The organism is Pseudomonas sp. GW823-FHT02E01 (assembly GCF_058797535.1).
The window spans coordinates 56,036-169,848 of sequence record NZ_JBXAJS010000007.1; the positions used below are offsets into that span (position 1 = coordinate 56,036).

Below are 113,813 nucleotides of genomic sequence, written 5' to 3' on the forward strand. Positions count from 1 at the left end.
CGCTGGGCGAGTTCGTCTACTCCAACACCCTGAAGGATGTCGGTAGTGTGGGGTAACGTTGATTGTTGCTATCGCTCATTCGGGCCCGCAAGGCCCGGCTCGACGTCATCCATTCTGGAGTTGGAAGCTAGGCACAGCTCTCTTACAAAACCTTCCTCAGCTGGAGAGGAAGGCCTTTTGTCAAAGTATTTTCATTCGCCCACAACGTTGGCAAGGCGGGCGAGTGTTAGGCCCTTCAGCTAGTCATTCTTCGCCATATTAAGTAGATCAAAAACAACTTTCGCAAATTTACTGGCTTTAGCTGGGTCAGATAACAATTGCATCATCTGATTTTGGTGAGCATCTCCACTTTCCATAATTGCGTCATCTACCGCGCTGGCAAAGTTACCTAGCAGTGCTTGCTCTGGGGTATTGTTGATCAGCTGTTGCATGACCAATCTGTTTTCACTGACTTTGTCGCGGATCGTATAGGCGTAATTAACCATGTCTTTGTCGGTAAGTTGATCAGCTACAAATATTTCGTTGAGCCGTTCCAAGATCTGTGAAAGCAGTTCTTCCTTTTTGTCCTTAGCTTTTGCTGAGCCAAGCCCCTCACCAGGCACTAGCTTATGATCAGGTGAGTCTTCTATTAGCTTCAGATCCTGCTGGCGTATTTTTGAAACCCGGTAATGGCTGAGCACGATACTCTCCAGATCGATATCATCTTCATTTACAGCGGTTTCACGCAGCATTGGGCCTAAATTGCGCGCGTACAGGCTAAGCTTTTCGAGCTGCTTGTCATCATAATCGACGATCTGCGACATGAATTCATAGAAGCGTACATAGGTGCCCAGATCCTTTTTGAAGATATCCAAGGCGTCCTTGGCTTGCTTGCATTCCTTCAGGTCGTTTTCAGCATTAGCGATCAACACTGCATCTTTAGTTTTTTTGATCCGCTCAAATATTTCTTTCGAGTGAGCGTAAGCGTCAACTGCCAATTTGTAGCGCTTCGTCCAGCGTTCGACTGCCGGTTTGCAAATGTTCGCAATTGCCGCATTACTTTTGTTTTTTACGAAAAAGGCCGCGCAGAACTGCTCAACCTCACTCGACTTGTAAATACCCGCAGTGTTGAGTTTCTCAAACAGATCGAAGATTAAATCTGGGTTGGAAACGTCTGCCAGCTCTGCCGTCTGAAAGTACGGTTGGAATGAGTCGAGGATATCCTGTGGTTCGTTGAAGAAGTCCAAGATGAAAGTGCCAACGTCAGCTTTGCCAGGATAAGTTCGATTCAAGCGCGACAGAGTTTGCACGCACTCGACGCCGCCGAGTTTTTTATCGACGTACATGGCGCAGAGTTTGGGTTGGTCAAATCCGGTCTGAAATTTGTTGGCAACAATCATTACCTGATAATCATCGCTATCAAAGGCTTTGCGCATGTCGCGGCCTTTGAGGTCGGGGTTCGTGTTGCTCTCGGTATATTTGTTGCCGAGAAGCGCGACGGCGTTAGGGTCTTTCTCGGTGAATTCCACTTCACCGGAGAACGCCACCATGGCATGGATTTTTTGGTAGCCCTTATCGATGATGTATTTGTCAAAGCACAGTTTGTAGCGCACAGCTTCTTTGCGCGAGCTGGTGACCACCATGGCTTTGGCTTGCCCACCCAGTAGGCCCATGACGTTGCTGCGAAAGTGTTCAACGATCACCTGCACCTTTTGCGCGATGTTGTACTCGTGCAGGCGCACCCACTGGTTGAGCTTGACCTTGGCTTTTTTGCTCTCAACTTCCTGATCGGCCTTATCGATCTTTTGCGCCAGGTTGTAGGCCACTTTGTAGTTTGTATAGTTCTTCAGCACATCCAGAATAAAGCCCTCTTCAATGGCCTGACGCATGCTGTACACATGGTAGGCCTCGGGCTTGTTGGTTTTAGAGGGTTGCTCAGAGGGTTTGGGCAATCGGCCAAACAGCTCCAGCGTCTTGGTTTTCGGCGTGGCGGTGAAGGCAAAGTAACTCAGGTTTTTTGACGCCCGGCGTGACGCAACGGCGGCATCGAGAATGTCTTCAGAGCTGAGTTCGTCTTCACCATCAGTTTTGGCCTCAATCATCAGCACTTCTTTCAGCTGCCGCGCTGTAGAGCCGGTTTGCGAGGAGTGCGCTTCGTCGGCAATGATCGCGTAGCTTCGTTCTTTCAGGCTGATGCTGTTCTCGATGGCGCGCAGCACGTAGGGGAAAGTCTGGATGGTGACAATAATAATCGGCTGTGAGTTCTCTAGTGCGGCTGCCAGCTTTTCAGATTTCGAGCCGTCGCCTTCCTGATTATTGATGCGGCCAACCGCGCCATCAACGTGTTCAAACTGGTTTATGGTGTCTTGCAGCTGATCATCCAGCACGGTGCGATCCGTTACCACAATCACGGAGTTGAATTGCTTGCAGCCCTGGTCGTCATGAAGCGCCGACAGCTGATGCGCTACCCATGCAATCGAATTGGACTTACCGGAACCGGCGCTGTGCTGGATCAGGTACTTATAGCCGGGGCCCTCGGTGCGGGCCGCCGTGACCAGCTTATTGACCACATCCCACTGGTGGTAACGTGGAAAAATTAGGCTTTCTTTTTTGTATTTACGGCCTTCCCAGTCTTCTTTCTCTTCAATCTGCAGATGCACAAAACGCCCGAGAATCGCCAGCAAGTTCTTGGGCAGTAAGACTTCGTTCCACAAATAATCGGTGGCGTACTGGTTGATGTCTTCCGGCACTTCATTGCCGGCGCCGCCTGCCTTGGTGCCCTTATTGAATGGCAGGAAGAAGGTATCTGCGCCTTCCAGTCGTGTGGCCATATAGACCTCGTACTGGCTGACTGCAAAATGCACCAGCGCACCACGCTTGAAGGTCAGTAACGGCTCTGACTTTTTAGTGGCCGGGTCTGTCGCAAAGCGCGTGGTTTTGTATTGCTTAATGGCTTGCTGCACAGCCTGCTTGAATTCGGATTTCAGCTCCAGCGTAGCGACTGGCAAGCCATTCACAAACAGCACCAAGTCGATTCGCCACGCTTTGGCCTTGCTGCCAAACTGTTCGAGATGTTCTTTGCTTGCCCAAGGCGAGTAAGCGACCTCAGGCACGACACGGCAACGGTTCTTGGCATAGCGAGCCAGGGTGTCGGGATTTAGCTCGTGTTCAGGCTTGAATTGGCACAAGCTGAAACGCGTGCCACGGTGGCGCAGCTCATGGCGCAACACACCCAGCGTGCCGAAGGTGCGCATTTCTTTGCTGGCTGCATGGGGATCAGTTTTATTCAGTTGGGTGGCGACACGTTCAAGAAAGTGGTGCTCTGGACTGCTCGGGTAGAGCGCGCAGAATTTTTTCCACTGTTCCTCCTGGGTTTCTTTGACAAAACCCAGCAGGTCTTCGGGGTACAGGGCCAGTTCACGGTTGTAGTTTTCCGTTTTGCCAAGCAGCCAGCCCTTGGCAACGAGATGCTTGAGCATGTCGTTCTGGAATACAAGCTCGTTGGCCTTACCTCCACCCAATGTACTCATGCGGCAACATCCTTGTTGGTTTGACTGGCTTGCGGTGCGACCCAGTCTCTGACGTCTATTTTGCCGGTAACGGCGGCGGAGATTAGTGCGGTGCGGCGCTCTTGAAGCAACGCAATCTGTTCGTTTGCGTGACTTAAAGTCAAATCAAATATATCTATCTTGTTTTTGATCTCCGTAAGAATAATCTTCATCTCTTCTGGAGAAGGTATCACTATAGGCAATTCTCTTATTGTTGATTGTCCAATGTTTTGCATGGAATGACTAGCGCCGGAAGCCCCAAGCTCAATTTGCTGTCTGACAATAGGTAATGCTAAGTAGTACGCCACCCACTGCGGATCAATTAGCTCATCAAATTTAAGTCTGTACAATTTGTCGCACAGAATAATGTTGTCATGGCTTTTATCGACTACAGCAGCGCTTCCAACAAGCTCTTTGGTATTCGCTCGCGAAATCAACAAGTCACCCTTCTGTATTAGATATTGCAGCTGAGGTGTAAGCTCTTTTGGAAGAGCCTTGTTTTCATTGCTATTGAAAACTCCATGATTCACGCAGCCAACTTTCAATACACCGAACTCATTGTCTTCGGCTTGCCGCGAATCGCACTGTGGACTCCACCCCTGTTCAAATAGAGTTGTGTGATACTTGAGTCGAGAAATCTTCCACCCGCTCGGCACTTCACCCAGCCAGTCGACACCCGAGTCGCGCATTTCTACGTTGGAGTTAAACCCCTTCGTAACAGCATAGCTGATCACTGCATGCCGCTTTTCTTTTAAAAGACTTATGAGCTTTTGTTGCTTTTCAATCAAGCTATCTATTTTTGCGGTTTCATAATCAAGAAACTTTATAATGCTATCTTGCTCTTTGATCGAAGGTATTGGAAAAATCGTATTTGCCAAATACTCCTGCTCAATGCTTTCAACGGTGGCTCCTTGTTTTCTCCACTCAAGCAATAATGCCGGCTGACTACCTGATATAACATACAAGGCGTACTTGGTATTTAGTTGCTCATTAAACTGAATCGCTTTCATGTCTTGGTTTAAGGTTACAGGTACATCATTTATTGCTACTGGTATTGTGTGCTGAAGGATTCCCGAACGAACCACTAGTAATAAAGCCCCTTCCTTTATTAAGCTTGTGGAGGACTGATCGAGCGCCTTTTGAGTAATGTTATCAATGGTTGATGTGATTTTTGAGGTCTTCATGTCTTTTGGGGAGACCCAAGGTATACTACCGTTCCAATATTCTGGCTTTTCTTTACTTGGTGTGCCTCCACCAATAAATTTAGATAAATATTTTAGCGGCAATAGACTCCAGTCTTTTGGCACAGCACCTGGCCAGCCATTTTCGAGGTTCTTGTATTCTGGATAGGCCTTATACTTTCCAGTCATTACGAGTGTACCTCTCGGAGCAATGTCATAATCTCGGCTGATACCACGTCTAGATCAGCATCAATCTCGAGCAAATCTCTTGGCGATTGATACTGGTAGAAATAGCGGATAAAGGGGATTTCATATCCGACTATTCCAATTTGCTGATCCTTAGCGTCTTTTTTGCTGGCGTCAATCCAGGCATCGGGCAGGTGCGGGTGTACTTCTTTCAGGAAATACGCCTCGTTGATTGCGTTCACGGTTTGGCTCGGATCCAGCGCGACGTTTTCGTTGTCGCGCAGGTCGCCATCGGTTTGATATTCCAGCACCTCACCGTTGACGGCAAATAATCCGTATAGGGGATTGGCTTTGGTCTTGTGAACCTTCTTGATGACCTTGGCGGCGGCTGGGTTCTTCCAGCTCACCGCATCGATAATCTGCTTTTTGTCTTTAGCGTCCAAGGCGATACCCTGTTTTTTGCAGGCGGCCTTGAGTGCATCCTCAAAGATGTTCATGTCGTCGTGCTGGGCAGTGCCGATAACTGCCTGCAGGTCTCGAGTCTTGATCAACAGCCGCTTCTGATTCAGCCACGTTGTTCTGTTGAGCAAATCCTTGATGTGCTTCTCTTTTAAATCGGCGAAGTGCAGTTTGAAGTAACGGCGTATAGCGTCTTCATGTGCGCTCAGATCACCGTATTGTTTACAAGTCTCACCGTCATTCCAGCTCTCACCCTCTACCGCGCTGTACTCTTGATAGAGCCACTGCATGGCGCCGTTGAGGGCACCGGGAGCGAAACGACAGGTGGCCACGCGCTCGTCACTGAACTGCCACGACAGCCGCAATGGGCGCTCGATACTAATACGACGATAGCCAAACTCATGGCTGTTAAAGATCTTGCTGGCAAAGGTTTTACTGGCCTCAACTTTCGGGTTGGCCGCCTGACGGCCTCGACTGCTTTTTTGTGCTGTTTGTTTGTCCAGTTCGTAGGCATCGACTGCGGCAAAGTCACCGAAGGCGCGGATCACCGTGGCGATATCTCTTTCGTCCATTTCATTGCGCTTGGAACCAAGGGATTTGCGCATTTTTCCGCAAAGGTTCACGCCATTGATTAGCTGTACCTTGCCCTTACGCTCCTGGACTTTCTTGTTCGACAGCACCCAGATGTAGGTCGAAATACCGGTGTTGTAGAACATGTCGGTGGGGAGCGCGACGATAGCTTCGAGCAAATCGGCTTCGAGAATGTAGCGGCGGATCTCGGATTCGCCAGAGCCGGCACCACCGGTGAACAACGGTGAGCCATTGAGGATGATGCCAATCCGCCCGCCACCTTGAGAACCGTCGCGTAGCTTGCTGAGCAAGTGCATTAGGAACAACAAGGAGCCATCGCTGACCCGTGGTAAACCTGCGCCAAAACGGCCACTGAAACCTTTTTGTGTGTGCTCTGCATTGATCTCTTGCTCGATCTTTTTCCAATCCACGCCAAATGGCGGGTTGGAGAGCATGTAGTCAAATTCAGTGCCGTAAAGCTGGTCGTTCGAGAGGGTGTTACCTAGCTTGATGTTGCTGACGTCCTGCCCCTTAATCAGCATGTCCGCTTTACAAATGGCGTAACTCTCGGGGTTGAGCTCCTGGCCATAGGCGCGCATCACCGCATGTGGGTTGAGCTCATGTACGTATTCCATGCCTGAAGATAGAAAACCTCCAGTACCCGCTGTTGGGTCGTAAATGGTTCGAATGACGCCGGGCTTGGTCAGCGCATCATCGTCCTCCATAAACACTAGGGAGGTAGTGAGCCGCACGATGTCACGTGGGGTAAAGTGCTCCCCTGCGGTGTCATTCGAGCTTTCCGCAAATCTGCGAATCAACTCCTCAAACACCAGGCCCATGTCGTGGTTGGAAACAACCGTAGGGCTTAAGTCCGTCTTCCGTACCTTCTGCACAACCTTATAGAGCAGGTTGGCGTCGTTCAGTTGGCCGAGAAACTCGGTAAATTTGAAGTGTTCGAAAATCTCCCGTGCATCTTTGGAAAAGCCCTGCAGGTAGGACTCCAGGTTTGCCTTGATGCCGGACTCACCAAGCTTGGACAGATCCATTTTCGAGGTATTGAAAAACGACAGTCCACCGCTGGCACGCAGGAGCAGTTTTTCTTGGGCTTCTTCGGAGATATTGAGTTGCTGGACGCGTGCATGCTCCGCCAGCACAGCCGCCTTGCTTGCCTCCAACACGCACTCGAGGCGACGCAACAAGGTGAACGGCAAAATGATGCGACCATACTGGCTTTGCCTAAAGTCACCACGGAGTAAATCGGCTAAAGACCAGATGTAGGCGGCCAGGTTGTTGGAAGCTTGCGACATTATTTGAAATTCCCTGCGGTGCTGGCGTTGCTGATGCGGTGCGAAGCACGATTATGAACAAAGCTAGGCGGCATTATGCTGCAACGTAGGCAGGTGGCTATGGCTGAAATTGGGTATTTCTACTGGATAGAATTGGGCAGGAGGGCAATTCCCAGCAACAGAGTGGTACAGCGATCATCGATTTTGCTGCCGCGTCACCGAATTCATCGACGCGCAATTGTTCCAGCAGAGCGTCTGACCATTGCTCGGAAAGTACGACGAACAGTCCAGTGCGACTTCAGCTAGCTTTTTACAGGATGAGTTGAGCAGATTTAGAGGATATCGCGACGCCCCATTTGTATACCACCATCAAGAGATAGGAGCGGCAGGCCAGCATTCGGTGCGATCATGTCTTTGAGGTCAGCCGGAGGGTTGACTCATCCTATCCGCAATCTGGCCGTCTCTGGTGGAGGTCGCGATGCCTCTTACAGCGAAGCACAAACCTAAAGCCCGACGAGGCCGGCCCCGGCTCGAAACGCAACGGGCCCTTTATCAAATTAAGCTGTCCGGGTGGGATTTCACATGGTCGTTCAGTCTAGCCTTGCCGAACAATTCGAGGGCGAACGAAGGCCATTATAATGAACACATGATCCTCACGCTGAAGGGCGAAATGCTCTATCCAGAGAAATTCAAATACCCAGATGTCGAGTGCCAGCTCTACGCAGATCCGCGACTGACGCAAGACACTGACCCTCCCAAAGGAATAGGATCAATGACAGCAAGCGGGACACGACTGGTTGCGTACATAGCTGTCCCCCGCGAGCGGATGGATGCCTTAGCAGGCGTGGCCGACCGACTTCTGTACTTAGAATTGAATGCCACCCCGTTGCATTACCGGCGGGCGCTGATCATGTCGATTCATTTGGGTTCAGAGCCAGAGCCAGATTGGTAATGCTATTGCGGCTTACCTGGAGGCGCTTCAAAAGCTGAAGCCCCGGTTTCGGGACTTCGGATGAATCGATCGCGGATAGAAGGCATTGCAAGTCCCCTTTCGTAGCCTCAGCGGTTACGTGGCAAGGCCCTAGTCGCCTCATTCCGCATCCTCTGGCTTCGCTTCGTACACACTGTTATGGCTAAATGCTATTGTCTAGCACGGCGCCAAGCGCCTAATGGATCAAGAAGTCGCGATGTAACCTGCGGCCCTAGCCGAGAACTGGCAAAAATAGGGGGAATGGTAAGGGGCAGTTAGCATGAGCATCCCTCCTTATACCCTACATCCCCTCAAGCACAGCAAATGGAGAGCACTTATGAAGGATCATTGGCTGATAAAGGTCATGCTTTACGTCCTTTCACTATGGTTGCTGTTCGTTTCGCTGTTGATCATGTCATTCGACCAAGCACTGCTGTCCAATTTTTGGGCCGCCTTAACCGAGCATGACGTTGCGAAGCTGACTTCGGAGTTGAAAGTCAGAAACTTGGTTTTTATTGTGAGCATATTCTTCATAATTTTGGGCATGCTCATACTTTGGTTTCTTGCGAACAGCTATCGAGGTGGCTGGTCAATCAACTGCAAAATATCAGACGTTACCGATGAAAATCATGAGCACTTGGAATTTCTCGCGACCTATGTAATGCCGCTTGTCTTTACCGATGTAAATAGCAAGAGAACTGTGCTGAACTTGGTGCTGATGATTATTGCTATTGGAGCGATTTACGTAAAAACTAATAAGTTTTACTCAAATCCATCATTGGCCATTTTGGGGTTTAAGATTTACAAGGCAAAAATACACGACAGAGGCGAAAAGCAGTTTGTAGTCATTTGTCGGGGGCAGCTCACAGAGCAGAGCGTAATCCGCTATATCCGGATTGATAACAATACCTGTTTGGCTAAATTGGATAAGTAATTATGTTTACTGGCATCGACGCTATCATAAGCTCAAAGCATCTCTCTGGAGAGGCGTTCTTTTTAACAAGTACGGCATCTGGCCCAGTGATCTGGTCAGTTTTGTTGGAGCCTACAGTTGAGAAAGAACTAACAAAGGCGTTCGCCGATAAACTTAGAAAGGTCGCTGTCGAGCCTAACGTGGGTAAAGCCGGTGTTCCTATGGTTTCTACTATCCTAGAGCGGGATCGACAAGTGATGGAGTACGACCAAGCTGCAATCGGCCACGTACCTAGTGAATTTGCCGAAATTCAGCGTGTACTGACCTTTGGGGTGAACGCTAGCGCTCCAGCCTTCGACTTCAAGCAGCAAGGCCTGTCGGCGGTTAAGGGTGTGATATATCATCTGTCCGATGGGCAAGGTAACAGTGTGGTTATTTACCAGCACAAATACCCCGTGTCACTGCATAAAAAAACCAAAAGCTCATTTTGCAGTTTCAATGGCCGCACTTTAGGGAAAGTTGATTACGATGCCATTGATATCAATGACACGGTCGACGTATTTTATTTTGCTGGTAAGTTCTATACGCTGAATGTTGCTCTGCTGGAGCGGTTCTATGGCCTTGAGCAAGTTATCAATAATCTTGCGCATGCCGCAACGCCGCTTGTTCTAGCCTTAAATGTAATAAATATCCAGGGGGTTGCATCTCCAGGCGACATTTTTAAGGATATGCATCACGATCGAGCATTCATGCGCCGGTTGGCGATGGTCTCGAAAGGCAATATCGTGAAATCTGGATTGAACGTTACTCAAATCCAAGGCGTGATGGCGAACTTTCCGATTTTTTCCCGTACGATCGATCTCACTGGTGGCTTGGTGAATCTAACTACTAAAGAGCAAAAACGGAGTTTCATCCGCTTGCTCAATAACGAGGCTTCGTTCGCTGCTCTCGACAATAGCCCGTTCCTGGCGGTAGATAAGGATTCAGCAGCGTAATCCTCACTGGCTTGACAGACTGGCCTTGTCCCCTCGAACCATGACTTCCCAGCCGGGTTCATGGGGAGATTGAGGGGTGTTGAGTTACGTTTCAGCAAACCTGCAGAGGTTGCGATGCTGGATTTCAGTCGCCATGTGGTGAACTTTCTGACGTCGGTGTTTTAAAGATGCCACCGGGCGTTGCGGCCCGGCTTAAATTAGTCCCCCATGCCGTCCAAGCGGCAGGGAGATCGCTTGTGATAAGCGATGAAAACACCTTGCTTAGGCGTTTATAGAGTTGTGCAGTGCCATCACCTCGTGATGGTCGCGGGCAAATACTGCAGAAGGAAGCCCAAACCACCTCTTTCGGTGGTTTTTTTCTTGGAAATCTTACTGGCGAGGAGCGAGAACCGGGAGGGGCTTGGCTTTCACGTCTTAATCGTTGGGTGCGAGTTAAATTATTCGAAATTATGGCTGGGGAATAATTATGGCCAGCCAATAATTTCATTGCCTGATCATTTTTTGAGCGGTTGTTGCTGGGGTTGGATGAATACCGGTCAAGGCCGACTTCTGCAATTCGACCTCGTTGGGCGTTCTTGAGGCATTGGAGGGCGCTACTGCTAGGTCGCCGACCCTATTTGATTTGCGTTCTGTGCTTCAGCGATGGGTACCGTTCGTCTGGATTTTTACGTGGCTTAGACGATCCTCCTTCGACAGTACGGCCGATTGGGTTTTGTAAAGTTTTTAGGGCGGCATGAGCCATAAATTTACGAAAAACCTTACGATGATTTCATGTTTTTGTGACTGGCAGTTAGCTTGCGCCTAATAAAATAAATGGATTCACTCACTCACCCGTTTGTAATGTTGGCTTTCTGGTATTCATAACCGTTCTGATTCTTTCACCAAAGAATAGAACCTGAAAAAGCCCGGCCTCCCTATGGATGCCGGGCTTTTTTGCATTTTTACCAGGGCATTCCTCGCCGGGATCGAGGATCGTCCAGCGGTCAGCGCGCAGTGATACTCTGCTATGGGTCCAGACCCTGTGCAGAGTTGCCCTATGGATCGCCTGTCTACGTTGTTGTCACAGTTCGGCGTGCGCGCGAACCTGTTTTACAGCGGCATGCTTTGCGGCGTGGCGGCCTACGATGGCGCCGACCAGCGCGGTCATATTCACCTGCTGCAGGCCGGCTCTGTCACTTTGAAAGGCCCAGGGAGGAGTGAGTTGTTGATCACTCGCCCCAGCCTGATTTTCCTGCCACGCCCCAGTCGACATCAGCTCATCGCCAGTGAGACTGAAGGTGCTCAGCTGTTATGTGCGTCGATGCTGTTCGATGGCGGCGCCAGCAATCCGATATCTGCTTCGCTCCCCGATCTTCTGGTGTTGCCCCTGGATGAGCTGCCGTTGCTGGCCGACACCCTGAGATGGCTGTTCGGTGAAGCTGGCGCCGGGCATTGCGGCAGGGAGGCCGTGCTTGATCGTTTGTTCGAACTGTTGATCATCCTGCTGTTCCGGCATTTGCTCGACCACCATCAGTTGAGCACCGGCATGATGGCCGGGTTGGCCGATGTGCGGCTGTCGCGCTCGCTGATACAGATGCACAACCAACCTCAGCGGGCCTGGTCAGTGGCCGAGTTGGCAAATGAATCGAACATGTCCCGCGCCGCTTTTGCGGTGCATTTCCGCGCGGTCCTGGGGCAAACACCGTTGGATTATCTTCTGAGCTGGCGGATCAGTCTGGCGCAGAAGCGCCTGCGGGAGGGGCGGCCGATTACGCTGATCGCCGATGAGGTGGGCTATGAAAGTCCGTCGGCTCTTGCCCGTGCGTTTCGCCGCAAGACCGGCTGCAGTCCGCGGGACTGGATGAAATCCCTGGCCCTTGAGGACCGCGTACTGGCGGGTGATGGCGATGACCTGAATGCATCGAGCTGATTCAGGCCATCGGCGGGTGAAGTTGTCAGCTCAAGGGGTTTCCAGTCGGGTCAGCGAATGGCCCGCCACGAACAGGGAGGCGGCAAGCAAGCCGATGTCCTTGAGCAGGAACTGGCCTGGCGCGACCGAAATGGCCGGGAAACCAAGGCCGGGCTCAATCACGCCGGGGGTCGAGAACATAAAGCTCAAGGTGGTGAAAAACAGCCCGGCCGACAAGGCGCCCCCGATCAAGGAAAGCTTTGGCGACAGCAGGCGACCCGCAATCAGTACACCGATGGAGATCTCCAGAACGCCAAGCAAACTGGAAAACAGATCGACACTGAAAATGTTATAGACCCATCCCAGGAAGGGACTGTTGCTTACCAGTGGCACCAGTCCCTCTGCTTCATAGTGGGTGAATTTCATTCCCCCGAACCAGAAGTAGATAACGGCGAGGGCGAAGTAAATGCCGTAGGTCCCTAGCGCCATGGTGGTGAGTCCGAGGGATGTTTTTTTCGACAGGCTGTCAGTGCTGATGTTCATGCTGTTCATTGTTCAGGCTTCCAGTGAGTTATCCAGAAAGTGGCATGGGTGAAAGCAACATCCCCCGCGTATGCGTTGGGAGTGGAGTGATTGTTGGCTTCGGCATGACTTTTCAGGATTCTGGCGGTATTGCGTTTGATGCAGATCGTCCAGACTCACCGGCAATTAAAAGCCCATGGCAGGTGAGGCCATGGGCTTTTTCATTTTTGCTGTCTTGTCCTGAATAAGGTTTACACCTTCCGGCTTCTTGTCAGGTACTCGTTGGTCGAGACCACGCTGGCATAGGCAAACGCCAGGGCCGCCATGAACGCCGCATGAACTTGCGCCGCCGGAACCGTCACGCCATTGAACTCCAGGTCACGGGTGGCGCAGGCGTCGTGGATCACGGTGACCGTATAACCAAAATCCGCCGCCGCCCGGGTGATGCCGTCGACGCACATGTGGCTCATGCTGCCCACGACCACCAGTTCCTTGATGCCTTGTTCGTCGAGGATCGATTGCAGTTCGGTTTCGCGGAACGAGTTGACGAAGTGTTTGAGCACCACCGGTTCGTCGGCACGGTTGAGCACTTTCGGGTGCAGCTTCGCGCCCTCGGAGTTCGGGGTGAAAAACGGCGCATCTTCAGAGGTGAATTCGTGGCGAATGTGCACCACTGAATCCCCTGCGTCGCGGAAGGCCTTGATCAGGCGGACGGCGTTGTCGGCGGCGGCGTCGGCACCGACCAACGGCCACTTGCCTTGGGGGAAGTAGTCGTTCTGGATATCGACTACGATGAGCGCTTGCTTGGCCATGACTGTTTCCTCGAAGTGTGTGTTGGTGTGGAATGAAGTATTGGCTCTGGCAGGCGATCCGAGGATTGGCCGCACCGACAATAGAAGGGGGAAAACTGACAATGGACGCAGAAAGGGCAATCGCCGAACTCGGTGTACTGATCTATCCCGGCGCGCAGATGGCGGCGGTGCATGGTTTGACGGATTTGTTCGGGGTGGCCAACCGGATCGCCGCCGAACATCAGTCTGCGCGGTTGCCACTGTTGCGGGTCAGCCATTGGCAGGTCGAGGGTGATCAGGCGCCGGTTCGGGTCTTCGACAGCCATCCTGGCCCGGAGCGCGCCCTGGTGGCCGTGTTGATTCCGCCGTCGATCGGCGGTTTTTCCGAGGGCCAGGCGCCACAGGGATTGATTCGCTGGTTGCGTGAGCAACATGCCAGCGGCGCGACACTGGGCGGGGTTTGCGTGGGCTCTATCCTGTTGGCCGAAAGCGGTCTGCTCGACGGTCGTAGCGCCACCACTCACTGGACCTCGGCCAAAGCTTTCGCCGAACGTTATCCGGCGATCCGGCTCAAGGCCGATACGCCGATCGTCGATGACGGCGACCTGATCACCACCGCCGGGCTGATGGCTTGGTCGGAACTGGGGCTGCGCCTGGTCAACCGGTTGCTGGGGCCGAGCATCGCCACCAACACCGCGCGTTTTCTGGTGGTGGAGCACAGCGATAGCGCCAGTGAGTGCGGCAGCAACTTTGCGCCGATCCTCAGCCATGGCGATGCGACGATCCTCAAGGTGCAACACTGGCTGCAAAGCACCGGAGCGACCGATGTGTCGCTGGCGGCGATGGCCGAAAAGGCAGGGCTGGAAGAACGCACCTTCCTGCGACGCTTTCGCGCGGCCACCGGGCTCAAACCCACCGAATACTGCCAGCACCTGCGAGTTGGCAAGGCCCGGGAAATGCTTGAGTTCACCAATGGCACCATCGACCACATCGCCTGGACCGTGGGTTATCAGGACCCCGGGGCGTTTCGCGCAACGTTCAGGAAAATCACCGGGTTGGCGCCGAGTGATTATCGGACACGGTTTGGGGTGAACTCTGGATCGGTCGCACGGTAGTCGCATCACCTCGATTCCCTGTGGGAGCGAGCTTGCTCGCGATAGCTGTGTGTCTGCTACATAAATGTTGAATGTCATTCCCTCATCGCGAGCAAGCTCGCTCCCACAGGGTCGGGCGTGTGGGCTGGAATCGTGCAAAATGCCGGAGTATCAAAGGGTGTCGTGCAGAATAAAACAGGCCACATGCCATCACTTTCTGCGCAACGGGCTGATTTAAAACCCCTTTTCCCTCAACGGGCCTTGGCCTGATCTCTGCACCCCTTCAGCTACATTCATCAAACGTCGATTGAAGGGGGATGCATGACCCCGGCAAACCGCAGGAAACTGGTGGTCGCCCATTCGGTGCTCGCCGACGCGCCAGTGCATGAAGTTGAAACCAACCGCGCACTGGCCCGCTGGCTGGCGCAGATACTGGGGCTCAAGTACGGCGGCAGCTACGACCCGCAACTGCATGCAGGGCGAGACCTCTACCTGTTGCCGACCCAGACCCTTGTGGGCGCTGCGGCTGCCCGGCAACTGGGGGTCAAGGGGCCGGAGGATTTGTGGGGCGGTTATGTCGACCACGACTTCATCTGCACCAAAGCCATCAGTCACGGATTGCTCAACCACCATGCCCATGCGCCGCGAGGCTGGGCTCCGTTGTTTTCCGAGCGGGTGCGCAGCGTGGTGCTCGACGGTCTCAGCGTGTTCTCCCTGAAGGATGCGCGCCCGGCGGCGGAGCATTTGCTGTACACCGGGCCGATCCGCCTGAAACCGATTCATGCCTGTGCCGGACGTGGTCAGGAAGTGATCAAAAGCCTCGACGAGTTCGATGAGCTGCTTGCCCAGCCCGAGGCAGAGGCGATGTTCACCGAAGGCGTGGTGCTCGAACAGGACCTGGACCAGGTGATTACCCACAGCGTCGGCCAGAGTTTTATCGGCGCAAAGGTACTCAGTTATTGCGGTGATCAATACTTGACCGAGGACGCTCAGGGTGAACAGGTGTATGGCGGGTCCAACCTGCTGGTGGTGCCAGGCGGCTATGACGAATTGTTGAAGCTGGATCTGCCGGAAGACGTGCAACTGGCGATCCGCCAGGCACAGGTGTTCGACAGCGCGGCGGATGAAGCCTACCCAGGTTTCTATGCCTCGCGGCGCAACTACGACATCGCCCAGGGCGTCGGCAGCGATGGCCGGCCACGCAGCGGTGTGCTCGAACAATCCTGGCGCATGGGCGGCGCCAGCAGCGCCGAGGTCGCGGCCTTGCAGAGTTTCGTCAACGATCCGGGGATGTGCGCGATTCGTGTGTCTTCGGTGGAAACCTACATCGACCAGCCGCTGCCGGCGGACGCCATCGAGGTGTACCGCGGGCCGGCGCAGGCCAGTGACTTTCTCCTCAAGTACGTGACGGTTAAACCCTATGACGGCTAGAAGCGAATCCATTCAGATCGACATCGACGACGAACAGATGAGCGGGACCTTCCTGAGTCCCAAATCGAAAGTCCCCGGCGTGCTCTTTGTGCACGGTTGGGGCGGCAGCCAGGAGCGGGATCTGGAACGCGCCAAAGGTATCGCCGGGTTGGGGTGCGTGTGCCTGACCTTTGACCTGCGCGGGCACACCGGTGGCACCGGCATTCCATTGTCCCGGGTGACCCGGGAAGACAATTTGCGCGACCTGCTGGCGGCCTATGACCGCTTGCTCGCGCATCCGGCCCTCGATACCTCGGCGATTGCCGTGGTTGGCACCAGTTACGGGGGGTATCTGGCCTCGATTCTGACCTCGCTGAGGCCCGTGCGCTGGCTGGCGCTGCGGGTGCCGGCGCTGTATCGAGACGAGCAATGGCACGCGCCGAAACGCGACCTGGACAAGCTGGATCTGCGTGATTACCGAAGCACCCTGGTGCGTGCCGACAGCAATCGTGCCTTGCACGCCTGCTCACAATTCACCGGGGATGTCCTGTTGGTGCAGTCCGAGACCGACGACTACGTGCCCCATTCGACGATCATGAGTTACCGCGCGGCGTGCCAGCAGACTCACTCACTGACCCATCGCATTATCGATGGCGCCGACCATGCGCTGAACGACCCGGTTTCGCAGCAGGCCTACACCTCGATCCTTGTCGGCTGGATTACCGAGATGGTGGTGGGGGAGCGTTTGAGCATTATTCAATCCCAGTGATTTGCGGTGTGCTTGCGGACGCCTTCGCGGGCAAGCCCGCTCCCACAAGGATCGAGGGTGTACATGGAATCTGTATCCACCAACAGACACTGTGGGAGCGGGCTTGCCCGCGAAGGCGTCCTCACAACCAGTACAAAATCACTTGGGTTTCTTCGCAATCCGCAATGACTTGGCCTTGGCTTCCACCAGCAGGTACATCACCAGGGCAATCAACAACGGCAGGATGAAATAAATCGCCCGATAGGCCAGCAGTCCAGCCACCAGGCTGCCCCGCGAAGCCTCGTGTTGCAGCAGCGCCACAAACACCGCTTCCAGCACACCGAGCCCGGCCGGGATGTGAGTGATGACCCCGGCGATGGCGCTGATCAACAGCACGCCCAGCACCAGTGGATAGTCCAGTTTGTTCGGTAGCAAGGTGAAGATCACCGCGGCCATCAGCGACCAGTTCAGGGCACCGAGGGCCAGTTGCAGCACGGCCATGCGCGGCGACGGCAGGTCAATCTCCACACCACGAATCACCCACTCCCGACGTTTGGCAAACCGGCACGCCACCAGGTATCCGGCGCTCAGCAGCAATAACAAAACCCCCACGCCTTGCAGCGCGCTACTGCTGAGCTTCCACCCCGGCGGCATGCGCACCAGCCCGCTGCTGAACATGGCGCCGGCAATGACCATGTAACCGAACCAGTTGGTCGCCAGGCTCAGACCGAGGATTTTCGCGATGTTGCTCTTGCTGACCCCGAGCCGCGAATACAACCGGTATCGCATGGCGATGCCACCGACCCAGGCGCTCAGGTTCAGGTTGAAGGCGTAGCTGATGATCCCCACGGGCAGAATCTGCTTCCAGGTCAGGTTCTGGCGGATGTAGGTGCGGCCGATCAGGTCGAAGCAGGCGTACACCAGAAAACTCACCAGGGTCAGCCCCGAGGCAATGATCAGTGTGCGCACCTTGAAATCGGCCAGGGTATCGAACACTTCGTTCCATTCGATGCGCTGGGCGAGCATCGTGAACAGCACGATCAGCATCAGGAAAAACAGCATCGTCAGCGGTCGTTTCCAGCGGTTCCAGTGCGTCTTTCCAGGGCTTTTGACGTGAGTTGCCGTGTGGGGCTCAGTGCGGTTCATGGTCAGCGGCCCCGGTCGGAGGAGGAATGTGTTTCAGGCGAGGTTTATGCGCCGGCAACCAACCGGCCCACGCCGGGAAATGCCGCAAGCAGTGAAACACCAGAAAACCGACGGTCATGTGCCAGACACGCCCGCGTGGCGCGATGTCGTGAGACATGACCTTGCAATGGTTGTCGCTGAGGTCTTCCAGGCGATCGAACAGAACTCGATTGAAGCCACGGTCGCGGATCAGCACGTTGGCTTCCAGGTTCATCGACAGGCTCAACGGGTCGAGGTTGCTGGAGCCTACGGTGCTCCAGTCTTCATCCACCAGTGCGACCTTGCCGTGCAGCGGACGGTCGCAATATTCGTAGATCTTCACACCGGATTTGAGCAGGTAATCGTAGGTCATGCGCGCCGCAAGCCTGGCCACCCGCATGTCTGGCTGGCCCTGCAGGATCAGCCGCACATCCACCCCTCGGCGGGCCGCGTTGCGGATCTCGCGCAGCAAGCGGAACCCGGGAAAGAAGTAGGCGTTGGCGATCACCACCCGGCGCTGCGCCTGGCGCAATACCTGGCGGTAAACCTCCTCGATGTCGGTCTGGTGTTCCCCGTTGTCGCGGTACACCAGCCGCACCTGGCCATCGTGATCGCTGAAGGCCAGTTCCGAACGCCGCTGCCGACGGCGGTGCCACCAGTATTTGGCGTGCGCCGGGCGACCGCATTGCAGCAGGGCAAAGTGATGGATGTCGGCAACGGCCGGACCCTGAACTTCCACGGAATAATCCTGTTTGGCCTCGGGGCCGAAGTCGGCCAGATGATCGGCGGAAAAATTGATCCCGCCGACGAACGCGACGGTGCCATCGACCACCACGATCTTGCGGTGCAGGCGCCGGAACCAGTTGGTGCGGATGCCCAGGCGTTTCGGTGCCGGATCGAACATTTGCAGGTGCACGCCGGCCGCGGTCAGGGCGTTTAGGAACCCGGTACTCAGTTCGCCGCAGCCGAAGCCGTCGAGGCTCACGGTGATGCGCACGCCACGCTGGGCGGCTTCGATCAGAATCTGTTGCAGCTCATTGCCGACCTTGTCCTCGAACAGAATGAAGGTCTCCAACAGGATTTCATTTTGCGCCCGGCGCAGGGCTTCAAACACCCGGGGAAAATACGCCTCGCCATTTTCCAGCAACTCGACCCGATTGCTGCCTTGCCAGCCGTATTCGACATCGACCGCTGTCGGCTCGCGGGTGGGCGGAGCGGGGATGTGTTCCAGCGTGTTTTTTTCCATCAACTGGCTGCTCATAGCTCGATCTCCACCGACAGCGGGGCGTGGTCGGAAAGGTGCGACCAGGGCCGGGAGGTCAGCACTTGCGGATGGCTGACCTTGAGGTTGCGTACGTAGATGCGGTCCAGGCGCAATGCCGGCAAGCGCGCGGGGAAACTGCGCGCCGGTTTGCCATGGTGCTCGGCGAAGACTTCGCGCAAACCGCTGGGTGTGAGCAATGCATCGGCGCGCTGGCGCCAATCGTTGAAGTCCCCGGCGACAATCACCGGGGCGTCGCCGGGCAGGGCGTCCAGGCGCTGGGCGAGCAGCTTCAGTTGCGCGGTGCGATGGGTTTCGCGCAGCCCCAGATGCACGCAAATCGCATGCACCTCCTGGCCGTCGCCGGGCAAGCGCAACACACAATGCAAGAGCCCGCGGTTCTCGTGGCCGCTGATGGACACGTCGAGGTTGTCGTGGCGGATGATCTGGAACTTCGACAACAGCGCATTGCCGTGATCGCCCGCCGGATACACCGCATTGCGGCCATAGGCGAACTGCGGCCACAGGCTGTCGGCAAGGAATTCGTATTGCGGCATCGCCGGCCAGTTGGTGTAGCGCCTGGGATGCTGTTCGTGGGTGCCGTGGACTTCCTGCAAAAACACCACATCGGCAGACACGCTGCGCACCGCTTCACGCAGTTCCGGCAGGATGAAGCGCCGGTTGAGTGCGGTGAAACCTTTATGGGTGTTGACCGTCAGCACGGTGAAGCGTTGCACTGTCGTGTTGATGGGGGTCTGCTCGTCCGTGACGCCGACCGGCTCTGGAATGCTCATGGCAACACGCCCTCGGCCGCAGGCTCACCGGGGACGGTGGCAAGGTTTTTTTCGAGGTGCAGGCGTTGCAGCAAGTGGCGTGCATCAAAGGGGGCGCGGACTTTGACGTCGTTATCGAAATAGCAGAACACCTCCCGGGATTTGCACGCCTTTGGCTTCTGCCGGGGCGCGATCAATTGTGGATTATCCGGTTGCTGGCCGTGATGCCAGGCTTCGATTCGTTCGCCCAAGCGTTTTAGTGCCTGCGGGGTGTAACCGCTGGCATAGAGTGCTTCGGCGCCATGCAGACGCAGGTAGACGAAATCGCTGGTGATGTCTTCGCGATACGGCCATTTACCTGAGGTGTCGGCGATGACCAGGGCCGTGTTGTAGCGCTTGAGCAAGCGGACGAACAGCGGATCGACAAAGCTGTCATGGCGGATTTCCACGGCATAGCGTTCGGGGCGCTGCAGTGCGTAGAACGATCCATTGATTTCGATGCTGTTGACCGCCCGCGAGGCGAATTGCAATTCGCGCTTGTGGGTCAGGCCAATGGGGTAGAAGTCTCCCCGCCAGGGCGTGTAGCGCCAGCCTGAAATACCGATATGAATCGCCGCCATGTCGCCTCCGGACTACCTACCCATGTCTTTGGGTGACTGCGCTGCGGCGGCAAAAGTTTCGATGGGGCTACGGACGGTAAATTTTCTACGGAACAACACCGAACAAGTGTGGGAGCGAGCTTGCTCGCGATGGCGGTTTATCAGTCACATCCATGTTGAATGGACCGCCGTCATCGCGAGCAAGCTCGCTCCCACAGGGGTTATCAGTGGGCAGTAATAACGCGGGCAGAGTCCTCAGCCGGTTCGGCGAACACTGGGCCGAGGCGATCAAGACGTCCACTCCACGCGGTCAATGCCAGCGCCACCAACACCACCAGGCCACCGATCCATGCAGTGTGAATCAACCCCATGTGGGCGACGATCAGGCCACCGCCCCACGCGCCACCGGCAATGCCGAGGTTGAACGCCGCGATGTTCAGGCCGGACGCCACGTCCACCGCCTGCGGGGTGTGATGCTCAGCCTGACGCACCACATACACCTGCAACCCCGGCACGTTGCCGAATGCCACGGCGCCCCAGACCAGCACGGTGGCCAGCGCGAGCCAAGGATTACCGGCGGTGAAAGTCAGCACGAACAACACGGCGGCGAGCAGGGCAAAGATGATTTTCAGGGCGCTGATCGGGCCGCGCTTGTCCGCCAGTTTGCCGCCCCAGATGTTGCCGATGGCCACGGAGATGCCGTAGACCAGCAACACCAGGCTGACGGTGCTGGCGCTGAAGCCGGAGAGGTCCTGAAGAATCGGCGCGAGGAAGGTAAAGGCAATGAACGAGCCGCCGTAGCCGACGGCCGTCATCGCATACACCAGCAGCAGGCGTGGTTGCTTGAGCACCTGCAATTGCTGCAACAGCGATGCGGGTTTACTGTGGGCGATATTTTTCGGCACGTATATCAGGCTGCCGATGAAGGCGATCACGCCCAGGGCCGAAACGGCGAGGAAGGTTTCACGCCAGCCGAAATGCTGTCCGATGAATGTCCCCAGCGGCACGCCGGTGACCAGCGCCACGGTCAGGCCGGTGAACATGATGGCAATCGCGCTGGCGGCTTTTTCCTTCGGCACTAGACTGGTGGCGATGGTCGAGCCGATCGAGAAAAACACCCCATGGGCCAGGCCGGTGACGATCCGTGCGAGGATCAACGACTCGTAACTCGGTGCTTGCCACGCCAGCAGGTTGCCGAGGGTGAACAGCACCATCAGCGACAACAGCAGCAATTTGCGCGGAACCTTGCCGGTGAGGGCGGTCAGCACCGGGGCGCCGACGGCAACGCCAAGGGCATACAGGCTGACCAGCAGGCCGGCGGATGGCAGACTGACGTCGAGGTCGGCGCCGATGGTGGGTAACAGGCCAACGATGACGAACTCGGTCGTCCCGATGGCAAAGGCGCTGAGGGTCAGCGCGAGCAAGGCAATGGGCATGGCTGCAACTCCGGTGCAATGATGTGATGGAGCGCAGTGTCGGGATTTGGCTCGGTCAGAAAAATACAGGGATGGACATTTGATATTTGCGTGCAGATCAAATATCGCGAGGACGGATGCATACTTGTGGCGAGGGGGCTTGCCCCCGTTCGGCTGCGAAGCAGTCGTAAACCCATTGAATGCGGCGCATCAGATGAATTCGAACGGTAGGTTTTGGGGGCGCTTCGCCCCCCAACGGGGGCAAGCCCCCTCGCCACAGGAGAAATCACTGTCCTGCTATCTGCGGGCAATATCCGAACTTGCCCGACATTTCTCGATCAGTTCCTTACCGACACAGCCAAAGGAGCGGGTGTTTTGATCAGGCTCAAGACCGCGATACTGCTGGGAGCGTTGCTGTTTGTGGGTAGCGAGCAACTGGAAGCCGCCGCGATACCGGGGCTGCCGACCACCGCGACCGCCGCGACTCCGCCGGCCCATCCCGAACCGCTGGTGCAAGGCGGATTACTGGGAGCCATCAGTTCAAGCATCGACGAGGTCCAGACCAAACTCGATCTCAACGAAAACCTCTTTGACGTCTGGCGCCTGCGTGCCGACCTCGCGGCCGATGAAGTGGATCAGTTGGTCAATAAGCCATCGGCCCGTTCGCCCTGGCGCGTCGCCGGCGATTTCCTGCTGCTGACCTGCGTGTGGGCGGCCGTGTTTGCCTGTCTTTGGCTGCTTGGGCGGATGGTCGCCAGGCGCCTGTGCGAGCACCGTCTGCTGCTCAGTCGCGAACGGGGCCAGGCGTTGCTCGGTTACGTGTTGCCCTACACCCTTCCGGCGGTGATCAGTCTGCCGTTGACGATTTATGCCAGCCAGCTTTTGCCGATATCGGCGGGACGGGCGCTGGCGTTGTGTTTTGCCTATGCCACCAGTGCCGGGATCTTTGCCGCGTCATTGGTGCTGTCGCTGGTGGTGATGTTCAATGCCGGACACAAGCGGCGGGCGGTGCAGATTATTCGACAACACAGCCCACGACCGCTGTTCGGCATCGGTTTTCTGGTGGCCCTGAGCGATGCCCTGACCAGCCCGCAGATCGCCCATCAACTGGGCAGTAATCTCACCAGCAGCATCGCCGTGTTCACTGGATTGGCAGCGTCGATTTCCTTCGGCTTGCTGGTGATCCGCATGCGTCGCCCGGTCGCCCATGTGATCCGCATCCTGCCGCTGGCCCAGCGCCTCAGCCAGCCGGCGTTGCGTGAAACCCTGCGGATATTTTCCGGGCTCTGGTATTGGCCGATTCTATTGATGGTCCTGGTTTCGATCATCAACCTGATCGGCGCCGGGGTGGACAACCAGAGAGTGCTGCGCAGCGCCTTGTTCACCACGGTGCTGCTGATCGCCACGGTGTTTCTCAGCACCACGCTGCATCATCTGTTCAAGACGCGCAGCGAAGCGGACCTGCGCCGCGGCAGCGCCTACAAGGAGCGCTTTCTCAATTTGTCACATGCCTTGTTGCGCATCGCCATGGCCATCGTGTTCATCGATATCCTCGGGCGGATCTGGGGCGTGTCGCTGTTCGAATTCGCGGTGACCAATGCCGTGGGCCGGGCGATCAGTGATTCCCTGGGCCACATCGGTCTGATCCTGCTGGTGACCTGGATGGTCTGGGTGGTGCTCGACACGGCGATTCAGGAAGCCCTGAAACCGCCAACCAACAAGCGCTCGGCGCGCCAGCCGAGTACGCGGGTGAAAACCATCCTGCCGCTGCTGCGCAACGCGATCAAAATCATCCTGGTGGTGATTTGCGCGATCACCACCATGGCCAACCTGGGGATCAACGTCGCGCCATTCCTGGCAGGTGCCGGGGTCATCGGCCTGGCGATCGGTTTCGGCTCCCAGCAACTGGTGCAGGACGTGATCACCGGGCTGTTCATCATCATCGAAGACACCCTGTCCATCGGTGACTGGGTGGTGCTCGATTCCGGGCATGCCGGCACCGTCGAAGGCCTGACCATCCGTACCTTGCGCCTGCGCGATGGCAAGGGCTTCGTGCACTCGGTGCCGTTCGGGCAGATCAAGGCCGTGACCAACCAATCGCGGCAATTCGCCTATGCGTTTTTCTCGGTGCAATTCACCTACGACACCGATGTCGACAAGGCCATCGAGCTGATTCGCGAGGCCGGGCACTCCATCAGCAACGACCCGTTCCTGCGCTACAACCTGCAAGGGCCGCTGGATGTGTTTGGCGTCGACAAGATGGACCTCAACGGTGTGGTGCTGACCGCGCAATTCCGTACGGTGTCCGGTGGTCAATACGCGGTGAGCCGGGCTTTCAACCAGCGTTTGAAAAAGCTTGTGGATAACTGCCCGTGGGTGAACTTCGCGCAAACTTATCCACAGCAGGCATTGGTGCCCAGGCATGCTGTCGAGCCACTGAAGGAGGGAGATACCGCACCGGAGCATTCGGCGGTGTTGATGCCGGAGCGGCCGCGGTCTCAATAGTCAGTTTTGTACTTGAGGCTTTCAGTGGCTGGTCTGGCCCCATCGCGAGCAAGCTCGCTCCCACAGGGGATCTTCTGTGATTACAAATTTTCGGCACAACAGAGATCACTGTGGGAGCGAGCTTGCTCGCGATGGGGCCGGTCCAGACGACATTAATGCCGGATAAGCTTACTACGCACTTCAGCCATCGCCCGTTCATCCAGCTCCAACCAGAACTGCTGCTTGCCGGCAATCTCGGCAGCAACCGCCAACCCGTCGCGATACACCAGCCGATTGCTCGCCAGTGCCGGGACTTTCGCGCAGGGCAATAGCGTGCCGGCGAGGTTCAGCGGATCGACCCCGCACACCGCGACCAGGCTGCCGTCATGAGGCCGACGCCGCACCTCCCGCAACAAGGGGATCGCCTCGGGCAGGGCGAATTGCTCGCCCGCCAGGCCACTGACAAAACGCCCGCCACGAATCTCGCCGCGAGCCTCCAGGCGATGGAAAGTACGCAGCAGTTCGCGCCAGCTCGGCAGCCAGTCCGCTTCACGCTCCAGCAAACGCCAGAACACCACGCCGTAACGGCGCAGCAAGGTCATGGCGATGTGCTCAAGGGTATCGGCAGGTGTCGGCGCGGGGCGCTGGTTTTGCACCACCGGCGCGACAGGCGTGCGTCGCAACAAGGCCCAGCGCCCGGCGTCGTCCATGCCACCAATAAATGCCCCGCGCCCGCGTCGACTGTTGCGAGGCTGGCGCTTGCTGGCCGGGGTGATCAGTGCGCGCAATCCGGCGAAGCTGTCGGCATTCACCAGCCCCGCGCCCACCAGTTCCTGCAAGGCGATTTCCAGCTCCGAACGCAGCAGATGGGCCTCATGGATCAGCTCATCGAAAAACAGCGCGCCGTGCTGGCTGAGGGCGGCGTGGACCTTTTGTGTTTTCGGCGACAGTTCGCTGACGGGCGTCTGTTCGGTCAAGCCGCTCCAGAGGCCGACCCGGTTGCGAGGCAGCAACACAATCGGCGTGCTGCGCAGCGCGGTGCTGACGCTTTTGTTGTGCGCAGTCAGGCGCGTCCACACCAGTCTGCCGCTGCGGCACAGCTCATCGAGCCAGGTCGCTGAGTAGTCCTTGATCCGCGCCAGCAGGATGTCGCTGTCCCAGGCTGAAGCGGCAGCAGGGTAGCCTTCCAATTGCGCGACGACGGCTGGCAGTACCGCGGCGCCCTGACCCTGGCTTGCGCTCGACACATGCTGCCAGTCGAACAGGAAGCGCATGAAATCCTGCAACGCCACCGGTTCGATTTCCCGGCGCAGGCGCTTGACCGTATAGCGGTGAATCCGCGCCAGCAAATGCCGCTCGCACCATTCTTCCCGGGTGGCACCCGGGGTAAAGCGACCGCGCAGCACATAGCCTTCGCGTTCCAGTTGCGCCAGGGCCTGGTTGACCTGCGCAGCGGGCAAGCCGAGTGGTTCGGCAATGCGATCGAGCGCCAGCGGCCCGAAGGCACTGAGCCGCGCGCGGATCAGTTCGAGGATGGCGTCGTCGGCTTCCCAGACCTCGTTGAAGTCCGGCAGCGCTTGCAGCGATGGCGTCAATTCGGCCTGGGGATAAATCGCCTGCAGGCAGGTCAGGCGCTCCAGCGCCAGCCACAGCGATTGCCCGGCGTTGATCTGCAAACGGCTCGCGCGGCCGCTGTCGGCCAGGGTATTCAGCCAGTCGAACCACTGCGGATTGGCGCCGGCCTCGGTATCGGTGATGCACGCCAGGCTCATCAAGGCCTCGTGCATTTCGTCGACCCCGCAGGGCGCCGGCCAGGCTTCGTTGCGCACGGCGGCAATCGCCTCGGCGTCCAGGGCGCCGAGGTCGTCGGTGGATTGCGGGTCGCTCCAGCGCCGATTGAGCACTGCCTGGGTTCTACGTTCCTCCAGCGGCGCATCGTCGAGAAAGGTATAGGGCCGGGCGCTGAGAATCTCCGCCGCCAGCGGCGAGGGCGCCGGCAAGTCGCGGCTGATCAGGCGAATGTCGCCGCGTTCCATGCGCCGCAACAAGGCCAGCCAGCCTTGGCTGTCCATGGCATCGTGCAGGCAGTCGTCGAGGGTTTGCTCTACCAGCGGATGGTCGGGAATTTCCCGTTCGCCGGCGAGGTTTTCCACGCAGGCGATCTGATCGGGAAACACGCTGGCGATCAGGTCTTCGCTTTTCATCCGCTGGATTTGCGGCGGGACTTTACGCCCGCCGCTGTAGCGCGGCAGCGCCAGGGCCACGCCGGCATTCCAGCGCCAGCGCACGCCGAACAGCGGCGCGTCGAGCACGGCTTGAATCAGGATGTGTTCGGCACTGTTGCTGTGCAAGTAGCGCCAGACGTCGTCCAGTTCAAAACTGTGGCTGGTGGACAGCGACAGCACGATGGCGTCTTCGCTGGCGGCGGCCTGCAATTCGAAATTGAAGGTGCGACAGAAACGCTTGCGCAGGGCCAGGCCCCAGGCGCGGTTGATGCGGCTGCCGAACGGCGTGTGAATGACCAGTTGCGTGCCGCCGGACTCGTCGAAAAAACGTTCCATCAGCAACGTGTCTTGGGATGGCAGGGCACCCAGCGTTTGCCGCGCACGGGCCAGGTAATCCACCAGTTGTTCGGCGCTGGCGATGTTCAAGCCCAGGGCCTCGGTCAGCCAGTCGAGCGCTGGCTGCAAGTTATCTGGCGCAGCCCCCAGCAGGTCATCGAGTTGTGCCTGCAAGCGCGCCACCGCCGAGGACAATTCGGCACTGCGCCCCGGTGCTTCACCGAGCCAGAACGGAATGGTTGGCGGTTGGCCCTGGGCATCCTCGACCCGGACTTTGCCGGTTTCCACCCGCAGGATCCGATAGGACGTGTTGCCTAACTGGAAGATATCCCCGGCAATGCTTTCCACGGCGAAGTCTTCATTGATGGTGCCGATGTTCAGCCCTTGAGGCTCCAGCAGCACGCTGTAGTCGGCGTTGTCCGGAATGGTCCCGCCACTGGTCACCGCCGTCAGTTTCGCGCCCGGGCGGCCGCGCAGGGTGCGGCTCACAGCGTCGCGATGCAGGTAGGCGCTACGGATGCCCTGACGACCGTTGTAACCCTCGGCGAGCATGTTCAGCAGCGCCTGGTAGTGTTTGTCGTCGAGTCCGGCGTAGGGCGAGGCGCGGCGCAGCATCTCCAGTAGCGCTTGTTCCGGCCACTCCTGGCAACTGACCTCGGCAATGATCTGCTGCGCCAGCACGTCCAGCGGCGCTTGCGGGATCAGCAAGGTATCGAGTTCGCCCCGGCGCACGCAGTCGAGCAGCGCGGCGCATTCGATCAGGTCGTCCCGGGTGGTGGCGAACAAACGGCCCTTGGGCGTGCCGCCGACCTGGTGCCCGGAACGGCCGACCCGCTGCAGAAACCCGGCAATCGAACGCGGCGAGGCGATCTGGCACACCAGGTCGACGTCGCCGATGTCGATCCCCAGTTCCAGCGACGCCGTGGCGATCAGCACTTGCAGGTCACCGCGCTTGAGTCGCTGCTCGGCGTCCAGGCGAAATTCCTTGGCCAGGCTGCCGTGGTGGGCGGCGACGGCATCCTTGCCCAGGCGCTCGCTCAGGTGCCGGCTCAGGCGTTCGGCCAGACGTCGAGTGTTGACGAAGATCAGCGTGGTCCGGTGTTCCCGGGCGAGGGCGGCGAGGCGGTCGTAGACCAACTCCCAGACATCGTTGGCCATCACGGCCGATAGCGGCACGGGCGGTACTTCGATGTCCAGGTCGCGGGGGCGGGCGTGGCCGATGTCGACGATCTCGCACGGGCGGTCGCGACCGACAAGGAAGCGCGAGACGGCTTCGATGGGCTTTTGCGTGGCCGACAGACCGATGCGCAGTAGTGGTTCCGGGCAGAGGGCTTGCAGGCGTTCAAGGCTCAGTGCCAGGTGGCTGCCACGTTTGCTGGCAGCCATGGCGTGGATCTCGTCGACGATCACTGTTTGTGCGGTGCCGAGCATCTGCCGGCCAGAGTCGGAACCGAGCAGCACATACAGGGATTCCGGCGTGGTCACCAGAATGTGCGGTGCGGTCTTGCGCATTGCCGAACGATCTTTTTGCGGTGTGTCGCCGGTGCGCACGGCCGTGGTGATCTGCAATTCGGGCAGGCCCATCACGCGCAATTGTTCGGTAATGCCGGCCAGCGGGTTTTGCAGGTTGATCTGGATGTCGTTGGACAGGGCCTTGAGGGGCGAGACGTAGACCACCAGGGTTGCGTCGGGCAAGCCTTCGGGGCTTTCCAGGCCGCGGTGCACCAGGTCATCGATGACGGCGAGAAAGGCGGTGAGGGTCTTGCCGGAACCGGTGGGCGCGGCGACCAGGGTCGAGCGGCGCTGGCGGATCAACGGCCACGCCCGGGCCTGGGCGGCGGTGACCGCCGGGAACGTGTGGCTGAACCAGGCGCTGACGGCAGGGTGGAAGCCGCTCAGGGCACTGTCTGCGGGAATGGGCAGGTTCATGCAGCAAGTTATGCGGGTGGGTGGGCCAAGATGCAAGTACCGCTTGGGGATCTCTGTTGACTGACAGGACCCCATCGCGAGCAAGCTCGCTCCCACAGAGGGGCGGCTTACACAAAACCATTGTGGGAGCTAGCTTGCTCCCACAGGGGGGCGGTTTACACAAAACCATTGTGGGGGCGAGCTTGCTCGCGATGAGGCCAGTGACAGCACCACAAATCCCCCGGATCTACACTTTACGGGTGACGGTTGCGCACTAAACCCGCAAAATGCAACGATTCCGGCAATTATCAACGACATCGCCTGGGCGCGATGTCGATAAAGCCATCGTTTCAATCAGACTGGGCCTGCTGACTCTATGCGAATGCGCCTTATGTTACTGGGCGGCGGAAATGCCCTTGGGCAGGCGCTGATTCGCCTCGGTGCGGAGGAAGACATCGGTTTCCTCGCCCCCCGCCCGCCCGAAGACGGCTGGGATGCCGCGAGCCTGACACAACTGCTCGACGACACCCGTCCCGATGCATTGATCAACCTTGCCTACTACTTCGACTGGTTTCAGGCCGAGGCGGTGAGCGAATCGCGCCTGGCCGGCCAGGAGCGCGCGATCGAGCGTCTGGCGGAACTGTGCCAGCACCACAACATCGTCCTGCTGCAACCCTCCAGCTATCGCGTGTTCGACGGCTCCCGTGCCACCGCCTACAGCGAAAAAGACGAACCGGTGCCCCTGGGCCTGCGGGGTCAGGCGTTGTGGCGGATCGAGCAAAGCGTGCGCGCCACCTGCCCGCAACACGTGCTGCTGCGTTTCGGCTGGCTGCTGGACGACAGCCCGGACGGTGCCCTTGGCCGCTTCCTCGCCCGTGCAGAACAACCCGAAGAGCTGCTGATGGCCGACGACCGACGGGGCAATCCGACGCCGGTCGACGATGCCGCCCGCGTGATCATTTCAGTGCTCAAGCAACTCGATTGCGCCGCGCCGCTGTGGGGCACCTACCACTACGCCGGGCATGAGGCGACCACGCCGCTGGCGCTGGGGCAGGCGATTCTGACCGAAGCCCGCAGCCTGCATCCGCTGGCCATCGAAGCCCCGACCGCCCAGGCCCACGCCGCGCGTCCGGATGCCGCCGAAGAACCGCAACACGCGGTACTGGCCTGCAAAAAAATTCTGCACACCTTTGGAATCAAACCACGCGCCTGGCGTGCGGCGCTTCCCGGTCTACTGGACAGGTTCTATCGCCATGGCTGACAGCCCCGTTTTGATCACCGGTGGTGCCGGTTTCATTGGTTCACACCTGACTGACGCCCTGCTTGCCAGGGGCCATGCGGTGCGGATTCTCGATGACCTGTCCACCGGCAAGCACAGCAATCTGCCGCTGGATAATCCCAGGGTCGAACTGATCGTCGGCGACGTGGCCAATGCGGCTTTGGTTGCCCAGGCGATGGCCGGATGCAGCGCTGTGGCGCACCTGGCCGCCGTGGCTTCGGTGCAGGCCTCGGTGGACGATCCAGTGCGCACACACCAGAGCAACTTCATCGGCACGCTGAACGTCTGCGAAGCCATGCGCCAGACCGGGGTCAAACGCGTGCTGTTTGCCTCCAGTGCGGCGGTATATGGCAACAATGGCGAAGGTGAGTCGATCGACGAAGACACGCCCAAGGCGCCGTTGACGCCTTATGCGGTGGACAAGCTGGCCAGCGAGCAATACTTCGACTTCTACCATCGCCAGCATGGGCTGGAACCGGTGATTTTCCGCTTCTTCAACATCTACGGCCCACGCCAGGATCCGTCCTCGCCATACTCCGGGGTGATCAGCATTTTCAGCGAGCGTGCACTGAAGGGCTTGCCGATCACGGTGTTCGGCGATGGCGAGCAGACCCGGGATTTTGTCTACGTCGAAGACCTGGTCGACTTGCTGGTGCAGGCCATCGAAATGCCCCGGGTCGAAGTCGGTGCGGTCAACGTTGGCTGGAACCAGGCGACGACCCTCAAGCAAATGCTCGAAGCGCTCGAAGCCGTGGTCGGCAATTTGCCACCGGTGAGCTACGGCCCGGCACGCTCCGGTGACATTCGTCATTCCCGGGCGAACAACCGGCGTCTGTTGGAACGCTTCAGTACCACAGAGCAGACACCGATGCGTGTGGGGCTGGCGCGGTTGCTGGGGCGATAGATCTCTTCCATGCGGACATGAAAAAGGCGCCTTTTTACAGGCGCCTTTTTCACGGCCGGAATTTACTTACAGCTTGTGTAATTCCTGTGGCGAGGGGGCTCGTCGGATCGCCGCATCGCCCCGTTCGACTGCGCAGCAGTCGCCGTCATTTTTAAGTCTGCTCACCACCAAGCCTCATTCACCACCACGTGAACGTTCTTTAGAACTTGTAACCCAGACCCACCATGTAGATGAACGGGTCTACATCGACGTCCACCCGTGCCCGGGTGCCTGGTGCGATCGAGTTGTTCTCGACGGTGGCGCGGGTATCGATGTCGATGTAGCGCACCTGGGCGTTGATCATGATGTTATCGGTCAGCATGTAGTCAGCACCGACCTGCCACGCCAGACCCCAGGAGTTTTCCGCCTTGAAGTTGCTGAAACCGGCGGACTGGGCCTGGCTGCCAACGTGTTCGTCGTAGATATAGGTGTAGTTGATGCCGCCGCCGACGTACGGCTGGAAGGCCGACTTCGGGTCCAGCGGGTAGTACACCAGGCTCAAGGTCGGTGGCAGGTGCTTGAGGGTGCCGAGTTTGCCGTTGGCCGCGCTCAGGGCCGTGCCCTTGAGTTTCACGTCATGCTCGAACGGTGTGGCCGCCAGCAGCTCGATACCCAAGTGGTTGGTGAGCATGTAGGCGAAGTTCAAGCCCAGTTGCGTGTCGCTGCTCATGGTCGCCTTGCCGCCCAGGTCGGCGCCCGCCAGCGGGCCTTGATCGACCTTGACGCTGGAGCTGTCGGCTTCCGGGTTGACGGTGATGGCGCCGGCACGAAGGAGGATGTCACCGGCTTCGAAGGCATTGGCGAGCGGGGCTGCGAGCGCAAGGGCAACCAGCGAAGCGCTGAGCATGGACTTGTTCATGGGGGCTCCAGAGGACGTTAAAAATGTTCGATGTCCAATGGTAAGCCGGCTAACTATTCGGTCTTTTGATGCAGCTCAATGAAAGTGGCAAGGACTGGAATTTGTGATGTTTCTGATGGCCTCATCGCGAGCAAGCTCGCTCCCACAGGAGGCATGTGATCCCCTGTGGGAGCAAGCTTGCTCGCGATGGCGGACTGACAGTCGACACAAAACGACCTGATTCACTCCGGCAGTTCATACAGATAAATCTTGTCCGCCTCCATCTGATACCCGGCATCCGCCAACTCGCTGGTGGACGCCTTGACCTGCAACGCGCCTTCGATCCAGTAAGGCTGATACAACTCGTCCAGCTTCACGCCGACTTCGCTCTTGACGTGCACGATCTGGTTCGACGGCGGTGGCGGCACATGGATGCAGGCGCCGAAATACGGCACCAGCAGAAACTCCGTGGTACGGCCTTCCTCGCTCACTTCCAGCGGCACGATGTAACCCGGCAGGCGAATGTTCTGGCCGTCGAGGGTCTTGACCACCGGTGCGTTGGGCATGTCCTGCTTGGCTGCTGGCGCCGACTCTGCCGAGAGCGTGCTGCTCATCTGCGACAGATCATGCAACGGTGTCATGTTCGGCACTTCTTTCGGCGCGTCGGGCGGGATCATCTCCGACCAGGTCAGGTCTTTTGGCTGGGCCGCCCACAGGGGCAGGGCGACCAGCATCAACAGCGCAAGTACAGCGCGGGGCATTTTCAACGTCCTCATAAACGGATCGACAAGCCATCGGCCAGGGATTGGCGATAGGCGCGCCAGGCCGGCACGCTGCCCATCAGCAACGCGGCGATCAGGATGCCACCGAGCAGCGTCCATTCATACTCGCTCGGCCAGGACAGCGGCAGGAACAGGCCGTAGTTGGCTTGCACATAACCTTGGGCCGCCGCGATGCACACATACAGCAACGCCACGCCGGCGATCACGCCCGACAGCGCCAGGGCAAAGGCTTCGAGTACCAACAGCGTCGCGATGTGCCAGGGGCGTGCGCCCACCGAGCGCAGGATCGCCATTTCCCGACGGCGCTCGTTGAGGCTGGTGAGAATCGCTGTGAGCATGCCGATCAACCCGGTCAGCACCACAAACAGCGAGACCACGAACAAGGCTTTTTCCGCAGTGCCCATCAGACTCCACAGCTCTTGCAACGCCACGCCTGGCAGGATCGCCAGCATCGGCTCGCCACGGAATTCGTTGATTTCCCGTTGCAGGGCAAAGGTCGAAATCTTGTTGTTGAGGCCGAGCATGAACGCGGTGATCGCTTGCGGCGTGAGGTCCATGTTGCGCGCCTGATCAGCCGTGATGCGGCCCTCGCCCCGGGCCGGCACGCCGTTATGCCAGTCGATGTGAATCGCTTCCATGCCACCGAGGCTGATGTGCAGCGTGCGGTCCACCGGTGTGCCGGTGCGCTTGAGAATGCCGACCACAGTGAACGGTTTGTCGTCGTGCTTGACCAGGCTGATCGCCGCCACGCCGTGGGCCAGCACCAGTTTGTCACCGAGTTTGTAGTGCAGTGCATCGGCCACTTCGGCACCGAGCACCACTTCGAATGGTTCGGTTTCGAAGGCGCGGCCATCGCTCAGTTGCAGGTGTTGCTGGCGACCGTACTGGTAATGCTCGAAGTAGGCTTCGGTGGTGCCCATCACCCGGTAGCCGCGATGGGAGTCGCCGAGGGACATCGGGATCGCCCACTTCACTTTCGGGTTGCTGGCGAAGTGTTCGAAGCTGTCCCAGCGGATGTTGTTGGTAGCGTTGCCGATGCGGAACACCGAGTACAGCAGCAGGTTCACCGAGCCTGAGCGGGCGCCGACGATCAGGTCGGTGCCGCTTATCGTGCTGGCGAAACTGGCCTTGGCTTCGGTGCGCACGCGCTCCACTGCCAGCAACAGGCACACCGACAGGGCGATGGCGAACGCGGTGAGGATCGCAGTGAAACGACGGTTAGCCAGGCTGGCCATGGCTAGACGAAACAGATACATCTCAGACCTCGGACGGGGTAGCGGCGCGATTGAGTTCGGCCAGCGACAGGTTGTGGTCGAACAGCGGCGCCAGGCTCTGGTCGTGGCTGACGAACAACAGGCTCGAGCCGGCTTCGCGGCACTCGGCGAACAGCAGGCGAATGAAGTTCTCGCGGGCGTCGTAATCGAGGGCTGAGGTCGGTTCGTCGGCGATCACCAGTTCCGGTTGACCGATCAGTGCGCGGGCGGCGGCGACCCGTTGCTGCTGGCCGATGGACAACGAATCAGCGCGGCGACCGAGGATGTTTTCATCCTTCAAACCCAGATGGGCGAGCAGTGTGGCGGCGGCTTTGTCGACGCTGCCGTGACGTTGTTTCGCCCGTTCGGCGCGCAGTTTCGAGAAGTGGCAGGGCAGTTCGACGTTTTCACGCACCGACAGAAACGGCAGCAGGTTGAACTGCTGAAAGATGTAGCCGGTGTGATCGACGCGGAAGTGGTCGCGGGCGCCGGCCGAGAGTTGCGTCAGCTCCTGGCCGAGCAGGCGGATGCTGCCGCGATCAGGCTTTTGCACGCCGCCGAGCAGACCGAGCAGGGTGGTCTTGCCGCTGCCGCTCGGGCCTTTGAGGAACAGGGTTTCGCCGCGCTCCAGGCGAAACGCGGGGATGTCCAGCAGCGGCGGGTGACCGGGCCAGCTGAAGCCCAGGTCGGACAGTTCGATGAGTGCTTGGGTCATGTGAAACCGGTCTGGTTGGTGGTGAACCCTTGTAGGAGCGAGCCTGCTCGCGAAAAACCTGAGAACACCGAGGTGAATCAGGTTGCCCGCGTTATCGTTGGCGTCCATCGCGAGCAAGCTCGATCCTACAGTGGGTCAGAATTTCAGCGCGGCAGCCTTGTCCGTCACTTCAACGCCTTGCTGCCCGCCCGGGCCGATCAGTTGTACCTGAATTTTTTGGGTGGCCGGGAAGCGGGTGAAAATATTCGCCAGGTCCAGTGACTTCAGTGCCGCTGGCGTGGCGCAAGTGAACTGATAGTGAGCGTGGATTTCGCTGTGATCATGGTGATGTTCGTGGCCGTCTTCGTCCTTGGCGTCTTCATCGTGATCATCGTCGGCATCGGGCTTGTCGCCGAACAGCGGGCTTTCCAGTTCCTGGTTCTCCACCACGCAACCGGCGGCTTTCGGCAGGTTGAAAAGGGACAGTGGTTGTTCGAGTTGCGCGCGGGCGGCGGCGACTTTGGCTTTGTCTGCGTCGCTGGTGGCGACGTGCTCGAAACCCACCAGGTTCATCGCCGGGCTTTCCAGCTCCAACTCCAGGGTCTTGCCGTCCAGCGCCGCATTCAGGCGTCCAACGCCATGTTCGTGGGCACCCAGGCTGCCATGCTCGTGATCGTGTTCGTCGGCGGCATGGGCGACAGCCAGCGGCAACATGGCAAACGGCAGGGCGAGAAGCAGACGACGCATGACGAGTCTCCGAAAAGTAAAATGAAGAAATTGTTATGTAATCTTATAACGTAATTGCGCAGAGTTTGACTGTCTGCTTGGCGTTGCACAAGTCCCATGGGAGCATGCCGGGAAGAAATGTGCGGGAGCAGACCTATGTTGCGAATTCGCGGAAGCATCGGCGACTGGCCGGTGGATTTGACCCTGGAGATGGACGACGCGGACTGGGCGCGACTAGGGGCGCAGTTGCAGGTGGAAAAAACCCCGGTCAGCGTGCCAGCGGCGAAACCGCTGAATCAGGATGATGCGCTGTGGCAGATCGCCAGGGATTTGCTGCGCAAGGCCGGGCAGCTCAGTGGCCCGGACCTGCTCGATCAACTGGAAGGACTGACTGGCAGCGCGGCGGCGGGCAAGCGTCTGTTGGTGCGCCTGCGCCACAGTTCGGATGTGAAGGTGGAAAGCGGCGGGGATACACCGCTGTATCGCTGGTTGGTGTAGGAGCGAGCTTGCTCGCGATGGGCGTCAACGATAACGCGGGAAACCTGATTCACCTCGGTGCTCTCAGGTTTTTCGCGAGCAAGCTCGCTCCTACAGGGTTGGCTTAGTACAGCGCGGCAAACAACTTGCGGCGGTACGTGCTGACCAACGGATGATCGTTGCCCAGCAATTCGAACACCTGCAACAAGGTCTTGTGCGGCAAGCCTTCGCTGTAGCTGCGGTTGCGGGTGAACAACTTCAGCAATGCATCCAGCGCGGCGTCGTACTGCTGACGGGCCAGTTGCTGGATCGCCAGTTGATAGACCGCCTCATCGTCCAGCGGGTCTTTCGCCAGTCGGGCCTTCAGGTCGGCGGCATCCGGCAAGTCCCTGGCCAGACCGAGAAACTTGATCTGTGCCTTGGCGCCGGCCAGCGCGGCCTTGTGCTCGTCGCTCTTGACCGCATCCAGCACGGTTTGCGCTTCGCCCAGTTCACCGCGCTCGGTCAGGCAGCGGGCGTACAGGATCAGTGCCTTGGCGTTGGTGTTGTCTTCACCCAGGATCACTTTGAGCTGCGCTTCGGCATCGGCAAAACGGCTGTCGTCGAACAGCGCCTGGGCCAGTTCGAACGGATCGGCGGCGGCCGGTGGCGGCATCTGCACATGGGGTTCGAGCAGGGCACGCACGGCCGACTCCGGCTGCGCACCGGCAAAGCCATCGACAGGCTGGCCGTCCTTGAACAGCACCACGGTCGGCAGGCTGCGGATGCCGAAGCGGGCGACGATGTCTTGTTCGATGTCACAGTTGACCTTGGCCAGCAGCAACTCACCCTGATAGCTCTCGGCAATGCTCTGCAGCATCGGCATCAGCACTTTGCAGGGCGCGCACCATTCGGCCCAGAAATCCACCAGCACTGGTTTGTGGAAGGAGTTCTCGATCACCGACTGGTCGAAATCGGCAGTCGTGGCGTCGAAGATGTACGGCGTTTCCTGACTCATGGGCAATCTCGTAAAAGCGTGAATGGGGCAACTATACGACTTGGTGGGGGCGCGCCGGAAGCGGGGTGGCCGTTAGAGATGTTTCGTCTGACAGGACGTCATCGCGAGCAAGCTCGCTCCCACAGGGGATTTGTGGACGACGCGGGTCCAGTGCAGGAGCGAGCTTGCTCGCGATGCTTTTAGCTAGCGCTGCGCGTGGTACAGGCTCACATGCCGAAACTCGTGGGGCTCGGCCAGATCCGGCAGGGTCATGGCTTCGAGCATTTCGATGCGCCGGTACAACGGATGACGGAAATCCCTGACGCGTGAATCCGCCACCAGCGCCTCTCGGCCGCGACTGAGGAACTGGTCGAGCAGCGGCAGGTTGGCCCGGTCGTACAGTACATCCGCCACCAGAATCAGATCGAAGCGATCGGCCTCGGCGAAAAAGTCCGTCGAGTAATTGAGCTGTACGTTATTGAGCTCGGCATTGGCCCGACACGCGGCAATCGCCAGCGGGTCGAGGTCGCAGGCCAGTACTTCGAGCGCCCCGGCCTTCGCCGCCGCAATCCCCGCCACCCCGGAGCCGGCACCGAAATCCAGTACCCGCTTGCCTTCGACCCAATGGGGGTTTTCGGCCAGATAGCGGGCCACGGCCAGGCCGCTGGCCCAGCAGAAACTCCAGTACGGCGGCTCATGCAGGATGCGCCGGGTCTCTTCCGGGCTGAAGGCGCGGTCCATGTTGTCGCCGTCGATCAGCCACAACTTCAGGTCGGTCCCTGGTAACTCACAGGCGACCAATTGCGCATCACCGAGCAGTTCACCCAACGCCTTTTGCAGGTCGAACGGTGCACTCATGGGGCTTTGACGAATTGCAGTTGGCCCAGGGCCTGGGTGGTCGGCTGGGTAATCAGTTGCGACGGCAGGTGCAGGATCAACTGCCCGGACTGACTGGCGCGGCCTCGCAGTTCAACGCGGGCCCCGGCCGGGAAGGATTCCGGATTGAAGCGCAGGTGAAACGGCAGAACCTGGTTGTTGCCGATCAGGCTGGAGCTGGCGAGCAATTGTTGCGGGCGGTCCTTATCGTCGATCACCAGCAATGCCAGTTCGACTTCAGCGCCAGCTGGAACGCCTTGCAAGGTGCCGCTCAGTTCACGCTGATGGGCGGGCAGAGGGCCGAGTGCGGCGGCCTCCCGGGCTTTCTTCTGCGCTTGCTGCGGCACCGGGCCAGGCGTTGGCGGCTGGGGCTTGGGTGCATCGCTGCTGCAGGCCACCAGCAGGCTGAAAACACTGAGCAAAATGAGCGGACGTAACGACATTGGTGGCTCCATAACGCTGAATTCCATGGATCAAGTGATCATCCCGTCTGTATACCGCAAACCCTATGGCTTGTCTTGCCACGGGGATGCGCTACCATGGCCCTCCCTTTTTTTGTTGCCTGCCACCATGCACTGTCCCTTCTGCGGTGCCAACGACACCAAGGTCATCGACTCGCGTCTGGTCGCCGAGGGCGAACAGGTGCGCCGCCGGCGTGAATGCCTGGCCTGCGGCGAGCGTTTCACGACGTTCGAGACGGCTGAACTGGTGTTGCCGCGCCTGATCAAAACCGACGGCAGTCGCCAGCCGTTCGACGAAGAAAAACTCCGCGCCGGCATGCAGCGCGCGCTGGAAAAGCGCCCGGTGAGTGTCGAGCGCCTCGAATCGTCGCTGGTGCACATCAAACACAAACTGCGCGCCACCGGCGAACGCGAGGTCAAATCCCTCGTGGTCGGCGAACTGGTGATGGCCGAGCTGCAGAAGCTCGACGAAGTCGCCTACATCCGCTTCGCCTCGGTGTATCGCCGCTTCCAGGACCTCAACGAGTTCCGCGAAGAGATCGATCGCCTGGCCCGTGAACCGGTGAAAGAATGACCACTTGCGCCGAACAAGCCATCCTCGACGCCCATTTCATGGCCCGTGCCCTGGAACTGGCGCGCAAGGGGCATTACACGACGCACCCCAATCCGCGGGTCGGTTGCGTGATCGTGCAGGGCGGGCAGATTGTCGGCGAAGGCTGGCATGAGCGCGCCGGCGAGCCCCACGCTGAAGTCCACGCCCTGCGCGCGGCTGGTGAGCAGGCTCGTGGCGCCACCGCTTACGTGACGCTTGAACCTTGCAGCCATCACGGCCGTACGCCGCCCTGTGCCGATGCACTGGTCAATGCCGGTGTGGCCCGCGTGGTCGCGGCGATGCAGGACCCGAACCCGGAAGTCGCTGGTCGCGGTCTGCAACGCCTGACACAGGCCGGTATCGCCACCGAAAGCGGCGTGCTGGAAGGCGAGGCGCGCAAGCTTAATCAAGGCTTTCTGAAACGCATGGAACACGGCTTGCCGTTCGTGCGGGTCAAGTTGGCCATGAGCCTCGACGGGCGAACCGCCATGGAAAGCGGCGAAAGCCAGTGGATCACCGGCCCGGCGGCGCGCTCGGCAGTGCAGCGTCTGCGCGCGCAAGCCAGTGTGGTATTGACCGGCGCCGATACGGTGCTGGCGGACAACGCACGGTTGACCGTGCGCGCCGATGAGTTGGGGCTGGATGCAGAGCAAACAGCCTTGGCCATGAGCCGTCCGCCGCTGCGGGTGTTGGTCGACGGCCGCCTGCGGGTGCCGCTGGATGCACCGTTCTTCAAGGCAGGCCCGGCGCTGGTCGCCACCTGTGTGGCGGTTGAAGAGCAATATGCCAACGGTCCGGAGTGCCTGATCGTGCCGGGCTACGACGGTCAGGTCGATCTGCGTCAGCTATTGGTTGAACTCGCAACCCGTGGCGTCAACGAAGTGCTGGTCGAGGCCGGCCCGCGCCTGGCAGGTGCCTTTGCCCAACTCGGTCTGGTGGACGAGTTCCAGATTTTCATTGCCGGCAAGTTCCTGGGTTCCTCGGCACGACCGCTGCTGGACTGGCCGCTCGTGCAAATGAAGGATGCGCCCGAGCTCAAAATCATCGAAATTCGTGCCGTTGGCGATGACTGGCGAGTCATTGCGATTCCTTCGCCAGCCGCGAGCGTATAATTTCTGGCCATCGCTACAGCGCTGGCTTTGTTCTCGAGGAGAACCTCATGTTTACCGGCATCATCGAATCCATCGGCAGTATTCGTGCATTGACCCCAAAGGGCGGTGATGTGCGGGTTCACGTCGAAACCGGCAAGCTCGACCTGAGCGATGTCAAACTGGGCGACAGCATCGCGGTCAACGGCGTGTGCCTGACTGCCGTTGAATTGCCGGGCAATGGCTTTGCGGCGGACGTCAGTCGCGAAACCCTCGACTGCACCGCCATGAACGACCTGAAAAGCGGCAGCCCGGTCAATCTGGAAAAAGCCCTGACCCCGACCACTCGCCTCGGCGGGCATCTGGTCAGCGGTCACGTCGACGGCGTGGGCGAAGTGGTTGCCCGAACCGAAAATGCGCGCGCCGTGGAATTCCGCATCCGCGCGCCAAAGGACCTGGCCAAGTACATCGCCCATAAAGGCTCGATCACCGTCGACGGCACCAGCCTCACCGTGAACGCAGTCGATGGCGCCGAGTTCCTGCTGACCATCATTCCCCACACCCTGAGCGAAACCATCATGGCGTCGTACCAACCAGGCCGCCGGGTGAACCTGGAAGTGGACTTGCTGGCCCGTTACCTGGAGCGTCTGCTGCTGGGCGACAAGGCCGCAGAGCCGACTGCCGGCAGCACCATTACCGAAAGCTTTCTGGCCGCCAACGGCTACCTCAAATCCTGACCCAAGGGGGTGCCTTGTGGCGCTCAATAGCATCGAAGAACTGGTTGAAGACATCCGCCAAGGCAAGATGGTCATACTCATGGATGACGAAGACCGCGAGAACGAAGGCGACCTGATCATGGCCGCCGAGTGCTGCAAGCCCGAGCACATCAACTTCATGGCCAAGCACGCCCGTGGCCTGATCTGCATGCCGATGAGCCGCGAGCGCTGCGAACTGCTCAAGCTGCCGTTGATGGCGCCGCGCAATGGTTCCGGTTTCGGCACCAAGTTCACCGTATCGATCGAAGCGGCCACCGGCGTGACCACCGGCATTTCCGCCGCCGACCGTGCGCGCACCGTGCAGGCCGCCGCCGCCCGTGATGCCAAGGCTGAAGACATCGTCAGCCCGGGCCACATCTTCCCGCTGATGGCCCAGGCCGGCGGCACCCTGGCCCGTGCCGGCCACACCGAAGCGGCGTGCGACCTGGCGCGCATGGCCGGTTTCGAGCCGAGCGGGGTGATCTGCGAAGTGATGAACGACGACGGCACCATGTCCCGTCGCGCCGAGTTGGAAGCCTTTGCCGCCGAACACGACATCAAGATCGGCACCATCGCCGACCTGATTCACTACCGGATGATCCACGAACGTACCGTTCAGCGGATTGCCGAGCAGCCACTGGACAGCGAACTGGGCCAATTCAACCTGGTGACCTATCGTGATTCCGTGGAAGGCGACGTGCACATGGCACTGACCCTGGGCAACGTGTGTGCCGAAGAGCCGACCCTGGTTCGCGTGCACAACATGGACCCGCTGCGTGACCTGCTGATGGTCAAGCAACCGGGCCGCTGGAGCCTGCGCGCCGCCATGTCCGCGGTTGCCGAGGCTGGAAGCGGCGTGGTGCTGTTGCTCGGTCACCCGCTCGATGGCGACGTGTTGCTGGCGCATATTCGCGAAACCGCCGATCACGCGGCCGTGAAAAAACCGACCACCTACAGCACTGTCGGTGCCGGTTCGCAGATCCTGCGCGACCTTGGCGTACGCAAAATGCGCCTGATGTCGGCACCGATGAAATTTAATGCGATATCCGGTTTCGATCTGGAAGTTGTAGAATACGTGCCCTCCGAATAATGACCGGTTGTTCCCGGCCTTGAATTCGCGGCAAATAAATCACTGAGGGGCGCGTAGAAGACGCGTCCCGGCTCTTTAAGAGATCTAACGAATGACCCTGAAGACCATCGAAGGTACCTTCATCGCCCCTAAAGGCCGCTACGCTCTGGTAGTGGGCCGTTTCAACAGCTTCGTCGTTGAAAGCCTGGTCAGCGGTGCAGTTGATGCCCTGGTTCGCCACGGCGTGAGCGAAAGCGACATCACCATCATCCGCGCACCTGGCGCCTTCGAAATTCCGCTGGTTGCGCAGAAAGTCGCCCAGAAAGGCGAGTTCGCGGCAATCATCGCCCTGGGCGCGGTCATTCGTGGCGGCACTCCGCACTTCGAATACGTGGCTGGCGAGTGCACCAAGGGCCTGGCCCAGGTGTCCATGGAGTTCGGCGTTCCGGTCGCTTTCGGCGTCCTGACCGTTGATTCCATCGAGCAAGCCATCGAACGTTCCGGCACCAAGGCCGGCAACAAAGGTGCTGAAGCTGCCCTGTCCGCTCTGGAAATGGTCAGCCTGCTGGCGCAGTTGGAGGCCAAGTGATTAGCGACGAAAGCGATCGTTTCAACCCGCGCGATCCAAAGCCTGCGGATGCCGGCAAGCCATCGAAAAGCGCCAAGCGCCGCGAAGCCCGTCAGCTCGCGACCCAGGCCCTGTACCAATGGCACATGGCCAAGCAGTCGCTGAACGAGATCGAAGCGCAGTTCCGGGTCGATAACGATTTCAGCGATGTCGACGGCGCGTACTTCCGCGAAATCCTGCACGGGGTTCCGCAGTTCAAGACCGAAATCGACACCGCGCTCACGCCATGCCTGGACTTGACCATCGAAGAGCTGGACCCGGTTGAACTGGCTGTTCTGCGCCTGTCGACCTGGGAACTGCTCAAGCGCGTCGACGTGCCGTACCGCGTTGTGATCAACGAGGGTATCGAACTGGCCAAGGTCTTCGGTTCCACCGACGGCCACAAGTTCGTCAACGGTGTGCTCGACAAGCTGGCCCCGCGTCTGCGTGAAGCTGAAGTGAAGGCGTTCAAGCGCTGATTGGCGTTTGGACAGTGTCCTGTCTCGCCGATACGTTCGTTTTTTAGCGAGTGGCTGGTGTTGCCAGACAAGGCGCCGCGACGAGTCATAGCGTGCTATGGCGAGGAGCGGCAACGCAGTATGGCGACACCAGACGCCGCTAAAAAATGAACAGTATTGGTGAGACAGGATACCTGATGGGCGAGTTTGAGCTGATCCGCAATTTCTTCGCCGCCGCGCCTTGTGCGCAGGGCGGCGAAGGCGTTGCCCTCGGGATTGGCGATGACTGCGCCTTGCTGGCTGTTCCCTCCGGGGAGCAGATGGCGATTTCTACCGATACGTTGGTGGCTGGCGTGCATTTCGCCGATCCCTGCGATCCGTTTCTGCTCGGTCAGCGCTCGCTGGCCGTGGCCGTCAGCGACCTGGCCGCCATGGGCGCCACCCCGATTGCCTTTACCCTTGCCCTGACCTTGCCGACGGTGACCGCCGATTGGCTGCAAGCCTATGCCCGTGGTTTGAACCAGATGGCGCAAAGCTGCGGCATGGCGCTGGTGGGCGGTGACACGACCCGCGGGCCGCTGAGCCTGACCATGACCGTGTTCGGGCGCGTGCCGGCCGGTCAGGCGCTGACCCGCAGCGGTGCGCAACCGGGCGACCTGCTGTGTGTCGGCGGCAACCTGGGCAATGCCGCCGGTGCCTTGCCCTTGGTGCTCGGCCAGCGCACGGCCGAAGCGCGCATTGCCGAGCCGTTGCTGGCGCATTACTGGTCGCCGCAACCGCAGCTCGGTTTGGGTCAGGCGCTACGGGGCAAGGCCACTTCGGCGATGGATATCTCCGACGGCCTGCTCGCTGACTGCGGGCATATCGCGCTGGCGTCGAAGGTTGGTATCGAAGTCGAGCGGGATCGTTTGCCACTGTCGCAGAGCCTGGTCGACTTTCTCGGCCAATCGGCCGCACAGGTTGCGGCCCTGAGCGGCGGCGACGACTACGTCCTGGCCTTCACCTTACCGTCCGTCGAGTTGCCGCTATTGCTGGCCGATGGCTGGCCAATCCATGTGATTGGTCAAGTGGTGACGGGGCAGGGCGTGAAGCTGCTGGACGCCGATGGCAAAGACATCACCCCGCAAACCCGGGGTTATCAACATTTTCGGGAGTCACCGTGACAGATCATCCCAAACAGGTCCCGGCGGAATTCGTACCGCCGTCGGTCTGGCGTAATCCATGGCATTTCCTGGCGTTCGGCTTTGGCTCGGGCACCTTGCCAAAGGCGCCCGGCACTTGGGGGTCGTTGGTTGCGCTGCCCTTTATTCCGTTGTGGCAGATGCTGCCCGACTGGGGTTACTGGCTGATGCTGGGCATCACCATGCTGTTCGGCTTCTGGCTGTGCGGCAAAGTGGCCGACGATTTGCGGGTACACGATCATGAAGGCATCGTCTGGGACGAAATGGTCGGGATGTGGATCACCCTGTGGCTGGTGCCGGAAGGCTGGCAGTGGTTGCTGGCGGGTTTCCTGATGTTCCGCTTCTTCGACATCCTCAAACCATGGCCGATACGCTGGATTGACCGGCACGTACATGGCGGCGTCGGCATCATGCTCGATGATGTCCTGGCAGGGGTGTTCGCCTGGTTGGCGATGCAGGGACTGGTGTGGTTTTTCGCCTGACCGGGGATTTCCAGGCGTTGATCATGAGAGCTGTTTATCGGGGGAAGCGGGGGATGACTGTACGCGGATTGATGGTGATGGCGTTCGCGATGTTTTGCTCTTGTGTTCAGGCGGGAGGAGGGGGGGCTACGCCGCCGTCGGTGATTCATCTGGCCAGCGAAGAGTGGGAAGGCTACACCGCCGCTGACGGTCATGGACTGGGTTGGGACGTGCTACGGCAAGTGTTCGAGCCGGCGGGCGTCAAGGTCGACATCCGCACCGAGCCCTACGTACGTTCGCTGGGCCTGGCCGAACGTGGCGAGGTCGATGCCTGCGTCGGCTCCTATCGTGACGATTCTGAGGGTGTGCTCTATCCCCATTGGAACTTCGACACCGATCACATCTATGCCCTGGGCCTGGTCAGCAGTCCGGTACCCACCCCGCAAACCCTGGGCAATTATCGACTGGCCTGGGTTCGCGGCTACGATTACCAGGATTACTTGCCCAATGTGCGCCACTTCGACGAAGTGCAGCGGCGTACCGGCATCGAGTCGATGCTGATCCACAATCGTGCCGACTTTTACATCGATGCCCTGACCGAAGTCGATGAGGTCATCAAGCGCGCCAAGGATCCGTCCCAACTGCGGCGCACCCATATCGCCGAGTTGCCGCTGTACCTGTGCTTTGCCAAAACCTCGAAGGCGCGCGCGTTAATGGCCCTGTTCGACCAGCGCATGGAGCAACTGGTGAAAAGTGGTGAGCTGAAACCGATTTTTGAACGCTGGAAACAGCCTTATCCGTTTGATTCGAACTGACGCGGTTCTTACGGCTGACGATGTACCCATTGTGGGAGCGGGCTTGCTCGCGAAAGCGGTGTGTCATGCAGCAATGATGTCGACTGACACGACGCCTTCGCGAGCAAGCCCGCTCCCACATTGATTGTGGTGCGGCGTATATCAAACATTTTGATAGTTATCGCCGATAATTCAGCCTAAGCGTCCTCCGGAACCTGCTGTTACAATGCCGGCTCTGCGAATCTTCAGACTTTTAGATCAGGAGCACACCGGTGCCTGTCGTTTTTGTCGCCGCTTCCAAGCTGCCAACGCCTTTTGCGCAATTCACCATGCATGGCTTTCTCGATGAAGCCACCGGCCGCGAGCACGTTGTGCTGAGCCTGGGTGAATTCGACGACGGTGCCCCGGTACTCGGCCGGCTGCACTCCGAATGCCTGACGGGCGATGCCCTGTTCAGCCAGCGTTGCGACTGCGGCTCGCAACTGGAGGCCGCCTTGCAGGCCATCGCCCGCGAAGGTCGTGGCGTATTGCTCTACCTGCGTCAGGAAGGCCGGGGCATTGGTCTGCTGAACAAGATCCGCGCCTATGAGCTGCAGGACGGTGGCGCCGACACCGTTGAAGCCAACGAACGCCTGGGCTTTGCCGCCGACCAGCGTGACTACGCCATGTGCCTGCCGATGCTGGAGCACCTGGGCGTGAAGTCACTGCGTCTGATGACCAACAACCCGCGCAAGGTCAAAGCCTTGACCGACATGGGTATCGTGGTCGCCGAGCGCGTGCCGCTGCACACCGGCCACAACCCGCATAACCGACTCTACCTGGCGACCAAGGCCAGCAAGCTCGATCACATGATGGGCAATGAGCATCAGGGCGAGGTAGACCGGGCGTGACCCGCGGTCAGGTGCGGCGGCGACTGTCCGTCAACTGGTGGCAATACCTGGCACTGGCCTTGTTGCCGCTGCTTGTGATCAACGCGGTGTTCGGCCAGAGCGAAGCCATTCTGCCGGTGCTGGCGATGCCGTTGTTCATCGCCGGAGTTGCCTCGATGTTTGTCAGCCTGAAGTTTTTCGGCGCCTACAAACACGCACTGATCGCCACCCAGAAAGCCCTCGATACCCCTGAAGAACCTGCTGCCTGGATCAGTCTGGCGGCCAAGCGGCGCACGGCATTCCTGGCTGCCGGGCTACCGGCCTGGATCGCTGCCCTGGCGGTGTTCGTCGGTCTCGAAGCCGTGCCGCTGATGCTGCTGGCACTGTCGACCGCCGTGTTGTTCTACCTCTACCGTATTCCGCGTCAACTCGGTTGATGCGCGCGCTCTGGCTGGCGGTGTTGCTGCTGGCCGCCAGTGGCTCGGCCGTCGCGGTCGAACGGGTTGTCAGCCTCGCACCGTCGCTCTCTGAAATCGTCGTTGAACTGGGCTCCGCCGACCTCCTGGTCGGTGTGCTGGACGCCGGTGAGCGACCTGCCGAACTCAAGGACCTGCCCTCCGTTGGCCGCTATGGCCAGCTGGACATGGAGCGCTTGCTCAGCCTGAAGCCCGATCTGTTGCTGCTATGGCCCGGTAGTGTCGGCCCGGCCCAGCGTGACCAGCTCAAGCGACTGAATATTCCCACCTACGTCGCCGAACCCCGCAGCCTGGACCAGCTCACGGCGCAGATCGAAGCCATTGCTGCTCAGCTCGATCGGCCTGAACGCGGAATTTCATTGGCCAGCGATCTACGCCAGCGGCTGGATGAATTGCGCCAGCGCTATCGCCGGGACAAGCCGTTACGAGTGTTCTATCAGGTCTGGGATCGGCCGCTGTATACGGTTGGCGGCGAGCAGATCATCAGCGATGCGCTGGAGGCCTGCGGTGCGCAAAACGTGTTTGCCGACCTGAAGCTACCGGCACCGCAAGTCAGTGTGGAGGCGGTGTTGCAGCGTAATCCCGAGGTGATTCTGGCCAGCGATCAGGCGCAGCTTGATGCGTGGAAAGCCTGGCCACAGGTGGCGGCGGTATCACAAGGGCAATTGCGCCTGGTGACGGACAAGGGCCTTGAGCGGCCGAGTGGGCAGATGATCGAGGCAACGGCAAAGCTTTGTCATTTGATTGCGCCCTGTGGCGAGGGGGCTTGCCCCCGTTCGGGTGCGCAGCACCCGCAATCAGATTAATGCGATGTACCTGAGAAATAGGGGTGTAGGATTTTGGGGCTGCTTCGCAGCCCAACGGGGGCAAGCCCCCTCGCCACAAATGATCGAGTCTGGCTTTAGATCTCTGGTGTCCACGTCACCCCGAACATCCACGCCCGACCTTCCTCGCGATACCCATACTGGCTACCTTGGTAGCTGTACAGGGCCTGGCTGTAACCCTTGTCCAGCAGGTTATCGACCTTCAGCTCCAGCTGGATTTCACGATTGAGCTCCCAACTGCTGCGCAACCCCAACAGGGCATAACCGCCCAACGGCTGTTGATTGTTCAAGTCGTCATAGCTGCTGCTGACCGCTTGCCAGCTGGCGCCGAGGCCCAGGCGATCGAACTGTCGGTCCAGGTCCAGGCTCAAGGTGCGCCGCGCACGGCGGGCCAGGGTGTGGCCCGTATCACGGTCGCGTGGGTCGATGATCGCCACGCCAAGGTTGCTCTGCCAGCCGAACAGTTCCTGCTTCAGCGCTGCTTCGAAGCCGTTGATCCGTGCCGAGGCGACGTTTTCGGGGCGTGAGTTGCTGCCGAAAATGATCGCGTCTTCAAGGTCGGTGCGATACAGCGACGTCTCCAGGCGACTGCTCTCGGTCAATTGGCTGCGCCATTGCAGCTCATAGCTCTTGGATGTTTCGGGTTTCAAATCCGGGTTGCTGAAATCCGGGTAATACAGATCATTGAACGTCGGCGCGCGGAAGCCTTCGCTATAGGTCAGCAGCACTTCGTTGTCCGGGTTCAGCGGCACGGTGAAGGTGCCGCTCCAGGTGTTCTGGCTGCCGAACTGCTGGTTATCGTCGTGACGCAGACCCAACTCCGTAGAGAAACTGTCGGCCTGAAAGCGATGCTGGATAAACACGGCGCGGTTCCAGCGGCTGTCTTCGTCGAACGCTGTGGTGCTGTTGATCCGGTCTTCGTACCAGTCGCCACCGAGCATCAGGCTGTTGCGCTCGTTGAGCGTCAGATCGTTCTGCCAGGTGACCGAGTCGCGGTAAGTATTGAAAACACTGCGCTCATCGCTGAGCTTGTCGAGGGTTGTCTCGCGGTTTTCGCTGTGACCGAGTTCGACGCGGGTTTTCCATACCTCATTGATCTGTGCATCAATGTAGCTGCTGGCGCTGCTCACATTGAAGTCGTTGTAGGGCTGCTGTTGATAGGACTTGTCCGTCACGTAATCGTAACGGCCGAACGGACTATCAAACTCGCTCTTGCCACGGTTATCCAGCACGTTGGCGCCGACTTCGACGTCTTCCGTCAGGGTGTGACTCAGGCTCAGGCTGAGGGATTTGTTGCGGTAGGCGTCGTGATCGCCATCACTGGGATACGACTCGTGGGTGCGATTGATTCCGGCGGTTTCATCGAGGCTGGCGCCAAGGTTGAAGCGGGTTCGCTCATCACCACCAGACAGGCCAAGGCTGCGCTCCCAGGTCTGATTACTGCCAAAACCGGTGTGCATGCGCGGTTGCAGGCCTTGTTCACCGCCGCGGCGGGTGAAGATCTGGATCACCCCGCCAATCGCATCGCTGCCGTAAATCACCGAGCGGGAGCCGCGCAGCACCTCCACGCGCTCGACCTGTTCGATATTGATGTGTTGCAGGTTGCTGTCGCCGGAGGTCGAACTGCCGATGCGTTGGCCATCCACCAGCACCAGGCTCTGGGCCGACTGGGTGCCGCGGATGTAGACCCCCGGAATGCTGCCGCGCCCGCCGGACTGCGAGACTTGCACACCCGGTACTCGACGCAACAGGTCAGTGACGCTATCGGGTTGCAGGCGATCGATGTCGTCGCGGGTGAACACGGTGTTGGCGGCGCTGCTGTCATTGCGCGCTTCGACCTGGCGGTTGGCGCTGATCAACACGTCGGGCAGCTTCAGGGCCTGGTCGCGTTCGAAGGTGTCGGCCAGCAATTGACCGGCCGGCAGCAGGGTCAGCGTCAGGGCGAAGGGAGAGAGTTTCATGGGTAGTCCGTTGGTGCTTTGAGGCGAATACAGTTTTGATGGGCGCTGAAAACCACTGTGGGAGCGAGCTTGCTCGCGATAGCGGTGTATCAGTCAGCATCTGAGTCGACTGACAGTCCGCCATCGCGAGCAAGCTCGCTCCCACAGGGTTTTGCGTTTAGATGTTCAGCAGTTGCAGGCGCTCGCGGATCGAAGCCTCGATCCCGGCTTCATCCAGCCCACACTCAGCCAGCATTTGCGCAGGCTTGGCGTGTTCGACGTAAATGTCCGGCAAGCCCAGGTGCAGCATCGACTTGAGGATGTTTTCGCGGGCGAGGAATTCGCTGACCGCGCCACCGGCGCCGCCCATGATCGCGTTTTCTTCGACAGTGACCAGTAGCTCGTGGCTGCCAGCGATTTCGCGAACCAGTTCTTCATCCAGCGGCTTGACGAAACGCATGTCGACCACGGTCGCGTCCAGCGTCTCGGCGACTTTCAGGGCTTCGGCCAGTTGCACGCCGAACACCAGCAGGGCGACTTTGCTGCCCTGGCGGCGGACTACGCCCTTGCCGATCTCGATCGGTTCGAGGTCTTTCTCGATGGTCGCGTTCGGGCCGTTGCCGCGTGGGTAACGCACCGCCGCCGGGCCTTCGTACAGGTGGCCGGTGGTGAGCATCTTGCGCAGCTCGTTTTCATCGCTCGGGGTCATCACCAGCATGCCGGGGATGCAGCGCAGGAACGACAAATCGAAGCTGCCGGCGTGGGTCGGGCCGTCTTCGCCGACCAGGCCTGCGCGGTCGATGGCGAACAGCACGTCGAGGTTCTGCACGGCGACGTCATGCACCAACTGGTCGTAGCCGCGTTGCAGGAAGGTCGAGTAGATGGCCACCACGGGTTTGGCGCCTTCGCAGGCCATGCCGGCCGCGAGAGTGACGGCGTGCTGCTCGGCAATGGCGACGTCGAAGTAGCGCAGCGGGAAGCGTTCGCTGAAAGCGACCAGGTCCGAGCCTTCCTTCATCGCCGGGGTAATCCCGACCAGACGCGGATCGGCCGCCGCCATGTCGCACAGCCACTCGCCGAACACACCGGAGTACTTGGGCCCGCTGGCCTTTTTCGGCGCGGCGGCCGGGGCGTCCAGCGGTTCGAGTTTGGTGATGGCGTGGTAACCGATCGGGTCGACTTCCGCCGGAGCGAAGCCTTTGCCTTTCTTGGTGACGACGTGCAGGAACTGCGGACCTTTCAGATCGCGCATGTTGCGCAGGGTAGCGATCAGAGTCGGCAGGTCGTGGCCATCGATGGGGCCGATGTAGTTCCAGCCCAGTTCTTCGAACAGCGTGCCGGGAACCAGCATGCCTTTGGCATATTCTTCGGTCCGACGGGCGATTTCCCAGGCACCGGGCAGGCGCGACAGCACTTTTTTGCTGCCTTCGCGCATGCTCGCGTAGGTGCGGCTGGAAAGGATCTTCGCCAGGTAGTTCGACAAGCCACCGACGTTGCGCGAGATCGACATGTCGTTGTCGTTGAGGATCACCAGCATGTTGGCGTCCACTTCCGGCGCATGGTTCAGCGCCTCGAACGCCATGCCCGCGGTCAACGCGCCGTCGCCGATCACAGCAATCGCCTTGCGCTCGCTGTTTTGCAGGCGGGCGGCAATCGCCATACCCAGTGCGGCACTGATCGAGGTGCTGGAGTGGCCGACGCCAAAGGTGTCGTACTCGCTCTCGGAGCGGCGCGGGAAGGCGGCGACGCCGTCCTTCTGGCGCAGGGTGCCCATGCGCTCGCGACGACCGGTGAGGATCTTGTGTGGATAAGCCTGATGACCCACGTCCCACACCAGCCGGTCGTCCGGGGTATCGAAGACGTAATGCAGCGCGATGGTCAGCTCGATCACGCCCAGGCCGGCACCGAAATGCCCACCGGTCTGGCCGACCGTGTAGAGCAATTCCAGGCGCAACTCATCGGCCAGGGTTTCCAGCTCGGCTTCGCCTAACCGGCGCAGGCCGTCCGGCGTGTTCGCGCGGTCGAGCAGGGGCGTGGTCGGGCGCTTGCGGGGAATCTCATGAAACGTCGTGGGCATCAGGCGAATCGTTATAGGTATAAAAGATGCGGCAGTTTACCTGATGCATCGTCCCCTGCCCACGCGTTGGTCTTTTTTGGCGGATTCGCCGTCAGCTGCGGCGATCGACGATATACCGGGCCAGATCACGCAACGGCTCGGCCGCTGCGTCAAACGGTCGCAGTGCGTGCAGGGCCTGGTCGCGCAGCTCCAGGGCATAGGCCTTGGCGGCGTCGAGGCCGAGCAGGGACGGGTAGGTCGGTTTGTCCCGGGCAATGTCGGCACCCTGGCGTTTGCCGAGGGTTTCGGTATCGCTTTCGACGTCGAGAATGTCGTCTTGCACCTGGAATGCCAGACCGATGGCCTGTGCATAAGTCTGCAGGGATTTGAGTTCGTCTTTCTCGGCACGGCCGCTGGCCAGGGCGCCGAGTTTGACGCTGGCCTCGATCAGCGCGCCGGTCTTGTGCCGGTGCATGTACTCCAGGGCTTTCTGGTCGAGCTTCAGACCGACCGAGCCGAGGTCGATGGCCTGACCGCCAACCATGCCCGCCGGGCCTGCCGCCAACGCCAGGGCACTGACCATTTGCAGGCGGATTTCGGCATCCGACGCGCTCAGGCGTGGATCGAGCAGGGCGCTGAAAGCCAGGCTCTGCAAGCCGTCGCCGGCGAGGATCGCGCAGGCTTCATCGAATTTCTTGTGGGTGGTTGGCTGGCCGCGGCGCAGATCGTCATCGTCCATTGCTGGCAAATCGTCATGCACCAGCGAGTAAGCGTGGATCAATTCCACCGCACAGGCCGCACCGTTGGCTTGCTCGGCCTTACCGCCCAACGCCTCGCACGCGGCGTAGGCCAACAGTGGACGCACGCGTTTGCCGCCATTCATCACGCTGTAGCGCATGGCTTCGTACAGCCGCGCCAGCTCGGGGCTCGGTGCGGTGAACAGGGTTTCCAGCGCTGCATTGACGCGGGCCTGGCTGGTGGCCGAGTACGCTGCAATCATTCTGGCTGATCCGCGTCGAAGGGTTCCTCGGCCAACTCGCCATCACGCTCGAGCAGCACCTGAACCTTTTGCTCGGCCTGGGCCAGCGCCGCCTGGCAATCGCGAGTCAGACCGATGCCTTGCTCGAAAGCGGCCAGCGAGTCCTCCAGCGACAATTCGCCATTCTCCAGGCGCTCCACCAGCGTTTGCAGGTCGGCGAGGGATTGTTCGAAATCCAGTGCAGCTTTTTTGCGGGCCATGGCGGCGATTTCCGGTTGACGTTAAACCGGCGCGACACTAGCAGATAGGGGGGGTATGGGCAAATGAGCGGGGGATTTGGTGCTGCCCATTCCTGTAGGAGCGAGCTTGCTCGCGATGGTCGTTAACGATGACGCGTACTGTCTGATTTGACGCGGTGCCCTTGCGTTCATCGCGAGCAAGCTCGCTCCTACAGGGTGGAAGATGCTTTTCGGCTCACCGTCCACCCAGCGCTGTGATTCCTCCCGCAAATCCAGATGCGCCCGATTGTTAAAAAACACCTGCACGTCTAACCTTCGCGTCATATTCGACTCGGCAATCACGGGTCTTTCAGACGAAACGCAGTATCCACATCTGTAATGCGCTCAGGATCAGGCGCAAGGTTTCGTCATGCATGGCAGGAGGCGTCACATGCGCTCATTTCTTTTGCTGCTGATCGGGTTGGTCTGTGTGCCGGTTCTGGCCGCGCCAAGTGCCGAGGTGTCGGAGCCGGTGGGCGGCTGGCGCTTCAACGGGTTGCTGGACCGCACGGAAAACCCGCAAGTCGCCTATCCCACGCCGCCGATTGATCGGGGCGTGCAGCGCAATCGCACGATGATCGAAGGCCGGCTCAAGGCCCTCGGCACTCAGCGCGGGCCGCACACGTTGGCGGTCAACGGCAATCCGCTGAACCTCTATACCGACGAACAAGGGCGTTTCGCCCGACCCTATGCGTTTGGCGCCGGTTCCAACAGCGTCGAAGTGCGCAGCGCCGAAGGCCAGCCTCTCAAGCGTGTTCAATTCTATGAAGCCAACAACCTGCGCACCCCGGCGCGGATTCGCGTGGTGCTGGGTTGGGACGATCCGAAAGCCGAACTCGACCTGCATATTGTCACGCCTGATGGCCAGCATGCCTTCTGGGCGCATTCGGCCTTGACCAATGGCGGCGGCCTCGACCCCGACGGCGTCGATGGCCCGGGTCCGGAAATGTTCACCATGACCGCACCGCTGCGTGGCACCTATCTGGTTTACGTGAACTATTGGGGCAACTTCGGCAGCGGCGGCTATAACTTCGATGAGACCAGCAACCAGAACGAGGTGATTACCTCGCAGATCAACCTGGTGCTCAACGAAAACACCGTTGATGAAAAACGCGAGACGTTCATCGTGCCCCTGCGCGCAATCGGCGACCTGCTGCTGGTCAAGACTTTCAACTACTAAGCATCCCCGCTCCACGGATGAAATTCGGGTTTTGTGAACATGAGTGATAGCACTGTTACTCCGGCCGCTGGCGCACCCGCGGCCAAACCTCCCCTGCATTGGCCGACGCTGCTGATCGGGATATGCCTGGTCGTTGTCGTGGCCGGTGGGTTGGGGTGGTTCATGCACAAGCCCAAGGCCCCGGCCCCCGTGTTGGCCAGTGACATACTGGGCATGAGCCGCCCGGATGGCCTATTGGAAACCCACTCCCTGAGCCAGTTGCCCAAGGACTTGCTGGCGGTGCCGTTCCTCAAGGAAACCCTGACCGAAGATTTCGTCTTCTATTACGAAACCCATGCCGATCGCTTGGGCTTGATCGGCAGCTTGCGGCGGATCATCTACGAACACGACCTGAAACTGCAGGACACCTTGATCGAGCAGTTGTTCGATCAGCCTGCCGATGTAGCGTTGTGGCGCGGGGCGGATGGGCGGTTCAAGGATTTCCTGCTGGTGATGGATCGCGGCGGGCTGGCCAAGGTGCTGGAGCCGCTGGCCAAAGTGGCGCTGGGCGACTCGCAGTTGAGCAAGGTCGCTGACGTGAAGGTCGGTACCGACGATGTGGCGCTCTATCAACTCAACTACAACGCGAGCAAGGCGCTGCTGTTCGCGTCCCATGGCGACAAACTGGTGGTGTTGTCCAATCCGACGAAACTCTACGACCCGCAAAGTGGCGCAACGGAAGAATCGGGCAGCGTGTCGACCACGGCCATTGCTGCGCTGCTCAATGGCGACAAACTGTTTCCCGAAGCCTTCGGCCTGGCACCTCGTGAGCCGCAAGTGAAACAACGCCTGTCGGTGAATGCCAGCGTGCTGGCCATGGGTTACCAGCGTTTCATCCCTAACTTCGCCGGCCTGCGTTTTGACATGGACGACAAGGGCTGGCACAGCTTCCTGGCCATGGATGAACTGGAGAATCAGCCAGACTTCGATTTCAAACCGATCTGGCAAGCCATGCCCATGGGCGCCAGCGCTTGCGTGGCGTTGCCGCTGGCAGCCGAACAACAGACACCGCTGCTGGTGAAACTCGGTGCGCAGGAGAAGGTGGCCCAGGCATTGACCGAACACATGGCCGGCGCGGCAGGCCTGTGCTGGTATGCCGATTCGCGGTTGTACACGCCCTTGCTGGTGGCCAGTCTCAACGATGATGACAGCGGCAAACTCGATGGGGATCTGGGCAGCCTGTTCGACTCGATGGTCGGTGCCTACGAGAGCAAGGTCGAGGACGGCGCCTTCCCGGTGATGGAGAAACAGGCAGGCCAGAGCCACCAGTGGCAACGCCAGGTCAGCTCCAGTTTCGGTCCCTATGCGGCCAAGGAGGCCGAAAACCCCGACGCGATCACCGGCAAGACGTTCATGAAAGTCAGCCTGGCGCGGCATGGCTCGACGTTGCTTTTTTCCCTCGACGACAAGCTGGTGGACAAGGCTCTCGGCACCCTCGACAAACGCTTCCCGCCGATGGCCGACGTGGTACCGAAAGACCTGCTGATGCCGGTCTATTTCGGCCCGGACTCCATGGCGCAACTGATGCAGCAGGAAACCCTCGACAGCCTGCCCCAGGACATGGAACCGGTGTTCTATAACGCCGCGCAAACCTGGCTGATCCCGAAGCTGCGCAAGTTCGGCGGCTACGGCAAATACGCCCTGACCTTGCCCGAAGGCAGCGAGCCAGACGGCCACTGGCAGTGGCTGCCGCTGGAGTGGAAAGCCCTGTGACGGCATTGATCCGAAGTCTCGGCCTGCTGGCGTTGTTGCTGAGCGCAGGTGCCCGCGCTGTCGAGGCACCGTCGCTCGACCCACAGCAATCCCAGGTGTTTCGTGCCTGGTTCGTGCGCATTGCCCAGGAGCAACTGAGCCAGGGCCCAAGCCCGCGCTGGTATCAGCAAGACTGTGCCGGGCTGGTGCGCTTCGCCGCTAACGAAGCGCTGAAAGTCCATGACGACAAATGGCTGCGCAGCAATGGCTTGTCCAATCGTTACCTGCCGCCGGAACTGCAATTGAGCGACGCCCAGCGCGGTCTTGCCCAGCAATGGCAGCAGGGCGGCGGCAAGGTCGGGCCATACGTCAATGCGATCAAATTGATCCAGTTCAACAGCCATCTGGTCAGCCGCGATGTGTCTCAAGCGCGCCCTGGCGACCTGATGTTTTTCGACCAGGGCGACGACCAGCACCTGATGATCTGGATGGGCCGTTACATCGCTTATCACACCGGCACCAGCACACCCACCGACAACGGCATGCGTTCGGCAAGCCTGCAGCAACTCATGACATGGAAGGACACCCGATGGATACCCGACGCAGCCAACCCCAACTTCATCGGCGTCTATCGACTGAATTTTCTTTCCCAATGACCGGTGCCCGCATGCTGCGTTTTCTGTCTCTGATGTTGGTATTGGTGCTGCCGTTCTCGGCGGTAAACGCCGAAGACTCGGTCCCGGCCAGCGGCTATGCGCCAGTGGCCGGCGAGAGTTTTTTCCTGCTGGCCGACAGCGGCTTTGCCAGCGATGAACAGGCGATGGTGCGCCTTGAAGCGCCGGGTCGCGACTATCGCCGGTTTCGCATGGAGCCCTACGGCGGCGCCGACATTCGGGTGTATCGCATCGACAAGCCGCTGGACTTCCTCAAACGCCAGAAGAACCTGCATCGGGTGGTCAGCGATGGCCAGTTCAAGGGGGAGGGGCTGTCCAATACCCTCGCGTACCTGTGGGACAACTGGTATCGCAAATCCCGTCGGGTGATGCAGCGGGCGTTTTCCTACGAGTCGCGTAAACAAGTCACCGAGGAAGTGCCGGAACTGAAGATGGGCAACGCGATGGCCGCGCCAACGCCCTACGATGCGCAGCCGCAATTTGCACTGATACCGGGTTTGCCGGTGGTCAGCCAGTTCCGTTATCCGTTGTGGCAGGCCAAGCCGATCCAGCCACCTGCCGGGGTGAACCTGGCCGGTTCTTCCAGCGAGTTCGTCAGCGTCGCGCCGGGCAACGTGTACATCCCGTTGGGCAATCTCAAGCCGGGTCTTTATCTGGTGGAAGCGCTGATCGGCAAGTACCGCGCCACCACCATGGTGTTCGTCTCCAACACCGTGGCGGTGAGCAAGATCGCCGGTGACGAATTGCTGGTGTGGGCCGCGCGCAAACACGAAGGCAGCTCGGTGCCGAAGGTCAATGTGCTGTGGACCGATGGCCTGGGCGTAATGAGCAGCGGCGCCACCGATACCGATGGCTTGCTGCGCTTGAAACACGTCAGCCCCGAGCGTTCGTTCGTGATCGGCGAAGACGAAGAGGGCGGGGTGTTCGTCTCCGAGAATTTCTACTACGACAGCGAAATCTACGACACCAAACTCTATGCCTTCACCGACCGGCCGCTGTATCGACCGGGGGATTGGGTGTCGCTGAAAATCGTCGGGCGGGAGTTCAAGAATGCGCGGGACTCGGTGCAGCCAAGCGCGGCCGACGTCAATGTGACCGTGCTGGATGCGACCGGCACGGCGCTGCAATCCCTCGCTCTGAAGCTCGATTCCAAGGCTGGCACCCAGGGCCGATTCCAGTTGCCTGATAACGCTGTGGCCGGTGGCTATGAATTGCGTTTCAACTACAAGGATCAGGCTTACAGCAGCGCCTTCCGCGTGGCTGAATACATCAAGCCGCACTTCGAGATTTCGCTCAACCTGGCCAAGCAGGATTACCGCACAGGCGAACCGGTCAAGGGCAGCCTGGTGCTGCTGTACCCGGATGGAAAACCGGTGGCCAATGCGAAACTGAGCCTGAGCCTGCGCGCCCAACAGCTGTCGATGGTCGACAACGAACTGCAATACCTCGGGCAATTTCCGGTGGAACTGACCAGCACCGAATTGACCACCGACGCCAAGGGCAGCGCGTCCCTCGACTTGCCGGCAGCGGACAAGCCCAGTCGCTACATGCTCACGGTATTTGCCAGCGACGGTGCGGCGTATCGGGTCAAGACCACCAAGGAAATCCTCATCGACCGTGGCGCGGCGAATTTCCGCTTGAGCGCGCCTCAACGCTTCAGCGCGGTGGGTGACAAGGTTGCCTTCAGCTACGCCCGCGAAGGCGAGCAAGCCGATGCCGTTACGCCAGGCAGCTATGGCTGGGTGCGTTTGGAGGACCAGAGCACCGGCGAAGGCAAGCTCGCGGCAACCGACAAAGGTTTCACCCTGGCCTTTGACCGGCCGGGCACCTACAACCTGACGCTCAAGGATGATCATGGCCGGGCGGTCGGCGCCACCGGCCATTCGGTGACCGGCGAAGGTGTCAAAGCCGTACCCGGCACCGTGGAAATCGTCCTCGACAAGCCCGAGTACATCGCAGGCGATGAAGCGCTGGCGCTGATCACTTTCCCCGAGCCAGTGAGCGATGCGCTGTTATCTCTGGAACGCGACAAGGTCGAAGCCACTGCGCTGCTGTCCAAAGGCGGCGACTGGCTGACGATGGAAAAACTCAGCGATACCCAATACCGCGCGCGCATCCCGGTGAAAGACGGTTTCGCGCCGAACCTGACCTTCTCGGTGTTGTACACCAAGGGTGGCCAATACAGTTTCCAGAACGCCGGCATCAAGGTGGTAACGCCACAGATCGACGTGGCAATCGCCACCGACAAAGAAACCTACCTGCCGGGTGAAACCGTCTCGGTGGACCTGACCACCCGGTTCGCCGGCAAAGCGATCCCCGCGCACCTGACGGTCAGCGTGGTCGATGAAATGGTCTACGCCCTGCAACCGGAAGTCGCGCCGAGCATCGACCAGTTCTTCTATCACCCACGGCGCAACAACGTGCGCACCAGCGCCAGTTTGTCGTTCATCAGTTATGACGTCGCCTTGCCGGGCAGCCCCGGTGCACCGGGCAAGGCCAATCGCAGTGAGCGCGGTGTGAAGGTGCTGGAGCGGCCGCGTCGCGAAGACGTCGACACGGCTGCGTGGCAACCTGAATTGCTGACCGATACCAACGGTAAAACCCGCTTCACCTTCAAGATGCCCGACTCCCTGACCCGCTGGCGCATCACCGCCAGGGCCATCGCCGATGGCGGTCAGGTCGGGCAGAAGAAGCAGTTCGTACGCTCGGAAAAACCGCTGTACCTGAAGTGGAGCGGGCCGACCCGATTCCGCGCCGGTGACAAACCGGACCTCGGTGTGTTCGCCTTCAGTCAGACCGAGAAACCGGTCAAGGCCGAACTGGTGACCCGTTACGCCGGCAACGAACAGCGGGTGCCTGTAACTCTGAACAGTGGCATCAACTACATCCCGTTGCCGACCTTTGAACTGGTCAATGGCGAGTGGAGCGCCGAGCTGATGCAGGATGGCAAAACCGCTGATGCCCTGGCGGTGCGCCTGAGTGCGACCGGTGAAGGCTGGCAGGTGACTCAAACCCAGAGCCTTGATGTGGGTGAGGGCGATACGCCGCTGACGTTGCCGACAGACGCCAGTGATATCCGCCTGCGTCTGGACGACAGTCCGCAAGCGTTGTTCCGTTCTGCACTCGACGATCTGTTGAGCTACCCCTACGGTGGCGTCGAGCAGACCGCCAGCGGCCTGCTGCCATTGAGCATCGCCTACCCGACGCTGGCGGCGAATCCGCAGATCCGCGATCGCCTGCGTCTGATCATGCAAAACAGTCGCTTGCGTCTGGTACAAATGGCCGGCCCTTCGGCGAGCTTCACCTGGTGGGGCATGGATGGCGAGCCGGATGCATTCCTCACCGCCTACGCCTATTACGCCGACTGGCACGCCAGCCAGGTGCTGGAGCTGAGCCTGCCGCCGGAGCATTGGCAGCGGGTGCTGGAGGTCTACGCCAAACAGGCGAAGAACACGCCGCTGTTGCAGCGGGCGCTGATCCTGTCGTTCGCCAAACAGATGCAGTTGCCGGTCAACACCTTGCTCAGTGGCTTGATGGACGACCTGGCGAAAGCGGGCGAGGGCACCGCGGCGAACCTGATGGAGAACGGCGAAGACAGCCTCGTCATGAGCGATCCGGATTCAGCCTTGGGGCTGGCGGCTGCACGCGTGCTAACGGCATCGTTGGCCAGGCAAGCGAAGGTCGCTTTACCGGACGCGTTCAATCGGCAACTGGCCGACGCGCAGCAACGTCTGGCGGTCAGTTCCCAGCCGTTTGCCGAAGCGCTGAACCTGTCGCTGCAACCCTTCGATCAGGCTCACGCCAAGGCCTTGCTGCAACGTTTGCTGCCTCAGCAATCGACCCTGGAACGTGCGTTGGCATTGACCTGGCTGCAACGCAGCATCGAGCAGGCATCACCCACCATTGCATTGGCGCCGGGTGAAGGCTGGAAGAAACAGTACGGGGTTTCTGGGGAGATGTATTGGACGTGGCAGGGGCCTGCACCTGTGCCGACGGTATTGACGCTGACCGGCGCGCAAGAGCGTCCGCTGCGCGCTGCATTGAGTTACCGCAGCCAACAGCCGGCAGTCGATCCGATGGCCGTGACCATCACCCGTCGCCTGTCGCGATTGGTGCCGGGGGATGAGGCTTTCACCTTCAAACTTGAAGCGGTCGGCAACTCGCCACTGTCCAGCGACAACCTCTATCTCGATGAGGTGATCGTCACCAGCCAAGCCGCCAGACCGTTGCGTTACGGGATGCTGGAAGTGCCGCTGCCACCGGGCGCCGATGTCGAGCGCACGACCTGGGGCATCAAACTCATGGGCAAGGCCGGCACCGAGCCGACGTCCCTGGAGAAGGCGCGTTTCGAACCGGGGCAAATGGCTTACGCCATTCCGGTCGATGCCTTGAGTGGTGAATTGCGCCTGAGGCATTTGGTGCGTTTCTCGCAGAAAGGGCAGTTCAACTTGCCGCCGGTGCGTTTCACTCAGGTTTATGCGTCGCAGCATCAGGCGATGGAACAAAAGGCAGCCCTTGGCCAGGTCACGGTTCACTGACGTGCACAGGCGGCTGATTGGTTGGTTGTTGTGTTTGATCCCTGTGCTGGCAACGGCGCAGGACGAACCTTTGCGCCTGGCCTTCAAGGGCGATTTGTTGTCGCTGAGTCGAACGCAGGTGATCACCCGCGAGCCGTTGCCGCAGACGTTGCAGTCGCCATTGGGCAGTGTGTGGAAGTTGTTCGTCTACGCCTGGCTGGTGGACACCGGCGCACGTGAGCCGGCTTATGAATGCCGGGGCCAGTCGAAGGAAGAGGTTTATTGCTGCACGGCGGGCGGCAGGATCGAGCGTGATCAGGCGTTGGTGAAGTCATGCGGTCTGTATTTCGAACCCGCACGGTTGGGCATCGGCGATGCCGACTGGCGAGCCTATTGGCAGACGCGGCAGGCGCCGCCATGGTTGCTGGATCTACCTTCGTTGCAACCGGCTACCCGGGTTTCGGTGGCGGAACTGTTGAAGATGTTGGCCGCGCTGCCGGCGCAGGATCAAGCCCGGCGTGTGTTGCTCGATGTGATGCTCAATGCCGCCGATGGCCATGTCGTCGGCGAACTCGGAAGCCGTCTGCGGGTGAAGACCTGGAGCTGGCTGGCGGATCAGGATGCAACATCGCGACAGGGCGGATTTGCCGGTTGGACGGCGGACGGTACACCGGTCTGGGCCGGCGGGCGCGGTACCAGCCAACGGGTTCTTCGAGATTACGCGCAGGCACTGTCTACGGTGATTCCTGTTGCATGGCCTGTGGATGCAGGGCAGTGCGTAGAGGTCGACCTGTTCTCTCGCTATCCACTTCGGCGCGTGCTGTCAGGGGGCACCGCAGTGACTTCCGGGGCATTGCAGGGTGACTACCGCGTCGAATTCGCCAACGGTAATGCGCTGGATATCCACAGCGACGGTGAACTGTTTCTGCTGAGCGACAAGCTCGTGGCTCGTCTGGATCGCGAAGAGTACGTTGCCCGTGTGCTCCAGCGCGAAGCCAGTGCCGAACCGGTCGAGGCCGCCAAAGCCCTGGCCGTGGCCATCCGCACATACCTGCTGCAAAACGCCACGCGCAGTGGTGACTGCCTGAGCATCGACGACAGCAGCAGTCGTCAGCGGGTCGCACCGCGTCCGGCGTCGTCCGAGTCTCGCGACATCGCCGCCTGGACCAGCGACCTGGTGCTGGCCGGCAGCACCATCACCTACCATTCCGATCAACCCGGCCCGGACAAACTGTCCTGGCAGCAAGCCGTCGAACAGGCCCGTGCCGGCCAGCGCTACGACGCCATCCTGCTGCACGCCTACCCACGCGCCAGTCTCAGTCGCTGGGACAGCCCGGTCGCGTCCTGCGAAGCGTTACCTGCCGCACAAGAATGGCTGCAGAAACAACGGCGCGGCTGGCGCCAAAAACTTGAAAGCGAAACCGGCTACAACGAAGTCAGCACCTTCGCCGTATGCCGCCTGGCATTCGGCCGCCCCTATGTCGACCGCGAACGCCAGCGCATTTACGTACGCGGCGTGCTGACGCTGCAAGACCGCCTCGACCTGACCCACGAATACCTGCACCTGGCCTTCGAAGCACACCCCAATGGCCAGGATGAAACCTACATCGAAGGGCTCGCCCGCCACCTCTTGCTGGAATAGACCATGAAACTCCGTTATCCACAGGTCTTGCTGTTGCTCTGTTCGCTGGTGGCGTTGCCATCGGTGATGGCGGCTGAAAGCGTCAAACTCGACACCCCCGCAGGCGGCTGGCGCACCGGCGCGCCTGAGGGCGAAGGGGAAAACTTCCGGCAGACCGTCAACTACCCGGCCTCATCGGTGAATACCCCGACAGGGCAGGCCAACACGGCTCGCATCAGCGGGCAGATCAAAGCTACAGCCAAATCCACAGAGCCCGGCCGACTGATCGTCAACGGGGTCAGCATGCCGCTGAAAATCGACCCGGCCGGGCGCTTCGATCGCCCGTTCTCATTCCCCAACGGCAGCAACAGCGTCGAGGTTCGCAGCCCTGATGGCCAACAACGTCAGCGCACGCAATTTCTCAACAGCAGCGGCGGGGCGACCCCGGCCAAATTGCGCGTATTGCTGGCCTGGGACAGCGACGGCACCGACCTTGACCTCCACCTGATCACCCCCGACGGCGCGCACATCTGGTACGGCGACCGCGTCGTCCCCAACGGCGCAGCGCTCGACGTCGACGTCACCACCGGCTACGGCCCGGAAATCTTCGCCATGCCTGCGCCGATCAAGGGGCAATATCTGGTGTATGTGAACTACTTCGGCGGCGGTTACAGCAGTGATGAAGAGGGGCAGGAGGACGCGGTGCAAGCGCTGACCACGGCCCAGGTGACGGTGATTACCGAGGAAGGCACGCCGAGCGAGAAGATGGAGACGTTCCTGGTGCCGATGCGTGCGGTAGGGGAGTTGACGTTGGTGAAGGCGTTCAGCTATCCGTGAGGGGGAAGTGACAGCGCTGCTGAGACAAATGCAGGTTCTGGGCAGTTAACTTTTTTCAGGCATTAAAAAGCCGGCTTGTGGCCGGCTTCTCGGGGACTGGCTTGGATCATTTTTGGTAAACCGCGCCAGCCTTCAAAACGTACACCCGGATCTTGCGTCCGGCTGTGGGACCTGGTGAGAAAGTCATCTGCCAGGCCAGTGCATCTGAGCCGCAGGGCGGGTCGATGCACAAATGTGGGGCGCAGCATACGCAGGTTTGACGGAAATTCCCAGCGGGAAGTGCCGGGCAGAGCCTTTGGCCACCCGGGTGGGTGGCCGATGGGCGTTCCGGAGCGCTTAAAGAAAGGGCACCGTCGGCCGTCGTTTGTTCAGGGTCGACCACCAGAACACCCAGCCCAGCACCCTGATGTTCTGCTCTTCGATTTGTGCGGCCCTGAAGATTTCATCCGGGTATTCGGCGCGGTTGTGGCTGCGCAGTCGCAGGGAGTTGCCCGGTAGTCGGTGCAGGTACTTGATGCGCAGCATGCCGTCATGTTCGATGGCGTAGATCTCGCCATCGACAATTTGGGTCAGGCCACGGTCAATCGCCAGGGTCGAACCGTCTTCAATTTTCTCACCCATGCTATTGCCGCTCATCAGGGTGCAGATGGCGTCGGCGTGGTTGATTTCCAGGGAGTCGAGGTGGCTGCGGGGCAGGCGGATGGATTTCTCGGGATCTTCTATGACATGGGTTTTGTTGGATCCCGGGGCGGTGACAGCTTCTTTGAGGAATGGCAGTTCGACGTCGACAGGCTCTATGACCGTGTAGACACCGCGGATGGTCTGGGCATCGAAGGTGTTGCCGGACTCGTCGAGCAGGCGCAGGTGTTGGGCGTCTTTCGAGCCTTCGCCGGTTTTCAGCCAGTCGCTGCTGACGGAGAGTTTTCTGGCGACTTCTTCCATGCAATGGGCAGGCACACCGCGGGTGTACCAGTTATGTACATTTTGCGGAGCCGTATCCAGGAATTCGGCAAATCCGGTGGTCGTGATGTTCGCTGCTTCGAGGAGCGCTTTGAAGCGTGGGCCGCTAGTGTTCTTTTTCATGAACGCGAGTCTACTGGCGGCTAACAAGGGTTTGAATAAACGTCTCGTTCAAATTTTGCGGGAAATTTACGACCGGATGTAAGACGTTCCAGGGGAATTTTAAACAAGCAAAAACCATTGGAAGGCCTGTTTAAACGTAGTGTTTGGTGTGCTTGTCAGGCACCCACAAAAAACCCCGGATCTCCCGGGGGTTTTCTTGCCGCTTGCAGCTAAAAGCCTGCAGCCGGGCTTAGCCTTTGTAGGCAGCAACCGACTTGGTGATCGCTTCGCGGGCGGCGTCTGCGCCGGCCCAGCCTTCGATCTTCACCCATTTGCCTTTTTCGAGATCTTTGTAGTTCGCGAAGAAGTGCTCGATCTGCTGGATCAGCAGCGCTGGCAGGTCGGTGTATTCCTTCACGTCGACGTACAGCTGGGACAGCTTGTCGTGTGGGACTGCGATGACTTTGGCATCGCCGCCGCCGTCGTCGGTCATGTTCAGGATGCCGACCGGACGGGCGCGGATTACCGAACCTGGAGCAACCGGGTAAGGGGTTACGACCAGCACGTCGAGGGGATCACCGTCGTCAGCCAGGGTGTTCGGGATGTAACCGTAGTTGGCCGGGTAGAACATTGGGGTGGCCATGAAACGGTCAACGAACAGGCAATCGCTGTCTTTGTCGATTTCGTATTTGATCGGCGCGTGGTTGGCCGGGATCTCGATCGCGACGTAGATGTCGTTCGGCAGGTCTTTGCCAGCCGGAATCTTGCTGTAGCTCATTGGGCGTTGCCCCCGTTAGTTGACCAAAAACACTTGGCCGGATTGACCAAAAAGTGGCGGCGATTATAGGCATATTCCTGTGTCGACGCCATGGACCAGAAGTCGTATGGCGCTCACTGGTGTGCCTGATAGACAGGGTCATGCGCCTGAAGTTGCTTCAACCTCGCCAGCGGATCCTGGCGATAGAACAGCTTCAACTGCTGGTACACCTGCGGATAAGCCTCGTGCAGCAAATCCGGGGCGCTGAAGAAGTATTCGCTGGTGACGGCGAAGAACTCGGCAGGATTTTCGGCGGCATACGGATCGATGGCGGTTTCGGCATCGGGATTGCGTTCCAGTTGCCGGTCGAGGTCGTCGTAGGCCTCTTGCATTACGTTGGCCCAGTCGCTGACGCGCATGTCGGCATGCAGCGGCGGCAGGCCGTTGGCGACGCCGTTGAGCATGTCGAGCTTGTGCGCCAGTTCGTGGATCACCAGGTTGTAGCCTTCCCAGCCTCCGCTGGCCATTACGCCGGGCCAGGCGAGGATGATCGGGCCTTGCTGCCAGGCTTCACCGCTGTGCTCACCGTCCCATTCGTGCTCGACACCGCTGGCATCGCGATGGCGCTGGGGGCTGAGGAAGTCGTCTGGGTAGAGGATGATTTCGTGGAAGCCCTGATACCAGTTCAGGTCGCCGAGGTGCAGCAGCGGCAATTGCGCCTGGGCGGCGAGCAGCAGGCGTTGTTCCTGATGCAGTTCGACGCCGGGCAGGGCGCTCAGGTGCTTGTCTTCGAGGAACAGCACGCAGGCTTCGCGCAGCCATTGGTCTTCGGCGGCGCTGATGCCGTCGAGAAAACTCAGGTGATGGCGCACCCGTTGCCACATGTCGTCGGCAATCGGGTGCTTTGCCAGGGTGCGCCGGCGACGCCAGGCGCTCAGGGACCACATCGTGTCAGCGCGATTCGGCTTTGGAGTTCGAACCGGCAAGGCGGTTACGCACCATGCCAATGATCATCGGCACCAGCGAGAGCAGGATGATGCCGACTACCAGTAGCGACAGGTTCTTCTTGATGAACGGCACGTTGCCGAAGAAGTAACCGAGCGTCACCAGGCCGCCGACCCATAGGATGGTGCCCAGCACGCTGAAGGCAAAGAAACGCGGATAAGGCATTCTCCCCACGCCGGCGACGAACGGTGCAAAAGTACGGATGATCGGCAGGAAGCGCGCCAGGGTCACGGTTTTGCCGCCGTGCTTGTCGTAGAAGTCGTGGGTTTGTTGCAGGTAGTCACGACGGAAGATCTTCGAGTCCGGATTGCTGAACAGCTTTTCACCTGCCGTTCGTCCGATGATGTAGTTGGTGCTGTCGCCCAGGATCGCCGCCAGCATCAGCAGGCCGGCGAGCAGTACCGGATCCATGCCGCCACCGGCCGCCACGGCGCCAGCGATGAACAGCAGGGAGTCGCCCGGCAGGAAGGGCATGACCACAAGGCCGGTTTCACAGAAGATCACCATGAACAGAATGGCGTAGATCCATGCCCCGTAGTTGGTTACAAGCATGTCGAGGTAGACGTCGAGATGCAGGACAATGTCGATCGGGTTGAAATCCATGGAAAGCACCTGTGGTGACGGCCCGACTCAGCAGACCTGTGCGGATGACTTCGCGTAAGACTACGGATAGGGGTAGTTTTTCTTACAAGCCGGGAATATCGGGATTATACGAGGCGAGTGGTGAAAATCGCGTCGAGATTGTAGCGGGGAATGTCATGACAGGGCTGATGTTTGATAACGAACAGGCGGGAGCGAGCCTGCTCACGATGCCGTTACTTCGTTGGACCAGTGTAATCCAGTCGATGCCATCGCGAGCAGGGTGCAGGTGATTCAGAGTTCGTCGCTGATCGGCAGCACGTAGTTCTTGAATTCGGTGTCTTCCTTGAATCCGATGGACTCGTAGGTTTTCTGCGCGACTTCGTTGTTGCTGCTGGTGGAAACACGCATGCGCACGGCATTGGTTTCCTTGGCCATTTTTTTTGCGGTGCGGATCAGGTTGTCGGCCACCAACTGGCGGCGGGCGTCCTCGGCGACATAAATATCGTTGAGGATCCATACACGCTTGAGCGAAAGCGAAGAGAAGCTCGGGTACAGCTGGCAGAAACCCATCAGTTTGTTGCTGTCATCATCGGACAGCGCCAGGTAGATCACCGACTCCTTGCGACGCAGGCGTTTCTCGAGGAACGCCCGAGACGAGTCCGGATACGGCAGGGAACCATAAAACTCGCGATATTTGACGAACAAGGGGGTCAGCAGGTCCAGGTGTTCGAGGGTCGCTTGAATAATCCGCATGGTAGGTCTCGTCTTCAAGTGGCTGTCTTACGTCTCTGACGGCGATGGGAAACCCTTGGCGGCCGCGCAACGATCCTGCCTGAAACTGGTACGAATGTGCAATGCGCAAGCGGTTCAGGCATTCGGCGGTCCGAGCAGGAAATTTCCTTTCATGTCGCCTCCCGTGTCCGAGTCCAGTGTCTGAACCTGCGCTTCGTCCTTCAGATTGACCCCTGACAACTGCCGCCGGCAGGCTTCGCGCATCAAATACAGCAATCGGTGTGCCGCCATGCCGTAGCTCAGGCCTTCGAGCCGGACATTGGAGACGCAATTACGGTAGGCATCGGTAAGGCCGACCTTGGGATTGTAGGTGAAATATAATCCCAGGCTGTCCGGGGAGCTGAGACCAGGGCGCTCGCCGATGAGGATCACGGTCATTTTTGCGCCAAGCAACTCACCGATCTCATCGGCGACGGCCACCCGGCCCTGTTCTACGAGTACGACTGGCGCAACAGTCCAGCTGTCGCCGGTCATTTGCTCTTCGAAGCGCGCCAGAAACGGCAGGGTATGGCGATGAACGGCCAATGCCGACAGGCCGTCGGCGACCACGATCACCAGGTCCACGCCTCCCGGATGAGCCACCGCGTAATCACGCAGGGCCTGCGCCGAGGCATCACTGAGTTTTCGCCCCAGGTCGGGGCGTTGCAGGTACGTGTTGCGATCCGTCGCCGCACTGTGCAGCAAAAGGCACTCGCGATCATGTTCGGCCAATTGCGCGCTGAGGGAGGCATGGTCAAACGGCAAGTGCACCGCATCCCGCGCTTGAGCGTGGGCGTATTGGAAGTCCAGTTGTGCGCGGGTGGGAATGCTGGTGCCGGTGCGGCCCAGGGCAATTCGCGCCGGCGTCAGGCGTCGTAGCTCCAGCCAAGGGTTGTGTGGATCGAAGGGCAATTTATCCATGTCAATGCTCATCCCAGTTGCGCCAAGGCCTGCCGGAAGGCTGGCGGCAGGCTGTCGCCGAAGAGAACCCTGCCATCGGCTTGAGTGAAGATGCCCATTCTCGCCAGCCACTGTTCGAATTCCGGTGCGGGCTTCAACCCCAGGGTTTGCCGGGCGTAGAGCGCATCGTGGAACGAAGTGGTCTGGTAGTTGAGCATGATGTCGTCGGAGCCGGGGATGCCCATGATGAAGTTGATCCCGGCGACGCCCAGCAGGGTCAGCAGGGTGTCCATGTCGTCCTGGTCGGCTTCGGCGTGGTTGGTGTAGCAGATGTCGCAACCCATGGGCACACCGAGCAATTTGCCGCAGAAGTGGTCTTCAAGGCCGGCGCGGATGATCTGTTTGCCGTTGTACAGGTATTCCGGGCCGATGAAGCCGACGACGGTGTTCACCAGAAACGGTTTGAAATGCCGCGCCACGGCGTAGGCGCGGGTTTCGCAGGTTTGCTGATCGACGCCGTGATGGGCGTTGGCTGACAGCGCGCTGCCCTGGCCGGTTTCGAAGTACATCAGGTTCTGGCCCAGCGTGCCGCGATTGAGGCTCAAACCTGCGTCGTAACCTTCCTGCAATATATTGAGGTTGATGCCGAAACTGGCGTTGGCCGCTTCGGTGCCGGCGATCGACTGGAATACCAGGTCCAATGGGACGCCGCGATTGATCGCTTCGATCGACGTGGTGACATGGGTTAGCACGCACGCCTGGGTCGGGATTTCGTAGCGCTGGATGATCGCGTCGAGCATTTCCAGCATGGCGCAAATCGAGGCGATGCTGTCGGTGGCCGGGTTGATGCCGATCATGGCATCGCCGTTGCCGTGCAGCAGGCCGTCGAGAATGCTTGCGGCGATACCGGCCGGTTCGTCGGTAGGGTGGTTCGGTTGCAGGCGCGTGGACAGTCGCCCGCGCAGGCCCAGGGTGCCGCGGAATTTCGTGACCACACGGATTTTCTGCGCCACCAGCACCAGATCCTGCACGCGCATGATCTTCGACACCGCGGCAACCATTTCCGGGGTCAGGCCGGGGGCGAGGGCGCGCAGAACCTGCTCATCGGCGGCATCGCTGAGCAGCCAATCGCGAAAGCCGCCGACGGTAAGGTGGCTGACGACCGAGAAGGCTTGTTTGTCGTGGGTGTCGATGATCAGGCGGGTGACTTCATCGGACTCATAGGGAATCAACACTTCTTGCAGGAAGTGGGATAGCGGAATGTCGGCCAAAGTCATCTGTGCCGCGACGCGCTCGCCGTCATTGAGGGCCGCGACACCGGCCAGAAAATCCCCGGAGCGCGCTGGGCTGGCCTTGGCCATCACATCCTTGAGGCTGTCGAAGCGATAGGTCTGGGCGCCGACGGAATGGGCATATACGGCCATGGGGCGGAGTCCTCCTGTTCTCTAGCTAACACTGTCAATCCCTGTGGGAGCGAGCTTGCTCGCGATGACGGTTTCAAATCCAACGCATGTGTCGAATGAATATCCGCTATCGCGAGCAAGCTCGCTCCCACATGGAGCCTCTGTGCACTTTGATAAGGCAGGCACCGGCAAAAATCCCGGTGCCGGTGCATTCAGATACCTTCGAGCATAGCGTCTGCCGGTGCCTCGGAGCGTTGCTTGGCAGTCAACTGGAAGTACAGGTACCCGGCAACCATAAAGCCGAGGAAAACCAGGCCGATCAAGGTGTTGAACCAGGCCATCGCCACCAGGCACACCACCGCCAGGAACAGCGCGATCCCCGGCACGATCGGATAGCCCGGCGCGCGGAAGGTGCGCTCCAGGTTCGGTTCGGTCTTACGCAGCTTGAACAGGCTCAGCATACTGATGATGTACATCACGATGGCGCCGAATACCGACATGGTGATCATCGCCGCCGTCAGGCTCATGCCTTGCAGGTTGACCAGGCCGTCGCTGTAGATCGCCGCGATGCCGATCACGCCGCCGGCCAGAATCGCCCGATGCGGCGTCTGGAAGCGCGAGAGTTTGGCCAGCCCCTTGGGCAGGTAACCGGCGCGAGCCAGGGCGAAGAACTGCCGGGAATAGCCAAGAATGATCCCGTGGAAACTTGCCACCAGACCGAACAGACCGATCCATACCAGCATGTGCATCCAGGTCGAATTATCGCCGACCACAGCTTTCATCGCCTGGGGCAGCGGATCGTTGATGTTCGACAGTTGACGCCAGTCGCCGACGCCGCCGGCCATCACCATCACGCCGATGGCCAGGAACACCAGGGTCAGAATGCCGCTGACATAGGCTCTGGGGATCGTGCGTTTCGGGTCCTTGGCTTCCTCGGCGGCCATGGCCGCGCCTTCGATGGCGAGGAAGAACCAGATCGCAAAGGGGATCGCCGCAAAAATCCCGGGAATCGAGCCCATCGTGAACTCGTTCGAACCCGACCAGCCATTGAGCACGAAGTTGCTGAAGCTGAAGCCTGGGGCGACCACGCCCATGAATACAAGCAACTCAGCGACTGCCAGCACGGTGACCACCAACTCGAAGGTGGCCGCGATGCTGACACCTAGGATATTCAGGCCCATGAACACGAAATAGGCGCCAACGGCGGCGATCTTCGGGTCCAGTTCCGGGTATTGCACATTGAGGTAGGCACCGATGGCCATGGCGATGGCCGGTGGCGCAAAGACGAATTCGATCAGGGTGGCGATGCCGGCGATCAACCCGCCTTTCTCACCAAAGGCCCGGCGGCTGTAGGCAAACGGTCCGCCAGCGTGGGGAATCGCCGTCGTCAGTTCGGTAAAACTGAAGATGAAGCAGGTGTACATCGTCGCCACCATCAACGCGGTGACGAGAAAACCCAATGTGCCTGCGGTGCCCCAGCCGTAACTCCAGCCGAAGTACTCGCCGGAAATCACCAGGCCGACGGCAATGCCCCATAAATGCAGGGTGCCGAGTGTGGGTTTGAGCTGTGTGGAAGAAATAGTCATAAGTCCTCTCTAATTTTTATTGTTCGATCTTTTGGACTTTCGGGTGCGACGGGTTGGGTGCAATTCCTGAATGACGGGTAGGCAAGGCCCGTGCCAGAGCGGCCAGCCTTTTGTGTTGTGTCATTTAAGTCGCTATCGCGAGCAAGCTCGCTCCCACAGGGTTCTGTGTCAGGTCTCAACAGCTGGATTCACCACAAAAACCTGTGGGAGCGGGCTTGCTCGCGAAGGCGGTAGAAAGGGCGACACAGAGTTAACTGTGTCGCCCCCGGTTTTAGAAGAAGCCCAGCGGATTGATGTCGTAGCTCACCAGCAGGTTTTTGGTCTGCTGATAGTGGTCGAGCATCATCTTGTGGGTTTCACGACCGACGCCGGACTTCTTGTACCCGCCGAACGCGGCGTGCGCCGGGTACAGGTGGTAGCAGTTGGTCCACACCCGACCGGCCTTGATGGCGCGGCCCATGCGGTAGGCGCGGTTGATGTCGCGGGTCCAGAGGCCGGCGCCCAGGCCGAACTCGGTGTCGTTGGCGATGGCCAGGGCTTCGGCTTCGTCCTTGAAGGTGGTGATGCTCACCACCGGACCGAAGATTTCTTCCTGGAACACGCGCATTTTGTTGGTGCCCTTGAGCAGCGTCGGCTGGATGTAATACCCGCTCGCCAGGTTGCCCTCGAGTTTTTCGACCTTGCCGCCGGTCAGCAGCTCGGCGCCTTCGCCCTTGGCGATTTCCAGGTACGAAAGGATTTTGTCGAATTGCTGTTCGGACGCCTGGGCGCCGACCATGGTGTCGGTGTCCAGCGGGTCGCCACGTTTGATTTGCAGGACTTTTTTCATCACGACGGCCATGAACTCGTCGTAGATCGACTCTTGCACCAGCGCCCGGGAAGGGCAGGTGCAGACTTCGCCCTGGTTGAAGAATGCCAGCACCAGGCCTTCGGCGGCCTTCTCGATGAAGGATGGTTCGGCTTTCATGATGTCTTCGAAGAAGATGTTCGGCGACTTGCCACCCAGCTCCACGGTGGACGGAATGATGTTTTCGGCCGCGCATTTCATGATGTGCGAGCCGACCGGGGTCGAGCCGGTGAAGGCAATCTTGGCGATGCGTTTGCTGGTGGCCAGGGCTTCGCCGGCTTCTTTGCCAAAGCCTTGCACGATGTTCAGCACGCCCGGTGGCAGCAGGTCGCCGATCAGTTCGACCAGCACGGTGATGCCCAGCGGGGTTTGCTCGGCGGGTTTGAGCACCACGCAGTTGCCGGCAGCCAGCGCCGGGGCGAGTTTCCAGGCGGCCATCAGGATCGGGAAGTTCCACGGAATGATCTGCCCGACCACGCCCAGCGGTTCATGGATGTGATAGGCCACGGTGTTGCCGTCGATTTCGGCGGCGCTGCCTTCCTGGGCGCGGATGCAACCGGCGAAGTAGCGGAAGTGGTCGGCGGCCAGAGGGATGTCGGCGTTGAGGGTTTCGCGAACGGCTTTGCCGTTGTCCCAGGATTCGGTGATCGCCAGCAGTTCGAGGTTCTGTTCGATGCGGTCGGCGATTTTCAGCAGCACCAGCGAGCGTGCCTGGGCGGACGTGGCGCCCCAGGCATCGGCCGCCGCGTGGGCAGCGTCCAGGGCCTTGTCGATGTCTTCGGCCGTGGAGCGGGGGAATTCGGCAATCGGTTGACCATTCACTGGCGAGGTATTGGTGAAGTACTGACCTTTGACAGGCGCGACGAACTCGCCGCCGATGTAATTACCGTATTTGGCTTTGAACGAAACGATAGCGCCTTCAGTACCGGGGTGAGCGTAACGCATGGTGGTCTCTCCTTGCTTTTGTGCTTATAGGGAGTCGCGCATGTGCGCTTGCTTTAAGCGTAGAGCAAGGGGCGGGCCAGTGCCTTGCATGTCAGGTAAATCAAGGCCTTGCGAAGTTTTTGTCGGACGGGCGGGTAGCGCCTGTGACGCTTTCGGTACAGCCTGGGTGACACTTTGTACCCTTTGTGGCACGGCTTGTGACCAACCGGTCTTGCAGGCATTGCAATGCGGGCCGGGCTGGAGGATGCTCGGCATCACCTCATGCACGGGTCGCCGAGCCCCGGGGAGAATAATAAGAAATGCACGACAACCATTTGAGTCGCCATGCCCAGCAAGTATTGACGGTGACCCAGGGCAAGACCCACCTGCACGGTCCGGGTAGCGATCCGTCCATCGCCCGTTCCTGGCTGCGCTGCCTTGAGGACTATCACCTCGATCCGGCCCTGAGCATCGCGCCGACGGTGCTGGAACATGGCCGTGTCCTGGAAAGCCGCGAGCGCTTGCAGCAAGTGCTGCACATCGCCGGCAATGAAATGACCAGCCTGCATCAACAGCTCTCCGGCGCCGGCCATGCAGTGCTGCTGACCGACGCCCGCGGTGTGATCCTCAACTGCGTCACCGCGCCCGCCGAACGACAGATCTTCGAGCGCGCCGGTCTTTGGCTCGGGGCCGACTGGAGCGAGGCCTGCGAAGGCACTAACGGTATCGGCACCTGTCTGGTGGAGCGTCAGTCGCTGACCATCCATCAGGACGAACACTTTCGCGGCCGCCACACCGGCCTGACCTGTTCGGCGAGCCCGGTCTTCGATCCCCATGGCGAATTGCTGGCGGTGCTCGACGTGTCGTCGGCGCGGCGCGATGTGTCGCGGCAAAGCCAGTTCCACACCATGGCACTGGTCAACCTGTCGGCGAAGATGATCGAGAGCTGCTACTTCCTGCGCTGCTTCGACAACCAATGGTTGTTGCGTTTTCACTTGCAAGCCGAGTCCGTCGGTTTGTTCAGCGAAGGGCTGCTGGCGTTCGACGGGGAAGGGCGCATTTGCGCGGTCAACCAGAGTGCGCTGAACCTGCTGGGACATATTCGCGGCGGCTTGCTGGGTAAGCCGGTGGAGGCGTTTTTCGATTGCTCGCTCGATGAGTTGCTCGGTCGCGCAAGCACCAATGCCGCCGCCAGTTGGCCGTTGCGCACCCGTGATGGTCGCAAGCTGTTTGCGGTATTGCGCGGTGAGGCACGGCGGCCGCTGCCAACTCCGTTGGTGCCAGCGGCCAAGGTCGCACAAGCACCGCGCCTGTCGGGCATTTGCCTGGATGACGCGACGTTGCAGGCGGACTTCCGCAAAGCCTTGCGCGTCTACGAGCGCGACGTACCGCTGCTGATCAACGGCGAAACCGGGTCAGGCAAGGAGGCCTTTGCCAAAGCGGTGCACCACGCCAGCCAGCGGGCGGAGAAAGCCTTTGTCGCCCTCAATTGCGCGGCCATTCCCGAAAGCCTGATCGAAAGCGAGCTGTTCGGATATCGCGGCGGCAGCTTTACCGGTGCACGCAAGGAGGGGATGCGCGGCAAGTTGCAACAAGCCGATGGCGGGACCTTGTTCCTCGATGAAATCGGTGACATGCCACTGGCCTTGCAGACGCGCTTGCTGAGGGTGCTCGAAGACCGGCAAGTGGTGCCGATCGGCGGCGAGCCGGAATCGGTGAATGTGCGGATCATCAGTGCCACTCACCGTAAGTTGCTGGATCGTGTGCAGGACGGCAGCTTCCGTGAGGATTTGTATTACCGGCTCAACGGGCTGGAAGTCGCGTTGCCGGCCTTGCGTGATCGTAGCGACAAATCCCGGTTGCTCGACTTTTTGCTGGCCGAGGAGGCGGGCGGAGAAACCGTATTGATCGACGGGCCGGCGCGGGAGGCCTTATTGGGGTTCGCCTGGCCGGGTAACGTGCGGCAGTTGCGAAATGTGCTACGTACCTTGGCAGCACTGTGTGAGGACGGGCGGATTGGCCTGGAGGATTTGCCTGCGATGATTCGCCAGGCGCGGCCGGTGGTGTCGACGATTGAAGAAGCTTCGGAACATCCGCTGGAAGATGCCGAGCGGCTGGCGCTACTCACGGCGCTGGAGCAGACGCGCTGGCATATGACGCATACAGCGGAGCAGTTGGGGGTCAGTCGCAATACCCTTTATCGGAAGCTGCGCAAGCACGGTATCGCCCGATAAACCGCGTCGAACCATTCGCGAGCAAGCCCGCTCCCACAGGGTACACGCGGTCCCTGTGGGAGAGGGCTTGCTCGCGAAGGCGTCCTCAACTCTGAAACATCAGGTGCGATTTTCCCCTCCCTAAGCTAACCTGCGGCCATGTTTTACGAGGTCGACTATGCACATTCATATTCTTGGTATCTGCGGCACTTTCATGGGGTCAATGGCGGTTCTGGCCAAAGAGCTGGGCCATCACGTGACGGGCTCCGATGCCAACGTCTATCCGCCGATGAGCACTCAGCTGGAAGCCCAGGGCATTGAATTGACCCAAGGCTACGACCCGGCGCAACTCGATCCGGCCCCTGATCTGGTGGTGATCGGCAACGCCATGTCCCGGGGCAACCCGGCTGTGGAGTACGTGCTGAACAAAGGCCTGCCCTACGTCTCCGGCCCACAATGGCTGGCCGATCACGTGCTGCAAGGTCGCTGGGTACTGGCGGTTGCCGGTACGCACGGCAAGACCACCACCAGCAGCATGTTGGCCTGGGTGCTGGAACACGCGGGCATGAGTCCGGGCTTCCTGATCGGTGGCGTGCCGCAGAATTTCTCGGTGTCGGCGCGCCTGGGTGGCACGCCGTTCTTCGTCATCGAAGCCGACGAATACGACAGCGCCTTTTTCGACAAGCGCTCCAAGTTCGTGCACTACCGCCCGCGCACGGCAATCCTGAACAATCTCGAATTCGATCACGCGGACATCTTCCCGGACCTGCCGGCCATCGAGCGGCAGTTCCATCACTTGGTGCGGACCATTCCGAGCGAAGGCCTGGTGATTCATCCGACCACCGAGCCGGCGCTGCAGCGTGTCATCGAGATGGGCTGCTGGACTCCGGTGCAGACCACGGGTGCCGGCGGCCAGTGGCAGGTCAAGTTGCTCAGCGAAGACGGCTCGGCCTTTGAAGTGATGTTTGAAGGTGTTTCCCAAGGCGTGGTCGAGTGGGACATGACCGGTCAGCACAACGTCGCCAACGCACTGGCTACCCTGGCTGCGGCGCGCCACGTCGGCGTCGTGCCGTCCATGGGCATCGCCGCGTTGAGCGCCTTCAAAAGCGTGAAGCGCCGGATGGAAAAAGTCGCGGAAGTGGGTGGCGTCACCATTTATGACGACTTCGCTCACCACCCGACCGCCATTGCCACCACGCTGGATGGCCTGCGCAAACGCATCGGCGATGCGCCGTTGATCGCGATCATCGAGCCGCGTTCCAACTCCATGAAGCTTGGCGCGCACCGCGACGGATTGCCGGAAAGCGTGGTCGATGCCGATCAGGTGATCTGGTACGCCCCGGCCAACCTCGGCTGGGACCTGGCGGCCACGGCGGCGCTGTGCACCGTGCCGTCGATTGTCAGCGACTCCCTGGAAGGCATCATCGAACGCGTGAAGAGTCAGGCGCAACCAGGCACTCACGTGGTGATCATGAGCAACGGCGGCTTCGGCGGCCTGCACGGCAAACTCGCCGAGGCGCTAAAATGAACAACGGCCCGGACCGCATCACCCTGGCGATGACCGGCGCTTCCGGTGCTCAGTACGGTTTGCGCCTGCTCGACTGCCTGGTGCGGGAAGATCGTGAAGTGCACTTCCTGATTTCCAAGGCGGCGCAATTGGTGATGGCCACCGAAACCGACGTCACGCTGCCGGCCAAGCCGCAGATGATGCAGGCGTTCCTCACCGAATACACGGGGGCTGCCGCCGGGCAGATTCGCGTGTATGGCAAGGAAGACTGGATGTCGCCAGTGGCTTCGGGCTCCGGTTCGCCGGCGGCGATGGTGGTGGTGCCGTGTTCCACCGGCACTCTGTCGGCTATTGCCACCGGTGCCTGCAACAACCTGATCGAGCGTGCCGCCGACGTGACGCTCAAGGAACGTCGGCAGCTGATCCTGGTACCCCGTGAAGCACCGTATTCGAGCATCCATCTGGAGAACATGCTCAAGTTGTCGAACATGGGCGTGACGATTCTGCCGGCATCGCCGGGCTTCTATCATCAACCGCAAACCATCGATGACCTGATCGACTTTGTCGTGGCGCGGATCCTTAACGTGCTCAATATTCCTCAGGACATGTTGCCGCGCTGGGGCGAGCATCATCTGACCAGTGATGAATAAGCTGCTGGTGATGTTGCTGGCGCTGCAATTGGCCGGGTGCGCCACGGCGCGCACCCTCGATGCGGCCAAGCCGGGGGCGCCGGTGGTGTACGCCGGGACTCGCCTGGATTTGTACGCAATGAACGGTGGGTGCTGTGCGATGGACCGATTCGGCGCCGAAGCACCGACCTATCCGGGTGTTGATCTGCCGGCCAGTGCGTTGCTCGACACGCTGCTGTTGCCACTGTCGTTGCTGACGGTGATAGGGGTGAGTTTTCAGGCGACGGGTGGATTGTAAGAGGGCGTTGTGGCGAGGGGGCAAGCTCCCTCGCCACAGGTTCGCGCTTTACTTGCCCAACTTCCTCAGCTCATCCGACTCTACAATCCTGATCCCGTCCTGCTCTTCCAGCGCCAGGCGCCACATCGCGCGAGCCAGTTGGCAGGCTTCGATACCATGGTATTTACCAGGGATCAGCCGAGATAACGGGCCGGCGACTTTCTCGCCCAGTCGCGGCTCGGTGCGATCACCCAGCAACAGCGAAGGGCGGCAGATGGTCAGCTGCGGCCAGTCCTGCGCACGCAGTGCGTACTCCATCTCGCCTTTGACCCGGTTGTAGAGAATCGAGGATCTGCGATCGGCTCCCAGAGCACTGATCACGATCAGGTGCCGTGCGCCCATCTCCCGTGCGCGTTTGGCAAAGGCCACGACCATGTCCAGGTCCACCGCGCGGAACGCCTGTTCCGAGCCTGCCTGTTTGATGGTGGTGCCCAGGCAACAGTAGGCGATGTCGACACGGCCGTTCAGCTGCGGCAGAAACTCCGCCGGGTCGCCGACGGGGTTTTCAAGGTGCGGGTGCTCGGCCAATGGCCTGCGTGAGGGGGCCAATACCCGTGTAATCGTCGGCTCGTTAAGCAGGCGATCAAGCAGATGTTCACCGGTCAGGCCGGTGGCTCCGGCAAGCAATACGTGCTGAGGCGTCAAGTACATAGTGTTTCTCCCTTGATACTATTCAGCTTAGTTGCTGTTTGCATCCTTGCTTTCGATGGACGCACTTTGCAGCGCTTTTCGTGCCTGCTGTTTGCGCAGGAGTTGCCAATGCGAGAGGACGGTTTTCGGTGCCCAGATCTGTGGTTCGGACGCTTCGAAACCGTCCGCCAGCTCACGTTCGGCGACAGTGGCCTTGGCCAGTTTGAAGGCTTGTTCCAGGTCATCGGTCTGGTTCAGGGCCTGGGCGAACAGGGCATCTCCGAAATAAGTGAAGTTGGCTTCCTCCGAGCAACCGAAGGACACTCGGTCGGCCCGCGAGGCCGTCATGATCAGGGTCCGCTCATCCTTGAGGGCGGGAATGAAACCGCCGGAGTAGCAGGACGAAATCACGATGATCTTGTCGCGGTTTTTCAGGGGGGCGAGAACAGCGGCCAATTCGTCGGCTGGCAGATCGGCCAATTCCATGCGTGGCTGGTCAAGCACCAGTTCGTGTTCGCTGGTGCCGTGGCTGGTCAGGTAGATGAAAATCAGGTCTTCCGGACCGCTGCGTTCGGCCAGCGTCAGGGCAGCCCGGCGCAGGTTTTCCCGGGTAGCCATCGGGCGGTCGGCGAGGTGGTCACGATGGTTCACCAAGCGGATCTGGCCAAGGGTGCCAAAACGGGTGGTGAGCATGTTGGCGACGTAGTCGGATTCGCGCAGAAACACGCTTTGCTTGCCATCACCCCCCAGGCTCAACGAATACAGCTCCACCGCCGGCGTCGAGTGTGGAACGTTGGCCAGCGCTGCGTCGAGCAGGCGGCCCTGGGCCAGCAGGCCGAGTTCCAGGGTGTCGGGCAATAATTTGCCTTCGGTGTCGCGTACGCGCTGGCCGTTGATCCAGGTGCCGCTAAGTACGGTGCCATCGGTCAACACCAATGTGCCGCGCCCTTGGTAACTGTCGTTGTCGAACTGGCCGGTGTAAAAGCTGCCGTCGGACAGGTTCAGGCGGCCCTGGCCGGAAAAACGCCAGTCATTGAACTGGCCGATGTAGTGGCTGCCGTCAGTGCCGATCAACTCGCCCTTGCCGTTCAGCGAGCCTTCCTTGAACTGTCCCAGCCAGACATCGCCGTCGGCGTTTTCGTAGCGGCCCTTGCCGTGCAGTTGATTGTTCTTGAAGCTGCCGACATAGATGTCGCCGTCGGCGCTGTTGAAAGTCCCGTTGCCTTCCAGCTGGCCGTCGACGAAGTGCCCGGTGAACTGATTGCCGTTACCGTCGCCGCGCTGGCCTTCGCCATTGGGTTTGCCGTGGGCGAACTGGCCCTGATAGGAGCTGCCGTCTTCGAGTTCGAGGCGACCCAGGCCGGCGTATTGATCGGCCTTGAACTCTCCGCGATAGCTCATGCCGTTTTCTTTGAGGGTGCCTTCGCCGTTGCGCCGGCCGGCCTTGAAGCCGCCGCTGTAGCTGCTGGCGTTGGTGGTCAATGCCCCCTGGCCGTCGAACAGTCCCTGATTGAACTGACCGCGATAGACTTCGCCATTGCTGCCATGCCATTCGCCCTGGCCCTGCCACTGGCCCTTGTCGAATTCGCCGGCGTACCAGCTGCCGTTCGGGTAGTCGATACGCCCCTTGCCTTGCAGCAAGCCATTGACCAGGTCACCGCGATAGCGTCCGCCGTCCGGCAGGCGGGCGTCAGGAGGAAATGGCGATTCGCCGTCGCCGCAAGCGGTGAGCATCAAGGTCAAGGCAAGGAGTGCAAGTGGGCGCATAGCGGATTCCGGGCAATTAGGCGAGGGAGTATGCCGCAGCTATGTGTCCTTAATATAGGGTGAGGTTCCGCGTGAGGGCGCGAAACAGCATGAGCTGCTTCGCATCCGGCAAGGTTTATACGAAGCACAGAGACAGGGGTTCGGCGATGTACGCCGGTTTGTCCGAACCTTCGATTTCCAGGGTGGTGGTGGCCTTGAGCAGCCATTGGCCGGGTTTCTTCTCGATGACTTCGGTCAGGTCGACTTTCAGGCGCACTTTCGAATTGACCTTGACCGGCTGGATGAAACGCACGCTGTCGAGTCCGTAGTTGACCACCATCTTCAAGCCTTCGGGCATGACGAGGATGTCTTCCATCAGTTTCGGGATCAGCGACAACGACAGGAAGCCGTGAGCGATGGTGCCGCCAAATGGCGTTTGCGCGGCCTTGACCGGGTCGACGTGGATGAACTGAAAATCCCCTGTGGCTTCGGCGAACAGGTTGATGCGGTCCTGATCGATAGTGAGCCATTCGGAACGTCCAAGTTCCTTGCCGACATAATCTTTGAGCTCCGCAACTGGAACATAGGGCATTGAGACTCTCCTTGGGTTCATCGGTTTTATAGTTTTGGCTTGCGGGGATCTGACCTCCCGGCTTACTACTTTAGATCAACATGGCCAAACGCAGCGGTCAACTGACAATGCTTTTGGCGAATGCCGGTCTATAGCGCGAGCATGCTTATAATGCCCGGCCAATGCGGGTGATGGATTTTGCGGGAGAACTTTGATGTTGTTACGGGGCCTGACGTGGCTGGTGCTGTTCCAATTGCTCGGCACTGCGCTCAATCATTTGTTCTTGCCGGTGCTGCCGGGGCCGATTGTGGGGTTGCTGCTGTTGCTGGTGTACCTCATCTGTCGCGGGCAGGTTGGCGAGCCGCTGAACCTGGCGGCCAGTAGCCTGTTGCGTTACCTGCCCCTGTTGCTGGTGCCGCCGGCTGTGGGCGTGATGGTCTACGCCGCTGACATTGCGGCGGATTTCTGGGCCATTGTCGGTGCGCTGGTATTGTCGCTGCTGCTTTCCATGGCCTTCGCCGGGGTGCTGATGCATCGTATGGTCAAGGGGCACGCTCACTCCGAGGACAGCCAATGATCTTCGACTGGCACGGCGCCTGGACGTCGGTGATTCATCATCCCCTGTTTGGTATCGGCATTACTCTTGGCGCCTATCAACTCGTCCTGGCGGCATTCGAGAAAACCCGCTGGATCTTTTTGCAGCCGGTGTTGGTCTCCATGTTGTTGGTGATCGGCGTGCTGGTGGGCTGCGGCCTGACCTATGCCGAGTACCGCAAGAGCACCGAGATTCTCAGCATCCTGCTCGGCCCGGCCACTGTCGCGCTGGCGGTGCCGCTTTATCTCAACCTGCGACGGATTCGGCAGTTGTTCTGGCCGATATTTACTACGCTGGTGATAGGCGGGGTGGTGGCCACGGGGATGGGCGTGTTGCTGGGCTGGTCGTTCGGTGCCGAGCACATGATCCTGATGACCATGGCGCCGAAATCGGTGACTTCGCCTATCGCTATGTTGGTGGCCGAGCAGATCGGTGGTGTCGCGGCGCTGGCAGCGGTGTTCGTCTTGATTACGGGTGTGATCGGCGCGATTTTCGGCCCGGCGTTGTTGACCCGGCTGGGTGTGCATAGCCCGGAAGCCAGGGGTATGGCACTGGGCATGACGGCCCACGCGGTCGGCACGGCAGTGGCGATGCAGGAAAGTGAAGAGTGCGGCGCCTTCGCGGCGCTGGCGATGAGCCTGATGGGTGTGGCCACGGCGGTGCTCCTGCCGTTGGCGGTGTCGATGGTGGTGTAAGGAAATGTCTATGAGTCTGCCGCTTTTTCCGTTGAACACAGTGCTGTTTCCTGGCTGCATCCTCGACTTGCAGATCTTCGAGGCGCGCTATCTGGACATGATCGGCCGCTGCATGAAGCAGGGCGGCGGGTTCGGCGTGGTGTGCATCCTCGAGGGTGAGGAAGTCGGGATCGCCCCGGCGGGTTACGCCTTGGTCGGGTGTGAGGCGCTGATCACCGATTTCAAGCAACAGGACAACGGCCTGCTGGGGATTCGGGTTCAGGGCGGACGGCGTTTCCATGTATTACGAACGGAAGTCCAGCGCGATCAGTTGACCGTCGCCGAGGTCGAGTGGCTGGAAGACGAACCCGAGCAACCCTTGCAGGACGAAGATGCCGACCTGGTTGCGTTGCTCAAGGCCTTGGCTGAGCACCCGATGGTCGAAGCGTTGAACATGGGCACTGAGGCGACCGGGCAACAATCACTGGCCAATCAATTGGCGTACCTGTTGCCTTTCGCGGAACTGGACAAGATCGACCTGCTGCAACTTGATGATCCGCAGCAACGACTGGATGCGATTCAGGCGTTGCTGGATGAGTTGCAGGGGGAGTTGTTTGCCTGAGTGATTTTGGCGAACTTCCGATGGCTTGGCTGTATTTATTTCTAATAACTAAAAGTGATGGTTTGTATTGAGTGTTCACACGGTGGTGATTATATTTGCTGCGTCTGCATGAGGCGGGCGTTACATATATAAGGAGCTGTTATTGTGAAGAATTTTACTGGTGCCGAGCGTGCTTTGTGGGAGTTGTGCTTTTCTCGAATTATGGTCAACTATGTTTCTGCGCAATCACCGCAGGGCGAAGTTCAGTTTGCCGCGGACTCTGCAGCCAATGCGGCTAATGCGTTGATCCTGGTGCGTCGTTCGGGCCTGAATGGTGATCGTGATAATTATGAACAGCGGCTTTGGGATAGTTATGTGGGGGACGCTATGATCAAGTTTTCGACAGAGGTTCGTTGGAAACTTGAAGACTATGTTGTCATTGCCGGCCGCGTTGCCAAAAATGCCGATTCAGCCGTTGCGAAGTATCGCGGCACGGAAGGTTCGGAACTGCCAAGCTTTCCATTCGGAAGCTAAGTCGTAATATGGTTTTTTGGTAGTTGATGGTAAAGCGATTCCTTGAATGACGTTTTGTGGGCTGATGTTCCATTTGCGCCAAGGGACGAACGCAGGCTTCAAGAGCTCCATAACACCCTGTGGGAGCGAGCTTGCCCGCGAAGAGGCTCTTTCAGTCGATACTGATATCGCCTGACTCTCCGCCTTCGCGGGCAGGCCCGCCCCCACAGGATTCGATTTACTTCAGGTCCGACTCAGTCAGCTCAACACAAAGTAATCGCGATCTTCGAGCGGGCTAGTTCGACCTGCTGCAACTCGATGATCCGCAGCAGCGACTGAGTGCGATTCAGGCGTTACTGGATGAGTTGCAGGGGGAGTTGTTTACCTGAGCAGCATTTGGCAAACATTGCACTCGATTGCCAGCATTGCTGGGTACCGGTGTTTTGATTAGTTTGGGATCGCCCGTATAAAGCGGGCCACTTAAAAATATCAAAAGGATTTCAATGATGACTATTTTCACCAATGAGTGGGCGGCATGGGAAGCGGCCGCTGTAGGTTACCTGCTCAAACATGCAAGTTTTGGTCAGCCCTTCGAGGATACTGCAATTGCAGCAAGCCGGCTCGCTGATGCACTGATTCTGGAAATGCGTAAACGTCAACGTGCCTGATTGCAATTAGCTGAACGCATTCAAAAAGAACCCCGTCATATTGGTCGGGGTTCTTTTTTTATGAGAGACCGAGATAAAACTGCACTCTTTTTAGTAGGCATACCGCAACATCGTATGGGGCAAGTGCCGCAATACGAAGAAGCCGAACAGGGCCACCAACGCCGGTAGCAGCAGCCACCAGACCTTGGGTGGCATTGCGTTCAGTGGTGCCTGACGTTGATTCAGCCAGAGGCTGGCTGCGCAGACACAGGCCGCCAGCATTGCACCTGCCAATACATCCGTCGGCCAATGCGCGCCGAGGTAAACCCTGGAGAGGGCAATCGCCAAGGCTGGAATGCAACCCAGTAGTAACCAGGTCAATCGCATCCGTGGCGGTTGTCCACGCCCGGCAAGTACGGCGAGGGTTAGAAACAGCGCGAAAGAACCCGAGGCGTGACCGCTTGGCATGCTGTAACTGGTCAGTGGATCGCTCAGGACTTCCGGACGTACGCGAGCGAAGAAGTGTTTGGTCGCGGTGTTGGCCAGTGCCGTGCAGAGCAGGGTGCTGCAGGCGAAGATCGCTTGCGGCCATTGCCTGGCGATTACAAGTAGCGCTACGAGCAAAGCACTGAACACCAGCATGTTGCGGAATTCGCCGATCAGTGTGAAAACTACGGCTACTTCATCGAGCATCGGATTGCGATGCTCTTGCACCAGTGTCATCACGCCCTGATCGAGCGCGCTCAGATGCGAATAGCCGATAAACAACCCTGCCAGAATCAGAAAACTCATGCCAGTGATGAACATCGTGGCATTGCGATGCCGGCGCAGGCTACTGGTTGCGCTCAAGCCGACCATCACAGCAATGCTGCCGACAACAACTCCGGCCTGGAGCCAGAAGCCTTCGGGCAATGGCAAGCGGATTGCCGCGCCCGTGGCCCAGCCAGGCATCAGATAAGCCAACGACCAGCCCGCGCCGGCCAACAGGCTGACAGCGAAGAAACGCGGGAAAGGCATGTCGCACATTCCGGCCACCATCGGCAGCATTGGCCGCAAGGGGCCGATAAAGCGCCCAACCAGCAGGCTGGCGATGCCGTAGCGCTGGAAGTATGACTCGGCTCCGGCGATCCATTCCGGATGATGGCGCAAGCCCGGCAGGCGCCGGATGTTCTGATGGAAGTGCCGTCCCAGAAAATACGAAATGACGTCACCCAGCACCCCGGCGACGAAACCCAGCAAGAGCGTCTCACTGAGCGTCAGTGCGCCACTGCCTGCCAGTACCGCCACGGCGAACAGCAGCACCGTGCCGGGAACGATCAGCCCGGCAATCGCCAGGCATTCCACAAAGGCCACGATGAATACCGCTGCCGCCAGCCATTGCGGGTTGGCCGCCAACCATCCGGTCACGCTATCGAGCCATGGGCCCATAAAAACCACTCCATCAAATGTTCAATTTTCTACTTGTAGGCGCGAGCCTGCTCGTGATAGCGCACTTTGAGTCAACGGTGATGTTGATTGTGCTGACCTCATCGCGAGCAGGCTCGCTCCTACAGAAGATTCCTTCAGTTTCAAAATCCGGATCGGTCTCAGGACAGTACAAAATAATCGCGACCTTCGACCTGTCCCCGTCGTAGCGGGTTGCGCGTGCAATAAGCCGCGTAGGCCGCATCGACGAAGCGGTACATCAGGTTTTCATCGCGCCCGTGGGGAATGCCCAGACGCGTGGTCTGGATGATGTGGGCGGGCGTCTGCCCGACGTGTTCTACCAGCAGCACTTCATGGTCGAAGCGTTTGGCGTCCCATACCGGCACTTTCAGGCCCAACGACTTGCAGAGCAGGGTTTGCCCGGCACAGAGTTTTTGTGACGGGCGAGGGTGGCCCTGGGAATCGGGATTGTTCAGTAGCATCTGCGCCAGGCTGGCCGGCCCGCTCAATTGATCGACCCACGGGTAGGCGGATTTGATCAGTACCGCGTTTCCCGGCCCTTGAGCACTGAAGTTCAGTGAGTCGCCGCCCCGAGCGTAATACATATAGATGTGGCCGCCATCCAGAAACAAAGCCTTACGCTTTTCTGTGTAGCCGAGGGATGCGTGGCTGCCCTTTTCCGCGCAGTAGTAGGCCTCGGTCTCGATAATTCGGGCGCTGAGCCACAGGTCGCCCACTCGATGGCGAATGACTTTGCCCAGTAAATCCCGGGCCAGAATTTGCGCGTCACGGTCGAAAAACGCGTCCGGGAGACCCGTGGGCAGGCTCGCGGCGGACGCTCGAACAGTCAGATTGGACATGATGACCGGCATTTGTCAGGGCTGAATGAGTCGTGATGATAACAATTTGCAGCTTAATCCCGGCTGAACATCGGCAATTTGCCCTCCATTTCGACCATCCGCCCGTCACCGCTGTTAGTCGGTGGGCGCGACAGCTATAATCTGTCGCTTTACTCTTTACCAAGACCTAATCAAAGACCACGCCAGACCATGACTGAGTCCGTTCTTGACTACATGACCCGCCTGGGTCGCGCTGCCCGCGAAGCTTCCCGCGTGATCGGCCGTGCCAGTACCGCGCAGAAAAACCGCGCCCTGCAGGCCGCCGCCAACGCGCTGGACGCTGCCCGCGCCGAGCTGACGGCGGCCAATGAACAGGATTTGGCTGCCGGTCGCGCCAATGGTCTTGAGCCGGCCCTGCTTGAGCGCCTGGCACTGACCCCGGCGCGTATCGACGGCATGATCGTCGGCCTGCGTCAGGTGGCAGCCCTGCCGGACCCGGTCGGCGCTATCCGTGACATGAGTTTCCGCCCGTCCGGTATTCAGGTCGGCAAGATGCGCGTGCCACTGGGCGTGATCGGAATCATCTACGAGTCGCGACCGAACGTGACCATCGATGCGGCCAGTCTGTGCCTGAAATCCGGTAACGCGACCATCTTGCGTGGCGGTTCCGAGGCCATTCATTCCAATCGCGCCATCGCCGCCTGCATTCAGCGCGGCCTGGCCGAGGCCGATCTGCCGGCCGCGGTGGTGCAAGTGGTCGAAACCACCGATCGCGCTGCCGTCGGCGCGCTGATCACCATGCCTGAATACGTTGATGTCATCGTGCCGCGCGGCGGTCGTGGCCTGATCGAGCGCGTCAGCCGTGATGCCCGTGTCCCGGTGATCAAGCACCTGGACGGCATCTGCCACGTTTACGTGAGTGAACACGCCGATCTGGCCAAGGCCCAGCGCATCGCGTTCAATGCCAAGACTTACCGTTATGGCATCTGCGGTGCCATGGAAACGCTGCTGGTCGATCAAACCGTCGCCAGGGAGTTCCTGCCGGCGATGGCGGCACAGTTCCGCGAAAAAGGCGTCGAACTGCGCGGCTGCGAGCGTACCCGGGCAATCATCGACGCCGTGGCCGCTACCGAAGAAGACTGGAGCACCGAGTACCTGGCGGCAATTTTGTCGATCCGCGTGGTCGACGGACTGGGACAGGCCATCGAGCACATCAATCATTACGGTTCCCATCACACCGATTCGATTGTCAGCGAACACCAGGGCGACACCCGGCGTTTCGTGGCTGAAGTCGACTCCTCGTCGGTGATGATCAATACCCCGACATGCTTCGCCGATGGCTTCGAATACGGATTGGGTGCCGAGATCGGCATTTCTACTGATAAGCTGCACGCCCGCGGCCCGGTGGGCCTCGAGGGACTGACCTGCGAGAAGTACATCGTGGTCGGCGACGGGCAGTTGCGCGGACAGGAGCCGGTCTGACTTGGGCGACTTCGACCCGTCAGCCCCGGTCACCGTCAGCGAGCCAGCCCCTCGCCGCATTGGTGTGCTGGGCGGAACGTTCGACCCGGTGCACATCGGCCATTTGCGCGGTGCGCTGGAAGTCGCCGAAACACTTGCGCTCGATGAGTTGCGCCTGACACCCAGTGCCAGGCCGCCCCATCGGGACAAGCCGCAGGTGTCGGCAAAAGACCGTCTGGCGATGGTCGAGTGCGCGGTGGCCGGTGTGGCGCCGTTGGTGGTGGACGCCCGCGAATTGCAGCGGGACAAACCGTCCTACACCATTGATACTCTGGAACTGATGCGCGCCGAACTGGCCGTATCCGACCAGGTTTTTCTGCTTTTGGGCTGGGACGCTTTTTGCGGCCTGCCCACTTGGCACCGCTGGGAAGAGTTGCTCCAGCATTGCCATATCCTGGTGTTGCAACGCCCGGATGCCGACAGCGAACCGCCGGATGCCTTGCGCAATCTGCTGGCAGCGCGCTCGGTGAGCGACCCGCTGGCCCTCAAAGGGCCGAGCGGACAGATTGCATTCGTCTGGCAGACACCGCTCGCGGTATCCGCCACCCAGATCCGTCAACTGCTGGCCAGCGGTAAGTCGGTACGTTTCCTGGTGCCCGACGCGGTCCTGGCCTACATCGATGCGCACGGACTCTACCGTGCGTCGAACTGAATGGGAGTGCCTCAAGGCACGTGGCAACAACGTGTATTGAAGCGCCCGAACAAACGAGCAAAACGAGTTTTATATGACGAGCAACAACGAAAGCAAAGTAAAACGCAAAGGCACATTCAAGAGTGCCCCGCTGCCGGAAAAGGTCCTCGCCGCCGAGCCGCCTAAAGGCGACGAGCTGGTCAAGATCGCCGTAGCCGCCCTTGAAGACGTCAAGGCCCAGGACGTGCTGGTGATTGATGTTCGCGACAAGCAGAGCATCACTGACTACATGATCATCGCCACCGGTACCTCCAACCGCCAGATCGGCGCGATGCTGGACAAGGTTCGCGAGGCCGTCAAAGCCCTGGGTATCAAGCCGCTGGGTGAAGAAGGCAAGGGCGACAGCGACTGGGTGCTGTTGGACATGGACGACGTGATCGTTCACATGATGACCTCCAACGCCCGTCAGTTCTACGACCTGGAGCGCCTGTGGAAGGGTGCCGAGCAGAGCCGTGCGGCCGATGGCAAGCACCACAGCCCTGAAGTTGGTCACGAGCACTTCAACAAGCTCAACAAAGACCAGGAATAAGGGACCGCTGTGCGACTGCGACTGATCGCCGTCGGTTCACGCATGCCCAAGTGGGTGGAAGAAGGCTGGCATGAATATGCCAAGCGTCTTCCGTCCGAGCTGGCGCTGGAACTGGTGGAAATTCCGCTCAATACCCGTGGCAAGAACGCCGACGTGGCCCGTTTCATCCGTCAGGAAGGCGAAGCCATGCTGGCCAAGGTCGGGCCGAACGAGCGGATTGTCACTCTCGAAGTCCATGGCAAGCCCTGGAGTACCGAGCAACTGGCGGTCGAACTCGATCGCTGGCGGCTGGACTCGCGCACTGTCAACTTCATGGTCGGTGGCCCCGAAGGGCTGGCGCCGGAAGTCTGTGCCCGGGCTGACCAGCGCTGGTCGTTGTCGCCGCTGACCTTGCCGCACCCGCTGGTGCGGATCCTGATCGGCGAACAGATGTACCGTGCCTGGACCGTGCTGTCCGGTCACCCTTACCACAAGTAGTTCTGCCCTCATGTCCCAGCCGATCCGCATCAAGGACCACGAAAAAGACGCCCGTCTGGTGCGTGGTCGCGTCGTGTTCGGGGCCATTGCAGTGGTGGCGCTGATTGCGGTGCTGATCGCACGTCTGTATTTCCTGCAGGTGATCCAGTACGAGTACCACTCGACCCTGTCGGAAAACAACCGCGTCCACGTGCAACCGATTCCACCGACTCGCGGGCTGATTTTCGACCGCAACGGCGTGGTGATTGCCGATAACCGGCCGAGTTTCAGCCTGAGCATGACCCGCGAGCGTTCCGGCGACTGGCAGCAGGCGCTCGACGTGATCGTCGAAGTGCTGGAACTGACGCCCGAGGACCGGGTGATCTTCGAGAAGCGCATGCGTCAGGGGCGCCGGCCGTTCGAGCCGGTGCCGATCCTGTTTGAGCTGAGCGAAGAGCAGATCGCCCGGATCGCCGTTAACCAGTTCCGCCTGCCGGGCGTGGAAGTGGTCGCGCAGTTGGTTCGTCACTATCCCCAAGGGGCGCACTTTGCTCACTCGGTGGGCTACATGGGGCGGATCAACGAGAAAGAGCTGAAGTCGCTGGACCCGGTCAATTACAGCGGCACCCACCACATCGGCAAAACCGGCATCGAGCGTTTCTACGAGCCTGAATTGCACGGCCAGGTGGGTTACGAGGAAGTCGAGACCAACGCCAGGGGCCGCGTACTGCGCGTGCTCAAGCGTACCGATCCGATTCCCGGCAAGGACATCGTCCTGAGCCTGGACATCAAATTGCAGGAAGCCGCCGAAGCTGCGCTCGGTGGTCGTCGTGGCGCGGTGGTAGCGCTGGACCCGAAAACCGGCGAAGTGCTGGCGATGGTCAGCCAACCGAGTTTCGACCCGAACCTGTTCGTCACCGGCATCAGCTTCAAGGCCTATTCCGAGCTGCGCGACTCCATCGACCGGCCGCTGTTCAACCGCGTGCTGCGTGGCCTGTACCCGCCGGGTTCGACCATCAAGCCCGCGGTGGCGATTGCCGGTCTGGACGCGGGCGTGGTGACGGCGTCGTCGCGAGTGTTCGACCCGGGTTACTACATGCTGCCCAACTACGATCACAAATACCGTAACTGGAATCGCACCGGTGACGGTTTCGTCGACCTCGATACGGCGATCATGCGTTCCAACGACACCTACTTCTATGACCTGGCCCACAAGCTGGGGATCGATCGGCTGTCGGCATACATGACCAAGTTCGGCATCGGCCAGAAAGTCTCCCTGGACATGTTCGAAGAGTCGCCGGGGCTGATGCCGTCCCGCGAATGGAAACGTGCGACCCGCCGGCAGGCGTGGTTCCCGGGTGAAACGCTGATTCTGGGGATCGGCCAGGGCTATATGCAGTCGACCCCGTTGCAACTGGCCCAGGCCACCGCTCTGGTCGCCAACAAAGGCGTCTGGAACCGTCCGCACCTGGCCAAGACCATCGAGGGCGTGAAGCCGGTGGATGAGAATCCGATGCCGGACATCATCCTGCGCGACCCCTCGGACTGGACCAGGGTCAACCACGGCATGCAGCAGGTTATGCATGGTGCCCGCGGTACGGCGCGCAAAGCCTCGATCGGCGCGCAATACCGGATCGCCGGCAAGTCGGGTACGGCCCAGGTGGTCGCGATCAAACAGGGTGAGAAGTATGACCGTTCCAAGGTTCAGGAGCGCCATCGCGACCACGCCCTGTTCGTCGGTTTCGCGCCGGCCGACGACCCGAAAATCGTGGTGTCGGTGATGGTCGAGAACGGCGAGTCCGGCTCCGGCGTCGCCGCGCCGGTGGTGCGCCAAATCATGGATGCCTGGCTCCTGGACCAGGACGGTCGGTTGAAGCCCGAATACGCCAGCCCTATCAGTGCAGAGGCTACCGCCCGTGATGAATAACTTCGATCGCATGCTCTCCAGTGAGGATGTGATGCGTCGCCGTGCGACGCTGCTGCAACGCCTGCACATCGACGGCCCGTTGCTGATCCTGCTGCTGACCCTGGCGGCCGGCAGCCTGTTCGTACTCTATTCGGCCAGTGGCAAAAGCTGGGATCTGCTGGCCAAACAAGCCACTTCTTTCGGTATCGGCCTGGTGTCGATGATCGTCATCGCCCAGTTCGAGCCACGCTTCATGGCCCGCTGGGTCCCGGTGGGTTATGTGATCGGCGTGCTGTTGCTGGTAGTCGTCGACGTCATGGGTCACAACGCCATGGGTGCTACCCGCTGGATCAACATTCCCGGGGTGATCCGCTTCCAGCCTTCGGAGTTCATGAAGATCCTGATGCCGGCGACCATCGCCTGGTACCTGTCCAAGCGCACCTTGCCGCCGCAACTCAAGCATGTGGGGGTGAGCCTGTTCCTGATCGGCTTGCCATTCATCCTGATCGTGCGTCAGCCCGACCTTGGCACTTCATTGCTGATTCTGGCGGGGGGTGCCTTCGTGCTGTTCATGGGTGGCCTGCGCTGGCGCTGGATCCTCAGCGTGCTCGCTGCCGCCGTGCCGGTGTCCGTGGCCATGTGGTATTTCGTTATGCACGATTACCAGAAGCAGCGCGTCCTCACGTTCCTCGACCCGGAAAGTGACCCGCTAGGCACCGGCTGGAACATCATCCAGTCCAAGGCCGCCATCGGCTCCGGTGGGGTGTTCGGCAAGGGCTGGTTGCTGGGCACCCAGTCGCACCTGGACTTCCTGCCGGAAAGCCATACCGACTTCATCATTGCCGTATTGGGTGAAGAGTTCGGCCTGGTGGGGATCTGCGCGCTGTTGCTGATCTACCTGCTGTTGATCGGCCGCGGCCTGGTGATTACCGCCCAGGCGCAGACATTGTTCGGCAAGTTGCTCGCGGGCAGCCTGACCATGACGTTTTTTGTTTATGTTTTCGTCAACATCGGTATGGTCAGTGGCCTGTTGCCGGTGGTGGGGGTGCCGTTGCCGTTCATTAGCTACGGAGGAACTTCGCTGGTGACGCTACTGTCAGCGTTTGGGGTTTTGATGTCGATCCATACCCATCGCAAGTGGATCGCGCAGGTTTGAATAAGGTGAAATTTTCAATGCAAGTAATGCGTGGCTGGGCGACTCGATACGCGCCATGGGTCAGCCTGGTAAGCATCCTTGGCACCATGCCGGACGCGTTGGCCGGCGACTACGAAGGCTCACCCCAGGTGGCCGAATTCGTCGGTGAAATGACCCGCGACTACGGTTTCGCCGGTGAACAATTGATGGGTGTGTTCCGCGAAGCCGAGCGCAAGCAGTCGATTCTGGACGCCATCTCCAAACCTGCCGAACGGGTCAAGCAGTGGAGCGAGTATCGCCCGATGTTCATCACCGATGCGCGCATAGCCCGGGGTGTGGATTTCTGGCGTCAGCACGAAGCGGTGCTGGCTCGTGCCGAGCAGGAATACGGCGTGCCGGCCCAGGTGATTGTCTCGATCATTGGTGTTGAAACCTTTTTCGGCCGTAATACCGGAAATTTCCGGGTGATCGATGCCTTGTCGACCCTGGGTTTCGACTATCCTCCCCGTGCCGAGTTTTTCCGCAAGGAGTTGCGTGAGTTCCTGCTACTGGCCCGCGAAGAGCAGGTCGATCCGTTGACGCTCAAAGGCTCCTACGCTGGCGCAATGGGATTGCCGCAGTTCATGCCGAGCAGTTTCCGCGCTTATGCAGTGGATTTCGACGGTGATGGCCATATCAACATCTGGACCAATCCGGATGATGCCATTGGCAGTGTCGCCAGTTACTTCAAGCGCCATGGCTGGGTCGCCGGCGAACCGGTAGTCAGCCGCGGCGATGTCCGTGGCGATCAGGTCGACGAAGGTTTGACCACCGGTATCGAACCGACGAAAACCGTCGGGGAGTTGCGAGCCCTGGGGTGGTCAAGTCATGATGCGCTGCGCGATGATATGCCGGTTACTGCTTTCCGTCTGGAAGGCGACAATGGCTCCGAGTACTGGATGGGCCTGAAGAATTTTTACGCGATCACGCGATATAACCGCAGCGTGATGTACGCCATGGCCGTACATCAACTGTCTGAGCAGCTGGTCCAAGCACGGGGCGTCAAGTAATGCGGGCATTGCCTATCAATAAACCCCTGAAGCTGATGGCATTCGCCGCGTTGGCAATGCTGGTCGCCAGTTGTTCGACCAGCCGTGCGCCGGCCCAGAAGACCAGCAGCACCGCTGTGCGCACGACGCCGGGGCTGGACATCAACCGCGCCCACAAGGATGGCGCGCCATGGTGGGATGTCGATGTTTCGCGTATCCCGGACGCCACGCCGACCCTGCACACCGGCCCGTACAAGGCCGCTCCCTACTCGGTACTGGGCAAAACCTACTTTCCGCTGCAGGAGTCAAAGACCTACGTGCAGTCGGGCACGGCGTCCTGGTACGGCACCAAGTTTCACGGTCAGAACACCGCCAACGGCGAAGTGTATGACCTGTACGGCATGAGCGCTGCCCACAAGACTCTGCCACTGCCAAGTTACGTTCGGGTGACCAACCTGGATAACAACAAGTCGGTGATCCTGCGCGTCAACGATCGCGGGCCGTTCTATTCGGACCGGATCATCGACTTGTCCTACGCGGCTGCCAAGAAACTCGGTTACGCCGAAACCGGCACCGCGCGGGTCAAGGTCGAAGGCATCGATCCGCAGCAATGGTGGGCCGCCAAGGGCCGTCCGGCACCATTAATGCTCAACGAACCGAAAGTCGCGCAGAATAGCGCCCCGGTGATCACGGCTTCGGCCGGCACCGTCGAGCAATGGACGCCTCCGCCGCAGCAACACGCCGCCGCGGTGGTGCCCGTACAGCTCGATGCAAAAAAAAACGCTTCTGTAGCAGCCTCTGGCCAGTATCTGCAGGTGGGCGCGTTCGCCAACCCGGACGCTGCAGAACTCCTGAGATCGAAGCTCAGCGGGATGGTGAGCGCCCCGGTGTTCATCAGCTCGATCGTGCGCAATCAGCAGACCCTGCATCGGGTTCGCATGGGCCCGATCGGATCGCCGGGTGAAATCCAGCAAGTGCAGAACAGTGTGCGCCTGGCCAATCTCGGTTCGCCGAGTGTGGTCACGGAGTAATACGTAGAGCTTGATTGACGGTTCGTCTGCGGTATTGGGGGGCGAACCAGGTTGTTGACTCGTTGAAGAACAAAAGCCCGGCAAGGGTGACTGAGTGAGCAACTGAACACGCGATGACTCGTTAGAAAGTCATTTGATTAGTTTTGCCCTTGGGCAAGTTTCCATTAGCGATTTCGAGAGACGGATGAACATCACCACCTTTGCCAAACGCCTGTTCCTGCTAGTCCCGCTGCTTCTCTCACCCGCCGCGTTCGCGGTCGAGATGATGCCTTCGCCACCACAACTGGCCGCCAAGGCCTATGTGCTCATGGATGCCAGCAGCGGCAACGTGCTGGTCGAGAACAACGGTGACCAGCGTCTGCCGCCGGCCAGCCTGACCAAGCTGATGACCGCGTACATCGCGACTCTGGAAATCCGTCGTGGCCAGATCGGCGAAAACGATCCGGTGACCGTCAGCGAAAACGCCTGGCGTACCGGCGGTTCGCGGATGTTCATCAAGGTCGGCTCGCAGGTGACCGTCAGCGACCTGTTGCACGGCATCATCATCCAGTCGGGCAACGACGCCAGCGTTGCGCTCTCCGAGCACATCGCCGGTAGCGAAGACGCGTTCGCCGACATGATGAACAAAACCGTTGGCGACCTGGGCATGACCAACAGCCACTTCATGAACCCGACCGGTCTGCCGAACCCTGAGCACTACTCGTCGGCTCACGACATGGCCGTACTGGCTCGCGCGATCATCCACGAAGACCCGGCTCACTACGCGATCTACTCGCAGAAAGAGTTCTTCTGGAACGGCATCAAGCAACCGAACCGCAACCTGCTGCTGTGGCGCGACAAGACCGTCGACGGCCTGAAAACCGGTCACACCGACGAAGCCGGCTATTGCATGGTGTCTTCGGCCGTACGTGATGGCATGCGTCTGATCGCCGTGGTCTTCGGCACCAACAGCGAAGTGGCCCGTGCCGCCGAAACCCAGAAGCTGCTGACCTACGGTTTCCGTTTCTTCGAAACCCAGACCTTCTATCAGAAGGGCACCGAGCTGGCTCAGGCTCCAGTCTGGAAAGGCTCCACCAACCAGATCAAGGCTGGCCTGGCGCAAGACCTGACCATGACCCTGCCAAAAGGCCAGCTGAAAAAGCTCGCTGCCAGCATGACCATGAACCCGCAACTGATCGCGCCAATCGCCAAGGGCGACGTGATCGGTAAAGTCGAAGTGAAACTGGACGACAAGGTGGTGCACAGCGCCGATCTGATCGCTCTGGACGCTGTCGAGGAAGGTGGTATCTTCCGCCGCATGTGGGATAGCATCCGTCTATTCTTCTACGGCTTGTTCAACTGAATTTAGTGTGCACCTGCATGGCTCCGCGCTGATCTGGCGCGCAGCCATGCCCGTCGCCACGGCTTACGCTTACGAGGCCGTTACGCCATGACCGATACCGAAGTAAAGGCGCCAAAGATCGAGTTCCCTGCCAATGATTACCCGGTTAAGGTGATCAGCGACACCGGTGTGGGCAACAAGGACAGAATCATCGACATCGTCCGCAAATATGCAACGATCAACGATGAGCGTGTTGATGAGCGCCAGAGCAGCAACGGCAAATACACCACCATTCAGTTGCACATCGTCGCGACCGATCAGGACCAGCTGTACAACATCAACAGCGAACTGCGGGCAACGGGTTTCGTGCACATGGTGCTGTGATGTCCGGTGTGCTGGGCTTTCGCGAGCTCGGCCAGATGGCTTACGAGCCGGTCTGGCATGCCATGCAACGCTTCACCAACGAACGCGGCAACGATGCCGCCGACGAGATCTGGCTGGTCGAACACCCTGCGGTGTTCACCCAGGGCCAGGCCGGCAAGGCCGAGCATCTGCTGCTTCCCGGTGATATTCCGGTGGTGCAGGTCGACCGTGGTGGTCAGGTGACCTACCACGGCCCCGGCCAACTGGTGGCTTATCTGCTGCTGGACGTGCGCAAGCTCGGGTTTGGCGTGCGCGATCTGGTCAGCCGGATGGAGCAATGCCTGATCGAGCTGCTGGCCAGTTACGGTGTCACCGCCGTGGCCAAGCCCGATGCGCCGGGTGTCTACGTCGACGGGGCGAAAATCGCCTCCCTGGGTCTACGGATCCGCCACGGTTGTTCCTTTCATGGCCTGGCCTTGAACGTGGACATGAACCTGGAACCGTTTCGACGGATTAATCCCTGCGGCTACGCCGGGCTGGCGATGACCCAGCTGAGCGATCACGCAGGATCGATTGAATTTGCCGAGGTAAGTGCCCGGCTGCGCGCGCAGCTCGTCAAACACCTCGACTATGCTGAGCAGACGACCCTGACGGGCGGAATCGACTGATATGACTACTGATGCAGTGCAAACCATGATCCCGACGCTTGATGTCACCGAGCGCCCGGCCCCGCGTCCCAAGGTTGAAGCCGGCGTCAAGCTGCGCGGCGCCGAAAAGGTTGCACGCATCCCGGTGAAGATCATTCCGACCACCGAACTGCCGAAGAAGCCGGACTGGATTCGCGTCCGCATCCCGGTTTCGCCGGAAGTCGACCGCATCAAGGCCCTGCTGCGCAAACACAAGCTGCACAGCGTGTGCGAAGAAGCTTCCTGCCCGAACCTGGGCGAGTGTTTCTCCGGCGGCACCGCGACCTTCATGATCATGGGTGACATCTGCACCCGTCGTTGCCCGTTCTGCGACGTCGGCCACGGCCGTCCGAAGCCGCTGGACGTCAACGAGCCGGAAAGCCTGGCCATTGCCATCGCCGACCTGCGCCTGAAGTACGTGGTGATCACTTCGGTGGACCGTGACGACCTGCGTGACGGCGGTGCCCAGCACTTTGCCGACTGCATCCGCGAAATCCGCAAACTGTCGCCGAACGTGCAGCTCGAAACCCTGGTCCCGGACTACCGTGGCCGCATGGACATCGCGCTGGAAATCACCGCCGCCGAGCCGCCGGATGTGTTCAACCACAACCTGGAAACCGTGCCACGTCTGTACAAGGCTGCCCGCCCAGGTTCGGACTATCAGTGGTCGCTGACCCTGCTGCAACGCTTCAAGCAGATGATGCCGCACATTCCGACCAAGTCCGGCCTGATGCTGGGTCTGGGCGAGACCGACGAAGAAGTCATCGAAGTCATGAAGCGCATGCGCGAGCACGACATCGACATGCTGACCCTCGGCCAGTACCTGCAACCGTCCCGCAGCCACTTGCCGGTCCAGCGCTTCGTGCACCCGGACACCTTCGCCTGGTTCGCCGAGGAAGGTTACAAGATGGGCTTCAAGAACGTCGCTTCCGGTCCATTGGTTCGCTCCTCGTACCACGCCGACGAGCAGGCGAAGCTGGTCAAGGCCGAGCTGATGTCGTCCTGATCGACTGTGAAGCATAAAACGCCCGCAAGGTTTCAAAGCCTTGCGGGCGTTTTTTTGCCTGGCCTACGACAACGGCTGCCTTTTCCTGCAACCTGCGGGGCAACGGTTCCTCTTCTGTTTGTCCCCGTTCCTGACTACTGTGTGCTGATGTTTTCACGCAGGGAGATTCACGGATGACCGCTCGACCGACCCTCACCCTTTGCCCTCATGCTCCCGTCCCGGCACTGCCGTCGGAAGGCATGATCGGCGTTATCGCACCCGCCGGTCCCGCGCCGCTGGACACCGACAAGGCGGTGCAATGGATGCGTGCCCGGGGTTATTCACTGAAAGTGTTTCCCGGGGTCTACGAAAAAAACGGCTACCTGGCCGGCAGTGACGAGGTGCGACTCGACGATCTGCATGCAGCGTTCGCCGACAGCGAGGTGGATGCGATCATCTGCCTGCGCGGTGGTTATGGCACGCCCCGGCTGCTCGACCGCATCGATTTTGATTTGCTGCGTGACAACGCCAAGCCGTTCGTCGGCTACAGCGATATCACTGCGCTGCATTTGGCGATCAGTCGTTATGCCGGCTTCGTGACCTTTCATGGTCCGTTGCTCAATGCCGACCTGCTGGGTGAGAAGCAAATACCTACCGAGTCTTCGTTCTTCAACATGCTGCGAGGGAAGGTGAGGGCGGGAACAGTGCTGGCGCATCCGGTGGCCTACCCGCTGACCACGATCGAGCCAGGCGTGGCTCACGGGCGCTTGCTCGGTGGCAATCTGGCCATGATCGCCGCGACCATGGGCACGCCCTACGAGATTGACGCCGAGGGCGTCATTCTGTTGATCGAGGATATCAACGAGCCGCTTTATCGCATCGACCGGTTGCTCACCCATCTGCGGCTGGCAGGCACGTTGCACAAGCTGCGCGGCGTGTTGGTCGGGGATGTGGCGGGGGTTGAGGTGGCGGCGCTGGACAGGTTGCTCAAGCAGATCTTCGAGCCTTTGAAGATTCCGGTGCTGTCCGGGTGGCGCAGCGGCCATTGCGACCCGAACCTGACGTTACCCATGGGGGCGCTGGTCAGGCTGGATGCGGGAAACAAGGAATTGATGCTGGAGCAGGATGTGGTGGCCAGGCGCTAGATTTTTATCGCCTGTCAGTCAGTCTTCGCGGGCAAGCCCGCTCCCACAGTGTTCGCGTCGTACACAAATCATGTGAACGCCCCTGAACCTGTGGGAGCGGGCTTGCCCGCGATGCTTTTAGCGGTTACGCAGTCCTTCGAGCAACTTGTGCGTCGGATACCCATCTGCCGGCCAGCCAAACGACTGTTGGGCGCTGCGGATAGCCTTGCGGGTGTTGGCGCCGATGATCCCGTCGGCGGTGCCGGCGTCATAGTTTTGCGCGCTCAATAGGCTTTGCAGCTCGATCCGCTCGGTACGGCTCAGAGGCAGGTCATCCTTTGGCCACGTACCGCTGATCAAGCCTGCGCCATTGAAGCGTTCGGACAACAGGCTCACCCCCAGGGCATAGGACGACGAATTGTTGTACTTGAGAATCGCACGAAAGTTGTCGAGCACAAGGAACGCCGGGCCGCGGTAGCCAGCCGGCAATAGCAGTGCCGCAGACAGTTGCTCCGAGCCTGCCGGGACCTGGCCACCGTTGGGCAGCGTAACGCCCAGTTGGCGCCACTCGGCAACACTCTTGCGAATCGTGCCATCGGCCAGTACGTAGTTGAAGCCGCTCGGCAGCTGGACTTCAAAGCCCCACGGCTGACCTCTCTGCCAGCCGGAGCTTTGCAGGTAATGCGCGGTCGAGGCCAGGGCATCAGCCGAACTGCTCCAGATATCGCGACGGCCGTCGCCGTCGAAATCGACGGCGTGGGTGTTGTAGGTGGTCGGGATGAACTGGGTCTGGCCCATGGCGCCGGCCCAGGAACCGAGCATCTTTTCGGGTTCGATGTCGCCTTGTTGCAGGATTTGCAGGGCCGCGATCAATTGCGCGTGGGCGAAGCCGGGACGGCGGCCTTCGTAGGCCAGGGTCGCCAGCGAGTTGATCACCGACTTGCTGCCCTGGAACTGGCCAAAATTGCTTTCCATGCCCCACACGGCCACCAGCGCCTGACGATCAACGCCATAACGCTGCTCGATGCCTTGCAGGATGTCGGCGTACTGGTCGATCAGTGACTGGCCTTTACGTACCCGCAGCGGCGACAACGCGCCATCGAGGTATTCCCACACCGGTTTTGCGAATTCCGGTTGGCTGCGATCGGCACGAATCACACTGGGGTCGAAGCTGACATTGGCGAAAGCGCGATCAAACAGATCGGCGCGGATACCGGCGGCCAGGGCATCCTTGCGGAAACCCGCCTGCCATTCGGAAAATGTCTGGGTAGGCTGGATGTCGAGGTTCTCACCCGTCGGAACCACCGGCGGAACAACCGCCGGGGCGGTAGCGACAGGAAGTGTCTGAAGCGGCTGAGCGTCGGCTGCGGTCGGTTTTTCCGCACAGGCGACAAGCAAAACAAGGCTGGAGGCAGCGATCAATTGGCGTAAGTGCCAACGATGGGGAAGACAAAAAGGCATGCACGGGTCCAGGGAATACGAATCAGGTACAGACCTTAACATGTTGAAGGGGGGTTCTGCTTTACGCAGCCAGAAAGTAAGAAGCCTCCCAGCTGTCAGACTGGAAGGCTTCGCGGCGGTAGCTGCCTTTGCCCTTGGTGGGGCGCTCCTGGCGGCTGCGGAACAATGGCTGGGCGATGATGGATTTGGCCTTGTTGGGGCCATGCTTTGATGGCTTTTTGCTCATGATGGTGCCTCGCAAGTGAGTGGTTTTTGCGGGGCAAATCATCGGCCGAAGTTGAGGGGCTGTCTAGTCCCGGTGGCTGTCGGAAAAAGCGCCGTTCTTTGTAGGAGCGAGCTTGCTCGCGAAGCACTTGAGGGCGCTGCGTTAAATCAGAAAGTCTGCGTTATCGTTAACGACCATCACGAGCAAGCTCGCTCCTACAGGGGGCGGTGTTATTCAGCGGGTAGGGTTAAGCGTTGCCCGGCCATCAACAACGTCAGCCGGCTCAGACTCATCCACGGCGAACCGGCCGCCTGGCCCTTGATCTGCGCGTCGATGCGCTGTGCTTCGAGCAGCAATTGCGCCCAGCGTTGCGCCGAGTAGCGTTGCAGGGCTTTGTTCATCAAGGGTTTTCGTTTGTCCCAGACCGGAGGTTTGGCCTGGCTGAAAGCCTTGTCCAGTGGCGTGCCCTGACTGTATTGCAGCGAAATATTGGCCAGCAGGCGCAACTCTCGGGCCAGGGCCCAGAGAATCACCGGCGGCTCGACGCCTTCGCCGCGCAACCCTTCGAGCATGCGCAAGGCATGGGCTGCTTCACCATTGAGAACCGCATCGGTCAGGCCAAAGACGTCGAAGCGCGCACTGTCGGCCACCGCAGCCTGCACGGTTTCAACGGTGATCTGACCATCTTCGGCCATCAGTTTGAGCTTTTCGATTTCCTGGGCGGCGGCCAGCAAGTTGCCCTCGACCCGTGCCGCAATCAGCTCAACGGCGTCCTGGCTGGCGGAAAGCCCGGCCTGGGACAAACGTTGGCGGATCCAGCTTGGCAGTTGGGCGACATCGACCGGCCAGATCTGCACGAACTGGGTCTGTTGTCCTTCGACCAGCGCCTTGCCCCACTTGGTTTTCTGTGCGCTGCCATCGAGTTTCGGCAAGCTGATCAGCAGCACGGTGTCGTCGGCCGGGCGCGAGCAGTACTCGATCAGCGCGGCAGCGCCCTTGTCGCCGGGTTTGCCGGACGGCAGGCGCAGTTCCAGCAGGCGCTTTTCGGCGAACAGCGACATGCTGGCACCGGCTTGCAGCAGCGTCCCCCAGTCGAAACTGGCGTCGGCGGCAAACACCTGGCGTTCATCGAATCCCTGCTGGCGGGCGGCAGTGCGAACAGCATCGGCCGCCTCCTGGCACAACAACGGGTCATCGCCGCTGATGATATAGACCGGCGCAAGGGCGCCTTGCAGGTGTTTGGCGAGTTGGGCGGGGGCGAGCTTCATAAGAGAGGGCGAACGGGGCGCACAGGCGCCCCGTAAGTCTTACTGCTGTGGCAGTTCGACAGGCGACTGACGCGGGGTTTCCGCTTCAGCCTTCTTTGCTGCTTCCAGCGCCGCGGCATCAGCCTTGGCCTTGGCTTCGGCAGTCTGCTGCAACTGGTCCAGTTGGGTGGGGCTCAGTTGTTCCAGGCGCAGCATCATGCGTTGAACCAACTCCCGGCGGCCTTCTGTCCGGGCAGTTTCAGCTTCTTGGTCAGAGCCCACCAAGTTGTTGCCGTCGTGCATATAGATCTTCTGCACTTCAAGCTTGTCGCTCAACAGGGGCAGATCGCCGCGACCACGGATGTCGTAGCTCAACACGGTGCTGACCTGGTACTCGCCGGCACGACCGGCACCTGCGTAGGTGAGGATGCGCTGGCTTTCCTGTTCATTGGTCAGTACCAGCTTGTAAGGAGCGCCGGTATAGACCTTGACGCCGCTGCCAATCAGTACCTGACGCAACTGGGTAACGGTTGGGCCATAAGCGTTACGGGCGCTCAGGTCGAGTTCCTTGATCGCCAGTTCATTGGTGCCGGTGCCGCGCAGCTGGAAACCGCAGGCGCTCAGCAGAACCGCGAGGCCCATCACCAGCAGATTGCGTTTGATCATCTTGTTGCTCCCCTTGAAACCATGTGGGCCGATCAAGCGGCCCGAAAGGTTTTACTCGGCGCCAGGCTCACCTGGCGCCTGATCCAATTAGCTGGCGACGATATTGACCAGTTTCCCGGGCACTACGATCACTTTACGAATGGTCAGACCGTCGACGAAGCGCAGCACGTTCTCGTTGGCACGGGCGGCGGCTTCGACTTCTTCACGGCTGGCGCTGGCCGGCATTTCGATGTGGCCACGCAGCTTGCCGTTGACCTGAATCACCAGTTGCAGGCTGTCCTGTACCAACGCACTGTCATCCACCACCGGCCAACCGGCGTCGATCACAGGATCGGCGTGACCCAGTTGATTCCACAGCTCGTGGCTGATGTGCGGCGTGATCGGAGCCAGCAACAGAGTCACGGTTTCCAGGCCTTCGTGAATCAGTGCGCGATCCTGGTCGGTGGCTTGTGCGGCTTTTTCCAGTACGTTCATCAGCGTCATCACCTGAGCGATGGCGGTGTTGAACTTGTGGTTCTGGCCGACGTCCTGGCTGGCCTGCTTGATGGCCAGGTGGATCGAGCGACGAACGGCTTTCTGCTCGTCATTCAGGCTGGCGACGTCCAGTTTGCCCGGCAGGCCCTGAGTGACGTGGGCTTGAGCCAGGCGCCAGACGCGCTTGAGGAAACGGTGCGAACCTTCGACGCCGGAGTCGGACCATTCCGCGCTCATGTCAGGTGGCGAGGCGAACATCATGAACAGGCGGCAGGTGTCTGCGCCGAACTGGTCGATCATCGACTGTGGGTCGACACCGTTGTTCTTCGACTTGGCCATCTTCTCGGTGCCACCGATTTCCACCGGCAAGCCGTCTGCTTTCAACTTGGCGCTGATGACCTTGGCCTTGCTGTCACGCTCAAGCTCGACGTCCGCCGGGTTGAACCAGGTGTAAGCGCCATTGGCTTCGCGGCGATAGTAAGTCTCGGCGATCACCATGCCCTGGGTCAGCAGGTTCTTGAACGGCTCGTTGGAGCTCACCAGGCCTTCGTCGCGCATCAGCTTGTGGAAGAAGCGCGCATAGAGCAGGTGAAGAATCGCGTGTTCGATACCGCCGATGTACTGATCCACCGGCAGCCAGTGGTCGGCCGCCGATTTTTCCACCAGGCCGCCTTCAAAGTGCGGCGAGGCGTAGCGGGCGTAGTACCACGAGGACTCGACGAAGGTGTCCATGGTGTCGGTTTCACGCTTGGCAGGCTGGCCGCATTTAGGGCAGCTGCACTCGTAGAACTCGGGCATGCGCGCCAGTGGCGAACCGGCGCCATCGGGTACGACGTCTTCCGGCAGCACGACAGGCAGTTGATCTTCCGGTACCGGCACGTCACCGCAGGTGCCGCAGTGGATGATCGGGATCGGGCAGCCCCAGTAGCGCTGGCGGCTGATGCCCCAGTCGCGCAGACGGAACTGGGTACGCGAGGCGCCCAGTTCTTTCTTGATCAGCGCGACTTCGATAGCGTCGAAGGCGCCCGCGAAGTCCAGGTCGTCGAACTCGCCGGAATTGATCAGCGTGCCGTACTCGCCGTAGGCGTCTTGCCATGGCGCCGGGTTGCTGTCACCGGAGCTGGTGCGCACCACGGATTTGACCGGCAGGTTGTATTTGTGGGCGAATTCGAAATCGCGCTCGTCGTGGGCAGGAACAGCCATGACCGCGCCGTCGCCGTAATGCATCAGCACGTAGTTGGCGACCCATACCGGTAGCTTTTCACCGGTCAATGGGTGCTCAACGAACAGGCCGGTCGGCAGGCCTTTTTTCTCTTGAGTCGCAACGTCGGCTTCCGCAACGCTGCCGCCCTTGCATTCAGCGATGAACGCTTGCAGCTCAGGGTTGTTCTGTGCGGCCAGGGTCGCCAGGTGGTGCTCGGCGGCGACGGCGACGTAGGTCGCGCCCATCAGGGTGTCCGGACGGGTGGTGAAGACTTTCAGCGCGCCCGCTTCGCCGATGGAATCGACGTTGTACGGGAACTGCACTTCCATGCCGCGGGACTTGCCGATCCAGTTGCGCTGCATGGTCTTGACCTGTTCAGGCCAGCCAGTCAGTTCGTCCAGGCTCTCCAGCAGTTCATCCGCGTAGGCGGTGATCTTGAAGTAGTACATCGGGATTTCGCGCTTTTCGATCAGCGCGCCGGAACGCCAGCCGCGACCGTCGATCACCTGTTCGTTGGCCAGGACGGTCTGGTCGACCGGGTCCCAGTTCACGGTGCCGCTTTTTTTGTAGATCACGCCTTTTTCGAACAGGCGGGTGAACAGCCATTGTTCCCAGCGGTAGTAATCGGGCTTGCAGGTGGTCACTTCACGCGACCAGTCCACCGCCAGGCCCAGGCTGCGCAGCTGGGATTTCATGTAGGCAATGTTTTCGTAGGTCCACTTGGCGGGCGCTACGTTGTTCTTCATCGCGGCGTTTTCCGCCGGCATGCCGAAGGCGTCCCAACCCATGGGTTGCAGAACGTTCTTGCCTTGCATGCGCTGGTAGCGGGAGATCACGTCGCCGATGGTGTAGTTGCGCACGTGCCCCATGTGTAGCTTGCCGCTGGGGTAAGGGAACATCGACAGGCAGTAGTAAGTCTCCTTGCCTGGCTGTTCGCTGACTTCAAAGGACTTTTGCTCGTCCCAGAACGACTGGGCGGCGGCTTCGATTTCACGGGGCTGATATTGTTCGTGCATGGCTACTTTTGAACTGAATAGGGGTGGCCTAATCCTCTTCAATGCAACGCTGGACGCTGATCACGCCGCATTGGCGTTTTCGATGTCCAGCCGAGCTGGAAGTGGAGTTACAGGAAGCGCCGTAGCATACATGACCGCGCTCTACCGAGGGAAACCCTGATTGCTGCCGCGCGTCCCGCAAAAGCCGCCGCGAGGGCCGTTGGTCGCGGCGCTCAGCCGGTTTGTTCATGGAAGCTAAGCTCTAACTGGGGAGTAGGTCTTATCTTCCAATGAGGTGAGGGATGGTTGAGTCACAGCAAAAAGCTACAAAACCGGAGCTGTACGAAAGGCTGATCGATCGTTTGGCCCTGGCCTTGGAAGCGGCAAGAACTGCTGGCCGGTTGCGCGACGTACGCCCTCTGGAACTGGAACTGCGTGGCCTGAGCTCCGCAGAGTTTGCATTGATCAAGGCGTATCTGGATCGCAGTGAGCGTGAGACGCACGGATGCTTGTCAGAGGCGATAAAGCAACTCGACGCACCACGTTCGGCCAAGATCATCTGGCTCAAGGACAAGGTTCCCGGCAGAGACGCGGTAAAGGTCCGGTCTTTGCAGTTCAAATAAGACGCAGAGCCGTGCTCAATGGTTTTTTGAAGCATAGTTCTTCTGTATTGATTGTCGCATTGCGCTAACCCACTTAGGCTTCGGGCATCTCCAGGAGATGCTCGATGCCTTTTCGTTACTTTGTAAAACAACTTCTTTTGCCCCCCGGCATTCTATTGCTGCTGCTTTTGCTTGCCTGGTGGTTGCGCCGCTCAAGGCCAAGGCTCGCCGGTGTGTGCTTTGCACTGGGGCTGGGTGGTCTTTGGCTGATGAGCCTGCCGGTGGTGGTGCAGTGGAGTGCCCGCCTGCTCGAGCGCGAGCCACCGCTGGCCCGCGACGAATGGGCAGTGCTGGGGCAGCGCGCGGACGCCATCGTCGTCCTTGGTTCCGGGCGCGAGCGCGGTGACGTGGCCTGGGGTGCCGACCAGCCCACGGGTGTAGGCCTGGAGCGCCAGCGTTTTGCCGCGCGACTGACCAAGGCTTCCGGCCTGCCGGTACTGACCAGCGGCGGCTTGCATTACGGCACTCCGCCAAGCGAAGCGCAGATGATGGCTGACTCCTTGCGCGACGATTTTGGCGTGACCGTGCGCTGGCAGGAAGGGCACAGCCGCACGACCTGGGAAAATGCGCAGTTCAGCGCCCAGGTGTTGCTGCCACAGGGCATCAAACGTGTGGTGCTCGTGACTCATGCCGGGCATATGCCACGAGCGGTCTGGAGTTTCCGCAAGGCCGGGTTTGAGGTGGTGCCGGCGCCGGTAGGGTTTCTGAGCGGCGACAATGCGCGGCCACTGGGAGGCTGGATGCCGGAGTACAAGGCGATCTGGCAGAACGGGCAGTTGATGAACGAGGCGGTGGGGCAGATCGGTTATTCGTTGTTCTATCGTTGAGCGCTAATCCCTGTGGCGAGGGAGCAAGCTCCCTCGCCACAAATGATTTCAGACAGTCTTCGCCATCCGGCTCGCAACCAGCGCCCAGCCAAACAACAACACGCAGAGAATGAGCAATGGCCACGAACGCCATTCCAGGTACGGCGTGAGGTTGTGCATCGGCACCACTTCGCCATACAGGATGCCGCGTTCGAACTGCGGGATCTGATCGGTAATCTGACCGAACGGGTTGATCAGGCCGGACACGCCGTTGTTGGTGGCGCGGATCATCCAGCGGCCGGCCTCCAGCGCACGCATCTGCGCCATCTGCAGGTGTTGCAGCGGACCGATGGAGGTGCCGAACCAGGTGTCGTTGCTGATGGTCAGCAACAGGTCGCTGCGGGCGGCAAGGCTGGCGGCGAATTCCGGGTACACCACCTCATAACAGATGTACGGCGCGATCTGATAACCCTTGGCTTGCAGCAGCGGCTGGTCAGATGGTCCGCGGGCAAAGTCCGACATCGGCAGATCGAAGAAGGCGATCAGCCCGCGCAACACATCCTCCAGCGGAACATATTCACCAAACGGCACCAGTTTTTGCTTGAGGTAGGTGCCGTCGCCTTCGCCGACAACGGTGATGCCATTGAAGAAGCGCTTCTCGTGGTGGACCTCCATGCGGACCGGGACGCCGGTAATCAGCGCCGATTTACGCTCGGCCGCGAAGCTGCCCATCATGTTCAGGTAGCCCTCGGCGGACTCCTTGAGCACCGGGATCGCCGTTTCCGGCCAGATGAGAAGGTCGACTCGCCTGGAGCTGAAACTCATGTCGCGATACAGCGCCAGTTGCGCGTTGAGCTGCGTCGGGTCCCACTTCATGCTTTGTTCGATGTTGCCCTGAATGGCGGCGACGCTCAGTGGCGGGCCCGACGGGCTGGTCCAGGCGTGGTGCTTGAGCGCGATGCCGGCCAGCCACGGGCCGACCAGCAGCAAAACACCGGCAGCGATGAAGCCTTTGCGCCCCGTGCGAACCAGGCGCATGCCGTTGTAGATCAACGCAGCTGTCAGGGCCAGGGTAAAGGAAATCAGCCACATCCCGCCGACAGGCGCGAGCCCGGCCAGCGGGCCATCGAGCTGGCTGTACCCGGAATACAGCCACGGGAAACCTGTCAGGAACCAGCCGCGGAAGGCTTCCTGGCCGACCCACAGCGCTGCGAAGGCCAGGGCGTCGGCCAGCGGCGCTTCATTTCGGCGTAGCCAGCGCGCCCATATCCAGGCGGGCAGGGCAAAGAACCAGGCAATTGCCGCCGTGAAGAGCAGCATCAGGAAACCGGCCAGCAATACCGACGCGCCGCCGAAGTGGTGAATGCTGTAGTAGATCCAGCTGGTGCCGGCACCGAACAGGCCGAAACCGAAAAACCAGCCGCGCCCTAGTGCCTGACGTGGGCTCAGCTCGCGCAGGCCGGCATAGAACAGGCCGACGGCGAGCAGTGCCAGGGGCCAGATATCGAACGGCGCCAGGGCCAGTGTGGTGATTGCACCGGCCGCCACGGCCAGCAGGTTACCGGGCCAGCCGGGGCGGGTTGTCCAGCGCATTTCAATCCTTAGCGAGCAATGGGCGTCAGGCGAAGCAAGTGAATCCGACGGCTGTCGGCGTTCAGGATGCGGAAGCGGTACGGGCCGATTTCAGTGATTTCGTTGCGTTTTGGCAAATGCCCGAACGCGCTCATCACCAGGCCGCCAACGGTGTCGAATTCGTCGTCGGAGAACTCGCTGTCGAAAAACTCGTTGAAGTTCTCGATCGGTGTCAGGGCCTTGATCAGGAAATCACCGCTGGGCAGCGGCTTGATGTAGCTGTCTTCTTCGACGTCGTGTTCGTCTTCGATGTCGCCGACGATCTGTTCCAGCACGTCCTCGATGGTCACCAGGCCTGCCACGCCGCCGTATTCGTCAATGACGATGGCCATGTGGTTGTGGTTGGCGCGAAACTCGCGCAGCAGCACGTTAAGGCGCTTGGACTCCGGCACGAAGGTGGCTGGGCGCAGCAGGTCCTTGATGTTGAAGCTGTCGCCGTTCTCCCTGAGGATCAACGGCAGCAAGTCCTTGGCCAGCAACACGCCCATCACGTCATCATGGCTTTCGCCGATCACCGGGTAGCGGGAGTGGGCCGAGTCGACCACGGCAGGCAGGAACTCGCGCGGTGTCTGGGTCGCCTTGATGCTGACCATCTGCGAGCGCGGGACCATGATGTCCCGGACCTGCAAGTCAGCCACCTGGATGGCGCCTTCGACGATGGCCAGCGCTTCACTGTCCAACAGTTTGTTCTGGTGTGCATCGCGCAGCAGCTCCAGCAGCTCCTGGCGGTTTTTCGGCTCGTGGGCAAAAGCCTGGGTGAGCTTACCCAGCCATGACTTCTGCCCGTTGCTCGATCGATCTTCGCTCATAGCGATTACTCTGAATCCTTTGTTGTTTCGGTAGGGAATGCGTCGGTTTCGTCGTCCGCGTACGGATCGGGAAAGCCCAGTTCTGCAAGCAACGTTCGTTCCAGTGCTTCCATTTCTTCGGCTTCTTCGTCATCAATATGGTCGTAACCAAGCAGATGCAAGCAGCCGTGAATCACCAGGTGCGCCCAATGGGCCTTGAGCTCCTTGCCCTGTTCAGCGGCTTCACGCTCGACCACGGCCACGCAGATCACCAGATCGCCCAGCAGCGGGATGTCGAGGAACTCATCCGGCACGTCGGCCGGGAATGACAAGACGTTAGTTGCGTAGTCCTTTTGCCGCCAGGTGTGGTTCAGCTCGCGTCCTTCGGCTTCGTCGACCAGACGAATGGTCATCTCCGAGTCGGCGGTGCGCTGGCGCAGGGCCAGTTCGCACCACTGGCGGAACTCGGCCTCGCCGGGGGCGCAGGCTTCGGTAGCGATTTGCAGGTCAAGCTCAAGCATCGCGGCGGCTATCCTTGGCGGCGGCATCATCGGCCGCTTTGGTTTCGAAGCGCTCGTAGGCTTCGACGATGCGCTGCACCAGTGGGTGGCGCACGACGTCCTTGGGCTGGAAGTGGGTGAAGCTGATCCCCGGCACATCCTTGAGCACTTCAATCACGTGGTGCAGGCCGGACTTGGTGCCGCGTGGCAGGTCGACCTGGGTGATGTCCCCGGTGATGACGGCCGTGGAGCCGAAGCCGATCCGGGTCAGGAACATCTTCATTTGCTCGACCGTGGTGTTCTGGCTTTCGTCGAGAATGATGAAGCTGTTGTTCAGCGTGCGGCCGCGCATGTAGGCCAGCGGCGCGACTTCGATCACCTGGCGCTCGATCAGCTTGGCGACGTATTCGAAGCCGAGCATTTCGTAGAGCGCGTCGTAGAGCGGGCGCAGGTACGGGTCGATTTTTTGCGACAGGTCGCCGGGCAGGAAGCCGAGTTTTTCACCCGCTTCGACCGCCGGACGAACCAGCAGGATGCGGCGAATCTGCTCGCGCTCCAGTGCATCCACCGCGCAGGCGACAGCCAGGTAGGTCTTGCCGGTACCGGCCGGGCCGATGCCGAAGTTGATATCGTTACCGAGGATTTCCTTCACGTAGCGCAGCTGATTCAAGCCACGGGGGCGAATCATGCCTTTCTTGGTGCGCAGGGCCACGGACGGTTCGGCGGGGGAGTGGTTGTCCAGCTGCTCGACGGCCGATTCCTGCAGGAACAGGTGCACCATGTCCGGCGACAGCTCGGTACCCTTGGTTTCCCGGTACAGGCGGCGCAGGAGGTTTTCCGCGGAGGTGGTGTGTTTGGGTTCGCCGATCAGCTCGAACTGGTTTCCGCGATTGCGGATCTCGATGGTCAGGCGCTGTTCGATCAAGCGCAAATGCTCGTCGAATTGCCCGCACAGATTGGCGAAGCGGCGAGCTTCAAAAGGCTCGAGGATGAAACGATGTGGTTCTATGGGTGCGTTCAAGGTCGTATTTAGCCGCCCTGGGGCAATGGTGATGAGTTCAAGGATAGCGCCAGTGGCGTGGGTGCGAAAGCTCTTAAATAAGATGCAGGAATTTGGCACTTAAACTGTGGCGAGGGGGCTTGCCCCCGTTCGACTGCGAAGCAGTCGCAAAATCTTGGGACCGCTTCGCGATCCAGCGGGGGCAAGCCCCCTCGCCACAAAAGCTCCCACAGTGGAATGCAGTGTTACTGGATCAGCGAGCCCCGCAGCGAGTGCGGCTGGGCGGCATCGATGTGCACGTCCGCGAACTGGCCGATCAGGGTCGGATTGTCGCAGCGGAAGTTGACGATACGATTATTCTCGGTCCGGCCTTGGAGCTCGCCCGGGTCCTTTTTCGAGTAATCGGTCACCAGGATTCGCTGGATCGAGCCGACCATTTGTCGGCTGATCTCGAAACCTTGCTGGTTCAAGCGATGCTGCAGGGCATTCAGGCGTTCTTTCTTCAGCTCTTCCGGAGTGTCGTCGGCCAGATCGGCGGCCGGTGTGCCCGGGCGCTGGCTGTAGACGAACGAGTAGGAAAAGTCGAAGCCGACGTCGGCAATCAGCTTCATGGTTTGCTCGAAGTCTTTCTCGGTCTCGCCGGGGAAGCCGACGATGAAGTCCGAGCTGATGCAGATTCCCGGCACGGCGGCGCGCAGTTTGCGCAGTTTGGATTTGTATTCAAGCGCGGTGTGGTTGCGTTTCATCGCCGCGAGGATGCGGTCCGAGCCCGATTGCACCGGCAAGTGCAGGTGCTTGACCAGCTCCGGTACGTCGGCGTGGGCCTGGATCAGGCTGTCGGAGAACTCCAGCGGGTGCGACGTGGTGTAGCGGATGCGGTCGATGCCATCGACAGCCGCGACGACACGAATCAGGTCGGCCAGGTCGGCCAGGCGCCCGTCATGGGTGAGGCCGCGATAGCCGTTGACGTTCTGCCCCAGCAGCGTCACTTCCCGCACGCCGTTTTCGGCCAGGTGAATGATCTCGGCAATCACGTCGTCGAACGGCCGGCTGACCTCTTCACCGCGGGTGTAGGGCACCACGCAGAACGTGCAGTACTTGCTGCAACCTTCCATCACCGACACGTAAGCGCTCGGGCCGTCGATGCGGGGCTCGGGCAAGTGGTCGAACTTTTCGATTTCCGGGAACGAGACGTCGACTTGCGGCAGCTTGCTGATGCGCGCGGCGTCGATCATTTCCGGCAGACGGTGCAGGGTCTGCGGGCCGAAGACAACGTCGACGTACGGTGCGCGATCGCGAATGGCCGCGCCTTCCTGGCTGGCCACGCAACCGCCGACGGCGATCACCATGTCCGGGTTGGCCAGCTTCAGTTCGCGCCAGCGGCCGAGCTGGGAGTAGACACGATCCTGGGCGCGTTCGCGGATCGAGCAGGTGTTGAGCAGGATCACGTCGGCGTCTTCAGCGCGAGCGGTGACTTCCAGGGCCTGATGTTCGCCCAGCAGATCGACCATGCGCGAGCTGTCGTACTCGTTCATCTGGCAACCGTGGGTTTCGATGTAAAGCTTCTTGGCCATGGAATAGAGTCATCACGTGATTCAAAGAACCGCGCATTATAGGGAACATGTACCCAGGTTCCTACCGCTGCGCGTCCGATGGCTATGCTATAGTTCGCGCCCTCATTTTTATCCCCCGATGTGTTTCGCCCACCATGACCAAACGTGAAGCTCCAATCTACAAGGTGATTTTCCTCAACCAGGGCCAGGTGTTCGAAATGTACGCCAAGCAGATCTATCAAAGTGATCTGTGGGGCTTTCTGGAAGTGGAAGAGTTCGTCTTTGGCGAGCGCACGCAAGTGGTCGTCGATCCGAGCGAAGAAAAGCTCAAGGCTCAGTTCGAAGGCGTAGTGCGCAGTTTTGTGCCGATGCATTCGATCGTGCGTATCGATGAAGTCGAGCGAATGGGAACACCGAAAATCAGCGAAGCCCGTGGCGCGGTCGGCAATGTCATGCCGTTTCCGATGCCGATGCCTGAGAAGTAAGGCTCAAGACCGGATCGCCCCCAATCGCGAGCAAGCTCGCTCCCACAGTTGACCGAGTTCTCACATGGGAATGCAGTCGGATGTGGGAGCGAGCTTGCTCGCGATTGGGTCAGTCAGAACAACACGGAAGTCAGGGCAGTGGCGCGAACGGCGTACGCCCATCGGCGCTCTGCAATTCCATCAGGTATTTACGGAAAATTTGCCCGAGCACCTGGGTAGCAAGCTCCAGTTCTTCGCGGGGCATCTTTTCGGTGACTTCGTCGGCGGTGTCCAGGGCCTCTTCGGCGCCGTTGACCGCCGCCATCTTCAGCAGGATGTACGCCTGAACGTTATTGGCCGGCACGCCTTCGCCGTGGAAGAACATGGTGCCGAGTTTGAATTGTGCCTGGGCGTGGCCTTGCAGCGAGGCTTTTTCGAAATAGCTCAGGGCTTGATTGAGGTCGCGCGGCGTGTTTTTGCCTTCGTAGTAGAACTCACCCAACTCGTATTGCGCTTGCGCATCCCCTTCTTCCGACGCTTTCTGGCAGGCGGCGAGCGCCTGTTCCAGGTCTTGCGGCTGGGTATTGAGGGTGCAGCGACCCATCGCTGGGATTAACAACGAGTTGCCGCCTGCTTGTGCGTGCGCGAGCAGGGGCTGAAGAAGCAACAGGCAGCCCAGTGCAAGGGTGCGGCCGGTGCGGTTCATGGGAATCGACTTACCTCTGAAGGGCGCGCGGACCCATCGAGGGATCCAATAAGCGCGCATTATGAAATAAGCAGGGCCAACCTTACAAAGTCTTTACTCGTTTTTCTGCTGCACGGGAAATTTATCGCCCACTTTGCGGGGGATTATTAGCAGATGAGTAGGAAAAATCGTGGGAGCGTAGGCGAAAGCTGACGCTGGCAAGGGCCAGCGTCAGCATTTGAACGTTACTTCAAGGCCGCGAAGGCGCGCTCGGCGGCGTCCAGGGTCAGCTTCAGTTCAGCTTCGCCGTGGGCGATCGAAGTGAAACCGGCTTCGAATGCGCTCGGTGCCAGATACACGCCACCTTCGAGCATCAGGTGGAAGAAGCGGCCGAACAGGGCTGCGTCGCTGGCCATGACGTCATCGAAGGTTACGATGTCGTCGGCACCGCTGAAGTACAGGCCGAACATGCCGCCGGCCTGGGTGGTCACGAACGGAATGCCGGCCGCATCGGCGCGCTGTTGCAGGCCGTCGAGCAGGCGAGTGGTGTAGTCGGTCAGCTCGGCGTGGAAGCCCGGGCGGCTGATCAGGCGCAGGGTGGTCAGGCCGGCGGCCATCGCCAGCGGGTTACCGGACAGCGTACCGGCCTGGTACACCGGGCCCAGCGGGGCGATGCGCTGCATGATTTCGCGCTTGCCGCCGAAGCAGCCGACCGGCATGCCGCCACCGATGATCTTGCCGAAGGTGGTCAGGTCCGGCGTCACGCCGTAGTACGCCTGGGCACCGCCGAGGGCGACACGGAAACCGGTCATCACTTCGTCGAAAATCAGCACCACGCCGTGCTTGTCGCACAGGGTCCGCAGGCCTTCGAGGAAACCCGGTGCCGGCGGCACGCAGTTCATGTTGCCGGCCACTGGCTCGACGATGATGCAGG

104 protein-coding genes (2 of these 104 running past the window's edge) are annotated in these 113,813 nt (G+C 60.0%); 55 read left to right on the forward strand and 49 right to left on the reverse strand.

Annotated features, from left to right (window positions below):
• Nucleotides 1-56, forward strand: the end of a protein-coding gene (locus AC1RDQ_RS18220; RefSeq protein WP_492587819.1) for a DEAD/DEAH box helicase. The gene continues 2,890 nt to the left of window position 1, outside the view; the window shows 56 of its 2,946 coding nt (coding positions 2,891-2,946); its start codon lies off the left edge, out of view; its stop codon occupies nt 54-56.
• A 183-nt stretch (nt 57-239) separates the two neighbouring features.
• Here the strand turns inward: AC1RDQ_RS18220 and AC1RDQ_RS18225 are convergent, their stop codons facing one another.
• Genes AC1RDQ_RS18225 through AC1RDQ_RS18235 form a run of 3 tightly spaced genes read right to left on the reverse strand, consistent with a single transcriptional unit; the run spans nt 240 to nt 7,233 of the window.
• A complete protein-coding gene (locus AC1RDQ_RS18225; RefSeq protein ID WP_492587820.1) occupies nt 240-3,509 on the reverse strand; it encodes a type I restriction endonuclease subunit R in 3,270 nt (1,089 codons plus the stop codon).
• On the reverse strand, nt 3,506-4,897 hold the full coding sequence (locus AC1RDQ_RS18230) for a restriction endonuclease subunit S (protein ID WP_492587821.1): 1,392 nt from the start codon (nt 4,895-4,897) through the stop codon (nt 3,506-3,508). Before AC1RDQ_RS18230 ends, AC1RDQ_RS18225 begins: the two co-directional genes overlap by 4 nt.
• Complete coding sequence (locus AC1RDQ_RS18235; RefSeq protein ID WP_492587917.1) at nt 4,897-7,233, reverse strand: type I restriction-modification system subunit M; 2,337 nt, start codon at nt 7,231-7,233, stop codon at nt 4,897-4,899. The genes AC1RDQ_RS18230 and AC1RDQ_RS18235 overlap by 1 nt, the downstream gene beginning before the upstream one ends.
• 454 nt (nt 7,234-7,687) lie before the next feature.
• On the opposite strand from AC1RDQ_RS18235, the gene AC1RDQ_RS18240 reads away from it, so the two are divergent.
• The 4 genes from AC1RDQ_RS18240 to AC1RDQ_RS18255 all read left to right on the forward strand — a co-directional run bounded on the left by AC1RDQ_RS18240 (nt 7,688) and on the right by AC1RDQ_RS18255 (nt 11,996).
• The gene (locus AC1RDQ_RS18240) at nt 7,688-8,161 is read left to right on the forward strand and encodes a hypothetical protein (protein WP_492587822.1); all 474 of its coding nucleotides are present in this window, start codon (nt 7,688-7,690) and stop codon (nt 8,159-8,161) included.
• Nucleotides 8,162-8,516: 355 nt separating this feature from the next.
• Nucleotides 8,517-9,113, forward strand: a complete 597-nt coding sequence (kwaA, locus tag AC1RDQ_RS18245) for an anti-phage protein KwaA (RefSeq protein ID WP_492587823.1) — start codon at nt 8,517-8,519, stop codon at nt 9,111-9,113.
• 2 nt (nt 9,114-9,115) lie between these two features.
• The gene (locus AC1RDQ_RS18250; RefSeq protein ID WP_207848966.1) at nt 9,116-10,087 is read left to right on the forward strand and encodes a Kiwa anti-phage protein KwaB-like domain-containing protein; all 972 of its coding nucleotides are present in this window, start codon (nt 9,116-9,118) and stop codon (nt 10,085-10,087) included.
• Nucleotides 10,088-11,123: 1,036 nt separating this feature from the next.
• The gene (locus AC1RDQ_RS18255) at nt 11,124-11,996 is read left to right on the forward strand and encodes an AraC family transcriptional regulator (protein WP_492587824.1); all 873 of its coding nucleotides are present in this window, start codon (nt 11,124-11,126) and stop codon (nt 11,994-11,996) included.
• Nucleotides 11,997-12,026: 30 nt separating this feature from the next.
• On the opposite strand, the gene AC1RDQ_RS18260 is transcribed toward AC1RDQ_RS18255, so the two are convergent.
• The gene (locus AC1RDQ_RS18260; protein WP_057713104.1) at nt 12,027-12,527 is read right to left on the reverse strand and encodes a YkgB family protein; all 501 of its coding nucleotides are present in this window, start codon (nt 12,525-12,527) and stop codon (nt 12,027-12,029) included.
• Between the two features lie 221 nt (nt 12,528-12,748).
• Nucleotides 12,749-13,309, reverse strand: coding sequence for a cysteine hydrolase family protein (locus AC1RDQ_RS18265; RefSeq protein WP_492587825.1), 561 nt, complete (start codon nt 13,307-13,309; stop codon nt 12,749-12,751).
• A gap of 101 nt (nt 13,310-13,410) precedes the next feature.
• Here AC1RDQ_RS18265 and AC1RDQ_RS18270 point away from each other — a divergent pair, with 101 nt between their 5' ends.
• The 3 genes from AC1RDQ_RS18270 to AC1RDQ_RS18280 all read left to right on the forward strand — a co-directional run bounded on the left by AC1RDQ_RS18270 (nt 13,411) and on the right by AC1RDQ_RS18280 (nt 16,561).
• A complete protein-coding gene (locus AC1RDQ_RS18270) occupies nt 13,411-14,403 on the forward strand; it encodes a GlxA family transcriptional regulator (protein ID WP_492587826.1) in 993 nt (330 codons plus the stop codon).
• A 300-nt stretch (nt 14,404-14,703) separates the two neighbouring features.
• On the forward strand, nt 14,704-15,813 hold the full coding sequence (locus tag AC1RDQ_RS18275) for a DUF3182 family protein (RefSeq protein ID WP_492587827.1): 1,110 nt from the start codon (nt 14,704-14,706) through the stop codon (nt 15,811-15,813).
• Nucleotides 15,803-16,561: an alpha/beta hydrolase family protein gene (locus AC1RDQ_RS18280; protein ID WP_489847191.1), complete on the forward strand. Its 759-nt coding sequence runs from the start codon at nt 15,803-15,805 to the stop codon at nt 16,559-16,561. The genes AC1RDQ_RS18275 and AC1RDQ_RS18280 overlap by 11 nt, the downstream gene beginning before the upstream one ends.
• 138 nt (nt 16,562-16,699) lie before the next feature.
• On the opposite strand, the gene AC1RDQ_RS18285 is transcribed toward AC1RDQ_RS18280, so the two are convergent.
• From AC1RDQ_RS18285 to AC1RDQ_RS18305, 5 genes are all read right to left on the reverse strand, one after another.
• Nucleotides 16,700-17,686: a lysylphosphatidylglycerol synthase domain-containing protein gene (locus AC1RDQ_RS18285; RefSeq protein WP_492587828.1), complete on the reverse strand. Its 987-nt coding sequence runs from the start codon at nt 17,684-17,686 to the stop codon at nt 16,700-16,702.
• Entirely contained in the window at nt 17,673-18,965 is a 1,293-nt protein-coding gene (gene clsB, locus AC1RDQ_RS18290; RefSeq protein ID WP_218498440.1) for a cardiolipin synthase ClsB, read from the reverse strand. The genes AC1RDQ_RS18285 and clsB overlap by 14 nt, the downstream gene beginning before the upstream one ends.
• Nucleotides 18,962-19,759, reverse strand: a complete 798-nt coding sequence (locus AC1RDQ_RS18295) for an endonuclease/exonuclease/phosphatase family protein (protein ID WP_492587829.1) — start codon at nt 19,757-19,759, stop codon at nt 18,962-18,964. The genes clsB and AC1RDQ_RS18295 overlap by 4 nt, the downstream gene beginning before the upstream one ends.
• Nucleotides 19,756-20,358, reverse strand: coding sequence for a DUF72 domain-containing protein (locus AC1RDQ_RS18300; protein ID WP_492587830.1), 603 nt, complete (start codon nt 20,356-20,358; stop codon nt 19,756-19,758). Before AC1RDQ_RS18300 ends, AC1RDQ_RS18295 begins: the two co-directional genes overlap by 4 nt.
• 203 nt (nt 20,359-20,561) lie before the next feature.
• A complete protein-coding gene (locus AC1RDQ_RS18305) occupies nt 20,562-21,773 on the reverse strand; it encodes an MFS transporter (RefSeq protein WP_492587831.1) in 1,212 nt (403 codons plus the stop codon).
• Nucleotides 21,774-22,127: 354 nt separating this feature from the next.
• Between AC1RDQ_RS18305 and AC1RDQ_RS18310 the strand changes: the two genes are divergently transcribed.
• The gene (locus AC1RDQ_RS18310; RefSeq protein WP_429522160.1) at nt 22,128-24,257 is read left to right on the forward strand and encodes a mechanosensitive ion channel family protein; all 2,130 of its coding nucleotides are present in this window, start codon (nt 22,128-22,130) and stop codon (nt 24,255-24,257) included.
• A gap of 152 nt (nt 24,258-24,409) precedes the next feature.
• Here the strand turns inward: AC1RDQ_RS18310 and AC1RDQ_RS18315 are convergent, their stop codons facing one another.
• Entirely contained in the window at nt 24,410-28,726 is a 4,317-nt protein-coding gene (locus tag AC1RDQ_RS18315; RefSeq protein WP_492587832.1) for an Lhr family helicase, read from the reverse strand.
• Nucleotides 28,727-29,081: 355 nt separating this feature from the next.
• Here AC1RDQ_RS18315 and AC1RDQ_RS18320 point away from each other — a divergent pair, with 355 nt between their 5' ends.
• Both AC1RDQ_RS18320 and AC1RDQ_RS18325 read left to right on the forward strand, forming a co-directional pair.
• Nucleotides 29,082-29,966, forward strand: a complete 885-nt coding sequence (locus AC1RDQ_RS18320; RefSeq protein ID WP_008053852.1) for a sugar nucleotide-binding protein — start codon at nt 29,082-29,084, stop codon at nt 29,964-29,966.
• Entirely contained in the window at nt 29,959-30,888 is a 930-nt protein-coding gene (locus tag AC1RDQ_RS18325; protein WP_090451678.1) for an NAD-dependent epimerase/dehydratase family protein, read from the forward strand. The genes AC1RDQ_RS18320 and AC1RDQ_RS18325 overlap by 8 nt, the downstream gene beginning before the upstream one ends.
• Nucleotides 30,889-31,087: 199 nt before the next feature.
• Here AC1RDQ_RS18325 and AC1RDQ_RS18330 read toward each other — a convergent pair whose 3' ends face one another.
• The 5 genes from AC1RDQ_RS18330 to AC1RDQ_RS18350 form a co-directional block, all read right to left on the reverse strand.
• The gene (locus AC1RDQ_RS18330) at nt 31,088-31,786 is read right to left on the reverse strand and encodes an OmpW/AlkL family protein (protein ID WP_090451676.1); all 699 of its coding nucleotides are present in this window, start codon (nt 31,784-31,786) and stop codon (nt 31,088-31,090) included.
• A gap of 221 nt (nt 31,787-32,007) precedes the next feature.
• Nucleotides 32,008-32,526: a DUF3299 domain-containing protein gene (locus tag AC1RDQ_RS18335; protein WP_090451674.1), complete on the reverse strand. Its 519-nt coding sequence runs from the start codon at nt 32,524-32,526 to the stop codon at nt 32,008-32,010.
• A gap of 11 nt (nt 32,527-32,537) precedes the next feature.
• A complete protein-coding gene (locus tag AC1RDQ_RS18340) occupies nt 32,538-33,803 on the reverse strand; it encodes an ABC transporter permease (RefSeq protein ID WP_492587833.1) in 1,266 nt (421 codons plus the stop codon).
• A 1-nt stretch (nt 33,804) separates the two neighbouring features.
• On the reverse strand, nt 33,805-34,515 hold the full coding sequence (locus tag AC1RDQ_RS18345; RefSeq protein ID WP_057713120.1) for an ABC transporter ATP-binding protein: 711 nt from the start codon (nt 34,513-34,515) through the stop codon (nt 33,805-33,807).
• 135 nt (nt 34,516-34,650) lie between these two features.
• Nucleotides 34,651-35,241 (reverse strand): DUF2796 domain-containing protein, encoded by a 591-nt coding sequence (locus AC1RDQ_RS18350; protein ID WP_492587834.1) that lies wholly within the window; start codon nt 35,239-35,241, stop codon nt 34,651-34,653.
• A gap of 135 nt (nt 35,242-35,376) precedes the next feature.
• Here AC1RDQ_RS18350 and AC1RDQ_RS18355 point away from each other — a divergent pair, with 135 nt between their 5' ends.
• Complete coding sequence (locus AC1RDQ_RS18355) at nt 35,377-35,718, forward strand: hypothetical protein (protein WP_223499980.1); 342 nt, start codon at nt 35,377-35,379, stop codon at nt 35,716-35,718.
• 103 nt (nt 35,719-35,821) lie between these two features.
• Here the strand turns inward: AC1RDQ_RS18355 and trxA are convergent, their stop codons facing one another.
• The 3 genes from trxA to AC1RDQ_RS18370 form a co-directional block, all read right to left on the reverse strand.
• Nucleotides 35,822-36,694 carry a thioredoxin gene (trxA, locus tag AC1RDQ_RS18360; RefSeq protein ID WP_489339300.1) on the reverse strand — a complete coding sequence of 291 codons (873 nt, stop codon included), beginning with the start codon at nt 36,692-36,694 and terminating at the stop codon, nt 35,822-35,824.
• A gap of 183 nt (nt 36,695-36,877) precedes the next feature.
• The gene (locus AC1RDQ_RS18365) at nt 36,878-37,531 is read right to left on the reverse strand and encodes a class I SAM-dependent methyltransferase (protein WP_057713124.1); all 654 of its coding nucleotides are present in this window, start codon (nt 37,529-37,531) and stop codon (nt 36,878-36,880) included.
• Nucleotides 37,528-37,992: a YbaY family lipoprotein gene (locus AC1RDQ_RS18370; protein WP_057713125.1), complete on the reverse strand. Its 465-nt coding sequence runs from the start codon at nt 37,990-37,992 to the stop codon at nt 37,528-37,530. The genes AC1RDQ_RS18365 and AC1RDQ_RS18370 overlap by 4 nt, the downstream gene beginning before the upstream one ends.
• Before the next feature lie 127 nt (nt 37,993-38,119).
• Here AC1RDQ_RS18370 and nrdR point away from each other — a divergent pair, with 127 nt between their 5' ends.
• The 12 genes from nrdR to AC1RDQ_RS18430 all read left to right on the forward strand — a co-directional run bounded on the left by nrdR (nt 38,120) and on the right by AC1RDQ_RS18430 (nt 47,166).
• On the forward strand, nt 38,120-38,584 hold the full coding sequence (gene nrdR, locus AC1RDQ_RS18375; protein ID WP_003228656.1) for a transcriptional regulator NrdR: 465 nt from the start codon (nt 38,120-38,122) through the stop codon (nt 38,582-38,584).
• Nucleotides 38,581-39,714, forward strand: coding sequence for a bifunctional diaminohydroxyphosphoribosylaminopyrimidine deaminase/5-amino-6-(5-phosphoribosylamino)uracil reductase RibD (ribD, locus tag AC1RDQ_RS18380; protein WP_154947324.1), 1,134 nt, complete (start codon nt 38,581-38,583; stop codon nt 39,712-39,714). Before nrdR ends, ribD begins: the two co-directional genes overlap by 4 nt.
• A 47-nt stretch (nt 39,715-39,761) precedes the next feature.
• Nucleotides 39,762-40,427: a riboflavin synthase gene (locus AC1RDQ_RS18385; RefSeq protein ID WP_008018158.1), complete on the forward strand. Its 666-nt coding sequence runs from the start codon at nt 39,762-39,764 to the stop codon at nt 40,425-40,427.
• 16 nt (nt 40,428-40,443) lie between these two features.
• On the forward strand, nt 40,444-41,535 hold the full coding sequence (ribBA, locus tag AC1RDQ_RS18390; RefSeq protein ID WP_007970163.1) for a bifunctional 3,4-dihydroxy-2-butanone-4-phosphate synthase/GTP cyclohydrolase II: 1,092 nt from the start codon (nt 40,444-40,446) through the stop codon (nt 41,533-41,535).
• Nucleotides 41,536-41,626: 91 nt separating this feature from the next.
• Entirely contained in the window at nt 41,627-42,103 is a 477-nt protein-coding gene (gene ribH, locus AC1RDQ_RS18395) for a 6,7-dimethyl-8-ribityllumazine synthase (RefSeq protein WP_003228649.1), read from the forward strand.
• Nucleotides 42,100-42,600, forward strand: a complete 501-nt coding sequence (gene nusB / locus AC1RDQ_RS18400; protein WP_057713127.1) for a transcription antitermination factor NusB — start codon at nt 42,100-42,102, stop codon at nt 42,598-42,600. The genes ribH and nusB overlap by 4 nt, the downstream gene beginning before the upstream one ends.
• Before the next feature lie 176 nt (nt 42,601-42,776).
• A complete protein-coding gene (gene thiL / locus AC1RDQ_RS18405; protein WP_492587835.1) occupies nt 42,777-43,742 on the forward strand; it encodes a thiamine-phosphate kinase in 966 nt (321 codons plus the stop codon).
• A complete protein-coding gene (locus AC1RDQ_RS18410; RefSeq protein WP_007970166.1) occupies nt 43,739-44,242 on the forward strand; it encodes a phosphatidylglycerophosphatase A family protein in 504 nt (167 codons plus the stop codon). Before thiL ends, AC1RDQ_RS18410 begins: the two co-directional genes overlap by 4 nt.
• A 53-nt stretch (nt 44,243-44,295) precedes the next feature.
• Complete coding sequence (locus AC1RDQ_RS18415; RefSeq protein ID WP_492587836.1) at nt 44,296-45,036, forward strand: substrate-binding periplasmic protein; 741 nt, start codon at nt 44,296-44,298, stop codon at nt 45,034-45,036.
• 251 nt (nt 45,037-45,287) lie between these two features.
• A complete protein-coding gene (gene ribA / locus AC1RDQ_RS18420) occupies nt 45,288-45,905 on the forward strand; it encodes a GTP cyclohydrolase II (protein ID WP_008053837.1) in 618 nt (205 codons plus the stop codon).
• The gene (locus tag AC1RDQ_RS18425; protein WP_492587837.1) at nt 45,902-46,321 is read left to right on the forward strand and encodes an MFS transporter; all 420 of its coding nucleotides are present in this window, start codon (nt 45,902-45,904) and stop codon (nt 46,319-46,321) included. The genes ribA and AC1RDQ_RS18425 overlap by 4 nt, the downstream gene beginning before the upstream one ends.
• Complete coding sequence (locus AC1RDQ_RS18430) at nt 46,321-47,166, forward strand: cobalamin-binding protein (RefSeq protein ID WP_492587838.1); 846 nt, start codon at nt 46,321-46,323, stop codon at nt 47,164-47,166. Before AC1RDQ_RS18425 ends, AC1RDQ_RS18430 begins: the two co-directional genes overlap by 1 nt.
• Before the next feature lie 95 nt (nt 47,167-47,261).
• Here the strand turns inward: AC1RDQ_RS18430 and AC1RDQ_RS18435 are convergent, their stop codons facing one another.
• The 4 genes from AC1RDQ_RS18435 to AC1RDQ_RS18450 all read right to left on the reverse strand — a co-directional run bounded on the left by AC1RDQ_RS18435 (nt 47,262) and on the right by AC1RDQ_RS18450 (nt 52,419).
• Entirely contained in the window at nt 47,262-49,145 is a 1,884-nt protein-coding gene (locus tag AC1RDQ_RS18435) for a TonB-dependent receptor domain-containing protein (RefSeq protein WP_492587839.1), read from the reverse strand.
• 157 nt (nt 49,146-49,302) lie between these two features.
• Entirely contained in the window at nt 49,303-51,201 is a 1,899-nt protein-coding gene (gene dxs, locus AC1RDQ_RS18440; RefSeq protein WP_057713133.1) for a 1-deoxy-D-xylulose-5-phosphate synthase, read from the reverse strand.
• A 91-nt stretch (nt 51,202-51,292) separates the two neighbouring features.
• Complete coding sequence (gene ispA, locus AC1RDQ_RS18445; RefSeq protein WP_057713134.1) at nt 51,293-52,180, reverse strand: (2E,6E)-farnesyl diphosphate synthase; 888 nt, start codon at nt 52,178-52,180, stop codon at nt 51,293-51,295.
• Nucleotides 52,177-52,419 (reverse strand): exodeoxyribonuclease VII small subunit, encoded by a 243-nt coding sequence (locus AC1RDQ_RS18450; protein ID WP_007970180.1) that lies wholly within the window; start codon nt 52,417-52,419, stop codon nt 52,177-52,179. The genes ispA and AC1RDQ_RS18450 overlap by 4 nt, the downstream gene beginning before the upstream one ends.
• 409 nt (nt 52,420-52,828) lie before the next feature.
• On the opposite strand from AC1RDQ_RS18450, the gene AC1RDQ_RS18455 reads away from it, so the two are divergent.
• From AC1RDQ_RS18455 to AC1RDQ_RS18480, 6 genes are read left to right on the forward strand one after another with little or no spacing between them, the layout of a single operon-like run.
• Nucleotides 52,829-53,617 (forward strand): YfaP family protein, encoded by a 789-nt coding sequence (locus AC1RDQ_RS18455; RefSeq protein WP_492587840.1) that lies wholly within the window; start codon nt 52,829-52,831, stop codon nt 53,615-53,617.
• A 39-nt stretch (nt 53,618-53,656) separates the two neighbouring features.
• Nucleotides 53,657-55,369: a DUF2138 domain-containing protein gene (locus AC1RDQ_RS18460; RefSeq protein WP_492587841.1), complete on the forward strand. Its 1,713-nt coding sequence runs from the start codon at nt 53,657-53,659 to the stop codon at nt 55,367-55,369.
• Entirely contained in the window at nt 55,366-56,004 is a 639-nt protein-coding gene (locus AC1RDQ_RS18465; protein ID WP_057713137.1) for a DUF1175 domain-containing protein, read from the forward strand. Before AC1RDQ_RS18460 ends, AC1RDQ_RS18465 begins: the two co-directional genes overlap by 4 nt.
• Nucleotides 56,001-60,560, forward strand: coding sequence for an alpha-2-macroglobulin family protein (locus tag AC1RDQ_RS18470; protein WP_492587842.1), 4,560 nt, complete (start codon nt 56,001-56,003; stop codon nt 60,558-60,560). The genes AC1RDQ_RS18465 and AC1RDQ_RS18470 overlap by 4 nt, the downstream gene beginning before the upstream one ends.
• Nucleotide 60,561: 1 nt before the next feature.
• Nucleotides 60,562-62,181 (forward strand): DUF2300 domain-containing protein, encoded by a 1,620-nt coding sequence (locus tag AC1RDQ_RS18475; protein ID WP_492587843.1) that lies wholly within the window; start codon nt 60,562-60,564, stop codon nt 62,179-62,181.
• A 3-nt stretch (nt 62,182-62,184) separates the two neighbouring features.
• Entirely contained in the window at nt 62,185-62,997 is an 813-nt protein-coding gene (locus AC1RDQ_RS18480; RefSeq protein ID WP_492587845.1) for a YfaP family protein, read from the forward strand.
• Nucleotides 62,998-63,333: 336 nt separating this feature from the next.
• On the opposite strand, the gene AC1RDQ_RS18485 is transcribed toward AC1RDQ_RS18480, so the two are convergent.
• From AC1RDQ_RS18485 to exaC, 9 genes are all read right to left on the reverse strand, one after another.
• Entirely contained in the window at nt 63,334-64,080 is a 747-nt protein-coding gene (locus tag AC1RDQ_RS18485; protein WP_057713140.1) for a LexA family transcriptional regulator, read from the reverse strand.
• 229 nt (nt 64,081-64,309) lie between these two features.
• Nucleotides 64,310-64,837 (reverse strand): inorganic diphosphatase, encoded by a 528-nt coding sequence (ppa, locus tag AC1RDQ_RS18490; protein WP_007990564.1) that lies wholly within the window; start codon nt 64,835-64,837, stop codon nt 64,310-64,312.
• A gap of 113 nt (nt 64,838-64,950) precedes the next feature.
• Entirely contained in the window at nt 64,951-65,763 is an 813-nt protein-coding gene (locus AC1RDQ_RS18495; RefSeq protein ID WP_090451613.1) for a M90 family metallopeptidase, read from the reverse strand.
• Between the two features lie 4 nt (nt 65,764-65,767).
• Nucleotides 65,768-66,424, reverse strand: coding sequence for a DedA family protein (locus tag AC1RDQ_RS18500; RefSeq protein ID WP_090451611.1), 657 nt, complete (start codon nt 66,422-66,424; stop codon nt 65,768-65,770).
• 270 nt (nt 66,425-66,694) lie between these two features.
• Nucleotides 66,695-67,156 (reverse strand): GNAT family N-acetyltransferase, encoded by a 462-nt coding sequence (locus tag AC1RDQ_RS18505; protein ID WP_007990572.1) that lies wholly within the window; start codon nt 67,154-67,156, stop codon nt 66,695-66,697.
• Nucleotides 67,157-67,270: 114 nt separating this feature from the next.
• Nucleotides 67,271-68,095 (reverse strand): ethanolamine ammonia-lyase subunit EutC, encoded by an 825-nt coding sequence (gene eutC, locus AC1RDQ_RS18510; protein WP_492587846.1) that lies wholly within the window; start codon nt 68,093-68,095, stop codon nt 67,271-67,273.
• Between the two features lie 8 nt (nt 68,096-68,103).
• A complete protein-coding gene (locus AC1RDQ_RS18515; protein WP_340314746.1) occupies nt 68,104-69,498 on the reverse strand; it encodes an ethanolamine ammonia-lyase subunit EutB in 1,395 nt (464 codons plus the stop codon).
• Nucleotides 69,499-69,689: 191 nt separating this feature from the next.
• Nucleotides 69,690-71,063: an ethanolamine permease gene (eat, locus tag AC1RDQ_RS18520; RefSeq protein ID WP_057713144.1), complete on the reverse strand. Its 1,374-nt coding sequence runs from the start codon at nt 71,061-71,063 to the stop codon at nt 69,690-69,692.
• Nucleotides 71,064-71,334: 271 nt separating this feature from the next.
• Nucleotides 71,335-72,855 (reverse strand): acetaldehyde dehydrogenase ExaC, encoded by a 1,521-nt coding sequence (gene exaC, locus AC1RDQ_RS18525; protein ID WP_034148108.1) that lies wholly within the window; start codon nt 72,853-72,855, stop codon nt 71,335-71,337.
• Nucleotides 72,856-73,154: 299 nt separating this feature from the next.
• Here exaC and AC1RDQ_RS18530 point away from each other — a divergent pair, with 299 nt between their 5' ends.
• The 4 genes from AC1RDQ_RS18530 to AC1RDQ_RS18545 all read left to right on the forward strand — a co-directional run bounded on the left by AC1RDQ_RS18530 (nt 73,155) and on the right by AC1RDQ_RS18545 (nt 77,481).
• A complete protein-coding gene (locus AC1RDQ_RS18530) occupies nt 73,155-75,068 on the forward strand; it encodes a sigma-54-dependent Fis family transcriptional regulator (protein ID WP_090451607.1) in 1,914 nt (637 codons plus the stop codon).
• A 157-nt stretch (nt 75,069-75,225) separates the two neighbouring features.
• Nucleotides 75,226-76,575, forward strand: coding sequence for a UDP-N-acetylmuramate:L-alanyl-gamma-D-glutamyl-meso-diaminopimelate ligase (gene mpl, locus AC1RDQ_RS18535; RefSeq protein WP_090451605.1), 1,350 nt, complete (start codon nt 75,226-75,228; stop codon nt 76,573-76,575).
• Nucleotides 76,572-77,204 (forward strand): flavin prenyltransferase UbiX, encoded by a 633-nt coding sequence (gene ubiX, locus AC1RDQ_RS18540; RefSeq protein WP_057713147.1) that lies wholly within the window; start codon nt 76,572-76,574, stop codon nt 77,202-77,204. Before mpl ends, ubiX begins: the two co-directional genes overlap by 4 nt.
• Complete coding sequence (locus AC1RDQ_RS18545) at nt 77,197-77,481, forward strand: YceK/YidQ family lipoprotein (protein ID WP_218497953.1); 285 nt, start codon at nt 77,197-77,199, stop codon at nt 77,479-77,481. The genes ubiX and AC1RDQ_RS18545 overlap by 8 nt, the downstream gene beginning before the upstream one ends.
• 48 nt (nt 77,482-77,529) lie before the next feature.
• Here the strand turns inward: AC1RDQ_RS18545 and AC1RDQ_RS18550 are convergent, their stop codons facing one another.
• The 3 genes from AC1RDQ_RS18550 to AC1RDQ_RS18560 all read right to left on the reverse strand — a co-directional run bounded on the left by AC1RDQ_RS18550 (nt 77,530) and on the right by AC1RDQ_RS18560 (nt 80,488).
• Entirely contained in the window at nt 77,530-78,171 is a 642-nt protein-coding gene (locus tag AC1RDQ_RS18550; protein WP_057713149.1) for an oxidoreductase, read from the reverse strand.
• A 27-nt stretch (nt 78,172-78,198) separates the two neighbouring features.
• A complete protein-coding gene (locus tag AC1RDQ_RS18555; protein WP_057713150.1) occupies nt 78,199-79,917 on the reverse strand; it encodes a C13 family peptidase in 1,719 nt (572 codons plus the stop codon).
• 115 nt (nt 79,918-80,032) lie between these two features.
• On the reverse strand, nt 80,033-80,488 hold the full coding sequence (locus AC1RDQ_RS18560; protein ID WP_057713151.1) for a MaoC family dehydratase: 456 nt from the start codon (nt 80,486-80,488) through the stop codon (nt 80,033-80,035).
• A gap of 193 nt (nt 80,489-80,681) precedes the next feature.
• Between AC1RDQ_RS18560 and AC1RDQ_RS18565 the strand changes: the two genes are divergently transcribed.
• From AC1RDQ_RS18565 to AC1RDQ_RS18585, 5 genes are all read left to right on the forward strand, one after another.
• Nucleotides 80,682-81,044, forward strand: a complete 363-nt coding sequence (locus tag AC1RDQ_RS18565; protein WP_057713152.1) for a CidA/LrgA family protein — start codon at nt 80,682-80,684, stop codon at nt 81,042-81,044.
• Nucleotides 81,041-81,757: an LrgB family protein gene (locus AC1RDQ_RS18570; protein ID WP_057713153.1), complete on the forward strand. Its 717-nt coding sequence runs from the start codon at nt 81,041-81,043 to the stop codon at nt 81,755-81,757. Before AC1RDQ_RS18565 ends, AC1RDQ_RS18570 begins: the two co-directional genes overlap by 4 nt.
• Nucleotides 81,758-81,767: 10 nt before the next feature.
• Complete coding sequence (locus tag AC1RDQ_RS18575) at nt 81,768-82,358, forward strand: LON peptidase substrate-binding domain-containing protein (RefSeq protein WP_046041675.1); 591 nt, start codon at nt 81,768-81,770, stop codon at nt 82,356-82,358.
• 144 nt (nt 82,359-82,502) lie between these two features.
• On the forward strand, nt 82,503-82,871 hold the full coding sequence (locus AC1RDQ_RS18580) for a hypothetical protein (protein ID WP_057713154.1): 369 nt from the start codon (nt 82,503-82,505) through the stop codon (nt 82,869-82,871).
• Nucleotides 82,872-83,356: 485 nt separating this feature from the next.
• Nucleotides 83,357-83,518: a hypothetical protein gene (locus AC1RDQ_RS18585; protein ID WP_157858919.1), complete on the forward strand. Its 162-nt coding sequence runs from the start codon at nt 83,357-83,359 to the stop codon at nt 83,516-83,518.
• Between the two features lie 90 nt (nt 83,519-83,608).
• On the opposite strand, the gene AC1RDQ_RS18590 is transcribed toward AC1RDQ_RS18585, so the two are convergent.
• Nucleotides 83,609-84,925, reverse strand: coding sequence for a bifunctional DedA family/phosphatase PAP2 family protein (locus tag AC1RDQ_RS18590; protein WP_057713155.1), 1,317 nt, complete (start codon nt 84,923-84,925; stop codon nt 83,609-83,611).
• 158 nt (nt 84,926-85,083) lie between these two features.
• A complete protein-coding gene (locus AC1RDQ_RS18595; RefSeq protein ID WP_492587847.1) occupies nt 85,084-85,782 on the reverse strand; it encodes a DNA-3-methyladenine glycosylase in 699 nt (232 codons plus the stop codon).
• A gap of 189 nt (nt 85,783-85,971) precedes the next feature.
• Here AC1RDQ_RS18595 and AC1RDQ_RS18600 point away from each other — a divergent pair, with 189 nt between their 5' ends.
• The 13 genes from AC1RDQ_RS18600 (at nt 85,972) to AC1RDQ_RS18660 (ending at nt 98,558) form a co-directional block, all read left to right on the forward strand.
• Nucleotides 85,972-87,243 carry a glutamate-5-semialdehyde dehydrogenase gene (locus AC1RDQ_RS18600; protein ID WP_102670774.1) on the forward strand — a complete coding sequence of 424 codons (1,272 nt, stop codon included), beginning with the start codon at nt 85,972-85,974 and terminating at the stop codon, nt 87,241-87,243.
• A 1-nt stretch (nt 87,244) separates the two neighbouring features.
• Nucleotides 87,245-87,934 carry a nicotinate-nucleotide adenylyltransferase gene (nadD, locus tag AC1RDQ_RS18605; protein WP_007975898.1) on the forward strand — a complete coding sequence of 230 codons (690 nt, stop codon included), beginning with the start codon at nt 87,245-87,247 and terminating at the stop codon, nt 87,932-87,934.
• Between the two features lie 73 nt (nt 87,935-88,007).
• Nucleotides 88,008-88,502: a ribosome silencing factor gene (gene rsfS / locus AC1RDQ_RS18610; protein ID WP_007975896.1), complete on the forward strand. Its 495-nt coding sequence runs from the start codon at nt 88,008-88,010 to the stop codon at nt 88,500-88,502.
• A 9-nt stretch (nt 88,503-88,511) separates the two neighbouring features.
• Entirely contained in the window at nt 88,512-88,979 is a 468-nt protein-coding gene (gene rlmH / locus AC1RDQ_RS18615) for a 23S rRNA (pseudouridine(1915)-N(3))-methyltransferase RlmH (RefSeq protein WP_008052376.1), read from the forward strand.
• A gap of 10 nt (nt 88,980-88,989) precedes the next feature.
• Nucleotides 88,990-90,885, forward strand: coding sequence for a penicillin-binding protein 2 (gene mrdA, locus AC1RDQ_RS18620; RefSeq protein WP_492587848.1), 1,896 nt, complete (start codon nt 88,990-88,992; stop codon nt 90,883-90,885).
• 31 nt (nt 90,886-90,916) lie between these two features.
• Nucleotides 90,917-92,020, forward strand: coding sequence for a rod shape-determining protein RodA (gene rodA, locus AC1RDQ_RS18625; protein ID WP_057716556.1), 1,104 nt, complete (start codon nt 90,917-90,919; stop codon nt 92,018-92,020).
• A 17-nt stretch (nt 92,021-92,037) separates the two neighbouring features.
• A complete protein-coding gene (mltB, locus tag AC1RDQ_RS18630) occupies nt 92,038-93,048 on the forward strand; it encodes a lytic murein transglycosylase B (protein ID WP_057713158.1) in 1,011 nt (336 codons plus the stop codon).
• Nucleotides 93,048-94,058, forward strand: coding sequence for a septal ring lytic transglycosylase RlpA family protein (locus AC1RDQ_RS18635; RefSeq protein ID WP_057713159.1), 1,011 nt, complete (start codon nt 93,048-93,050; stop codon nt 94,056-94,058). Before mltB ends, AC1RDQ_RS18635 begins: the two co-directional genes overlap by 1 nt.
• Before the next feature lie 184 nt (nt 94,059-94,242).
• Complete coding sequence (locus AC1RDQ_RS18640) at nt 94,243-95,400, forward strand: D-alanyl-D-alanine carboxypeptidase family protein (RefSeq protein ID WP_057713160.1); 1,158 nt, start codon at nt 94,243-94,245, stop codon at nt 95,398-95,400.
• Nucleotides 95,401-95,487: 87 nt separating this feature from the next.
• Nucleotides 95,488-95,763 (forward strand): DUF493 domain-containing protein, encoded by a 276-nt coding sequence (locus AC1RDQ_RS18645; RefSeq protein ID WP_008052383.1) that lies wholly within the window; start codon nt 95,488-95,490, stop codon nt 95,761-95,763.
• Nucleotides 95,763-96,410, forward strand: coding sequence for a lipoyl(octanoyl) transferase LipB (gene lipB, locus AC1RDQ_RS18650; protein ID WP_046041686.1), 648 nt, complete (start codon nt 95,763-95,765; stop codon nt 96,408-96,410). Before AC1RDQ_RS18645 ends, lipB begins: the two co-directional genes overlap by 1 nt.
• 25 nt (nt 96,411-96,435) lie before the next feature.
• On the forward strand, nt 96,436-97,434 hold the full coding sequence (gene lipA, locus AC1RDQ_RS18655) for a lipoyl synthase (protein ID WP_162130289.1): 999 nt from the start codon (nt 96,436-96,438) through the stop codon (nt 97,432-97,434).
• A gap of 173 nt (nt 97,435-97,607) precedes the next feature.
• Complete coding sequence (locus AC1RDQ_RS18660) at nt 97,608-98,558, forward strand: S66 peptidase family protein (RefSeq protein WP_057713161.1); 951 nt, start codon at nt 97,608-97,610, stop codon at nt 98,556-98,558.
• Nucleotides 98,559-98,675: 117 nt separating this feature from the next.
• Here the strand turns inward: AC1RDQ_RS18660 and AC1RDQ_RS18665 are convergent, their stop codons facing one another.
• The 5 genes from AC1RDQ_RS18665 to leuS all read right to left on the reverse strand — a co-directional run bounded on the left by AC1RDQ_RS18665 (nt 98,676) and on the right by leuS (nt 104,810).
• A complete protein-coding gene (locus AC1RDQ_RS18665; protein WP_492587849.1) occupies nt 98,676-99,998 on the reverse strand; it encodes a lytic murein transglycosylase in 1,323 nt (440 codons plus the stop codon).
• 61 nt (nt 99,999-100,059) lie between these two features.
• Nucleotides 100,060-100,224 carry an alternative ribosome rescue factor ArfA gene (arfA, locus tag AC1RDQ_RS18670; RefSeq protein WP_003228536.1) on the reverse strand — a complete coding sequence of 55 codons (165 nt, stop codon included), beginning with the start codon at nt 100,222-100,224 and terminating at the stop codon, nt 100,060-100,062.
• A gap of 209 nt (nt 100,225-100,433) precedes the next feature.
• Nucleotides 100,434-101,471 carry a DNA polymerase III subunit delta gene (holA, locus tag AC1RDQ_RS18675; RefSeq protein WP_492587850.1) on the reverse strand — a complete coding sequence of 346 codons (1,038 nt, stop codon included), beginning with the start codon at nt 101,469-101,471 and terminating at the stop codon, nt 100,434-100,436.
• Nucleotides 101,472-101,510: 39 nt separating this feature from the next.
• On the reverse strand, nt 101,511-102,116 hold the full coding sequence (locus tag AC1RDQ_RS18680) for an LPS-assembly lipoprotein LptE (protein WP_492587851.1): 606 nt from the start codon (nt 102,114-102,116) through the stop codon (nt 101,511-101,513).
• Between the two features lie 87 nt (nt 102,117-102,203).
• Complete coding sequence (gene leuS / locus AC1RDQ_RS18685; protein WP_349736265.1) at nt 102,204-104,810, reverse strand: leucine--tRNA ligase; 2,607 nt, start codon at nt 104,808-104,810, stop codon at nt 102,204-102,206.
• A 281-nt stretch (nt 104,811-105,091) separates the two neighbouring features.
• Between leuS and AC1RDQ_RS18690 the strand changes: the two genes are divergently transcribed.
• Both AC1RDQ_RS18690 and AC1RDQ_RS18695 read left to right on the forward strand, forming a co-directional pair.
• A complete protein-coding gene (locus AC1RDQ_RS18690) occupies nt 105,092-105,412 on the forward strand; it encodes a hypothetical protein (protein ID WP_057713165.1) in 321 nt (106 codons plus the stop codon).
• Nucleotides 105,413-105,516: 104 nt separating this feature from the next.
• Nucleotides 105,517-106,278, forward strand: a complete 762-nt coding sequence (locus tag AC1RDQ_RS18695; protein ID WP_090451588.1) for a YdcF family protein — start codon at nt 105,517-105,519, stop codon at nt 106,276-106,278.
• 48 nt (nt 106,279-106,326) lie between these two features.
• On the opposite strand, the gene lnt is transcribed toward AC1RDQ_RS18695, so the two are convergent.
• From lnt to miaB, 5 genes are all read right to left on the reverse strand, one after another.
• Complete coding sequence (gene lnt / locus AC1RDQ_RS18700) at nt 106,327-107,850, reverse strand: apolipoprotein N-acyltransferase (RefSeq protein WP_492587852.1); 1,524 nt, start codon at nt 107,848-107,850, stop codon at nt 106,327-106,329.
• 8 nt (nt 107,851-107,858) lie between these two features.
• The gene (locus AC1RDQ_RS18705; RefSeq protein WP_046028710.1) at nt 107,859-108,698 is read right to left on the reverse strand and encodes a CorC family transporter; all 840 of its coding nucleotides are present in this window, start codon (nt 108,696-108,698) and stop codon (nt 107,859-107,861) included.
• Between the two features lie 5 nt (nt 108,699-108,703).
• Entirely contained in the window at nt 108,704-109,198 is a 495-nt protein-coding gene (gene ybeY / locus AC1RDQ_RS18710) for an rRNA maturation RNase YbeY (protein WP_154862122.1), read from the reverse strand.
• A complete protein-coding gene (locus AC1RDQ_RS18715; RefSeq protein ID WP_008022966.1) occupies nt 109,191-110,198 on the reverse strand; it encodes a PhoH family protein in 1,008 nt (335 codons plus the stop codon). Before AC1RDQ_RS18715 ends, ybeY begins: the two co-directional genes overlap by 8 nt.
• Nucleotides 110,199-110,422: 224 nt before the next feature.
• On the reverse strand, nt 110,423-111,751 hold the full coding sequence (gene miaB / locus AC1RDQ_RS18720) for a tRNA (N6-isopentenyl adenosine(37)-C2)-methylthiotransferase MiaB (RefSeq protein WP_492587853.1): 1,329 nt from the start codon (nt 111,749-111,751) through the stop codon (nt 110,423-110,425).
• 134 nt (nt 111,752-111,885) lie between these two features.
• Between miaB and AC1RDQ_RS18725 the strand changes: the two genes are divergently transcribed.
• Entirely contained in the window at nt 111,886-112,215 is a 330-nt protein-coding gene (locus tag AC1RDQ_RS18725) for a DUF1820 family protein (RefSeq protein WP_008052403.1), read from the forward strand.
• Between the two features lie 130 nt (nt 112,216-112,345).
• Here the strand turns inward: AC1RDQ_RS18725 and AC1RDQ_RS18730 are convergent, their stop codons facing one another.
• Together AC1RDQ_RS18730 and hemL are read right to left on the reverse strand one after the other, a co-directional pair.
• Entirely contained in the window at nt 112,346-112,900 is a 555-nt protein-coding gene (locus AC1RDQ_RS18730) for a tetratricopeptide repeat protein (protein ID WP_057713169.1), read from the reverse strand.
• Between the two features lie 224 nt (nt 112,901-113,124).
• Nucleotides 113,125-113,813, reverse strand: partial view of a glutamate-1-semialdehyde 2,1-aminomutase gene (gene hemL, locus AC1RDQ_RS18735; protein WP_056728829.1) — the 3' portion only. The gene runs 595 nt beyond the window's last position; only the last 689 of its 1,284 coding nucleotides appear in the window; the start codon falls outside the window, past its right edge; the stop codon is at nt 113,125-113,127.

Coding starts and splice junctions, on each gene's coding strand:
- AC1RDQ_RS18225 (WP_492587820.1), bottom strand. CDS start 3,509: ATGAGTACATTGGGTGGAGGTAAGGCCAACGAGCTTGTATTCCAGAAC.
- AC1RDQ_RS18230 (WP_492587821.1), bottom strand. CDS start 4,897: ATGACTGGAAAGTATAAGGCCTATCCAGAATACAAGAACCTCGAAAAT.
- AC1RDQ_RS18240 (WP_492587822.1), top strand. CDS start 7,688: ATGCCTCTTACAGCGAAGCACAAACCTAAAGCCCGACGAGGCCGGCCC.
- kwaA (WP_492587823.1), top strand. CDS start 8,517: ATGAAGGATCATTGGCTGATAAAGGTCATGCTTTACGTCCTTTCACTA.
- AC1RDQ_RS18250 (WP_207848966.1), top strand. CDS start 9,116: ATGTTTACTGGCATCGACGCTATCATAAGCTCAAAGCATCTCTCTGGA.
- AC1RDQ_RS18255 (WP_492587824.1), top strand. CDS start 11,124: ATGGATCGCCTGTCTACGTTGTTGTCACAGTTCGGCGTGCGCGCGAAC.
- AC1RDQ_RS18260 (WP_057713104.1), bottom strand. CDS start 12,527: ATGAACAGCATGAACATCAGCACTGACAGCCTGTCGAAAAAAACATCC.
- AC1RDQ_RS18265 (WP_492587825.1), bottom strand. CDS start 13,309: ATGGCCAAGCAAGCGCTCATCGTAGTCGATATCCAGAACGACTACTTC.
- AC1RDQ_RS18270 (WP_492587826.1), top strand. CDS start 13,411: ATGGACGCAGAAAGGGCAATCGCCGAACTCGGTGTACTGATCTATCCC.
- AC1RDQ_RS18275 (WP_492587827.1), top strand. CDS start 14,704: ATGACCCCGGCAAACCGCAGGAAACTGGTGGTCGCCCATTCGGTGCTC.
- AC1RDQ_RS18280 (WP_489847191.1), top strand. CDS start 15,803: ATGACGGCTAGAAGCGAATCCATTCAGATCGACATCGACGACGAACAG.
- AC1RDQ_RS18285 (WP_492587828.1), bottom strand. CDS start 17,686: ATGAACCGCACTGAGCCCCACACGGCAACTCACGTCAAAAGCCCTGGA.
- clsB (WP_218498440.1), bottom strand. CDS start 18,965: ATGAGCAGCCAGTTGATGGAAAAAAACACGCTGGAACACATCCCCGCT.
- AC1RDQ_RS18295 (WP_492587829.1), bottom strand. CDS start 19,759: ATGAGCATTCCAGAGCCGGTCGGCGTCACGGACGAGCAGACCCCCATC.
- AC1RDQ_RS18300 (WP_492587830.1), bottom strand. CDS start 20,358: ATGGCGGCGATTCATATCGGTATTTCAGGCTGGCGCTACACGCCCTGG.
- AC1RDQ_RS18305 (WP_492587831.1), bottom strand. CDS start 21,773: ATGCCCATTGCCTTGCTCGCGCTGACCCTCAGCGCCTTTGCCATCGGG.
- AC1RDQ_RS18315 (WP_492587832.1), bottom strand. CDS start 28,726: ATGAACCTGCCCATTCCCGCAGACAGTGCCCTGAGCGGCTTCCACCCT.
- AC1RDQ_RS18320 (WP_008053852.1), top strand. CDS start 29,082: ATGCGAATGCGCCTTATGTTACTGGGCGGCGGAAATGCCCTTGGGCAG.
- AC1RDQ_RS18325 (WP_090451678.1), top strand. CDS start 29,959: ATGGCTGACAGCCCCGTTTTGATCACCGGTGGTGCCGGTTTCATTGGT.
- AC1RDQ_RS18330 (WP_090451676.1), bottom strand. CDS start 31,786: ATGAACAAGTCCATGCTCAGCGCTTCGCTGGTTGCCCTTGCGCTCGCA.
- AC1RDQ_RS18335 (WP_090451674.1), bottom strand. CDS start 32,526: ATGCCCCGCGCTGTACTTGCGCTGTTGATGCTGGTCGCCCTGCCCCTG.
- AC1RDQ_RS18340 (WP_492587833.1), bottom strand. CDS start 33,803: ATGTATCTGTTTCGTCTAGCCATGGCCAGCCTGGCTAACCGTCGTTTC.
- AC1RDQ_RS18345 (WP_057713120.1), bottom strand. CDS start 34,515: ATGACCCAAGCACTCATCGAACTGTCCGACCTGGGCTTCAGCTGGCCC.
- AC1RDQ_RS18350 (WP_492587834.1), bottom strand. CDS start 35,241: ATGCGTCGTCTGCTTCTCGCCCTGCCGTTTGCCATGTTGCCGCTGGCT.
- AC1RDQ_RS18355 (WP_223499980.1), top strand. CDS start 35,377: ATGTTGCGAATTCGCGGAAGCATCGGCGACTGGCCGGTGGATTTGACC.
- trxA (WP_489339300.1), bottom strand. CDS start 36,694: ATGAGTCAGGAAACGCCGTACATCTTCGACGCCACGACTGCCGATTTC.
- AC1RDQ_RS18365 (WP_057713124.1), bottom strand. CDS start 37,531: ATGAGTGCACCGTTCGACCTGCAAAAGGCGTTGGGTGAACTGCTCGGT.
- AC1RDQ_RS18370 (WP_057713125.1), bottom strand. CDS start 37,992: ATGTCGTTACGTCCGCTCATTTTGCTCAGTGTTTTCAGCCTGCTGGTG.
- nrdR (WP_003228656.1), top strand. CDS start 38,120: ATGCACTGTCCCTTCTGCGGTGCCAACGACACCAAGGTCATCGACTCG.
- ribD (WP_154947324.1), top strand. CDS start 38,581: ATGACCACTTGCGCCGAACAAGCCATCCTCGACGCCCATTTCATGGCC.
- AC1RDQ_RS18385 (WP_008018158.1), top strand. CDS start 39,762: ATGTTTACCGGCATCATCGAATCCATCGGCAGTATTCGTGCATTGACC.
- ribH (WP_003228649.1), top strand. CDS start 41,627: ATGACCCTGAAGACCATCGAAGGTACCTTCATCGCCCCTAAAGGCCGC.
- thiL (WP_492587835.1), top strand. CDS start 42,777: ATGGGCGAGTTTGAGCTGATCCGCAATTTCTTCGCCGCCGCGCCTTGT.
- AC1RDQ_RS18415 (WP_492587836.1), top strand. CDS start 44,296: ATGACTGTACGCGGATTGATGGTGATGGCGTTCGCGATGTTTTGCTCT.
- AC1RDQ_RS18430 (WP_492587838.1), top strand. CDS start 46,321: ATGCGCGCGCTCTGGCTGGCGGTGTTGCTGCTGGCCGCCAGTGGCTCG.
- AC1RDQ_RS18435 (WP_492587839.1), bottom strand. CDS start 49,145: ATGAAACTCTCTCCCTTCGCCCTGACGCTGACCCTGCTGCCGGCCGGT.
- dxs (WP_057713133.1), bottom strand. CDS start 51,201: ATGCCCACGACGTTTCATGAGATTCCCCGCAAGCGCCCGACCACGCCC.
- ispA (WP_057713134.1), bottom strand. CDS start 52,180: ATGATTGCAGCGTACTCGGCCACCAGCCAGGCCCGCGTCAATGCAGCG.
- AC1RDQ_RS18450 (WP_007970180.1), bottom strand. CDS start 52,419: ATGGCCCGCAAAAAAGCTGCACTGGATTTCGAACAATCCCTCGCCGAC.
- AC1RDQ_RS18455 (WP_492587840.1), top strand. CDS start 52,829: ATGCGCTCATTTCTTTTGCTGCTGATCGGGTTGGTCTGTGTGCCGGTT.
- AC1RDQ_RS18460 (WP_492587841.1), top strand. CDS start 53,657: ATGAGTGATAGCACTGTTACTCCGGCCGCTGGCGCACCCGCGGCCAAA.
- AC1RDQ_RS18470 (WP_492587842.1), top strand. CDS start 56,001: ATGACCGGTGCCCGCATGCTGCGTTTTCTGTCTCTGATGTTGGTATTG.
- AC1RDQ_RS18480 (WP_492587845.1), top strand. CDS start 62,185: ATGAAACTCCGTTATCCACAGGTCTTGCTGTTGCTCTGTTCGCTGGTG.
- AC1RDQ_RS18485 (WP_057713140.1), bottom strand. CDS start 64,080: ATGAAAAAGAACACTAGCGGCCCACGCTTCAAAGCGCTCCTCGAAGCA.
- ppa (WP_007990564.1), bottom strand. CDS start 64,837: ATGAGCTACAGCAAGATTCCGGCTGGCAAAGACCTGCCGAACGACATC.
- AC1RDQ_RS18495 (WP_090451613.1), bottom strand. CDS start 65,763: ATGTGGTCCCTGAGCGCCTGGCGTCGCCGGCGCACCCTGGCAAAGCAC.
- AC1RDQ_RS18500 (WP_090451611.1), bottom strand. CDS start 66,424: ATGGATTTCAACCCGATCGACATTGTCCTGCATCTCGACGTCTACCTC.
- AC1RDQ_RS18505 (WP_007990572.1), bottom strand. CDS start 67,156: ATGCGGATTATTCAAGCGACCCTCGAACACCTGGACCTGCTGACCCCC.
- eutC (WP_492587846.1), bottom strand. CDS start 68,095: ATGGATAAATTGCCCTTCGATCCACACAACCCTTGGCTGGAGCTACGA.
- AC1RDQ_RS18515 (WP_340314746.1), bottom strand. CDS start 69,498: ATGGCCGTATATGCCCATTCCGTCGGCGCCCAGACCTATCGCTTCGAC.
- eat (WP_057713144.1), bottom strand. CDS start 71,063: ATGACTATTTCTTCCACACAGCTCAAACCCACACTCGGCACCCTGCAT.
- exaC (WP_034148108.1), bottom strand. CDS start 72,855: ATGCGTTACGCTCACCCCGGTACTGAAGGCGCTATCGTTTCGTTCAAA.
- AC1RDQ_RS18530 (WP_090451607.1), top strand. CDS start 73,155: ATGCACGACAACCATTTGAGTCGCCATGCCCAGCAAGTATTGACGGTG.
- mpl (WP_090451605.1), top strand. CDS start 75,226: ATGCACATTCATATTCTTGGTATCTGCGGCACTTTCATGGGGTCAATG.
- ubiX (WP_057713147.1), top strand. CDS start 76,572: ATGAACAACGGCCCGGACCGCATCACCCTGGCGATGACCGGCGCTTCC.
- AC1RDQ_RS18545 (WP_218497953.1), top strand. CDS start 77,197: ATGAATAAGCTGCTGGTGATGTTGCTGGCGCTGCAATTGGCCGGGTGC.
- AC1RDQ_RS18550 (WP_057713149.1), bottom strand. CDS start 78,171: ATGTACTTGACGCCTCAGCACGTATTGCTTGCCGGAGCCACCGGCCTG.
- AC1RDQ_RS18555 (WP_057713150.1), bottom strand. CDS start 79,917: ATGCGCCCACTTGCACTCCTTGCCTTGACCTTGATGCTCACCGCTTGC.
- AC1RDQ_RS18560 (WP_057713151.1), bottom strand. CDS start 80,488: ATGCCCTATGTTCCAGTTGCGGAGCTCAAAGATTATGTCGGCAAGGAA.
- AC1RDQ_RS18565 (WP_057713152.1), top strand. CDS start 80,682: ATGTTGTTACGGGGCCTGACGTGGCTGGTGCTGTTCCAATTGCTCGGC.
- AC1RDQ_RS18570 (WP_057713153.1), top strand. CDS start 81,041: ATGATCTTCGACTGGCACGGCGCCTGGACGTCGGTGATTCATCATCCC.
- AC1RDQ_RS18575 (WP_046041675.1), top strand. CDS start 81,768: ATGAGTCTGCCGCTTTTTCCGTTGAACACAGTGCTGTTTCCTGGCTGC.
- AC1RDQ_RS18585 (WP_157858919.1), top strand. CDS start 83,357: ATGACTATTTTCACCAATGAGTGGGCGGCATGGGAAGCGGCCGCTGTA.
- AC1RDQ_RS18590 (WP_057713155.1), bottom strand. CDS start 84,925: ATGGGCCCATGGCTCGATAGCGTGACCGGATGGTTGGCGGCCAACCCG.
- AC1RDQ_RS18595 (WP_492587847.1), bottom strand. CDS start 85,782: ATGTCCAATCTGACTGTTCGAGCGTCCGCCGCGAGCCTGCCCACGGGT.
- AC1RDQ_RS18600 (WP_102670774.1), top strand. CDS start 85,972: ATGACTGAGTCCGTTCTTGACTACATGACCCGCCTGGGTCGCGCTGCC.
- rsfS (WP_007975896.1), top strand. CDS start 88,008: ATGACGAGCAACAACGAAAGCAAAGTAAAACGCAAAGGCACATTCAAG.
- mrdA (WP_492587848.1), top strand. CDS start 88,990: ATGTCCCAGCCGATCCGCATCAAGGACCACGAAAAAGACGCCCGTCTG.
- rodA (WP_057716556.1), top strand. CDS start 90,917: ATGCGTCGCCGTGCGACGCTGCTGCAACGCCTGCACATCGACGGCCCG.
- mltB (WP_057713158.1), top strand. CDS start 92,038: ATGCAAGTAATGCGTGGCTGGGCGACTCGATACGCGCCATGGGTCAGC.
- AC1RDQ_RS18635 (WP_057713159.1), top strand. CDS start 93,048: ATGCGGGCATTGCCTATCAATAAACCCCTGAAGCTGATGGCATTCGCC.
- AC1RDQ_RS18640 (WP_057713160.1), top strand. CDS start 94,243: ATGAACATCACCACCTTTGCCAAACGCCTGTTCCTGCTAGTCCCGCTG.
- AC1RDQ_RS18645 (WP_008052383.1), top strand. CDS start 95,488: ATGACCGATACCGAAGTAAAGGCGCCAAAGATCGAGTTCCCTGCCAAT.
- lipB (WP_046041686.1), top strand. CDS start 95,763: ATGTCCGGTGTGCTGGGCTTTCGCGAGCTCGGCCAGATGGCTTACGAG.
- lipA (WP_162130289.1), top strand. CDS start 96,436: ATGATCCCGACGCTTGATGTCACCGAGCGCCCGGCCCCGCGTCCCAAG.
- AC1RDQ_RS18660 (WP_057713161.1), top strand. CDS start 97,608: ATGACCGCTCGACCGACCCTCACCCTTTGCCCTCATGCTCCCGTCCCG.
- AC1RDQ_RS18665 (WP_492587849.1), bottom strand. CDS start 99,998: ATGCCTTTTTGTCTTCCCCATCGTTGGCACTTACGCCAATTGATCGCT.
- arfA (WP_003228536.1), bottom strand. CDS start 100,224: ATGAGCAAAAAGCCATCAAAGCATGGCCCCAACAAGGCCAAATCCATC.
- holA (WP_492587850.1), bottom strand. CDS start 101,471: ATGAAGCTCGCCCCCGCCCAACTCGCCAAACACCTGCAAGGCGCCCTT.
- AC1RDQ_RS18680 (WP_492587851.1), bottom strand. CDS start 102,116: ATGATCAAACGCAATCTGCTGGTGATGGGCCTCGCGGTTCTGCTGAGC.
- leuS (WP_349736265.1), bottom strand. CDS start 104,810: ATGCACGAACAATATCAGCCCCGTGAAATCGAAGCCGCCGCCCAGTCG.
- AC1RDQ_RS18690 (WP_057713165.1), top strand. CDS start 105,092: ATGGTTGAGTCACAGCAAAAAGCTACAAAACCGGAGCTGTACGAAAGG.
- AC1RDQ_RS18695 (WP_090451588.1), top strand. CDS start 105,517: ATGCCTTTTCGTTACTTTGTAAAACAACTTCTTTTGCCCCCCGGCATT.
- lnt (WP_492587852.1), bottom strand. CDS start 107,850: ATGCGCTGGACAACCCGCCCCGGCTGGCCCGGTAACCTGCTGGCCGTG.
- AC1RDQ_RS18705 (WP_046028710.1), bottom strand. CDS start 108,698: ATGAGCGAAGATCGATCGAGCAACGGGCAGAAGTCATGGCTGGGTAAG.
- ybeY (WP_154862122.1), bottom strand. CDS start 109,198: ATGCTTGAGCTTGACCTGCAAATCGCTACCGAAGCCTGCGCCCCCGGC.
- miaB (WP_492587853.1), bottom strand. CDS start 111,751: ATGGCCAAGAAGCTTTACATCGAAACCCACGGTTGCCAGATGAACGAG.
- AC1RDQ_RS18725 (WP_008052403.1), top strand. CDS start 111,886: ATGACCAAACGTGAAGCTCCAATCTACAAGGTGATTTTCCTCAACCAG.
- AC1RDQ_RS18730 (WP_057713169.1), bottom strand. CDS start 112,900: ATGAACCGCACCGGCCGCACCCTTGCACTGGGCTGCCTGTTGCTTCTT.